Source organism: Streptomyces sp. ATCC 21386, assembly GCF_018728545.1.
Taxonomy (GTDB): Bacteria; Actinomycetota; Actinomycetes; order Streptomycetales; family Streptomycetaceae; genus Streptomyces.
In genome coordinates, this window is record NZ_JAAVVL010000001.1 from 6,023,011 (window position 1) to 6,137,723 (window position 114,713).

Annotated in this window: 94 protein-coding genes and 4 pseudogenes (2 of these 98 only partly in view); 50 read left to right on the forward strand and 48 right to left on the reverse strand. The window is 72.1% G+C overall.

Translation table 11 applies throughout. The annotated features are described in order from the left end of the window. On the reverse strand, positions 1 to 831 hold the 5' portion of the coding sequence (locus GWK25_RS25870; protein ID WP_215453504.1) for a long-chain fatty acid--CoA ligase. The gene continues 657 nt to the left of window position 1, outside the view; 831 of the gene's 1,488 nt are visible here — the first part of the coding sequence; its start codon is at positions 829 to 831; its stop codon lies off the left edge, out of view. A 150-nt stretch (positions 832 to 981) separates the two neighbouring features. Here GWK25_RS25870 and GWK25_RS25875 point away from each other — a divergent pair, with 150 nt between their 5' ends. Both GWK25_RS25875 and GWK25_RS25880 read left to right on the forward strand, forming a co-directional pair. Further along, the gene (locus tag GWK25_RS25875; RefSeq protein ID WP_251829036.1) at positions 982 to 2,181 is read left to right on the forward strand and encodes a helix-turn-helix domain-containing protein; all 1,200 of its coding nucleotides are present in this window, start codon (positions 982 to 984) and stop codon (positions 2,179 to 2,181) included. 319 nt (positions 2,182 to 2,500) lie between these two features. After that, complete coding sequence (locus tag GWK25_RS25880) at positions 2,501 to 4,720, forward strand: SpoIIE family protein phosphatase (protein ID WP_215453505.1); 2,220 nt, start codon at positions 2,501 to 2,503, stop codon at positions 4,718 to 4,720. A 124-nt stretch (positions 4,721 to 4,844) separates the two neighbouring features. Here the strand turns inward: GWK25_RS25880 and GWK25_RS25885 are convergent, their stop codons facing one another. Genes GWK25_RS25885 through GWK25_RS25895 form a run of 3 tightly spaced genes read right to left on the reverse strand, consistent with a single transcriptional unit; the run spans position 4,845 to position 7,928 of the window. Then, positions 4,845 to 5,486 (reverse strand): TetR/AcrR family transcriptional regulator, encoded by a 642-nt coding sequence (locus GWK25_RS25885; protein ID WP_251829037.1) that lies wholly within the window; start codon positions 5,484 to 5,486, stop codon positions 4,845 to 4,847. After that, positions 5,479 to 6,399: a fatty acid desaturase gene (locus GWK25_RS25890; protein WP_215453507.1), complete on the reverse strand. Its 921-nt coding sequence runs from the start codon at positions 6,397 to 6,399 to the stop codon at positions 5,479 to 5,481. Before GWK25_RS25890 ends, GWK25_RS25885 begins: the two co-directional genes overlap by 8 nt. Next, the gene (locus GWK25_RS25895) at positions 6,396 to 7,928 is read right to left on the reverse strand and encodes an NAD(P)/FAD-dependent oxidoreductase (RefSeq protein ID WP_215453510.1); all 1,533 of its coding nucleotides are present in this window, start codon (positions 7,926 to 7,928) and stop codon (positions 6,396 to 6,398) included. Before GWK25_RS25895 ends, GWK25_RS25890 begins: the two co-directional genes overlap by 4 nt. 410 nt (positions 7,929 to 8,338) lie before the next feature. Here GWK25_RS25895 and GWK25_RS25900 point away from each other — a divergent pair, with 410 nt between their 5' ends. The 4 genes from GWK25_RS25900 (at position 8,339) to hemC (ending at position 14,622) form a co-directional block, all read left to right on the forward strand. Next, complete coding sequence (locus GWK25_RS25900; protein ID WP_308404327.1) at positions 8,339 to 8,959, forward strand: hypothetical protein; 621 nt, start codon at positions 8,339 to 8,341, stop codon at positions 8,957 to 8,959. Continuing rightward, the gene (locus tag GWK25_RS25905) at positions 8,959 to 11,328 is read left to right on the forward strand and encodes a bifunctional serine/threonine-protein kinase/ABC transporter substrate-binding protein (RefSeq protein WP_215453512.1); all 2,370 of its coding nucleotides are present in this window, start codon (positions 8,959 to 8,961) and stop codon (positions 11,326 to 11,328) included. Before GWK25_RS25900 ends, GWK25_RS25905 begins: the two co-directional genes overlap by 1 nt. After that, a complete protein-coding gene (locus GWK25_RS25910; protein ID WP_215453513.1) occupies positions 11,328 to 13,604 on the forward strand; it encodes a bifunctional serine/threonine-protein kinase/ABC transporter substrate-binding protein in 2,277 nt (758 codons plus the stop codon). The genes GWK25_RS25905 and GWK25_RS25910 overlap by 1 nt, the downstream gene beginning before the upstream one ends. 85 nt (positions 13,605 to 13,689) lie before the next feature. Beyond that, positions 13,690 to 14,622: a hydroxymethylbilane synthase gene (gene hemC, locus GWK25_RS25915; RefSeq protein ID WP_215453514.1), complete on the forward strand. Its 933-nt coding sequence runs from the start codon at positions 13,690 to 13,692 to the stop codon at positions 14,620 to 14,622. A 25-nt stretch (positions 14,623 to 14,647) separates the two neighbouring features. Here the strand turns inward: hemC and GWK25_RS25920 are convergent, their stop codons facing one another. The 4 genes and pseudogenes from GWK25_RS25920 to GWK25_RS25935 form a co-directional block, all read right to left on the reverse strand. Next, positions 14,648 to 15,190: a GNAT family N-acetyltransferase gene (locus GWK25_RS25920; RefSeq protein ID WP_215457576.1), complete on the reverse strand. Its 543-nt coding sequence runs from the start codon at positions 15,188 to 15,190 to the stop codon at positions 14,648 to 14,650. A gap of 36 nt (positions 15,191 to 15,226) precedes the next feature. Continuing rightward, positions 15,227 to 15,948, reverse strand: a pseudogene (locus tag GWK25_RS25925) (enoyl-CoA hydratase/isomerase family protein); the annotation flags it as partial. Positions 15,949 to 16,266: 318 nt separating this feature from the next. Next, positions 16,267 to 17,079: pseudogene (locus GWK25_RS25930) on the reverse strand (class I SAM-dependent methyltransferase); the annotation flags it as partial. Positions 17,080 to 17,179: 100 nt separating this feature from the next. After that, positions 17,180 to 17,398, reverse strand: coding sequence for a hypothetical protein (locus GWK25_RS25935; protein ID WP_215453516.1), 219 nt, complete (start codon positions 17,396 to 17,398; stop codon positions 17,180 to 17,182). Between the two features lie 320 nt (positions 17,399 to 17,718). Between GWK25_RS25935 and GWK25_RS25940 the strand changes: the two genes are divergently transcribed. Next, a complete protein-coding gene (locus tag GWK25_RS25940) occupies positions 17,719 to 19,998 on the forward strand; it encodes a M4 family metallopeptidase (RefSeq protein ID WP_215453518.1) in 2,280 nt (759 codons plus the stop codon). 32 nt (positions 19,999 to 20,030) lie between these two features. Here GWK25_RS25940 and GWK25_RS25945 read toward each other — a convergent pair whose 3' ends face one another. Beyond that, a complete protein-coding gene (locus tag GWK25_RS25945) occupies positions 20,031 to 22,340 on the reverse strand; it encodes an MMPL family transporter (protein WP_215453520.1) in 2,310 nt (769 codons plus the stop codon). A gap of 146 nt (positions 22,341 to 22,486) precedes the next feature. Between GWK25_RS25945 and GWK25_RS25950 the strand changes: the two genes are divergently transcribed. Continuing rightward, entirely contained in the window at positions 22,487 to 22,852 is a 366-nt protein-coding gene (locus GWK25_RS25950; protein ID WP_215453523.1) for a cupin domain-containing protein, read from the forward strand. A 121-nt stretch (positions 22,853 to 22,973) separates the two neighbouring features. Here the strand turns inward: GWK25_RS25950 and GWK25_RS25955 are convergent, their stop codons facing one another. After that, entirely contained in the window at positions 22,974 to 23,981 is a 1,008-nt protein-coding gene (locus GWK25_RS25955) for a hypothetical protein (RefSeq protein WP_215453525.1), read from the reverse strand. Between the two features lie 306 nt (positions 23,982 to 24,287). On the opposite strand from GWK25_RS25955, the gene GWK25_RS25960 reads away from it, so the two are divergent. Beyond that, positions 24,288 to 24,752, forward strand: a complete 465-nt coding sequence (locus GWK25_RS25960; protein WP_215453527.1) for an SRPBCC family protein — start codon at positions 24,288 to 24,290, stop codon at positions 24,750 to 24,752. Between the two features lie 37 nt (positions 24,753 to 24,789). On the opposite strand, the gene GWK25_RS25965 is transcribed toward GWK25_RS25960, so the two are convergent. The 6 genes and pseudogenes from GWK25_RS25965 to GWK25_RS25980 form a co-directional block, all read right to left on the reverse strand. Continuing rightward, complete coding sequence (locus tag GWK25_RS25965) at positions 24,790 to 26,370, reverse strand: hypothetical protein (RefSeq protein WP_215453528.1); 1,581 nt, start codon at positions 26,368 to 26,370, stop codon at positions 24,790 to 24,792. 206 nt (positions 26,371 to 26,576) lie between these two features. Continuing rightward, positions 26,577 to 27,182: a hypothetical protein gene (locus GWK25_RS43795; protein WP_251829038.1), complete on the reverse strand. Its 606-nt coding sequence runs from the start codon at positions 27,180 to 27,182 to the stop codon at positions 26,577 to 26,579. 7 nt (positions 27,183 to 27,189) lie between these two features. Next, on the reverse strand, positions 27,190 to 27,936 hold the full coding sequence (locus tag GWK25_RS43800) for a response regulator transcription factor (RefSeq protein WP_251830201.1): 747 nt from the start codon (positions 27,934 to 27,936) through the stop codon (positions 27,190 to 27,192). Then, on the reverse strand, positions 27,933 to 28,136 hold the full coding sequence (locus GWK25_RS44845) for a hypothetical protein (protein ID WP_374200697.1): 204 nt from the start codon (positions 28,134 to 28,136) through the stop codon (positions 27,933 to 27,935). The genes GWK25_RS43800 and GWK25_RS44845 overlap by 4 nt, the downstream gene beginning before the upstream one ends. Before the next feature lie 244 nt (positions 28,137 to 28,380). Beyond that, a pseudogene (locus GWK25_RS43805) lies at positions 28,381 to 29,076 on the reverse strand (histidine kinase dimerization/phosphoacceptor domain-containing protein); the annotation flags it as partial. A 97-nt stretch (positions 29,077 to 29,173) separates the two neighbouring features. Further along, positions 29,174 to 31,231 (reverse strand): DUF1996 domain-containing protein, encoded by a 2,058-nt coding sequence (locus tag GWK25_RS25980; protein WP_308404496.1) that lies wholly within the window; start codon positions 31,229 to 31,231, stop codon positions 29,174 to 29,176. Between the two features lie 329 nt (positions 31,232 to 31,560). Here GWK25_RS25980 and GWK25_RS25985 point away from each other — a divergent pair, with 329 nt between their 5' ends. From GWK25_RS25985 to GWK25_RS25995, 3 genes are all read left to right on the forward strand, one after another. After that, on the forward strand, positions 31,561 to 34,338 hold the full coding sequence (locus GWK25_RS25985; protein ID WP_215453532.1) for a SpoIIE family protein phosphatase: 2,778 nt from the start codon (positions 31,561 to 31,563) through the stop codon (positions 34,336 to 34,338). Between the two features lie 62 nt (positions 34,339 to 34,400). Next, entirely contained in the window at positions 34,401 to 35,288 is an 888-nt protein-coding gene (locus GWK25_RS25990) for a Gfo/Idh/MocA family protein (protein WP_215453533.1), read from the forward strand. A 105-nt stretch (positions 35,289 to 35,393) separates the two neighbouring features. Further along, positions 35,394 to 36,185, forward strand: coding sequence for a hypothetical protein (locus GWK25_RS25995; RefSeq protein WP_215453534.1), 792 nt, complete (start codon positions 35,394 to 35,396; stop codon positions 36,183 to 36,185). Here GWK25_RS25995 and GWK25_RS26000 read toward each other — a convergent pair. Continuing rightward, positions 36,166 to 36,948, reverse strand: a complete 783-nt coding sequence (locus GWK25_RS26000; protein WP_215453537.1) for an alpha/beta fold hydrolase — start codon at positions 36,946 to 36,948, stop codon at positions 36,166 to 36,168. The two genes, GWK25_RS25995 and GWK25_RS26000, sit on opposite strands and share 20 nt — an antisense overlap. A 119-nt stretch (positions 36,949 to 37,067) precedes the next feature. Between GWK25_RS26000 and GWK25_RS26005 the strand changes: the two genes are divergently transcribed. Together GWK25_RS26005 and GWK25_RS26010 are read left to right on the forward strand one after the other, a co-directional pair. Beyond that, positions 37,068 to 38,033 carry a DUF1152 domain-containing protein gene (locus tag GWK25_RS26005; RefSeq protein WP_215453539.1) on the forward strand — a complete coding sequence of 322 codons (966 nt, stop codon included), beginning with the start codon at positions 37,068 to 37,070 and terminating at the stop codon, positions 38,031 to 38,033. Between the two features lie 51 nt (positions 38,034 to 38,084). Next, positions 38,085 to 39,068 carry an aldo/keto reductase gene (locus GWK25_RS26010; RefSeq protein WP_215453542.1) on the forward strand — a complete coding sequence of 328 codons (984 nt, stop codon included), beginning with the start codon at positions 38,085 to 38,087 and terminating at the stop codon, positions 39,066 to 39,068. A gap of 53 nt (positions 39,069 to 39,121) precedes the next feature. Here GWK25_RS26010 and GWK25_RS26015 read toward each other — a convergent pair whose 3' ends face one another. Further along, on the reverse strand, positions 39,122 to 39,607 hold the full coding sequence (locus tag GWK25_RS26015) for a hypothetical protein (protein ID WP_215453544.1): 486 nt from the start codon (positions 39,605 to 39,607) through the stop codon (positions 39,122 to 39,124). Between the two features lie 156 nt (positions 39,608 to 39,763). On the opposite strand from GWK25_RS26015, the gene GWK25_RS26020 reads away from it, so the two are divergent. Both GWK25_RS26020 and GWK25_RS26025 read left to right on the forward strand, forming a co-directional pair. Then, the gene (locus GWK25_RS26020) at positions 39,764 to 41,128 is read left to right on the forward strand and encodes an FAD-dependent oxidoreductase (protein ID WP_215453546.1); all 1,365 of its coding nucleotides are present in this window, start codon (positions 39,764 to 39,766) and stop codon (positions 41,126 to 41,128) included. A 141-nt stretch (positions 41,129 to 41,269) separates the two neighbouring features. Beyond that, the gene (locus GWK25_RS26025) at positions 41,270 to 41,890 is read left to right on the forward strand and encodes an L-threonylcarbamoyladenylate synthase (RefSeq protein WP_152173297.1); all 621 of its coding nucleotides are present in this window, start codon (positions 41,270 to 41,272) and stop codon (positions 41,888 to 41,890) included. Positions 41,891 to 41,911: 21 nt separating this feature from the next. Here the strand turns inward: GWK25_RS26025 and GWK25_RS26030 are convergent, their stop codons facing one another. Beyond that, a complete protein-coding gene (locus GWK25_RS26030) occupies positions 41,912 to 42,937 on the reverse strand; it encodes a DUF6745 domain-containing protein (RefSeq protein ID WP_215453548.1) in 1,026 nt (341 codons plus the stop codon). A 73-nt stretch (positions 42,938 to 43,010) separates the two neighbouring features. After that, positions 43,011 to 43,337, reverse strand: a complete 327-nt coding sequence (locus tag GWK25_RS26035; RefSeq protein ID WP_215453551.1) for a hypothetical protein — start codon at positions 43,335 to 43,337, stop codon at positions 43,011 to 43,013. A 272-nt stretch (positions 43,338 to 43,609) separates the two neighbouring features. Between GWK25_RS26035 and GWK25_RS26040 the strand changes: the two genes are divergently transcribed. The 6 genes from GWK25_RS26040 to GWK25_RS26065 are packed head-to-tail and all read left to right on the forward strand — an operon-like array spanning position 43,610 to position 49,597. Next, the gene (locus GWK25_RS26040) at positions 43,610 to 44,578 is read left to right on the forward strand and encodes an STM4015 family protein (protein WP_215453553.1); all 969 of its coding nucleotides are present in this window, start codon (positions 43,610 to 43,612) and stop codon (positions 44,576 to 44,578) included. 33 nt (positions 44,579 to 44,611) lie between these two features. Continuing rightward, positions 44,612 to 45,787 carry an STM4014 family protein gene (locus GWK25_RS26045; protein WP_215453555.1) on the forward strand — a complete coding sequence of 392 codons (1,176 nt, stop codon included), beginning with the start codon at positions 44,612 to 44,614 and terminating at the stop codon, positions 45,785 to 45,787. Positions 45,788 to 45,818: 31 nt separating this feature from the next. Further along, positions 45,819 to 46,625 (forward strand): STM4013/SEN3800 family hydrolase, encoded by an 807-nt coding sequence (locus tag GWK25_RS26050; RefSeq protein ID WP_215457580.1) that lies wholly within the window; start codon positions 45,819 to 45,821, stop codon positions 46,623 to 46,625. Next, positions 46,622 to 47,962 carry an STM4012 family radical SAM protein gene (locus tag GWK25_RS26055; protein ID WP_215453557.1) on the forward strand — a complete coding sequence of 447 codons (1,341 nt, stop codon included), beginning with the start codon at positions 46,622 to 46,624 and terminating at the stop codon, positions 47,960 to 47,962. The genes GWK25_RS26050 and GWK25_RS26055 overlap by 4 nt, the downstream gene beginning before the upstream one ends. A 7-nt stretch (positions 47,963 to 47,969) precedes the next feature. Then, entirely contained in the window at positions 47,970 to 48,848 is an 879-nt protein-coding gene (locus tag GWK25_RS26060; RefSeq protein WP_215453559.1) for an STM4011 family radical SAM protein, read from the forward strand. Further along, positions 48,845 to 49,597, forward strand: coding sequence for a thioesterase II family protein (locus GWK25_RS26065; RefSeq protein ID WP_215453561.1), 753 nt, complete (start codon positions 48,845 to 48,847; stop codon positions 49,595 to 49,597). Before GWK25_RS26060 ends, GWK25_RS26065 begins: the two co-directional genes overlap by 4 nt. A 21-nt stretch (positions 49,598 to 49,618) precedes the next feature. On the opposite strand, the gene GWK25_RS26070 is transcribed toward GWK25_RS26065, so the two are convergent. Then, positions 49,619 to 50,341 carry a response regulator gene (locus GWK25_RS26070; protein ID WP_215453563.1) on the reverse strand — a complete coding sequence of 241 codons (723 nt, stop codon included), beginning with the start codon at positions 50,339 to 50,341 and terminating at the stop codon, positions 49,619 to 49,621. Then, positions 50,338 to 51,981, reverse strand: a complete 1,644-nt coding sequence (locus GWK25_RS26075; RefSeq protein WP_215457582.1) for an ATP-binding protein — start codon at positions 51,979 to 51,981, stop codon at positions 50,338 to 50,340. The genes GWK25_RS26070 and GWK25_RS26075 overlap by 4 nt, the downstream gene beginning before the upstream one ends. 435 nt (positions 51,982 to 52,416) lie before the next feature. Here GWK25_RS26075 and GWK25_RS26080 point away from each other — a divergent pair, with 435 nt between their 5' ends. The 3 genes from GWK25_RS26080 to GWK25_RS26090 are packed head-to-tail and all read left to right on the forward strand — an operon-like array spanning position 52,417 to position 55,443. Then, positions 52,417 to 53,400, forward strand: a complete 984-nt coding sequence (locus tag GWK25_RS26080; RefSeq protein ID WP_215453565.1) for a tripartite tricarboxylate transporter substrate binding protein — start codon at positions 52,417 to 52,419, stop codon at positions 53,398 to 53,400. After that, positions 53,397 to 53,942: a tripartite tricarboxylate transporter TctB family protein gene (locus tag GWK25_RS26085; RefSeq protein ID WP_215453568.1), complete on the forward strand. Its 546-nt coding sequence runs from the start codon at positions 53,397 to 53,399 to the stop codon at positions 53,940 to 53,942. The genes GWK25_RS26080 and GWK25_RS26085 overlap by 4 nt, the downstream gene beginning before the upstream one ends. A 1-nt stretch (position 53,943) precedes the next feature. Beyond that, entirely contained in the window at positions 53,944 to 55,443 is a 1,500-nt protein-coding gene (locus GWK25_RS26090) for a tripartite tricarboxylate transporter permease (protein WP_215453571.1), read from the forward strand. 13 nt (positions 55,444 to 55,456) lie between these two features. On the opposite strand, the gene GWK25_RS26095 is transcribed toward GWK25_RS26090, so the two are convergent. Next, positions 55,457 to 55,981 carry a hypothetical protein gene (locus GWK25_RS26095; RefSeq protein WP_215453573.1) on the reverse strand — a complete coding sequence of 175 codons (525 nt, stop codon included), beginning with the start codon at positions 55,979 to 55,981 and terminating at the stop codon, positions 55,457 to 55,459. Positions 55,982 to 56,321: 340 nt separating this feature from the next. Here GWK25_RS26095 and GWK25_RS26100 point away from each other — a divergent pair, with 340 nt between their 5' ends. Further along, a complete protein-coding gene (locus tag GWK25_RS26100) occupies positions 56,322 to 58,244 on the forward strand; it encodes a long-chain fatty acid--CoA ligase (protein ID WP_215453575.1) in 1,923 nt (640 codons plus the stop codon). Between the two features lie 154 nt (positions 58,245 to 58,398). Further along, positions 58,399 to 59,646, forward strand: a complete 1,248-nt coding sequence (locus GWK25_RS26105; protein ID WP_215453577.1) for a DUF4032 domain-containing protein — start codon at positions 58,399 to 58,401, stop codon at positions 59,644 to 59,646. A 58-nt stretch (positions 59,647 to 59,704) separates the two neighbouring features. Here the strand turns inward: GWK25_RS26105 and GWK25_RS26110 are convergent, their stop codons facing one another. Next, positions 59,705 to 60,577, reverse strand: coding sequence for a universal stress protein (locus GWK25_RS26110; RefSeq protein ID WP_215453580.1), 873 nt, complete (start codon positions 60,575 to 60,577; stop codon positions 59,705 to 59,707). A gap of 57 nt (positions 60,578 to 60,634) precedes the next feature. Between GWK25_RS26110 and GWK25_RS26115 the strand changes: the two genes are divergently transcribed. The 6 genes from GWK25_RS26115 (at position 60,635) to GWK25_RS26140 (ending at position 67,173) form a co-directional block, all read left to right on the forward strand. After that, positions 60,635 to 60,991 carry a VOC family protein gene (locus GWK25_RS26115; RefSeq protein ID WP_215453581.1) on the forward strand — a complete coding sequence of 119 codons (357 nt, stop codon included), beginning with the start codon at positions 60,635 to 60,637 and terminating at the stop codon, positions 60,989 to 60,991. A 96-nt stretch (positions 60,992 to 61,087) separates the two neighbouring features. Continuing rightward, on the forward strand, positions 61,088 to 62,764 hold the full coding sequence (locus tag GWK25_RS26120; protein ID WP_215453582.1) for an FAD-dependent oxidoreductase: 1,677 nt from the start codon (positions 61,088 to 61,090) through the stop codon (positions 62,762 to 62,764). 19 nt (positions 62,765 to 62,783) lie between these two features. Then, on the forward strand, positions 62,784 to 64,268 hold the full coding sequence (locus tag GWK25_RS26125; RefSeq protein ID WP_215453584.1) for an ATP-binding protein: 1,485 nt from the start codon (positions 62,784 to 62,786) through the stop codon (positions 64,266 to 64,268). Continuing rightward, the gene (locus GWK25_RS26130) at positions 64,265 to 64,615 is read left to right on the forward strand and encodes a UBP-type zinc finger domain-containing protein (RefSeq protein WP_215453586.1); all 351 of its coding nucleotides are present in this window, start codon (positions 64,265 to 64,267) and stop codon (positions 64,613 to 64,615) included. Before GWK25_RS26125 ends, GWK25_RS26130 begins: the two co-directional genes overlap by 4 nt. A gap of 254 nt (positions 64,616 to 64,869) precedes the next feature. Continuing rightward, positions 64,870 to 65,865: a pyridoxal-phosphate dependent enzyme gene (locus GWK25_RS26135; protein ID WP_215457584.1), complete on the forward strand. Its 996-nt coding sequence runs from the start codon at positions 64,870 to 64,872 to the stop codon at positions 65,863 to 65,865. Positions 65,866 to 65,949: 84 nt separating this feature from the next. Continuing rightward, on the forward strand, positions 65,950 to 67,173 hold the full coding sequence (locus GWK25_RS26140; RefSeq protein ID WP_215453588.1) for a 4-hydroxybenzoate 3-monooxygenase: 1,224 nt from the start codon (positions 65,950 to 65,952) through the stop codon (positions 67,171 to 67,173). A 22-nt stretch (positions 67,174 to 67,195) separates the two neighbouring features. Here the strand turns inward: GWK25_RS26140 and GWK25_RS26145 are convergent, their stop codons facing one another. After that, positions 67,196 to 70,330, reverse strand: a complete 3,135-nt coding sequence (locus GWK25_RS26145; protein ID WP_215453590.1) for an amidohydrolase family protein — start codon at positions 70,328 to 70,330, stop codon at positions 67,196 to 67,198. A gap of 106 nt (positions 70,331 to 70,436) precedes the next feature. Then, positions 70,437 to 70,928: a DUF6328 family protein gene (locus GWK25_RS26150; RefSeq protein ID WP_215453592.1), complete on the reverse strand. Its 492-nt coding sequence runs from the start codon at positions 70,926 to 70,928 to the stop codon at positions 70,437 to 70,439. 147 nt (positions 70,929 to 71,075) lie between these two features. Between GWK25_RS26150 and GWK25_RS26155 the strand changes: the two genes are divergently transcribed. Continuing rightward, positions 71,076 to 72,788, forward strand: a complete 1,713-nt coding sequence (locus GWK25_RS26155; RefSeq protein WP_215453593.1) for a cholesterol oxidase substrate-binding domain-containing protein — start codon at positions 71,076 to 71,078, stop codon at positions 72,786 to 72,788. 66 nt (positions 72,789 to 72,854) lie between these two features. Here the strand turns inward: GWK25_RS26155 and GWK25_RS26160 are convergent, their stop codons facing one another. Together GWK25_RS26160 and GWK25_RS26165 are read right to left on the reverse strand one after the other, a co-directional pair. Beyond that, complete coding sequence (locus tag GWK25_RS26160; protein ID WP_215453594.1) at positions 72,855 to 73,679, reverse strand: DUF1206 domain-containing protein; 825 nt, start codon at positions 73,677 to 73,679, stop codon at positions 72,855 to 72,857. Next, positions 73,679 to 74,068 (reverse strand): hypothetical protein, encoded by a 390-nt coding sequence (locus GWK25_RS26165; protein WP_215453595.1) that lies wholly within the window; start codon positions 74,066 to 74,068, stop codon positions 73,679 to 73,681. Before GWK25_RS26165 ends, GWK25_RS26160 begins: the two co-directional genes overlap by 1 nt. A 154-nt stretch (positions 74,069 to 74,222) precedes the next feature. On the opposite strand from GWK25_RS26165, the gene GWK25_RS26170 reads away from it, so the two are divergent. The 5 genes from GWK25_RS26170 (at position 74,223) to GWK25_RS26190 (ending at position 78,870) form a co-directional block, all read left to right on the forward strand. Beyond that, positions 74,223 to 75,146 carry a MurR/RpiR family transcriptional regulator gene (locus GWK25_RS26170; RefSeq protein WP_215453596.1) on the forward strand — a complete coding sequence of 308 codons (924 nt, stop codon included), beginning with the start codon at positions 74,223 to 74,225 and terminating at the stop codon, positions 75,144 to 75,146. Between the two features lie 277 nt (positions 75,147 to 75,423). Then, positions 75,424 to 75,807, forward strand: a complete 384-nt coding sequence (locus GWK25_RS26175) for a hypothetical protein (protein ID WP_215453597.1) — start codon at positions 75,424 to 75,426, stop codon at positions 75,805 to 75,807. 104 nt (positions 75,808 to 75,911) lie between these two features. Further along, on the forward strand, positions 75,912 to 76,229 hold the full coding sequence (locus tag GWK25_RS26180) for a YkvA family protein (RefSeq protein WP_215453598.1): 318 nt from the start codon (positions 75,912 to 75,914) through the stop codon (positions 76,227 to 76,229). A 40-nt stretch (positions 76,230 to 76,269) separates the two neighbouring features. Next, positions 76,270 to 77,625: a CAP domain-containing protein gene (locus GWK25_RS26185; RefSeq protein ID WP_215453601.1), complete on the forward strand. Its 1,356-nt coding sequence runs from the start codon at positions 76,270 to 76,272 to the stop codon at positions 77,623 to 77,625. A gap of 129 nt (positions 77,626 to 77,754) precedes the next feature. Then, entirely contained in the window at positions 77,755 to 78,870 is a 1,116-nt protein-coding gene (locus GWK25_RS26190) for a serine hydrolase (RefSeq protein WP_215453604.1), read from the forward strand. Position 78,871: 1 nt separating this feature from the next. Here GWK25_RS26190 and GWK25_RS26195 read toward each other — a convergent pair. The 3 genes and pseudogenes from GWK25_RS26195 to GWK25_RS26205 form a co-directional block, all read right to left on the reverse strand. After that, positions 78,872 to 81,231, reverse strand: a pseudogene (locus GWK25_RS26195) (glycoside hydrolase family 65 protein). After that, on the reverse strand, positions 81,228 to 82,031 hold the full coding sequence (locus GWK25_RS26200; protein WP_251829041.1) for an HAD family phosphatase: 804 nt from the start codon (positions 82,029 to 82,031) through the stop codon (positions 81,228 to 81,230). Before GWK25_RS26200 ends, GWK25_RS26195 begins: the two are co-directional and overlap by 4 nt. Positions 82,032 to 82,088: 57 nt before the next feature. Next, positions 82,089 to 82,967 (reverse strand): ANTAR domain-containing protein, encoded by an 879-nt coding sequence (locus tag GWK25_RS26205; RefSeq protein ID WP_215453606.1) that lies wholly within the window; start codon positions 82,965 to 82,967, stop codon positions 82,089 to 82,091. Between the two features lie 90 nt (positions 82,968 to 83,057). On the opposite strand from GWK25_RS26205, the gene GWK25_RS26210 reads away from it, so the two are divergent. Next, the gene (locus tag GWK25_RS26210; RefSeq protein WP_215453609.1) at positions 83,058 to 83,717 is read left to right on the forward strand and encodes a nucleoside/nucleotide kinase family protein; all 660 of its coding nucleotides are present in this window, start codon (positions 83,058 to 83,060) and stop codon (positions 83,715 to 83,717) included. Positions 83,718 to 83,800: 83 nt separating this feature from the next. On the opposite strand, the gene GWK25_RS26215 is transcribed toward GWK25_RS26210, so the two are convergent. From GWK25_RS26215 to GWK25_RS26240, 6 genes are all read right to left on the reverse strand, one after another. Beyond that, positions 83,801 to 85,633 (reverse strand): hypothetical protein, encoded by a 1,833-nt coding sequence (locus tag GWK25_RS26215; protein ID WP_215457588.1) that lies wholly within the window; start codon positions 85,631 to 85,633, stop codon positions 83,801 to 83,803. Positions 85,634 to 85,702: 69 nt separating this feature from the next. After that, the gene (locus GWK25_RS26220; protein WP_215457590.1) at positions 85,703 to 87,403 is read right to left on the reverse strand and encodes a hypothetical protein; all 1,701 of its coding nucleotides are present in this window, start codon (positions 87,401 to 87,403) and stop codon (positions 85,703 to 85,705) included. A gap of 8 nt (positions 87,404 to 87,411) precedes the next feature. After that, positions 87,412 to 88,314 (reverse strand): carbohydrate ABC transporter permease, encoded by a 903-nt coding sequence (locus GWK25_RS26225; RefSeq protein ID WP_215453611.1) that lies wholly within the window; start codon positions 88,312 to 88,314, stop codon positions 87,412 to 87,414. Beyond that, positions 88,311 to 89,222 (reverse strand): carbohydrate ABC transporter permease, encoded by a 912-nt coding sequence (locus tag GWK25_RS26230; protein ID WP_215453612.1) that lies wholly within the window; start codon positions 89,220 to 89,222, stop codon positions 88,311 to 88,313. The genes GWK25_RS26225 and GWK25_RS26230 overlap by 4 nt, the downstream gene beginning before the upstream one ends. Positions 89,223 to 89,345: 123 nt before the next feature. Beyond that, on the reverse strand, positions 89,346 to 90,671 hold the full coding sequence (locus tag GWK25_RS26235; RefSeq protein WP_215453613.1) for an ABC transporter substrate-binding protein: 1,326 nt from the start codon (positions 90,669 to 90,671) through the stop codon (positions 89,346 to 89,348). Between the two features lie 275 nt (positions 90,672 to 90,946). Then, complete coding sequence (locus GWK25_RS26240) at positions 90,947 to 92,068, reverse strand: ROK family protein (RefSeq protein WP_215453614.1); 1,122 nt, start codon at positions 92,066 to 92,068, stop codon at positions 90,947 to 90,949. 244 nt (positions 92,069 to 92,312) lie between these two features. Here GWK25_RS26240 and GWK25_RS26245 point away from each other — a divergent pair, with 244 nt between their 5' ends. Both GWK25_RS26245 and GWK25_RS26250 read left to right on the forward strand, forming a co-directional pair. Beyond that, positions 92,313 to 93,227 (forward strand): BadF/BadG/BcrA/BcrD ATPase family protein, encoded by a 915-nt coding sequence (locus tag GWK25_RS26245; protein ID WP_215453615.1) that lies wholly within the window; start codon positions 92,313 to 92,315, stop codon positions 93,225 to 93,227. Between the two features lie 96 nt (positions 93,228 to 93,323). Next, entirely contained in the window at positions 93,324 to 95,234 is a 1,911-nt protein-coding gene (locus GWK25_RS26250) for a phosphatase PAP2 family protein (protein WP_215453616.1), read from the forward strand. 95 nt (positions 95,235 to 95,329) lie between these two features. Here GWK25_RS26250 and GWK25_RS26255 read toward each other — a convergent pair whose 3' ends face one another. From GWK25_RS26255 to GWK25_RS26270, 4 genes are all read right to left on the reverse strand, one after another. Beyond that, a complete protein-coding gene (locus GWK25_RS26255) occupies positions 95,330 to 97,720 on the reverse strand; it encodes a SpoIIE family protein phosphatase (RefSeq protein WP_215453617.1) in 2,391 nt (796 codons plus the stop codon). A gap of 88 nt (positions 97,721 to 97,808) precedes the next feature. After that, the gene (locus GWK25_RS26260; RefSeq protein WP_215453619.1) at positions 97,809 to 98,621 is read right to left on the reverse strand and encodes a peptidoglycan-binding protein; all 813 of its coding nucleotides are present in this window, start codon (positions 98,619 to 98,621) and stop codon (positions 97,809 to 97,811) included. Positions 98,622 to 98,757: 136 nt separating this feature from the next. Then, positions 98,758 to 99,147, reverse strand: a complete 390-nt coding sequence (locus GWK25_RS26265; protein ID WP_215453620.1) for a PPOX class F420-dependent oxidoreductase — start codon at positions 99,145 to 99,147, stop codon at positions 98,758 to 98,760. Between the two features lie 93 nt (positions 99,148 to 99,240). Next, the gene (locus GWK25_RS26270) at positions 99,241 to 99,876 is read right to left on the reverse strand and encodes an HAD family acid phosphatase (protein ID WP_215453621.1); all 636 of its coding nucleotides are present in this window, start codon (positions 99,874 to 99,876) and stop codon (positions 99,241 to 99,243) included. A gap of 266 nt (positions 99,877 to 100,142) precedes the next feature. Between GWK25_RS26270 and GWK25_RS26275 the strand changes: the two genes are divergently transcribed. The 3 genes from GWK25_RS26275 (at position 100,143) to GWK25_RS26285 (ending at position 102,975) form a co-directional block, all read left to right on the forward strand. Then, complete coding sequence (locus tag GWK25_RS26275) at positions 100,143 to 100,979, forward strand: SAM-dependent methyltransferase (RefSeq protein ID WP_215453622.1); 837 nt, start codon at positions 100,143 to 100,145, stop codon at positions 100,977 to 100,979. Beyond that, complete coding sequence (locus GWK25_RS43810) at positions 100,979 to 101,500, forward strand: GNAT family N-acetyltransferase (RefSeq protein ID WP_251829042.1); 522 nt, start codon at positions 100,979 to 100,981, stop codon at positions 101,498 to 101,500. Before GWK25_RS26275 ends, GWK25_RS43810 begins: the two co-directional genes overlap by 1 nt. A gap of 98 nt (positions 101,501 to 101,598) precedes the next feature. Then, positions 101,599 to 102,975 carry a S1 family peptidase gene (locus tag GWK25_RS26285; RefSeq protein ID WP_215453623.1) on the forward strand — a complete coding sequence of 459 codons (1,377 nt, stop codon included), beginning with the start codon at positions 101,599 to 101,601 and terminating at the stop codon, positions 102,973 to 102,975. 111 nt (positions 102,976 to 103,086) lie between these two features. On the opposite strand, the gene GWK25_RS26290 is transcribed toward GWK25_RS26285, so the two are convergent. Then, positions 103,087 to 103,269 (reverse strand): hypothetical protein, encoded by a 183-nt coding sequence (locus GWK25_RS26290; protein ID WP_215453625.1) that lies wholly within the window; start codon positions 103,267 to 103,269, stop codon positions 103,087 to 103,089. Positions 103,270 to 103,347: 78 nt separating this feature from the next. Then, positions 103,348 to 104,508: an ROK family transcriptional regulator gene (locus tag GWK25_RS26295; protein ID WP_215453627.1), complete on the reverse strand. Its 1,161-nt coding sequence runs from the start codon at positions 104,506 to 104,508 to the stop codon at positions 103,348 to 103,350. A gap of 172 nt (positions 104,509 to 104,680) precedes the next feature. Between GWK25_RS26295 and GWK25_RS26300 the strand changes: the two genes are divergently transcribed. The 4 genes from GWK25_RS26300 to GWK25_RS26315 are packed head-to-tail and all read left to right on the forward strand — an operon-like array spanning position 104,681 to position 109,111. After that, on the forward strand, positions 104,681 to 105,583 hold the full coding sequence (locus GWK25_RS26300) for a carbohydrate ABC transporter permease (protein WP_215453629.1): 903 nt from the start codon (positions 104,681 to 104,683) through the stop codon (positions 105,581 to 105,583). A gap of 18 nt (positions 105,584 to 105,601) precedes the next feature. Then, positions 105,602 to 106,540, forward strand: coding sequence for a carbohydrate ABC transporter permease (locus tag GWK25_RS26305; RefSeq protein WP_215453631.1), 939 nt, complete (start codon positions 105,602 to 105,604; stop codon positions 106,538 to 106,540). 10 nt (positions 106,541 to 106,550) lie between these two features. Continuing rightward, positions 106,551 to 107,894 (forward strand): sugar ABC transporter substrate-binding protein, encoded by a 1,344-nt coding sequence (locus GWK25_RS26310; protein ID WP_215453634.1) that lies wholly within the window; start codon positions 106,551 to 106,553, stop codon positions 107,892 to 107,894. Between the two features lie 14 nt (positions 107,895 to 107,908). Continuing rightward, positions 107,909 to 109,111 (forward strand): Gfo/Idh/MocA family protein, encoded by a 1,203-nt coding sequence (locus GWK25_RS26315; RefSeq protein ID WP_215453637.1) that lies wholly within the window; start codon positions 107,909 to 107,911, stop codon positions 109,109 to 109,111. A 39-nt stretch (positions 109,112 to 109,150) separates the two neighbouring features. Here the strand turns inward: GWK25_RS26315 and GWK25_RS26320 are convergent, their stop codons facing one another. Beyond that, complete coding sequence (locus GWK25_RS26320) at positions 109,151 to 109,846, reverse strand: L,D-transpeptidase family protein (protein ID WP_215453638.1); 696 nt, start codon at positions 109,844 to 109,846, stop codon at positions 109,151 to 109,153. Between the two features lie 134 nt (positions 109,847 to 109,980). On the opposite strand from GWK25_RS26320, the gene GWK25_RS26325 reads away from it, so the two are divergent. Then, positions 109,981 to 110,466 (forward strand): carboxymuconolactone decarboxylase family protein, encoded by a 486-nt coding sequence (locus GWK25_RS26325; protein WP_215453639.1) that lies wholly within the window; start codon positions 109,981 to 109,983, stop codon positions 110,464 to 110,466. A 155-nt stretch (positions 110,467 to 110,621) separates the two neighbouring features. Here the strand turns inward: GWK25_RS26325 and GWK25_RS26330 are convergent, their stop codons facing one another. The 4 genes from GWK25_RS26330 to GWK25_RS26345 all read right to left on the reverse strand — a co-directional run. Beyond that, positions 110,622 to 111,416, reverse strand: a complete 795-nt coding sequence (locus GWK25_RS26330) for an aminotransferase class IV (RefSeq protein ID WP_215453640.1) — start codon at positions 111,414 to 111,416, stop codon at positions 110,622 to 110,624. A gap of 26 nt (positions 111,417 to 111,442) precedes the next feature. Continuing rightward, positions 111,443 to 112,624: an FAD-dependent monooxygenase gene (locus tag GWK25_RS26335; protein ID WP_215453641.1), complete on the reverse strand. Its 1,182-nt coding sequence runs from the start codon at positions 112,622 to 112,624 to the stop codon at positions 111,443 to 111,445. Then, the gene (locus GWK25_RS26340; protein ID WP_251829043.1) at positions 112,621 to 114,243 is read right to left on the reverse strand and encodes a class I adenylate-forming enzyme family protein; all 1,623 of its coding nucleotides are present in this window, start codon (positions 114,241 to 114,243) and stop codon (positions 112,621 to 112,623) included. The genes GWK25_RS26335 and GWK25_RS26340 overlap by 4 nt, the downstream gene beginning before the upstream one ends. A 3-nt stretch (positions 114,244 to 114,246) precedes the next feature. Beyond that, positions 114,247 to 114,713: part of an AMP-binding protein coding region (locus tag GWK25_RS26345; protein WP_215453642.1), annotated on the reverse strand (this coding region is incomplete at its 5' end). 597 nt of the annotated region lie beyond the right edge of the window; the window shows 467 of its 1,064 annotated nt.

Consider the following 114,713-nt stretch of genomic DNA (forward strand, 5'->3'; position numbering starts at 1 on the left):
CAGCGAGGCTCCGCCGGAGACGCACATCCGCAGCGTCGACACGTCGGTCCGCGCCGGATGCTGGAGCAGCGCCGCGTACATCGTCGGCACGCCCTCGAAGACCGTGGCCCCGTCCCGCGCGATGGCCTCCAGCACGGCCTGCGGCTCGAAGCGGGGGATGAGGGTGAGCGAGGCGCCGGCCCGAACGGCCACGCTCATGGTGCAGATCTGGCCGAAGATGTGGAACAGCGGCAGACAGCCCACCACCACGTCCTGCGGTGTCATCCGCTGCACATGGACCGTGTTGACCTCGGTGTTGTGCCGCAGTCCGCCGTGGGTGAGCGTGGCGCCCTTGGGGCGGCCGGTGGTGCCGGAGGTGTACAGCAGCACGGCCACGTCGTCGTCCGCCGTCTCGGCCACACCGGGCAGCGGCTCGTGTCCGGCCAGCGCCCGCGCGAACGCCGCGGGCTCGACGGCGGTGTGCCGCACACCGGCGTCGGCCGCGCCCCGCGCTCCCTCGCCCGGCGCCTGATGCCATTCGAACAGCAGCACCGCCCCGGAATCGGTCAGGTGGTATGCGGTCTCCCGCGTCTTCAGCAGCGGGTTCATGGGGACGACGACGCCTCCGGCGCGCAGCACGCCGTAGTACAGGACGACGAACTCGGGCACGTTCGGCAGCATCAGGGCGACGCGGTCCCCCGGCCGTACACCCTCGGCCCTCAGCAGCGCGGCGGCGCGGGCACTGCGCTCGTCCAGCTCCGCGTAGCCGGTCACCTGGTCCCCCAGACGCAGCGCGGGACGCCCCGGCTGTCGCTGTGCCGTCTCCACCAGGTACTCCGCCAGATTGGCCATGCCCCGCCTCCACGAAAGTCGCCGTCGAAATCCGCCGTTCACCTGCCCGACATCGTGCTGCCACGCGCGGCGGCGGCCTATGGGCCGTACGACAGCGCCTGCCGCCCGGGGTTGTCCGGGGGAACAAAACAGGGCCGTTAGGCTGCGGAGATGGACATCTCGGGCGTGGCGGCGGCACTGCATTCCAGACTGCCGGAACTGGGTGAGCGGATCGCGGGGCGCATCCGGTCGGACGTCGACGCCTACGACGACGAGTCGCTGATCCCCTTCGACTCGCTGCGCCGCTCGTGCACGGCCAACGCGGACCTGATCCTCAACCACCTCCGCGCGGGTGCCACCGCGGACCCGAGCCCGGCGCGGGAGACGGGGCGGGTCCGCGCCGAGCAGGGTGTGCCGCTGGCGGACACCCTGCACGCGTACCGGGTCGGCTTCGAACTGCTGTGGACGGAGATCGTGGCGGAGGCGCGTACCCATCCGGAGGTGTCCGACGACCAGTTGGTGGCGAAGTCCGCGGAGATCTGGGCGCTTTTCGGCGTGTACGCGGAGGCGGTCGCGGCGGCCTACCGGGAGACGGCGGCCGAGCTGACCGCACGGGGGCAGGCCCGGCGGTCGGCGCTCGTGGAGGCACTGTTCACGGGCGTCATCGCCGACCGGACCACGCTGTGGGAGGCCGCCCGCGAGCTGGGGCTGCCCGAGCGGGGGCCGTACGCGGTCGCCGCGGCGGCGGCCGGCGCGCCGGGCGAGGAGCCGCTGGCGGGGGTCGAGGCCGGGCTGCGTCAGGCTCAACTCCCCTCCGCCTGGCGGTTGTTGCCCGACCAGCAGATCGGTCTGATCGCCCTGCCCACGACGGCGGCCGAGGGCACCTGCCTGGGCGTCCTGCGCCGGGCCCGTGCCCGGGTGGGTGTCAGCCCGCGCTTCCACTCCCTGCGCGACACCCCGCAGGCGCTGCGCTTCGCCCGGCTCGCGCTGGCCGGGATGCGGGACGGTGGTCCCGGGGTGGCGCGGTTCGACGACGACCCGCTGGCCATGGTGGTCGCCGCCGCGCCCGCCGAGGCGGCGCACCTGGTGGAGGTGGTCCTGCGGCCCGTGCTCGACCTCCCGGTCGCGGAGCGGGCGCGTCTGCTGCGGACCCTGGAGCACTGGTTCGCCGCCGCGGGTTCGGCCACGGGTGCGGCCCGGAGCCTGTTCGTGCACCCCAACACCGTGCGGTACCGGCTGCGCCGCGTCGAGGAGCTGACGTCCCGGTCCCTCTCCGACCCACGGGCGGTGGCACACATCGGCACGGCCCTACTGGCCGTACGCGACCGGGGCACGGAGCCGACGGAACACCCGCCCACCGAGGTGCACTGAACGCGCGAAGGGCGGCCGGCACGGGGCCGCCGGACCGACCGGCCGCCGGACCGACCGACCTGCGGATCGACCGGCCGACGGATTGGCTGACCGGCGGATCGGCTGGCCTGCGGATCGGCTGGCCGCACGGCAGGCGGGCCGACAGGCCGGCAGGCAGCCGCGTCGAAGCGGCCCGACTGGCCGGCGGGTGCCACGTCGAGGCGGCCCGCACGGCAACGCGCGTCGGCCTTCAGCATGGCGCGGCGCCCTGCGGAACCACGGCCCGGAACGGCGGCCCAGCGGCTGGCCCATCCGCATGCCGTCCCCCCTGCGTGGGCGTATGGTCCGCATATGGGTGACGTTCGACGGCTGCCTGTTCGCTCCGTCGGGCCGGTCCGGGGCGGGTGAGGTCGTGCCTGGTCCCACCGCCGTCGGCCCGGAGCTGCTGCGGTCTGCCCTGATCGAGGTCGCCCGGGAGTACGGCACCTCGGTGGCGGCGGTGTATCTGCTGCGGCCGGACGAGCCCGTGCTGCAGCTGGCCGTACTGGGCGGGGTCCCGTGGGAGATGTCCATGCCGTGGGCACGGGTGGCGCTGAAGAGCCCTTCCCCGGTGTCCGACGCCGTACGGGAGCGGCGGCTGGTGTGGGTGAGCGGCCAGGAGGAGCTGGCGCGCCGCTATCCACGGCTGGCGCTGGTCGTGCCGTACCGCTTCACGCTGGCCGCCTACCCCATCGTCACGGGGACGGACGTCTGGGGCGGTCTGGTGCTGCACTGGCCGGCCTCGCACCCGCCCCGGCCGAGCCCCCGGGAGCGCGAGGAGATCGCCGGTGCCTGTCACCGGCTGGGACTGCTCCTGCGCAAGGCGGCCGACGACGGTCATCCGGTACGGCCCGCCGCCGAGCCCGTGATGCTGCCCCCGCTGCGGCGCAGGCTCGCGGGACCGGCCGAGGCGCAGGCGGCGGTCGACTTCACCGAGCGTCTCCCCGGTGGCAGCTGCTCGCTGGACGTGCACGGGCGGATCACCTTCCTCAACACCGAGGCCGCCGAGCTGCTCGGCGTCGGCATCCCCGACGTGCTCGGCGCCAAACCATGGGAGGCGCTGCGCTGGCTGGGCGCCGACCCGATCGCCGAGGACAGCTACCGGGCGGCCGTGCTCAGCCGCGAGACGGTGTCGTTCATCGCCCTGCGGCCGCCGGACCGGTGGCTGTCCTTCCGCCTGATGCCGGACGCCTCCGGCATCAGCGTGCGCATCGCGCCCACCCACTCGGCGCACGCCCACGCACCGACCTCCCCGTCCACCGGGTCGGAGCCGCCCGCCGCTCCTGCCGCGGGGCGGGCAGCGAACCTGTACCACCTGATGCACCTGGCTGCGACCCTCACCGAGGCCGTCGGTGTGCGCGACGTGGTCGACCAGGTCGCCGACCAGGTCCTGCCGGCGTTCGGCGCGGCCGCCCTGGCCCTGATGACGCCGGAGGACGGCCGGCTGCGGATCACCGGTTACCGCGGCTACACCGCCGAGCTGATGGATCGCTTCGACGCCGCCCCGCTCACCTCGGACACCCCCGCCGTCAACACCCTGACCACGGGTGTCCCCGCCTTCTTCGCCACGTTCGCCGAGCTGAGGCGGGCCTATCCGCCGGCCGTCCTCCAGGACGCGATGGGCGCCTGGGCGTTCCTCCCTCTGATCACCTCGGGGCGACCGGTCGGCTCCCTCGTCCTGGCGTACGAACAGCCCCATCGCTTCACACCGGAGGAGCGAGCCGTCCTCACCTCCACCGCCGGGCTGATCGCCCAGGCCCTGGACCGGGCACGGCTGTACGACACCAAGCACCAGCTCGCCCACAACCTCCAGGCGGCACTGCTGCCGCACACCCTGCCCCGGGTCGCCGGACTGGACGTGGCCGCGCGCTATCTCCCGGCCACCCGCGGCATGGACGTGGGCGGCGACTTCTACGACCTCATCCGGCTCGGCCCCACCACGGCCGCCGCGGCCATCGGTGACGTGCAGGGGCACAATGTCAACGCCGCCGCGCTGATGGGGCAGGTCCGCACCGCCGTCCACGCGACCGCCGGTGCGGCCCCCGACGAGGTGCTCACCCGGACGAACCGGCTCGTGACCGACCTCGACCCCGACCTGTTCACCAGTTGCCTCTACGTCCACCTCGACCTGGCCCGGCGCACCGCCTGCCTCGCGAGTGCCGGTCACCCGCCTCCGCTGCTGCGCCACGCCGACGGCCGCGCCGAACCCCTCCTCCTGCCCCCGGGGCTCCTCCTCGGCATCGACGCCGGCGCCGACTACGAGTCCACCGAGATCCCGCTGCCCCCCGGGTCGGTCCTGGTCCTCTACACGGACGGGCTCGTCGAGGCCCCCGGCATCGACATCGAGGACGCGGTCGACGACCTGGCCCGCGCCCTCGCGTGCTCCGCCCCCTCCGGCCCGCACGCCATGGACGCCGTCGCGGATTCCCTGGTCCGGCACGCCCGCCGCTCGGCGCCGCGCGGCGACGACATCGCGCTGCTTCTCGTCCACCCCACCGACACAGCAAGCTCACCTGCGTGATTGCCGGATCAACCCATCGAGACGACCCGCTCAGGATCGGACTCCGGATCGGACTCCGGTGCGTCCGCCCTCGCGAAGGCGCGGTCGGTGGCGACGGGCGAGGCCCGGTAGGAGTCCCGTCCGCTCATCCCGCCCCGCGTGCACGTCGCTTCATACGGGGCACGCGGTCGAAGATCGCGGCGAGGCGGGCCCCTTGGGCGAACAGGGTCTCCGGACGGGAACGGTCGCCGTCGAGGTGGGTGAGGGTCTCCATCCCGAGGTAGAAGGCCACGGCCGCGCCGGCCAGGACCCGTACGTGGACCACGGAGGCCAGGGGCTTGCCGCGCAGCAGGACCGTGAGCAGTTCCTCGGTCAGGTCCTCCCATCTGCGGGTCTCCAGGGCCAGTTGGGCGGCCAGCCGGGTCCCCGGCCGCGCCCCGGCGTACAGCTCCTGGACGGCGGCGATGTGCCCCGTGGCGCTGTCCTCGTCGTACAGCTCGCGCAGCCGCGCGATGACGGGCACGGCGCGGTCGAGACCGGACAGTTCGGCACGGTAGCGGTCGATGCGGTCCCCGCTGGTCCGTTCCAGCGCCGCCACCAGCAGGTCGTCCAGGTCCGCGAAGTGGTAGTAGATCACCCCGGGCGCGAAGCCTCCGACCTGGGCTATCGCCCGGGCCGTGGTCCCGCCGTGACCGTGGCGGACCAGACAGGACAGGGCGGCCTCCAGCACACGGTCACGGGTGCCGCGGCCGTCCTGCGCTCCCCGGGGGCCTCGCTGCTCAGACAACGCGCACCGGCCGTACCCCGTGCACGGCGAAGTGGCCTTCGAGCCTGCGGGCCAGCTCCGGCAACTGATGACTGGGCACCCTCGGGTACAGGTGGTGCTCCAGGTGGTACGTGAGTTCCAGGAAGACGGCGGGGATGATCCTCCCGCGCAGGGTGCGGGTCTGCGTCAACGGCGTGTCTCCGTAGTCGTGGTGCGGCAGATACACCGTCAGGAGCGGGTACACCCAGCTCCCGACGATCGCCATCACCGTATAGACCAGAAGTGACGGGGTGTACGGCAGGAGCAGCACTCCCCCGGTGAGCGCGGCGAACGGGGCCGTCGCCTCCGCCAGCAGCCAGCGGCGGTCACGGCCCCTCCGGTAGGACCAGAGCCAGAGGCGTACGAGGAAGACGGGGCCATGGCAGATCGCGCCCAGGAGGGACAGTTCGGCGGGGTGGCCCTCCGGGTCGTCGGGGTGCGGGAAGAGGCGGTGGTGCTGGGTGTGGGTGGCCCGGTAGGCGTGCCCGCTCTCCAGCAGGGCCAGCCCCATCGCGAACAGCGCCCAGTCGGTGGCCCGTGGGGACAGGCCGAGCGTGCGGTGCACCACGTCGTGGGTGACGGTCACGACCGCGACGAAGATCCCGAACACGATCAGGGGCGTCAGCCACCACCAACCGAGCCACACCGCGCCCGCGAACAGCAGGACGCCGACGCCCGGCCGGGCCAGCGCGACGATCCGCTGCCGCCGCGTCGTGACGAGCAGGTCGTCGCCGAGTTCGGCGAGGGTGGGGAAGCCTGGGGCCGGGGGACTCTCGGCGCGCCCACTCGAACCGGTTGCACCGGCCGCACCGTTCGAGCTGTTCGAGCTGTTCGCGGCGTTCGCGGCGTTCGCGGCGTTCGCGGCGTTCGCGGCGGCATTTTCGGATGGGGTCATCCTGCGCGTCTCCTCTCCTTCAGCAGTCCTTCGGCGACGATGCGGCTGCCCAGCACGCAGGCGACCGTGCCGAGGCCGGGCCAGGTCGTGTCGCCGACCAGCCACAGGCCGGGGCCACCGAGGTCATGCGGCACGGCGTGCTGGTTGGTGTTGGCGAGGCGCTGGCGTACGCCGCCGACCGCGCCCTCCGGACGGAAGCCGAACCGCTCGTAGCTGCGGGGTGTCCCCGTCTCGGCGAAGACGGCGCGCTCGCCGAGTCGTGGGTACGCGCGCCGTGCGAGGGCGAGGAGCCGTTCCCCGGCCTCCTTCTTGCGCTGCCCGTACTCCGCCGCGTCGAGGTCGCGCCAGTCGGCGAGGTCGGTGTGGGTCGAGAGCATCACGGCGCGATGGCCGGAGGGTGCGCTCAGGGTGTCCCCGGGCGCCGACACGGAGACGAACATGTTGTTGCCGTCGCCCAGAGGACGGGCGTACGACTCCAGCAGCTGATGATGCGTCAACTCTTGATCGGCAACCTCGGATTCGGGAACCCCGAGGAAGGCGACGACCGCGCCGCCGAGGGCGTCCGCGTCGCGTTCGAGATAGCCGCGGAGCCTGCGGGCCACCGGCAGCCCCGCGCAGATCGTGGCGGTGGTGGCCGCCGGTACCGCGCACACGATCCGCCGTGCGTGGAAACGACCTTGACGGGTCGTCATTTCGAAGGAACCGGGCGCGCCCTGGACCCGCGAGACACGGCAGGCGGTCCGCAGTGTGCCGCCCAGCTCCCGGTAGCGGGCAACCAGCACCCGCCAGAAACCGTGCATGCCGCCGTGGTGTCTGCTGAGGCCCGCGCCCCGGATGGTCACCCCGAGGGCCGCGTTGATGAGAGGCGCGTCGTCGACCCCGGTGTGGACGGTGTCCTCCACCAGCATGGCGAGCAGTCCGACCAGGGCGGCGTCCGTGCGCAGGCCGTGGTCGCACAGCGCTTCGCCCAGGGTCCGGTTCAGATGGCGGGCGTACGGTAGCCCGGACCAGCCGATCGCCCGGAGGTCGTGGAGGGCGTCGGCGGGACTCCGGATCGGCAGCCGTACGCCCGCCCGGCTGGCCCGCCAGAACGTGCCGGCGAGCCCGTCGAGCAGGTCCCAGAACGCGCGGTGGCGTTCACTGTCGCCGAGCCGGCGCAGCCGTTCGGCGTGCCAGGCGGCCCGGTCGCGGTGCAGCAGGACCTGACGGTCCGGCAGATGGGCGCGGTAGCCGGGGAGTTCCTCGGCGTCCAGCGGTGGTATCCCGACAGCGGCGAGGAGTTCACCGCCGACGCCTCCGGGGCCGAAGTCGACCAGCGTCGTCGCGCCGACGTCGAAAGAGAAACCGCGTTTGCGGTAGTAGCCGGCGCAGCCTCCCGCGTGCCCGTGCGCCTCCAGCACGATCGTGGAGAGACCGGCCCGTTGCAGACGCAGCGCCGTGGCCATGCCCGCCATTCCGCCGCCGATCACCACCACATCGGCGTGGGCGCGTTGACGATTCTCGCCACGATCGGCCACCGTCCGGCGCACGTTCTGAACACCTGTTCTGAACATCCGTTCAGAGTGCGGCAGTTCAGTCTCCGCGTCAATGGTTCGGGCGTGTGCGAAGAGACTCGCGGGAACCGCTCACGCCGGGAATGCGTACCTCTGTACGATCACCGGTCACGCACGGGGTACTGCGGTGGAGGGGGCGGGTGTTGGACGACAAAAGGGCTGGACGAAGAGGTGGTTGGCGGCTGAGGGCCGCCGCGTCGGGGGCCGTCGCGGCGGTGTTCCTCGGCGGGTGCAGCGCGGGGGCGACGGAGCGAGCGGACACGTCCGAACCCACGGTGTCCGGGTCGGCGACGCCCTCCGCTTCCGCGTCAGGGCAGGTCTCGGCGGAGGGCGCGGAGCCGACGGCGTCGGCGTCCGCCACACCGTTCGTGGCGGACCCGGATCGCGTGCCGCGCGCCAGGCAGGACGGAGCCACGCTGGCGGAGGCGGTCGCGATGCGGCCGAAGGACTGGGGCGCGGACTTCGAGGCCCAGCCGCTCGCCCGCAGCGCCGAGGGGACCATCGCGCTGCTCGACGACCAGTGCCGGTGGCAGCGCACGGCACTCCCCGACGACGTACTGGCCTCCCTGTCCCTGTACAGCCAACTGCCCGGCGCCGGAAAGCGCGGCACGGTCCGGGTGACCGCGACGGTGACGGTGCACACGGCGGTCCTCGACGCCGACGACCATGTGTCCGCGACCTTGGAGGAGGCGCTGCGCTGCCCCGAGCAGCAGGTGCGCGCCGACGAGCGGATCGCGGAACTGATGTCCGTGGGCACCCCCCTCGGAATGCGCGGCAACAACTACGCCGACGACTCGGTCCTGGAGACGGGCGTCTATCTCACCGGCACCGGCACCGGCAAGGCGGTCTACCGGTGGATGGTGACCCGGCTCGGGCCGGTCACCATGACGGTGTCGATCAAGGGCGCCGAGGGCTACACCGTCGCCGAACTGGAGCAGTTCATGACGCGGGGCACCACCACCATGCTCGACCGGGTGAGGTACGAACTGGGCGGGAGTGAGGGCTGATGGAACGGCTGCGTTCGTCCGACCCGGCGCGGATCGCCGACCACCGGCTGCTCGGCCGGCTCGGCGCCGGCGGCATGGGCGTGGTGTACCTCGCCCGTACGTCGGCCGGATCGCTGGTGGCGCTGAAGGTGCTGGCGGCGGAGTACGCCGAGGACACGGGTTTCCGGGAGCGGTTCCGGCGCGAGGTGGAGGTGGCCCGGCGCGTCAGCAGCCCCTGGGCGGTCCCGCTGATCGACGCCGACGCGGACGCTGCGGCGCCGTGGCTGGCGACGGCGTTCGTGCCCGGCCCGTCCCTGGCCGAAGCCGTGGCCGCCCACGGACCGCTCGGCGAGCACGGGCTGCGCGTCCTCGGCGGCCGGCTGGCGCAGGCCCTCGGTGAGGTGCACCGGGCGGGGCTGGTCCACCGGGACCTCAAGCCCGGCAACGTCCTGCTGGCGGCGGACGGGCCCAGGCTCATCGACTTCGGCATAGCCAGGGCGCCCGAGGACAGCGGACTCACCGCGACGGGGCTCGTCGTCGGTACGCCCGGCTATCTCTCCCCGGAGCAGGCCGAAGGGCGTGGCGGCCTGGCCATCGGCGCGCCCAGCGACGTGTTCTCCCTCGGCTGTGTCCTGGCGTTCGCGGCGACGGGCCGGCCGCCGTTCGGCACGGGGGCGCTCGACGCCCTCCTCTACCGGGCCGTGCACGACCCGGCCGACCTCGACGGCGTACCGGCACCGCTCGGCGAACTGCTGTCCCGCTGCCTGGAGAAGGACCCGACCGCCCGCCCCGAGGTGGCGGAGCTGGTACGGGAACTGCTGCACGCGGGGGGCGCCGAAGCCGACTCCGACTCCGACTCCGAAGCCCACGCCGACGAGGCCTCGGCCGAGCCCGCCGCCGCCCCCGCCGACGCGAGCGGTGTCGCCCTGGGGTCCTGGCTGCCCGACGAGGTGGTGCGCCTGATCGCCCGGCGCTCGACCGAGGCGCTCGCGCTGCCGGACATCGACCGCACCGAGGTCTCCGCCGCCCCCTCCGGCGCGGACACCGCCGCGAGATCCGCACCGGCCTCCTCCTCCGCCACCATGCCGGACAACGGCCTCCCCGGCTCCCCCGATCCCGCGACGCCCGGCTCCGGTTCCGGCTCCGCCGACACCGTCCCCGTCGCGGCCACCGGTGCCCCCGCGGCCCCCGCGAGGCGTCGTGTCCTCCTCGGCGGCGCGGGCGCACTGCTCGCCGCCGGCGGCGGCGCGACCTGGTGGGCCCTGGGCCGGGACGGCGACGGTTCGGGCAAGGAGAAGCCGTCCGCCTCCGCCAAGCAACCCGCCTACACCGTCGCGCTGCACGGGGACCTCAGTGGCGACGCTCGGGAGAGCGGAAGGGCCCAGGAGAACGGAGTGCGGCTCGCCGTCGCGGAGTTCAACGCCCGACGCGACGCACCCTTCCGGGTGGAGGTACGGGCCGAGGACGACGCCGGCGACCCGGCCGCGTCCGCCCGGGTGGCGAAGCGGCTCGCCGACGATCCCGCCGTCCTCGCCGTGGTCGGCCCGACCACGGACGCGGCCGCGCAGTCCGCGCTGGCGGCCTACGACGCCGCCCTGCTGCCCGTCCTCGCGGTGTCCCCCGGCGCCATCTCCCTGTCCGTGCAGGGCTTCCGTTCGTTCCTGCGTGCCCGCCTGCCCGACTCCCTGCTGCCGTTCTACATGGACACGTTCCTGCGGAGCACCCGGCCCCGCAGGGTCGGTGTGGTCGTCGACCGGGCCGCCGACAACTACGGCTGGGAGGTCAGCGCCAATCTGAGCACGCAGCTGCGGCTGGCCGGTCAGCCGTACGTGCCCCGTGTGGTGAGCACCATGCGGTCCGGTTTCGGGGACACGGTGGACGACCTGCTGGCCGCAGACATCGACTCGTTCGCGTTCGCCGGACTGTCCGACCGGGCCGCGTCGTTCGCCCGGACGCTGCGCGAGCGCGGTTTCACCGGCGCCCGCGCCGCCGGACCGGCCCTGCTCGACCCCCGTTTCCTCACGGCGGCCGGGGAAGCCGCCGAGGGGTGGACGATCGTCGCACCCGTCGTCGACCCGTCGGACGTCCCCGAGGCGAAGAAGTTCGTGGCCGCCTACCGCGAGCGGTGGAAGAAGGCGCCGCCCCGGTACGCGGCGGAGGCCTACGACGTGACGTCGATGGTGCTCACCTCCCTCGCGGACCTCCCGGCCGAGCGCCGTACCCGCGAGGAACTGCTCGCCGCGCTGCGGGCCGCCAAGTACCAGGGCGTCACCCGGACCTACGGCTTCCAGAAGAACGGTCTGCCCGTCATCGACGGCACCGGCGGCTACCTCTGGCGCGTAACGGACGGGGCGTTCGAGTACGGCGGCCCCGCGCCGCTGACCGCCTGATGGAGCCGCTGCGCACCGCCGATCCGTCGCGGCTGGGCGACTACCGCCTGCTGCGGCGGCTCGGCGCCGGCGGCATGGGCGTCGTCTTCCTGGCCCGTGCCCCCGGTGGGGCCTTCGCCGCGGTCAAGGTCGTGCGGGCCTCCCACGCCGACGACGCGGGATTCCGGGCCCGGTTCCGCCGGGAGATCGAGGTGGCCCGGCAGGTGGAGAGCCCCTGGGTGGTCCCCCTGCTGGACGCGGACGCCGACGCGGAGGATCCGTGGCTCGCGACCCCGTTCGTACCGGGCCCGTCGCTCTCCGAGACGCTGGAGGAGCACGGACCCTGGTCCCCCGGGGCGGTGTCCGTGCTGGGGACGCGGCTCGCCGAGGCGCTCGACGCGGTCCACCGGGCGGGGCTGGTGCACCGCGACGTCAAGCCGGGCAACGTGCTGCTGGCCCCGGACGGCCCGCGCCTGATCGACTTCGGTATCGCGCGCGCACCGGAGGGCACGGTACTCACGTCCACCGGCGTCATCGTGGGCTCTCCCGGTTTCCTCTCGCCCGAACAGGCCCGGGCGCGCGGCGCCGGAATCGGCCCGCCCAGCGATGTCTTCTCGCTGGGCTGCGTCCTGGCGTTCGCCGCGACCGGCGTCCGGCCGTTCGGCACCGGCGCTGCCGCCGGGGTGCTGCTGCGCACGGTCTACGACGAACCGGAGCTCCCCGGGATCCCGCAGGTGCTGGAGCCGGTCGTCCGGGCGTGTCTGGACAAGGACCCGGCGCGGCGGCCGACCGCCGCCGAGGTCGGTGCGGCGCTCGACGCGACCCTGCCGGCCGACCGGGAACGGTGGCTGCCGGAGCCGGTGACCCGGCTGATCGCGGAGCGGTCGGCGGCGGTGCTGGCGATGGGGGCGATCGAGCCGACCCGGGTGACCGCGCCGGCGCCCCCCTCTTCGGCGTCTCCCGGTTCGGCATCGGCATCCACGCCGGCGTCGTCGGACCCGGACGTGGTGACGGTCACCTCGCTCAAGGGGCCGGAGGACGAGGCCCCGACGCGGGAACAGGCGCGGGCCCGGGGCACGAGTCGCCGCGGTTTCCTGGCGCTCGGCTCCACGGGGGCTGCCGGGCTCCTCGCGGCCGGCGGCGGTGCGTGGTGGTGGCGCAACCGGGGCGAACGGAAGGCCGGCGCGGGAGGCTCCCCCTCGTCCGGCCCGCGCGCCGAACTCGTCGTGGCGTTCCAGGGCGACCTGTCCGGAGCGGCCGGGGAGACCGGGCGGGCCCAGCTCGACGGCGCCCGGCTGGCCGTCGCACACGTGAACGCCGACGACGACCGTCCGCTGCGGCTGACGCTGCGGGCGTACGACGACGGGGGCGAGCCCGACCGGACCCTGGACCGGGCGACCCGGCTGGCGAGGGACCGGCGGGTGCTGGCGGTGCTGGGACCGACAACGGACGCCTGTTTCCTCGCCGCGGAGACCGTGTACACACAGGCCGTGCTGCCCGTCGTCTCCGTGTCGGTGGGGGTGACCTCCCAGGTCAGGGACACCGGTCTGTCCACGCTTCGTTCGCACGCGCAGCTCTCGCCGAGTGACGAGTTGCTCGCCGCCCCGTGCAACGCGTATCTGACGGGCGCAGCCGACGCCCGCGAGGTGTTCCTGGTCGAGGACCGGGCCGAGGGCGACTTCGCCTGGACCCTCTGCAACTACATCCAGCGGGCGCTCGGCCGCGACGGCAGGAAGACGAGTGTCACGAGCGTCGCCGCCGGGAAGCTCGACCACACCGCGCTCGCCCGGCGGGTGGTCGCGGCCGGGTCGGACGCGGTCGTGTTCAGCGGAGGGCAGGAACGGGCGGGCGCGTTCGCGGCGGCACTGCGCGAGGCCGGGTTCTCCGGGGCCCGGGTCGCCACCCAACGGGCCTTCGGCACACGGTTCCTGGAGCGCGCGGGCCCGGCGGCCGACGGCTGGGTCCTCGCCACCGCCTTCATCGATCCGACGGCCGTCCCTGCGGCCCGCTCCTTCACCGAGGCGTACGAGGTCCGCTACGGGAAGCGGCCGGGCCGGTACGCGGCGGAGGCGTACGACGCGGTGCTGTTCCTGGCCGAGGCGTGCGCGAGCGGGGGCACGGCCCTGCGGGAGCGCGGCGCGATCGTGCGGCGTATGCGGGAGGTGTCGTACACCGGCATCAGCCGGACCGTCGCGTACACGGCGGACAACGGATACAACCACGACGCGCTGTTCCTGTACCGCGTGACCGGAGGGGAGTTCGACTTTCGCGGGCAGTACCAGCAGGCGGATGTATGACACGGATGTGGGACGGCGGCGTTCGGGCCGGGCCCCGGGGCCGTTGTGGTCATGCGGGCCCGTCCCGAGGGGCTATCGTGCCTTCATGTCGCAGGACTTGATTCGTATCGTCTCCCGAGACTCGCCCATGGCCCTGGCGCAGGTGGAGCGTGTACGCGCCGAACTCGCCGTGCTCCACCCGGCGCTGCGCACCGAGGTGGTCCCCGTGAAGACGACCGGGGACAAGTGGATGGGTGATCTCTCCAAGGTCGAGGGCAAGGGGGCCTTCACCAAGGAGGTCGACGCCGCGCTCGTCGCGGGCGAGGCCGATCTGGCCGTGCACTGTGTGAAGGACATCCCCGCCGACCGGCCCCTCCCGGCCGGGACGATGTTCGCGGCGTTCCTGAAGCGGGACGACATCCGGGACGCGCTCGTGGACCCCGCCGGACGCACCCTGGACGAGCTGCCCGCCGGAACCCGCATCGGCACCTCCTCCGTACGGCGTACCGCGCAACTCGCCGCCTCACACCCGCACTTGGACTGCGTGCCGTTCCGCGGGAACGCCAACCGCCGGCTGGAGAAGCTGGCCGCGGGCGAGGCGGACGCGCTGCTGCTGGCCGTCTCCGGGCTGGAGCGGATCGGCCGTGCGGACGTGATCAGCGAGATCCTGTCCGTCGAGACGATGATGCCGCCGATCGGCGCGGGCGTCCTGGCGCTGCAGTGCCGGGAGGACGACATCGACACCATCGACACGGTCAGCGGGCTCGGCGATCCGGACACCCACCGCGAGACGCTCGCCGAGCGAATGTTCCTGCATGTGCTGCAGGGCCACTGCAACAGCCCCATCGCCGGTTTCGCCCGCACCGAGCGGGGCGGCGAACTCTCCCTGCGGGCGTCGGTGTTCACGCCCGACGGCAAGACGGTCCTCAACGCCCACGAATGGGCGGGCCGCCTCGACCCCGCGACCCTCGGCACCTCCGTCGCGGTGGCACTGCTCCGCCAGGGCGCGCGCGACCTCATCGACGGCATCGAGCACTGATCCGCGCAGGCGCCCGGCCCGGCGGTCAGTCGAGTCTGCGGGCCAGTACCTGGCCGGGCCAGGTGCCGGAGACGAAGGGCGTGGTCGGGGTGAAGCCGTTGCGTTCGTAGAACGCGACGAGACGGCCGCCGTCGCCGGCCCAGCAGTCGACGCGCAGGAGTCCCACGCCGGCTCGGCGGGTCTCGTCGACGGCGTGGGACAGGAGGGCCGCGCCGATACCGTGGCCGGCGTGGTGGCGGTCGGAGACGAGGAGACGGACGTACCGCTCGGGCTCGTCGGCCGGCGGGATCGGCATCTGCGGGCTGGGGCCGGAGTCCAGGACCATGGCTCCGACGGGTGTGCCGTCCCACTCCGCGATGTACGGGGTGTTCTCGGTCGTGTACCGCTCGACGCGTGACGGCCCGTCGGGTCGCCGCGAGTACGGGATCGTGCCCCACTGCTCGGTGTTGCCGCGCGCGTTCATCCAGGCCACCGCCGCGTCGAGCATACGGAGAATGGCCGGTGCGTCGGCCGGGCCGCCGGGTCGGATGCGGAGGGCCTGGGTGGCGAGGGGGACGCGGGGGGTCATGGTGGCAGCCTGGGTGTTGTCGTGATCGGTGCGGCCGGAGCCGAGGCCCAGCTCACGGTCGCCGAGGGGGGTGAAGAAGCGGCGCACGTCGGCGTCGGTGACGTCGCTGAGCGTCGGCGGGTTCCATCGGGGACGCCGGTCCTTGTCGATGACCTGGGCGCGGATGCCCTCGACGAGGTCGGCGGCGGCCAGGGCGGCGCAGGAGACGCGGTACTCCTGGTCCAGCGCCTGTTCCAGGGAGCCGAGACCTCGGGCCCGCCGCACGGCGGTGAGGGCGACCTTGACGGCGGTCGGGGACTTGGCCAGCAGGGTCTCGGCGGTCTCCTTCGCGGCCGGGTCGCCGTGGGCGAAAAGCCGCCGGACGATCTCCTCGGCCGTGTCGGCGGCGAAGCAGGTGTCGATCCATGCCCGTCGTTCCCGCAGCTCGGCCGGCGGCGGCTGCCGCATGTGCCGGGCGACGGCGTCCCGGGCGGGCAGTTCGGCGAGGTCGTCGAGGAGCGCGCCGAGGCGGTGCCGTCACCGTCGCGGGCGTCGTCGTGGATGACGCGGATGTCGCCGCCCGCGCACAGTCCCCGCTCCCCCGCGCCGGTGACGACGACGGTCTCCACGGCCGGGTCGTGTTCCCATGCGGTGAGCGCCTCGTCGATACGCCGCACCATGGCGTGGTCGAGCGCGTTGAGGGCCTTCGGCCGGTTGAGGATGATGCGGGCGGCCCGCCCGACGGTGTGCAGCAGCACCGCTTCCTGCCCGCCGGTCATCGAACCGCCTCCCTCGCGACTTCCGGTCGTCGCCCCGGGCCGGCCGGCACACCGGGTGACCTGGAGAGCCTACCTGTGCCGCAGGTACCCCTGACCGGGCGGCCCCGCGCACAGGCGTACCCACAGTCCCGGGCCATCGCGGCGGTGCGGGAGGCACCTTCGCGCAGGACATGCCGGTGGGGCGGTGGACCGTCGACCCGGTGCCCGGCCGGGGGTGAGCGTCGGCCCGGCGGCGGGTGTCGGCACGACAGCAGGTGCCGGCGGGAGGGTCGGCGTCGACTCGCGTCTCAGACCCGCGGCTTCCGCCAGGTCCTGACTGATCTCGGTCGCCGGAAGCCGTTCCGCGAAACGGCCGTCGGCGGCCTCCCTCTCCAGAAGCGCCCGCAGATCCCGCTCGAACTCCCGAAGCCGGTCGCCGAACAGGTGCGGGGCGGAGAAGGAGTTGGAGAACGCCCACGCCACGAGGTCGTCGACGGTGCGGGTGACCACTTCCCCGGCGGGCACGACCTGGCGTGCACAGCCCTCGAAACCGGCGCGTGCGATGACGAGTTCCTCACCGCCGGGCGTGCCGTGGACGAGCCGTCCCTGCCCCGCGCGGCGCACCGGTCCCAGGAAGTGGCGTACCAGGTCACCGATCCGTTCGTACGGCGGAGCGGGCGACGGCAGCGGTGTCGGGTCGGGCGGCGGGTCCTTGAGGTCGCTGACGTGGACGAACGCGCCGCCGGGCTCCAGCATCCCCCGCACGGTGGCCGCGACCCGGTCACGGTCGGTCCAGTGGAAGGACTGGGCGAACACCACCGCCCGGAAGGTCCCCAGCCCCGCCGGTAGATCCTCGGCGCGCGCGGCCACCCAGCGCGCGTTGGTCACTCCCGAGCGCGTGGCGCGGCGCTGGGCCTGCGTCAGCATGTCCTCGTCGGGATCGACGCCGACGGCCTCCTCGAAGTACCGCGCCAGCGGCAGCAGTACGGTCCCGGGTCCGCAGCCGACGTCGAGGAGTCGGCCACCTCCGTCCAGGCCGAGGGACCTGGCGAGGGCCTCGGCGAAGCCGGTGGCGTAGGGGAGCCTGCCCCGCTCGTAGTACGCCGCGCTGCCCCGGAAGAGCGTGGGGTCCCACTGCCATCCGTCCGGCACTCCGCCTCCGCTTCCTCTTCGTCCACCGCCCTCTGTGCCGGAGCGGGTCTTGCCCTCAGGGAACAGTGCGGGGGCGGAAAGAGGCCCTCGGCGGAGGGGCTCAGGCCCCGAAGCCCAGCAGCGCGACCTCCAGCGGAAGGGCGGGACGCTCGGGGAGCACGGGGGGATTCTCGCCGTGTCCGGTGTGGGTGGGCGGAACGGCGCGCAGCGCCTTGATCCCGTCGGCCGCCCATCCGGCGTCCGTCGGAGGCAGCGACAGGGTCATGCGCCGGCCGTCGGCCAGCGTGGTCTCGATCGTGCCCGGGTCGTTCGTCGTCATGGCAACCCCTCCGTGGCGCACCGGATACGTCCGGCCTCACCCCGAAGACGCGCGGCCGAGGCCGAGAAGTTCCCCGGGCGCCGGTGGACATGCCCCGCGCCTGGCCGTTCGGCGGTCGATGATCGATCAGTTTCCGGCCAAACATTTGTTGTGCCCCTGACACAACAGCTCCACATCTGTCACTCTGTGCACACCCCGTCTCACGACGGCGCACGCGCACCCGCATCGCAGCACTCCCTGCACCACCCGGTGCCTCGACCCGTGCACCGGGTCCTTCGTACGGCCGCTCGTCCAACGTCGGCCGCAGCAAAGGAGTTCGCGTGAGATCCACCCCCCACAGACGCACCACGGCCACAGCCGCCCTCGTGGTGGCGGCGGCGGTACTCGCCGTCGCCGTCCCGGGCTCCCCCGCGATCGCTCGCGGCGACGGCGGCGAAGGCACCGCCCGTCCCGCGGCGGCCAAGGCGGACCGCGGCTCACTGCCCGCACAGCTCACCCCCGCACAGCGCGCGGCCCTCGTCCGGCAGGCCGAGAAGGCCACGGACCGGACCGCCGACCGCCTGGACCTCGGCAGCCAGGAGGAGTTGCGGGTCCGCGACGTCGTCAAGGACGCCGACGGCACCACGCACACCCGCTACGAGCGCACCTACGCCGGGCTGCCCGTGCTCGGCGGCGACCTGGTCGTCCACGCCGCCAAGTCCGGCGCGGTCGAGAGCGTCACCCGGGCCTACAAGCCCGAGTTGAAGGTGTCGGACCTCAGCCCCGAGGTCAGCAGGGCCACCGCGGAGAAGCAGGCGCTCGCGGCGGCGAAGGAGGAGGGGTCCACCAAGACCGCTCCGGACAGCAGCCGCAAGGTCGTCTGGGCCGCGAAGGGCACACCGACCCTCGCCTACGAGACCGTCGTCAGTGGCTTCCAGCACGACGACACGCCCAGCGAGCTGCACGTCATCACCGACGCGCAGACCGGGAAGAAGCTGTACGAGTACGAGGCCGTGCACACCGGCACGGGCAACACCCGCTACAGCGGCACGGTCACGCTCGGCACCAGCCAGTCCGGCTCGTCGTACACGCTGACCGACGCGGACCGGGGCAACCACCGCACGTACAACCTGAACCGGGGCTCCTCCGGCACCGGGACGCTGTTCAGCGGCTCCGACGACATCTGGGGCGACGGGACCACCGCCAACCTGGAGACAGCCGGCGCGGACGCCCACTACGGCGCGGCGCTGACCTGGGACTACTACAAGAACGTGCACGGCAGGAACGGGCTGCGCAACGACGGTGTCGCGCCCTACAGCCGGGTGCACTACGGCAACAACTACGTCAACGCGTTCTGGCAGGACTCCTGCTTCTGCATGACGTACGGCGACGGCTCCGGCAACGCCAACCCGCTCACCTCGATCGACGTGGCCGCGCACGAGATGACCCACGGTCTGACCTCGGTCACCGCGAACCTCGTCTACAGCGGCGAGTCGGGCGGGTTGAACGAGGCGACCTCCGACATCTTCGCCGCCGCCGTCGAGTTCGCCGCGGGCAACGCAGGCGACGTCGGGGACTACCTCGTCGGCGAGAAGATCGACATCAACGGCGACGGCACGCCGCTGCGTTACATGGACCGGCCCAGCAAGGACGGCTCCTCGCGCGACTACTGGTCCTCCACGCTCGGCAACATCGACGTCCACTACTCCTCGGGCCCGGCCAACCACTGGTACTACCTGGCCTCCGAGGGCAGCGGCGCGAAGGTCGTCAACGGCGTCTCCTACGACTCGCCGACCTTCGACGGGCTGCCGGTCACCCCGATAGGCCGGGACGCGGCCGAGAAGATCTGGTTCCGGGCGCTCACCACGTACATGACGTCCACGACCAACTACGCGGCCGCCCGCACCGCCACCCTCCAGGCCGCCGCCGATCTGTACGGGCTCGGCTCGGTGACCTACAACAACACCGCCAACGCCTGGGCCGCGATCAACGTCGGTTCCCGGATCCTCGACGGCGTGACGGTCGTCCCGCCCGCCGCCCAGTACTCCCTGGTCGGTCAGGCGGTCACGCTGGACGTCCAGGCGTCCTCCACCAACGCCGGCACACTGTCGTACGCGGCCACGGGGCTGCCGGACGGGCTGTCGATCGACGCCGCCACGGGCCGGATCTCCGGTTCCCCGACCACGGCGGGCAACTCGACGCCGACGGTCACCGTGACGGACTCGGCCGGCGAGACCGGCACGGCGAGCTTCGCCTGGCGCGTGGACGAGGAGGGGAACCAGTCGGTGTTCGAGAACACCGCCGACTACCAGATCCCCGACAACTCCACCGTGGAGTCGCCGATCAACGTCAACCGGGCCGGAGCGGCGTCCAGCGCGCTCACCGTGGACGTGAACATCGTCCACACCTGGCGCGGTGACCTGGTCGTCGACCTCGTGGCCCCGGACGGCACGGCGTACCGGCTGAAGAACTCCTCGTCGTCCGACTCGGCGGACGACGTGATCGCCACGTACACGGTGGACGCCTCCTCGGAGACGGCCGCCGGCACCTGGAAGCTGCGGGTGCAGGACGTGGCCAGCCTCGACACCGGTTACATCAACAGCTGGAAGATGACGTTCTGACAGATCGTCGACTGACAGTCGCCTGAGGCCCGTCAGTCACCGAGCGGCCGGTCCCGCACCGTCGGGACCGGCCGCTTCGCCGTGTCCCCCTCCGCGTCGATGTGCGGCATGATCCGGTCCAGCCAGTGCGGGGTCCACCAGGCGTGGCGGCCCAGGAGCGTCATCACCGCGGGGACCATGAGCAGGCGGACGACCGTGGCGTCGATGAGGACGCTCACGGCGAGCCCCAGCCCCAGCATCTTGACCACGATGTTGTCGCTGACGATGAACGCGGCGAAGACACTGACCATGATCAGGGCCGCGCAGGTGATGACCCGGGCCGTGATCTCCAGCGCGTGGGCCACCGAGGCCCGGGCGTCGCCGGTGCGCGTCCAGACCTCGTGGACGCGGGAGAGCAGGAAGATCTCGTAGTCCATGCTGAGGCCGAAGATGATGGCGAACATCATCATCGGCACATAGCTCTCGATGGGCACCTTGCCGTTGACGCCCAGTGCGGGCCCGCCCCAGCCCCACTGGAAGACGGCGACGACGACGCCGTACGAGGCCGCGATGGACAGCACGTTGAGGACCGCCGCCTTCACCGCGACCAGGAGCCCCCGGAAGACGGCGAGGATGATCAGGAAAGCGAGGGCGACGACCACGGCGATGATGACGGGCAGCCGGCTCGCCACGATGTCACGGAAGTCGACCTGCGAGGCCGTCGTGCCCGTGACGTAGCCGTGCGCCTTCGTGCCGGAGACCGAGGCGGGGAGCGTGTCGTCGACGAGACGGTTCGTCAGGTCCGTGGTGTCGGCGTTCTGCGGGGACTCCTTGGAGTAGACCGTGCCGACCAGGACGTCCCCGTCCTGGGTGGGGGTCAGCGGGGTGACCGCGTACGCCCCCTCGACCGCGTCCAGGTTCTTCTGCGCGGTGCTCTGCAGGCTCTGGCGGTCCGACGACGGCACCGACGTCTGGTCGATGACGACCGTGAGCGGACCGTTGGAGCCCGGTCCGAAGGCGTCGGTCATCAGGTCGTAGGCGCGGCGGTCGGTGAAGGAGGTGGGGTCGGCTCCGTCGCCGATGTGGCCGAGCTGGATGGAGAAGACGGGGATGGCGAGGACCGCCACCGTCGTGACACCGGCCGCGAGGAAGCGCCACGGATGGTGCTCCACACGCTGGGCGTAGCGGTGCCAGGTGCCGGTGATCTCCTCGCCCGCCTCCGCGCCGGTCTCGGCGACGGGCTTGCGGACGTGGTAGCGGTCGATGCGTCTGCCGATGAGGCCGAGCAGGGCCGGGACCAGGGTGAGCGCGCCGATGATCGCGGAGACGACGGTCACGGCGGCGGCGAGTCCGAGTTTGCCGATGAAGCTCACACCGGACGCGTAGAGGCCGGCGAGTGCGACGATCACCGTGCAGCCGGAGACGAGGACGGCGTGGCCGCTGGTCGAGGCGGCCCGGCCGGCCGCCCGTACCGGGTCGGCCCCGTCCATGAGGTTCTGCCGGTGACGGGTGATCAGGAACAGGGCGTAGTCGATGCCGACACCGAGCCCGATCATCGTCGCGAGGGTCGGGGAGACGGTCGCGAAGGTGAACGCGGCGGCCAGCAGACCCAGGCAGGCGAGGCCGCCGATGACGCTCAGCAAAGCCGTCACCAGGGGTAGTCCGGCGGCGATGACGCTGCCGAATCCGATCAGCAGGACCACGATCGCGACCGCGAATCCGATCAGCTCGCTCACCCGGTCGTCGGCGGCGGGACGGGCCAGTTCGCCGAGCGGTCCGCCGTACTCGACCTCGGCGCCCGCGGACCGCAGCGGCTGGACCGAGTCGTCCACGCCGTCGAGGTAGCCGTCCCCGAGGGTCGAGGGCTGCACGTCGAAGCGGATCGTGATGTACGCCGTCTTCTGGTCGGAGGACAGGGGACCCACGTTCGGCTGCTGCGACTGGTCCGAGGACTGCGACGGCTGGGTGGCCGGCGCGGTCAGCGGGTTCTGGACCGACAGCACGTGCGGCAGCTTCTGCAGGTCGTCGACCGTCTCGGACATCTGGGAGCCGAGCGAGGTGAGGGCCTTGTCCTCGTCGTGCAGGACGATCTGGCTGCCGTAGCCGCCGGCCGCCGGATCGTGCTCCTTCAGCACGTCCAGGCCCTTCTCGGACTGCACTCCCGGAAGGGTGAAGTCGTCCGAGTAGTCGCCGCCGTAGGACCGGTTCAGCACCTGGACGGCCGCGAGGGCGACCAGCCAGGAGACGATGACGACCACGAAGTGCCGGGCGCACCATTCGCCGAGTCGCCGCAGCACGCCCCCAGCAGGCTCGGCCCCCTCTTTCCCTCCGGAACGTTTCCCACCGGAACGACCTGAGCGCATCGTCTCTCCCACGGCAGCGATCTCCGGCCCTCATTACACGACGCTCCCGGTGCCCCGGCACCTCGGGAAAGCACCCTTCCCCGGTTGGCGGCCCCGGCTTGACAGGCGGACGATGAGGGGGGTGGGACGGAACGGAAGGAGCCGTCATGCTGGAGATCAAGTCGGTCGAGAAGCCGGACGAGCGGCGCGACTTCCCTCGGGGTCACCTCGAGGCCGTGCACCTCACCGGGCTCGACTTCGCCGTGGCCACCTTCGAGCCGGGCTGGCGCTGGTCGGAGTCCGTCGCCCCCCTCGCGGGCACGGAGAGCTGCCAGGTCCACCACAACGGCTACGTGGTCCAGGGGCGCATGCACATCCGCATGGACGACGGCGGTGAGGGCGAGGTCGGACCGGGCGACACCTTCGTGTGTCCGCCGGGGCACGACGCGTGGGTCGTGGGGGACGAGCAGTGCCTGCTGTACGACTTCGCCGGCCAGATGGCCCAGGACTACGCGAAGGCGAAGGGGGACTGAGCCGAGGTCCGGGTGCGAGAGGGAGTGGAGGCGGGGCGCCACACGCCCCGCCTCCGCCCACGCCACCACACCCTCGACGGCCCGCACACCCACGTGCTCCACGCGCGTCCGTGTCCGGCGTCTAGATGCCGTCGGCCCCCCGCAGGTTGTCCAGGGTCGCGTTCGTGTCGTTCTTGAGCCAGTCGACGACGTCGTCCACGTCCGGCATGGTCACGTCGTCGTAGCTGGAGCCGTAGGCGCTCCAGCGCATCTCGTACGTCATCCAGCCGTCGCGCACCGCGAGGGTGGCCGACCGGCTGCCGCTGGTGTCGTCGCCCGAGGTGGTGTCCTCGGTGATGACGTACGCCTCGTCCCCGAAGCCGTCGACCTTCTCGACCTCGTAGTCCTCGTAGCGCTGGTCGTACTCGGACCACATGGCGGTGAACTCGGGGCCGGGGTCGGTCTTCTTGTGCAGGTCGATCTGGACCGAGAAGTACGCGTCGGAGAGGGTGGAGGTCGAGGACTCCTTGAGGGAGATGCTGCAGTAGCTCTGGTCGAGGGCCGCGTGCTCCAGGGAGTTGTTGACCGGGGCGTCGTCCTCCTCCGGGTACTCGTTCTTGAAGGACGAGTAGTCCACGGACGGGCAGATGTCCGACTTGGCCCGGTAGCCGCGCAGGTCGGCCTCCGTCTCGTCCTTGCCGAGCAGGAAGACCCCGCCGGCCCAGGCCGCCGAGGCCACCGCCGCGCCGACCAGCGCCCACAGCACGGCCCGCCCGCCGGCACCCGTGGCGGGCGGTGCCCCGAGGGACGGGTAGCCACCCGGCGGGTAACCGCCCGGCGGGTAACCGCCCGGCGGGTAGCCCCCCGGCGGCTGGCCGTACGGGTTCGCCTGGGCGGCCACGGGAGCGACCGGAGGCCCGTAGCCGGCCGGGGGCTGGGGGCTCGCCGCCGGGGACTGCGGATCGGGGTAGGGGTAGGCGCTCGGGACGGCCGCCTGGGTCGGGGCCTCAGCCTGCGCGGGCTGGGCCGGTATCTCGGCCTGGGTGGGTGTCTGCGGCGGGGCCTGCCCGGGCGGGGGTGCCGACGGGGACGCGGACGGCTGGTCCTGCGGCTGTGGCTGTGCCGGTGCACCCTCGGGGCGTTCGGTCATCGGGTTCTCCTCGGTCGTGGTGGACGGGGTGCGGCGGAGCCGGACGGCCCCGCGGGGCCGCGGGACGGGGCGGCGGGGTCTCGTGGTCGAACGCGTGGAGGAGGGATACCCACGGCCGGATCCCTTCCATGCGGCCTCACCACCCCTGGACGCACCTGCGGATCCGAGGCTTCCAGAACGCCTGCCGCACGGTCGTCCGTAGAACTACGCACCCTGGTTACGGAACCTGGCGCGTCGGCCCGGGCGGGTCCCGCCGCGGCGGCCGTCCTGGGGCGGCCGCCGGTGCCCGGTGCTTTCATAGGAGGCATGACCAGCAGAAGTGTCGTCGTCGAGCGACGGGTGGCCGCTTCCCAGGGTCGGGTGTGGGAGGCCGTGACGGACCTCGGCGGCATGGATCGGATGCTCAGCGGAGTCATGAGGGTCGAGGTCCTCACGGATGGGGGCTTCGGGGTGGGTGCTCGGTGGCGGGAGACCCGCCGTATGTTCGGCAAGGACGCCACCGAGGAGATGTGGGTGACCGTCAGCGAGCCGCCCGAGCGCTATGTGGTGGAGGCCGAGTCGCACGGCTCCCGCTATGTCTCGGAGTGGGTGCTGCGGGCCGACGGACCGGGGGCGACGACGATCGTGACGACCTTCTCCGCCCGGCCGACCGGCACCGTCGCGGGTCTGCTCGCCAGGGTCATGGGTCCCCTGGGCGCCCGGGCCGTCCGCAAGGGGATCGCGAAGGACCTGGACGACGTCGCCGGGTGGGTGGAGGGCCGCAGGGGCTGAGCCGCCGCGGCCCTCGGTCACCGGGCCCGGGTGCGCGTCAGGAGTTCAGGCCGTAGCCCGAGGTCACGTACGCGCACTCCGTGTAGATGTAGCCGGACTCCAGCTTGGCCGTGTCGGAGGCGGCGCTGGAGGCGTTCTCGCCCTTCGGCTTGTGCAGGAAGTACGTGGTGCCGACCGGCAGGCTGATCGTGCGCTGCGGGTACTTGTCGTTGCCGCTGCACGGCTTGAAGCTGGACACCAGGGTGCTGCTCCAGTCGTAGCTGGTGCAGGTGGAGCAGCCCTTCAGGGTGAACGTGCCGGTCACCGGGCCGGTGTACATGACCTGGATCTCGTCGGGACTGTCGTTCTTCACCGTCACGGAGATGCTGCCGCCGGTCCGTGTGGTGGGCAGCTTCTTGCCCGCCTCCGGGACCTCCTGCGCGATCTCGGCGGCGATCGCGATCTTCTTGGCGCGCGGCGCGTTCTTGTGCTTCTTGTTGGCGTCGACGAAGTCGTTCATCGACGTCACCGCCTCGGCGAAGTCGCCGTCCTCGTACTGGTCGACACCGCAGGTGTAGACACCGGCGGAGGCGGACTTCTCGGCCTTTCCGGCGGCGGCGGCGAGCCCGTCGGCCACCCCGGCCTTCTCCCCCGGCAACGCCTTGACCTGGGAGCCGAGCGTCTCCAGCCGGTCCACGGCGGCGCACGGGTCGTCGCCGCCGACGGCCTTGACCGCCTTGTCGACGGCCGCCTCGACGTCGGGTTCGACCTTCGCCGCCTGATCGGAGTCGGGGAAGGTGGTGAGGAGGTCGCTGAACTGGTCCTGCCAGCCGGCGGTGTCGGCCGCCAGGCTCTCGGAGGCGCACTCGTACAGCGAGGTGGCGAGCCGGTCGTCGGGCCAGGCGGCCAGCGAGCCGAGGTCCTGCTTGTTCACGGTCCGGGGCACCGTACGCAGGTATTCGAGGGGAGCGACCGCCTCGCAGTACTCCTTGTCCTCGTAAGGGGCGCCGACGGTCGTGTAGAAGGTCTTCAACCGGTCGGGCACCTTCTCGGCGGCGCGGGAGTCGGGGTGGTCGGTGCTCAGGTCGTCATAGGCGGCCAGAGCCCTGCGGTACTCGGACTGGGTCGTCGAGAAGGACTCTCCGGAGGCCTTGTCCACGAGCTCGTCGGCCTTCGCCAGCCGGTCCAGGAGCATCTCCTCGACGGCTTCCTTCCGCGCGGTCTCGTACAGCAGGCCGCTCGCGACGGGGACGCCGAGCAGAAGGACTCCGAGGGCGATGGCGAGCGGGGACTTCGCCGGCCACACCAGGCGGTTGCGCAGGCCCAGGAAGGCGCCGTGGGCCGCCACGAGCAGCAGGAAGAGGCCGTAGACGGTGAGGGTGGCGCCCGAGACGCCGTCAGGGTCGGCCGGCAGCACCGAGAAGAGCAGCAGCCCGGTGGCCGCCCAGCACAGCAGGGTCAGGAGGGGGCGGCGCATCAGCGCGTAGCCGAGTCCCAGACCGCTGAGGTTCAGCAGGCCCACCCCGACGGCCCGCCAGCCGTCCGCGGGGCCGGGGGGCGGTGCCGAGGGCATCGGCGGCACGACGTAGCTGTGACTCCAGCCGTCCTGGTCTCTTACACCGTACTGATCCCCGGACATCTCGGATCCCCCCGTCAACTCCACCCGCATGCTTACGAATTGTCAGTGTACGGCCGAAACTCGATGCCGCGACAGGTGATTCTCGGGCGTGGACGGAGATCGATTTCACTTCGTGACCACAATCCGAGAGGTGGCGCGAAAGCATCGGCCGCACCGCTGGTCGGTGCGTGGAAACCAGCGATCCCACAGCTGTTGACGCCTCCGGGTCACGTTCCGGTTCGCCCGACGGGCGACGGTTTCTCCGCGACCGGGGCGGGCGGGGACACACGGCGGGCGGGGGACGCCTGGGCGAGGACGACGGCGGCGGCCGCACCGGTCGTGAGGGCACCCGCCACCAGCAGGATCGCGTAGGGGGCGGTCGGGTCGTACGGGGCGCGTCCCGCGTAGGCGGTCGCGGTGACCGCCCAGAAGACGGCGGCGTAGCCGAGCGCCGCCACGGCCAGGACCCACCTTGCCCGGCGGGGCGACAATCGGCCGGCCTCGCAGAGGATCGCGAGCACGGCGAGGAGCTGGATGCCGTGCAGTCCGGCGGCATGGGCGAGTTTCGCGCTGCCCGCCGCACCGAACAGCACCTCGCCCGGGACGCGGCCGGTGTCGTCGAAGGCGGTCTCCCCGATGGCGGCCATGTCCATGCCGATGTACCCGGCGACCAGCACGGCCCCCAGCCCCACGAGCGTGGCGACGCGGGAGGGTCCGGCGCCGTCGAACCGGACCAGCGCGGCGACGAACAGCCAGACCAGGCCGAGGATCAGCGGCAGGATCAGGGTGCCGATCACGGACCAGATCGCCGAGTCGGTGTCCGTGGGGGTCAAGTACCGGTCAGTCGAATCCGGGGGTGCCGGTCGGCTCGGCCGGCCCGAGGGGGTCCATGGGTGTCCCACGCGAGTCCATCAGTCCCGACCGGTACGCCAGGACCACGGCCTGGGCCCGGTCGCGGGCGTCGATCTTGTGCAGGATGCGTTTGACGTGCGTCTTGGCCGTGGACTCGGCGATCCCGAGCAGTTGGGCGAGTTCCGCGTTGGACAGCCCCCCGGCGATCAGCCGCAGCACCTGGGCCTCGCGGACGGTGAGGCCGCGCAACCGGGCGCGCTCGCCGGCGTCCGGCTCGCGCCGGGCCCTGCGGTCGTCGAGGACGAAGCGCGCGACGAGCGCCCGGGTCACGGACGGGTCGAGCAGGGTGTCTCCGGCGGCGACCGTGCGGACGGCGTCGATGAGCCGCTCGGGCGCGGCGCGCTTGAGCAGGAAGCCGCTGGCACCGGCCCGCAACGCCCGCCACACGTACGCGTCGTCGGGGAACGTCGTCAGGACGAGGACCCGCGCGGCAAGTCCCGCCTCGACGATCCGCCCGGTTGCCTCGATTCCGTCGATGCCCGGCATCCGTACGTCCATCAGGACGACGTCGGGGGTCAGCGCGAGGCACAGTTCCACGGCCCGTATTCCGTCGGCCGCCTCCCCGACGACCTCCAGGTCCGGGGCGGTGCCGAGTGTCACCGTGACACCGGTGCGCAACAGGGCGTCGTCGTCCGCGAGGAGCACGCGGACGGGCGGGGCGGCGGGCGCGCTCATGGCAGCGGCAGTTCGACGGTCAGGGCGAAGCCGATGCCGTCGGCGGCCGGACCGTGGGCCACCGTGCCGCCGAGCGCGGCGGCACGTTCGCCGATCCCGCGCAGCCCGCGCCCCTGCCGGTACTCCGGCGGCGGCCCGTCGCCGCCGTCCACGACCCTCACCAGCACCGCGTTCCCCCAGCGCTGCCGACGGACGGTCACCTCGGCGGACCGGGCATGACCGTGCCGCAGCGCGTTGGTCAGGGCCTCCTGGAACGATCCGGTGGACGGTCGGCCGCAACGCGCGCGGCAGGGTGAGCGTCTCCGGCTCGACGCGCAGCCGTACGTCCATGCCCGCGTCCACCATGGGGCGCACCAGGTGGGCCAGGCCGCCCTCGGTGTCCGTGTTCTGCGGGAAGGTCATGAGGGTGGCGTCGGTGGCGTCAGTGGCGTCGTCGTCGGCGCGCAGGACGCCCAGGAGCCGGTCGAGTTCGGCGAGGGCGTCACGGCCGGTGCGTTCGACGCTCATCAGGAGTTCCCGGGTGCGTTCGGGGTCGGTGTCGAGCACCATGCGTCCCGCGCCGGCCTGGACCAGCACGGCGTTCACCGAGTGTCCGACGATATCGTGCAACTCCCGTGCGATGCGGACCCGTTCGGCGACGACCGTCTCGCGGCGCAGCAACCGCCGCAGCTCCTCCGTCTCCCGGCGACGGCGGGCCGTGGCGCAGCCCGCCGCCCACACCAGCAGCCAGACGAGGACGACCGCGGCCTGGGTCACCCACGGGTCGTCCTTCGGCGCGAAGTGGGCCAGCACCCCGGGCGGTACGAGGAGCGCGCCGAGCACGGCCCTGCGCGGACTCGCGTACAGGCCCAGCGAGTGGACGCCGATGAGGTTCGCGACCGGCGTCAACTGACCGGGTCCCACCCACAGGGCCTCCACGACGAGCCCCGCCGTGCCCACCGCGTACCCGGCGAGCGGGGCGCGGCGCCGGACCGCGAGGCCCCCATCGATCATCGCGCCGAGGGCCAGGGCGAGCGGCGGGGAGGCGTCGGCGTCCTCCCCCGCGCCAAGCCGTACGACGGTCATGGCCACGAACAGCACGGCGGCCGCCGCCACATCGCCCGGTGGCACCCACAGCCGCCGGGCCCAGCCCTCCGCCATGCTCCGCCCCGCCCCGTCAGCTGATGCAGGATCAAGTCCGGCTCAAACCAACAAGGTTGGCGGAGCATGGGGACCGCATCCAGGGGGCGGTACGGGATCAGTAGTTCCCGCGCCTGACCCGGCGCAGCAGGACGACTCCGGCCAGCACCGCCACACCGCCGATCATCGCGGGCCACAGCTGCGACCCGGTCTCGGCGAGGCTGCCCGACGCCGACCCGGACCCCTGCGCGCCGGGCTGCCCGGCAGCCGACGGCACGTTCGCCGCGGGCGTCTGCTCGGGGGCCGCGACCGCGTCGCCGCCGTCCCCGGCGTCGTCCGCGCCCTCGCCCCGGTCGCCCTGGTCGCCCTGTTCGCCGCCGGCGGGGTTTCCGCGCTGGGTCGCCTTCACCGAGCCGAGGACCTGGGGCTCCTTGTCGCCGCCCTGGTTCGCCTGGTCGTCCGCGCCGCCGGGTGCCTGGGCGGTCTCGGAGGGCTCGGCCGCGTTCTCGTCCTGGTCCTGGTCAGCGCCCTCGCCCTGGCCGTTGCCCGGCTGCTCCTGGTCCTGGCCCTGGTCCTGGTCCTGGTCCTGGTCCTGACCGCCATCCTGGTCCTGGCCCTGGTCGTCACCCTGACCGGCGTCGCCGCCCTGGTCACCACCGTCGCCTTGGTCGCCACCGTCACCCTGACCGGCGTCGCCGCCCTGGCCGCCACCGTCGCCCTGGTCACCGTCGCCGTCGCCCTGGCCGCCGTCGAGGTCGGCCGCGTCGCACTCACGGCCGTCGTTGATGCAGTCCACCATCGCCCGCATCAGGTCCTCGTCGAAGACGTTGATGAAGTCGCCGTGGTCGGTGACGGCCTTGTGGAGCTGCTCGGGGAAGGAGTCCACGGCGAACAGCGGCGTCGTACGGCCGCCGTCCTGGAGGCTCGGCGCGTCGACGTCGTAGACGATGCGCTGGACCAGCTGCGGGATGGCCTTGAAGCCGGCCGCGCAGCTGCCGTCCGCGGCGGCGAAGGCCACGTGGGTGCGGTGGTTGGCACTGTCGATGTTGCGCCCGTCCCAGCAGCTCTGGAACTTGAAGGTGCGGACGACGTCGCTGCCGGAGGGGCAGAGCGGGTACTTGTCCTTCAGCTGCCGGTCCTCGAAGCCGGTGCAGCTCCAGGACGCGTTGGCGTTGGCCGGGCCGTTGACGAAGGCCTTGGCGTCGCCGGTGATGATGCGCAGCAGCCGCGGCATCTCCACGACCTCGCCCCGCGGGCTGCCGACGAAGGTCATGGTGACCTCCTTGGGCGTCACGATCTCACCGGCGTTGCCCTCGATGCCGCCGCCGGGCGAGTTGGCGTCCTGCTCGGCGGTGCCGTTCTGCAGACGGATCACGGGCCAGAAGTACGACGACCTGTCGCCCTGGTTCTCGCAGCTCGTGTCGGCAGCGGCGAGGTCCTCGTCGCTGGCGAAGGCGTTGTTGCCCTGGTTGCCGATGTAGTCGTGGAAGTGGTGCGCGCCGTTGGAGACACCGGGGGCGACGATGACGTTGTCCGAGTTGAACACGCCATTGGCGTTCACGCCGCAGTCGGTGCTGAAGGAACCGGTGGAGCCGTTCTGTCCGCCGCGGTTCCCGGCGTTCGGCTGGACGGACCTGATGTCGGCGTAGTCCGCGGCCACCGGCCCATTGCCGGCCTGGCCTCCGTTGCCCTGCTGCCCCTGGCCGCCCTGCTGCCCGCCCTGGTTCTGATCGCCCTGGCCGCCCTGGTTCTGGCCGTCGCCGTTCTGCAGACCGCCGTCCTGACCGGCGTCCTGGTTCTCGGCGGGGCGCAGTTCGCAGGCGGCGAGGGAGTCGAGCCCGTCGGGACGGTCCCCGACGCGGTCGATGGCGATCGCGATCCGCTCGATCGTCGCCGCCCGCTTCTCCTTCAGCGGGTTCATGATCGCGTTGTCGGCGAACCCGCTGTCCTGCTGCTGGGCCTGGACGGAGTTCTGCAGCCGCTGGTACGCCTCGGCTATCTGCTGGTCCAGGGCGGCGAGTTCCTTGTCCACGCCCTCCCGTGCCCCCTCGGGCACCTCCGTCAGCTCGCTGCCGACGTCCGGGCAGTCGATCGTGCCGGCGGCGGAGGCGACCCGCTCGACCCAGTCGTCGGGCGCACCGTCCTCGGTGGCCGACGCGTAGACGTTGACGGCCACGAGACCACCTCCGCCCAAGATCAGCGCGATCGCGGCGGAGGTCGCGCGCCGTGCTCCGGATGGGCGTCTGCGCCTGGTGGTGCGTCCCACGGATAGCTCCTACAACGTCGTGGTCGGGTCCGGGCATGAAAAACCCCAGCCTTATACGGAGCCGGGCCTCGATGTGTTCAAACGCCTCACAGATTCACAGGAATCCGACAGGAAGCAAGGCATCACACATGCTCAAAGGGGTAGCAAGCGCTCTCGCGACCAGGCTGCCGAGGGCCTCGGCCGGGGCAGCGCACGACCCCCTCTCGCCTCCGGGCGCGGGGCAGTGTAGACATGGGCACATGGTCCGTCTCCTGGGTCGATCTCGCTCTCAGTCGACCCGCCGTCCCCAGGGTCGGCCTGCGCAGGGCCGGGACGACCGCGCCCGGCGGGTACCGCATGGATCGGACGGCGGCGCGAGTCGGGAGCCGGAACACGACCGGGGCCCGCTCTCGGGGCTGCGGTCGACCCTGAGCGGGCGCAGCGTCGCCGGGCAGGTGTTCCTGCTGCAGGTCGTGATCGTGCTGGTACTGGTCGTGTCGGCCGTGGTGGCACTGGTCCTCCAGGTACGGCACGACAGCTCCAAGGAGGCGCACAACCGTTCGCTCGCCGTGGCGGAGACGTTCGCCAACGCGCCGGGCACCCGGGAGGCACTGAACGCGCCCGATCCGACGGCGGTGCTCCAGCCTCGCGCCGAGGCCGCCCGGGTCCAGTCCAAGGTGGACTTCATCGTCGTGATGAACACCGACGGGATCCGGTACACCCATCCGAAGACCGACCGCATCGGCAAGCAGTTCGTCGGCACCATCGAGCCCGCGCTGAAGGGCGAGTCCTTCACCGAGGAGGTGGACGGCACTCTCGGCCCGCTGGTCCAGGCCGTGGTGCCGGTCAAGGACCCCGACGGCAAGGTCGTGGGCCTGGTGTCGGCCGGGATCACCACCGAGAACGTGGGCGGGGTGGCCGAGGAGCAGTTGCCCCTCGTGCTGGCCGCCGCCGCGGCGGCCCTCGCCCTGGCGACGGCGGGCACGGCGCTCGTCAGCAAACGCCTGCTGCGGCAGACCCACGGGCTCGGCCCGTCCGAGATGACCCGCATGTACGAGCACCACGACGCGGTGCTGCATGCCGTGCGCGAGGGCGTGATCATCGTCGGCGGCGGGGGCCGGCTGCTGCTCGCCAACGACGAGGCGTACCGGCTGCTGGACCTCCCCCCGAACGCGGAGGGCCAGGACGTCCACTCCCTGGGCCTCGAGACGCACGTGGCGGACCTGCTGGCCTCGGGGCGGGTCGCCAACGACGAGGTGCACCTGGTGGGCGATCGGCTGCTGGCGGTCAACCAGCGGCCCACCGATCTCCAGGGCGAGCCCTCCGGCAGCGTCGCCACGCTCCGCGACTCCACCGAGCTGCGCGCCCTCTCCGGCCGCGCGGAGGCCGCCCGGGAGCGGCTGAGGCTGCTCTACGACGCCGGGGTGGGCGTCGGCACCGGCCTGGACGTGACCCGTACCGCCGAGGAACTGGCGGAGGTGGCGGTCCCGCGGCTCGCGGACTTCGTCACCGTGGACCTGGCCCCGGCCGCGCTCAGGGGCGACGAGCCCGAGACGGCCACCACGCTGAGCCGTACGGCGTGCACCGGGATCCGCAACGACGCGCCGCTGTACAAGGTGGGCGAGCGGATCGACCTGGTCCCCTCCTCGCCGCAGGCCCGCAGCATCGACAGCGGCAGCTCGACCCTCGTGGCCGACCTCAGCCGGGCGACCGGCTGGCAGGCCCAGGACCTCGAACGGTCCGCGCAGGTCGTCGAGTACGGCATCCACTCGCTGATCACGGTGCCGTTGCGGGTGGGCCAGCTGGTGCTGGGCGTCGCCACCTTCTGGCGCTCGGAGAAGCCGGAACCCTTCGACCAGGAGGAGCTGGCGCTCGCCGAGGAGCTCGTGGCGCGCGCGGCGGTCTCCATCGACAACGCGCGCCGCTACACCCGCGAGCACACGATGGCCGAGACCCTGCAGCGCAGCCTCCTGCCGCGCACCCTGCCCGAGCAGAGCGCCCTGGAGGTCGCCTACCGCTATCTGCCCGCGCAGGCCGGGGTGGGCGGCGACTGGTTCGACGTGCTCCCGCTGTCCGGCACCCGGGTCGCCGTCGTCGTGGGCGACGTGGTCGGGCACGGCCTGCACGCGGCGGCCACGATGGGACGGCTGCGCACCGCGGTCCACAACTTCACCGCGCTGGACCTGCCGCCCGACGAGATCCTGGGGCTGCTCGACGAGATGGTCAGCCGGATCGACCAGGACGAGGCGGTCCTCGACGGCAACGCCCCGATCACCGGGGCGACCTGCCTGTACGCGATCTACGACCCGGTCTCACGGCGCTGCACCGTCGCCCGCGCCGGTCATCCGCCGCTCGCGGTGGCCCGGCCCGACGGCACGGTCGACTTCCCCGACGTGCCGGCTGGCCCGCCGCTCGGCCTCGGTGGGCTCCCCTTCGAGACGGCCGAGCTGGACCTCACCGAGGGCAGCCGCATCGTGCTGTACACCGACGGCCTCGTCGAGGACCGGGAGCGGGACATCGACGACGGGCTCGAACTGCTGCGCGCCGCCCTGGCAGGGGCCGACGGCTCGCCGCAGGGCACCTGTGAGGCCGTGCTCGACGCGCTGCCGCCGAGCCGGGCGAGCGACGACATCGCGCTGATCGTCGCTCGCACCCGGGCGCTGGACTCGGGCCGTGTCGTCGAGTGGGAGGTGCCTGACGACCCGGCCGCGGTCCGCCGGGCGCGCTCGGAAGCCACCCGGCAGCTCACCGTCTGGGGCCTGGAGGAGCTGGAGTTCACCACCGAGCTGATCCTCAGCGAGCTGGTCACCAATGCCATCCGGTACGGCGGCGGTCCGATCCGGGTCCGGCTCATCCACGACCGGCAGCTGATCTGCGAGGTCACCGACAGCAGTCACACCTCGCCCCATCTGCGGTACGCCGCCACGACCGACGAGGGCGGCCGGGGCCTCTACCTCATCGCCCAGCTCACCCAGCGCTGGGGCACCCGCTACTCCCCCACCGGCAAGACGATCTGGACCGAGCAGGCGCTGCCCTGACGGCCGCCGGACAGTCGCGTCCGGAAGGAACAAGCACCCCACGCACAAGGAGAGACCGGAGCATGCGTATAGGACTGCTCGGAACCGGACCGTGGGCCGAGATGGCCTACGCCCCCGCACTGAGCGCCCACCGGGAGCTGGAGTTCGCGGGTGTCTGGGGCAGGCGCCCGGAGGCGGCCAAGGAACTGGCCGACCGGCACGGCGGACTGCCGGTGTACGAGGACGTCGACGCCCTGTTCGCGGACGTGGACGCGGTCGCCGTGGCCCTGCCGCCCTCCGTCCAGGCACCGCTCGCGGTGCGCGCGGCGCGGGCGGGCTGTCATCTGCTGCTCGACAAGCCGCTGTCGATCGACGTCGAGCAGGGGCGGGCCGTCGTCGAGGCGGTCGAGGAGAGCGGGGTCGCCTCGGTCGTCTTCTTCACCGCCCGGTTCCAGACCGCGATCGACGCGTGGATCACGGAACAGGCCGCCGGGGAAGGCTGGTTCACGGGCCGCGCGGAGTGGTTCGGGTCGCTGTTCGACGAGGAGAGCGACAGTCCTTTCGCGGATTCGCCGTGGCGGCGGGAGAAGGGCGGCCTGTGGGATGTGGGCCCTCACGCCCTGTCCGTGCTGCTGCCGGTCCTCGGGGACGTGGAGAAGGTGGCCGCCGCCGTGCGGGGGCCCCGGGACACGGTCCATCTGGTGCTCCTGCACACCGGCGGGGCGTCCAGCACGCTCACCCTCAGCCTCACCGCTCCGCCCGCGGCCTGCGGTGCCACGGTCGAGCTGCGCGGCCGGGCCGGGACGGCCGTGCTGCCCACGACCGACGAAGGGGCCGTACCGGCTCTGGTGCGGGCGGGGGACGCGCTGCTGGCGGCGGTCCGCAGTGGTCGTCCGCATCCGTGCGACGCCGCGTTCGCGCTGCGTGTGACGGAGCTACTGGCCGCCGCGGAAGCGCAGTTGACCGGCTGACCAGCCCGACTCGCAGCCCTGCGTTCGAGTTTGCGTTCGGCCGATACCGGACATCGTCCGGTGGCGGGCATGCCTTCGCCCCGCGCGTTCGGTGAGGAGGTGCCCGTGAGCGTGACGGACGGGGACGCCGCCGAGCCCCCGCGGCGCGGGGCGGCGGCCCGGAAGAAGGACCAGGACGCGAGGACGGTCATGCGGCTGCGCCTGGGGGTCGGGGTCATCGGTGTGCTGCTCCCGCCGGCGCTGCCGGCCGGCAACTGGATCGCGGCGCGGATCGACGGCCGGGCCGGTGGGGATTCCTGGCCCGGTTCCATGAGCGGCGCGTACCACACGAGCACCCGGGACGTCTTCGTCGGTGCCCTGTGCGCGCTCGGGATCTTCCTGATCGTCTACCGGTTCGACCGGTTCAACGACATCCTGGGCACCGTCGCCGGCACCTGCGCCCTGGGCGTCGCCCTCTTCCCCACCGCGCCGGGGTCCGGGGGCGACGCGGGACAGCGGACGGTCTCGGTGTTCCACCAGGTCTTCGCCGTCGCCCTGTTGACGGCGATGGCGGCCTTCTGCATCTCCATGTACCGGGCGCGCGGCTTCAAGGACCGGCCGTACGCGCGGCGGCCGTATCTGGTGGCCGGTGTGCTGATCCTCGTCTTCATGGCGCTGGCCGCCGTGGCGGCGGCCACCGGGGTGGGCGACGACTGGACGGTCACGCCCCTGTACCTGTGCGAGTGGCTGTCGGTGTGGTCCTTCGGCTTCGCGTGGACGGGGGCGGCGCTGTCCCTCGCCGCGGACATCGACCGGCTGTCGCGGACCCGGGCGGTGGTCGACGCGGTGGCCGGGTGGCTGCGCTCCCTCGGTGGCCTCGGCTCCTCGGTCGGCGGGCTCAGACCCGGGAGCCGGTGAGGAAGCGGTCCAGGGTGGCGGTCAGCTCCGCCGGCTTCTCCACGGGGAGTTCGTGGCCGGCGTCCAGGATCCGCACCTCGGCGTCCTGACAGGCCTTGGCCATACGGAGCATCTGGGCGACGGGCAGTTGGATGTCGTGGTAGCCGTGGACGAGGAGGACGGGTGTGCTGATCTCGCCGAGGCGGTCGAGGACGTCGAAGGCGCGCATGGCGCCGTACAGGGTCCGCACGACCTCGCGCGGAGTGGCGGCGGAGGCGCGGATGTACTCCCGGATCTCCTCGCGGGGGTAGCCGGGCGCGAAGGCGCGCTGGATGTTGGCTGCGACGAACAGCTTGAAGGGGACGCGGGTGGAGACCGCCATCAGCAGGCCGCGGCCACGGCTGTAGGTCATGCGGCCGATGGAGTTGACCAGCACCAGGCGTTCCACCCGCTCCGGGTGGGCGAGGGTGATGGTCTGGGAGATCATGCCGCCCATGGAGTGGCCGACCAGGACGAAGCGCTCGACCTCCAGGTGATCGAGGAGGGCGAGCACGTCTCTGGCCAGCTCCTCGATCGTGCGCACCCCAGCGCCGCCGCTCTCGCCGTGCCCGCGCAGATCGAGGCGGATCACGCGCCGCTTCGCGGCGAAGTGCGCGACCTGGTGGTCCCAGCGATGCCGGTCGGCGGTCCAGCCGTGGACGAACACCAAGGGCACGCCGTCGCCTTCGCGGGGGCCCTCGTCGTCGTACGTCAGCGCGGCGCCGTCGACTTCGAGCTGCGGCATGGGGCCTCCTGCGGTGCGGTCCGGTCCGGTGATCTCCGGTTACTGACCGGTACGGTAGCCGTTGGCCCGGCTCGCGTAAATCGGGGGCGCGACCTGCGTCGCCCTGCTAATTTCCCCCGGTGTTCTCCCTCGGACAACCCCCGTTCTTCACACGGCTGCGCGAGGCGCGGCGGGTGCTCGTGGCCGGTGCCGGCGGCGGCTTCGACATCTACGCCGGACTGCCGCTGGCCCTCGCGCTGCGGTCGGCGGGCAAGGAGGTGCATCTCGCCAACCTCTCCTTCGCCGATCTGTACGGTCTGAGCCTCGACGTGCGGCTGGAGCAGGATGTCGCGGCGGTCGGCCCCGGGACCGCCTTCCGGGGCGACTACTTCCCCGAGCGCACCCTCGCCGAGTGGCTGGACCTGCACGGGATGCCCAGCACCGTGTACGCGCTGTCCCGCACGGGCGTGGCACCCCTGCGGGCCGCCTATCGGGCCCTCATCGGGCATCTGGGCGGGGTGGACGCGGTCGTCCTGGTGGACGGCGGCACCGACATCCTGATGCGTGGCGACGAGCACGGGCTCGGCACACCTGAGGAGGACATGGCGAGCCTGGGGGCCGTCGCGGGTCTCGACGAGGTCCCGGAGCGGCTGGTGGCCTGCCTGGGCTTCGGCGTGGACGCCTACCACGGGGTCAACCACGCGCTGGTCCTGGAGAACCTGGCCGCCCTGGAGCGTGACGGCGCCTACCTCGGGGCGTTCTCGCTGCCCCGCGACAGCCGCGAGGGCGCCCTCTACGTGGACGCGGTGGCGCACGCCCAGCGGGCCACACCGACCCATCCGAGCATCGTCAACGGCTCGATCGCGGCGGCCGTACGGGGCGAGTTCGGCGACGTCCGGTTCACCGACCGGACCCGCAACAGCGAACTCTTCGTCAACCCGCTGATGGCACTGTACTTCTGCGTGGACGCGGTGGGCCTGGCCCGCCGCAACCTGTACCTGGACCGGTTGGAGAAGACCGAGCTGACCCGGCAGATCAGCTCGCTGGTCGCGGAGTTCCGCGACCAGCTGCCCCGGCAGCGTCCGCCGCGCGTCTTCCCGCACTGACCACACACCGGCCACACACCGACCACGGGGAACAGGTGACAGACTGGCGCCATGGAAGAACGCACATTCGGTAGGTCGGGTCAGCACGCGTCCGTGGTCGGTCTCGGCACATGGCAGCTGGGCGCCGACTGGGGAGACGTCGACGACAAGCAAGCCCTCGCGGTGCTGGAGGCCGCGGCCGAGTCGGGGGTGACCTTCTTCGACACGGCCGACGTCTACGGCGACGGGCGCAGCGAGCAGACCATCGCCACGTTCCTGCGGAGCAGGCCCGATCTGCATGTCTTCGTCGCGACGAAGATGGGCCGCCGTGTGGAGCAGATCCCCGAGAACTACGTCCTCGACAACTTCCGGGCCTGGAACGACCGCTCCCGCCGCAACCTCGGCGTGGACCGCCTCGACCTGGTCCAGCTGCACTGCCCGCCCACGCCGGTCTACTCCTCCGACGAGGTGTTCGACGCGCTCGACACCCTCGTCGAGGAGGAGCGCATCGCCGCGTACGGGGTCAGCGTGGAGACCTGCGCCGAGGCCCTGACGGCCATCGCCCGGCCCGGCGTGGCGAGCGTGCAGATCATCCTCAACCCGTTCCGGATGAAGCCGCTCCTCGACGTCCTCCCGGCAGCCGAGAAGGCGGGGGTCGGGATCATCGCGCGCGTTCCGCTGGCTTCGGGGCTGCTGTCCGGCAAGTACACCAAGGACACGGTCTTCGCGGAGAACGACCACCGCACCTACAACCGGCACGGCGAGTCCTTCGACCAGGGCGAGACCTTCTCCGGCGTCGACTACGGCACGGGCGTGGAGGCCGCCGTCGAGTTCGCCGCGCTCGCTCCCGAGGGCTTCACCCCGGCCCAGCTGGCGCTGCGCTGGATCATCCAGCTGCCGGGCGTCACGACGGTCATCCCGGGCGCCCGCACGCCCGAGCAGGCCCGCGCCAACGCGTCGGCCGCCGCGCTGCCGGAGCTGTCCGGCGAGACGCTCACGGCGATCCGGGAGCTGTACGACCGCCGGATCAAGGAGCAGGTGGAGAACCGCTGGTAGGACGGCGTGCGGGGTCGTCCGGCGCGGCACGCCGGACGACCCCCGCGGGCACGTCAGATACGGCCGCCGGTGAGCCGGGTGATCGGGCCCTGGACCTGACGGCCGGAGCGGCGGCCGACCGCGTAGGACGCGGCGGTCAGGGCCGTCAGGCCCGCGCCCACGCCGGCGGCGACGAGCTTGCGGTGGGCGATCACCGTCATGGCGGTCTTCGCGGTGGCGGCCACCTGGCCGGAGGCCTGCACCACCGCCTGGCGGCCCGCCTCGACACCCTTCACGGCGCTGTGCACGGCACCGTTCGTGCTGTCGGCGGCGCGCTTGGCCGCGTCGGCCGCGCGTCCGGCCCCGGCCTTGGCGGACGACGTCGCGTCGTCCATCTTGATCGCGGCCGTCTTGGCGGACGCGGTGGCCGGTGCGGTCGCCTTGCCGGTGGCGCGACGGGCCTTGGCCGCGGCCGTCTCGGCGGACGCGGAGTTCTCGTTCGGGTCTTTGTTCGGTCGAGTCATGGAAACCGCGTTGCCGTTCACCGCCGCGGCAAACACGCATACCTGCGGGGGATCCCCGCCGACCGCCCATTCCCCCGAATGGCATAAGATCGCTTTATGAGGTCATAGACCCGACCCGCGTACCTGGTAAGGGTTACCTTAGTTTAGGGTTGCCGACGAGACGCTTTTCTTCCGCTCGAAGGGAACCTGAACATGCCCCGCCCTCTGCGGGTAGCCATTGTCGGAGCCGGACCCGCCGGGATCTACGCCGCCGACGCGCTGCTGAAGTCCGACGTCGCCACCGACCCCGGTGTGTCCATCGACCTCTACGAGCGGATGCCGGCCCCGTTCGGACTGATCCGTTACGGCGTGGCCCCCGACCACCCCCGCATCAAGGGCATCATCACCGCCCTGCACCAGGTGCTCGACAAGCCGCAGATCCGCCTCTTCGGCAACGTCGACTACCCGTCGGACATCAACCTGGACGATCTGCGCGCGTTCTACGACGCCGTGATCTTCTCCACGGGCGCGACCGCCGACCGGGCACTGGACATCCCCGGCATCGACCTCGACGGTTCCTACGGCGCGGCCGACTTCGTCTCCTGGTACGACGGCCACCCGGACGTTCCGCGCACCTGGCCCCTTCAGGCCGAGAAGGTCGCCGTCCTCGGTGTCGGCAACGTCGCGCTCGACGTCGCCCGGGTGCTCGCCAAGACCGCCGACGAGCTGCTGCCCACCGAGATCCCGGCCAACGTCTACGAGGGCCTGAAGGCCAACAAGGCGCTGGAGATCCACGTCTTCGGCCGCCGCGGCCCGGCGCAGGCGAAGTTCTCCCCGATGGAGCTGCGGGAGCTGGACCACTCCCCCAACATCGAGGTCATCGTCGACCCCGAGGACATCGACTACGACGAGGGCTCCATCGCGACCCGGCGCGGCAACAAGCAGGCCGACATGGTCGCCAAGACCCTGGAGAACTGGGCGATCCGCGACGTCGGCGACCGCCCGCACAAGCTGTTCCTGCACTTCTTCGAGTCGCCCACCGAGATCCTCGGCGAGGACGGCAAGGTCGTCGGCCTGCGCACCGAGCGCACCACCCTGGACGGCACCGGCAACGTCAAGGGCACCGGCGAGTTCAAGGACTGGGACGTCACCGGCGTCTACCGCGCGGTCGGCTACCTCTCGGACAAGCTGCCCAAGCTGCCCTGGGACGTCGACTCGGGGACCGTCCCCGACGAGGGCGGCCGGGTCATCGAGGAGACTGGCGCACACCTGCAGTCGACGTACGTCACCGGCTGGATCCGGCGCGGTCCGGTGGGCCTCATCGGGCACACCAAGGGCGACGCCAACGAGACCGTCGCCAACCTCCTGGACGACTTCGCGAACGGCCGGCTGCACGAGCCGTCCGCGCCCGCGCCGGAGGCCGTCGACGCGTTCCTCGCGGAACGGAACGTGCGCTTCACCACGTGGGAGGGCTGGTACAAGCTCGACGCGGCGGAGAAGGCGCTCGGCGAGCCGCAGGGCCGTGAGCGCGTGAAGATCGTCGAGCGTGAGGACATGCTGCGCGCGAGTGGCGCGTAGCGCTCCCCTCAAGAGGTGGGGGGAACTGCGGGCTCTGGCTGCGGGTCGTCCGTGGCTGGTCGCGCAGATCCCCGCGCCCCTTTGGTGGGGCCTGCGGCCCCATCGGCGGGCGCAGGCTCCTCGGAGGCATAGGCTCGGGCCATGGCCAAGTACTACGACGTCCACCCCGACAATCCTCAGCCGCGTGCCATCGGGCAGGTGGCCGACAGCATTCGTCAGGGTGGGCTGATCGCGTATCCGACGGACTCCTGTTTCGCGTTGGGGTGTCAGCTGGGCAGTCGTGACGGCATCGAGCGGATCCGTACGATCCGTCAGCTCGACGACCGTCACCACTTCACCCTGGTGTGCGAGAACTTCGCGCAGCTGGGCCAGTTCGTGCACGTCGACAACGACGTGTTCCGTGCCGTGAAGGCGTCGACGCCCGGCAGTTACACCTTCATCCTCCCCGCGACGAGGGAGGTGCCCCGCAAGCTTCTGCACCCCAAGAAGAAGACCGTCGGTGTGCGCATCCCCGACCACCGGGTGGCCCAGGCCCTGCTCGCGGAGCTGGGTGAACCGCTCGTCTCCAGCACGCTGCTGCTGCCCGACGAGGAGGAGCCGCTGACGCAGGGCTGGGAGATCAAGGAGCGCCTGGACTACCTGGTCGACGCGGTGGTGGACTCCGGCGACTGCGGCACGGAACCGACGACCGTCATCGACTTCTCCAGCGGCGAGGCCGAGATCATCCGCAAGGGCGCGGGCGACACCGCACGATTCGAATGAGGTCCGGGCCCCTGTCGGGGCTCAGGTCTGCCGCAGCGGCTCGTACACCTCGGGTCGCAGGCCGAACGTCCAGGCCACGCCCTCCCGGGCCGTGGTCGTGGTGGGCGGCACCCGCAGCCAGTAGGTGCGGCTCGTGCCGTCCGGCTCCGGTGTGGAGTTGACGACCTCCACCATCACCACGTCCTCGTCGCCCGGCAGGGCTATCCGCCAGAGCACGCCCGTCTCGTCGCGGTGCACCGGCTTCGCCCCGGACTGCTCCAGGTAGCGGTCGTAGCCGTAGTGCTCCAGCATCACCCGGCGCAGCTCGGCGTTCTCCTCCGCCCGGATCTCCTCCGGGGTCAATCCGTCCAACCGGTCGAGGAATTCGCCCGGCACGGGCAGTCCGCGCCAGGCGTGCAGGGCGAAACCGTCGGAGAAGGCGAGTGCGGGCCCGTCGCCGCGGTCCAGGCGGCCCGCCTCGTCCCGGTGCAGTTCCACGGGCCGCTCGGCGACGACCGCGACATGCTCGTACGGCCACCACCAGCCGGCCGTGCGGGCCACCTCGGCGAGTCCGTCCAGCTCGGGAGCGGCGTCGAAGGCGGACAGCCAGGCAGCGTCGTGCTGGCCCAGGACCGCGTCCAGGAGCAGGAGCCGGACACCCGTTTCCTGCTCGCGGTCGGCGGGGGCCAGGGCCTCGACGATCCCGGTGCGGACGCGGTCGACGAGGGGCCGGGTGGTCTCCCAGAGGTCGGCGCCGGTCGCCCGCCAGTGGTCGCCCCAGCCGGTGGGGCCCAGCCGGGTGTGCAGCCGGGCGCGGGCCGCGGCGACCGGTCGGTTGCGGACGGCCTCACGGACGCTCGCCCCGGTCGCCGGGAGCGCCTCGCCGTCCTCCGCGGCCGCTCCCGAAAGCAGACGCAGCGCCGCCAGGGGCGAGCGGGCCCACACGATCCGCTCGGGCTCCGCCAGCCCCGCCCGCCGGTACGCCAGGCACACGCCCGCCTCGGTCCGCGCCCGGTCGCCCGCCCCGGTGGCCGCCGCCACCGCCCGCCAACTCGCCTGTTCCGTCACGCCGTTCCTCCTGGGTCTCGATGCCTGTCCACACGGCCGCCGCACGTCACGGCCGCCCTCTCTTCCCACGGGTTCAGTCGGCGACGATCCGCACCGACCCCGGTACGTACTCGCGCTGGCGGATCACGCGGTACCAGCCCTTGGGCAGGGAGATCGCCGCGTGCTCCTCGTGGACGACGCGGGCGCCCTCCGGCACATGCAGCAGCATCGGCCCGAAGACGCTCGCCTCGCGGATCAGACGGCCGGGCCCGACCACGGCGTGCGCGTGACCGGTGACCTCGCCGAGGGCGAGGACGAGCCGGCCGCGCCCGTCGCGCGGCTCCGACGTGGCGTCGAGCGCGCCTCCGGGCACCGCGCTCTGCGCCAACGGCACGATGAGGACGTCTCCTTGTCGGTACATGGGTCTCCCTCCCGTCGGGCACTTCCCGTGCCACGAGACGACCGTAGGGGCGACCACTGACAGTCGGTCCGCGAGGACCGTCCGCCGGGGCGGGCAGGACCCTTCATCCACAGGTGTTCGTCCACAGGACAGGGGTCCGCCGCACACGGTGTCAGTGGGACTTGGTAGAACTCCCCTACCCGGTGGCGCTGTGTGCCCCGGGTGCGCGACGGGCGGACCGGGCGGGGACCCGGCCTCCGCCCATGGACATGGAACGAAGGGGCGGGGCGCACATGACCATCGGGAGCCATCTGGAGGAGTTCCACGACCTGCCGGTCCATCGCTTCCCCAAGTCGGTGGAGGACCGGCAGGGCGCCGCGGGTCTGCCCGCGCCGGAGTCGGTCGCCTGGAACATCACCGTGGACGCGTACGCCGGCGAGGAGGGCTGGAAGGAGGCGTTCGCCCGGTTCCTGGCCTCGGTCGACACCGAGAAGGTGCGGGCACTGGTGGTCGGCGCGTGGAACGAGGTCTACGACAACGGCCCGGAAGAGGTCGTCGAGGCACTGGTCGCGGCGCAGGACCGGCTGCCCTCGCTGCGCGCGCTGTTCCTCGGCGACATCGTGATGGAGGAGTGCGAGATCTCCTGGATCAACCAGGGGGATGTGGGCCCGCTGCTGGAAGCCTTCCCGGAACTGGAGGAGTTCGGGGTGCGGGGCGGCCAGGGGCTCGTCTTCCCGCCGTTGCGGCACGAGAGGCTGCGCTCGCTGACGGTGGAGACCGGCGGCATGCCCGCCGAGGCCGTCCGGGGTGTCGCGGGCAGCGAGCTGCCGGCCCTCGTCGAGCTGGACCTGTGGCTCGGCACCTCCGAGTACGGCGGCGACAGTGAGGTGGCCGACCTGGCGCCGATCCTCGCGGGCACCCGGCTCCCGGCCCTCAAGTATCTGGGGCTGCGCAACAGCGAGATGCAGGACGACATCTGCGCCGCCCTGGCCGCCGCCCCGGTGGTGGCGCGCCTCGACGTGCTGGACCTGTCGATGGGCGTCCTCACCGACGACGGCGCGACCGCGCTCCTCACCGGTCAGCCGCTCGCCCATCTCAAGACGCTGGACCTGCACCACAACTACCTCAGCGCGGAGATACGCGACCGCCTGCGGGACTCCCTGGAGGCCGAGGGGGTCAAGGTCGATGTCGACCCCGACGACGCCGAGTCGGACGAGGAGGAGGACGGCACGGTGTGGCGCTTCGTCGCGGTGGGCGAGTGAGCACGTAGGGGTACGCGGGCGAAGGGGGGCGGAGTGTCCGGTTGGAGCGGTGCGGCGGGGGTGGGACCCGGCCCGTACAGGTGGGTGGTCGTCGGGAACGGGGAGAACCGGCGGGTCGGGCTGTTCGTCGCGGCGGCGGAGGCGGCCGGCGCCGGGACGCCCCGCGTCGTCGAGTGGCGAGACGTGCTGCGCGACGGCGGCCACGAGTTCGCCGACGACGAGATCGTCCGGCTGGAGTCGCCGGGTGAGAACGCCGAGGTGGACCGGCTGCTGCGCGATGTCGGGGACCCGACACGGGTGGAGGGCTCGGCCACCTGGTACGCCCGTTTCCTGGCCGCCGTGGGCTCACTGCGGGGCGGGCTGCGGCTGGACGGTCCGGCGGATCTGGCGGTGCTGTTCGACAAGCGGCTGTGCCACGCCCGGCTCGACACGGCCGGGGTCCCCGTGCCGCCGTCGCCGACCTCGGGCGGCACGCTCGCGGTGGACGGCTGGGACGACGTACGGGCGGTGATGCGGGAGCACGGCATGCCGCGTGTCTTCGTGAAACCGGCCCACGGCTCCTCCGCGTCCGGTGTGCTGGCCGTCGAGACGTCGGCGAGCGGACGGGTGCGGGCCACCACCTCGGTGGAGGTGTCCGCGGACGGCGGGCCGCACGCCCCGCCGCGGCTGCACAACTCCCTGCGGGTGCGGCGCTACGCGGACGAGCGGGAGATCGCCGGCATCGTCGACGCCCTCGCGGACGACGGGCTGCACATCGAGCGCTGGCTGCCGAAGGCGTCCGCACAGGGCAGGTCCGCCGATCTCCGGGTGCTGGTCGTGGCGGGCCGGGCCACGCACGCGGTCGTCCGCACCAGCCGTTTCCCGATGACGAACCTCCATCTCGGCGGGGCACGGGGCGATCTGACCTCGGTCGTGGACGCGGCGGGCGACCGCTGGCGGCAGGCGCTGGACATCTGCGAGCGGGCCGCCGCCTGCTTCCCGGACACGCTGTGCGTCGGCGTGGACCTGCTCCCGGCGATCGGCTGGCGCCGGTTCACGGTGGGCGAGGTCAACGCGTTCGGCGATCTGCTGCCCCGGCTCACCGGGCTGCCGGGCGGCCCGGCCGAAGGCCTCGACACGTACACGGCACAACTCGCGGCGGTGCGGAACGCGATGCTCGCGGCGCCCGCGCACCACCACCAGGCAAGGAAAGACCATGCACGCTTCTGACCCGGCCGGCACCACCACGGCCGAGCCGGACATGAACGAGGTGGTGGGCCGCGACGACCTGCTGCTGCTCACTCTCGACACCCTGCGCTACGACGTGGCCGTGACACTCGCGGCGGAGGGCCGGCTGCCGAATCTGGCCGCCCGTCTGCCGGGCGGCACCTGGGAGAGACGGCACGCGCCCGGCAACTTCACCTACGCCTCGCACCAGGCGATGTTCGCGGGGTTCCTGCCCACCCCGGCGCGGCCCGGACCGCATCCGCGGCTGTTCGCGGGCCGGTTCGCCGGCAGCGAGACCACCGAGGAGCGCACCTTCGTGTTCGACAGTCCCGACCTGGTCTCGGGGCTCGCCGCGCGCGGCTACCGCACGGTGTGTGTGGGCGGCGTCGGCTTCTTCAACAAGCAGGGGGCGCTCGGCAGTGTCCTGCCGGACCTGTTCCAGGAGAGCCATTGGGAGCCGGAGTTCTCCGTGGCCTCACCCACGTCGTTCGAGTCCCAGGTGGCCCGCGCCGAGCAGGTTGTGGCCGAACTGCCCGCCGAACAAAGGCTGTTCCTCTTCCTCAACGTCTCCGCGCTGCACCAGCCCAACTGGTTCCATCTGCCGGGCGCCACCCGCGAAGCGGGCGACAGCCTCGCCACGCACGCGGCGGCCCTTGAGTACGTCGACCGGCACATCGGCCGGCTCTTCGCCGCGATGAGTTCACGGCGCCGCTGCTTCGCCGTCGTCTGCTCCGACCACGGGACCACCTACGGCGAGGACGGGTACACCGGACACCGCCTCGGCCACGAGGCCGTGTGGACCGTCCCCTACAGCCACTTCTTCCTGGAGCCGTCCGCATGACCGTGACCGCGCCCCTGGTCCGTCCCTACCAGCACTACGTCTACGCCTACCCGCACAAGACGGCCTACCGGCAGCTGCCCGGCGCCCCGTTGCTCGCGGAGCTGTGGGCCGGCGAGTCCCGGCAGGCACTGTCGTTGTACGCGCACATACCGTTCTGCGAGGTGCGCTGCGGCTTCTGCAACCTGTTCACCCGGATCGGCGCTCCCGACGGGCTGACCGGCCGCTATCTCGACGCCCTCGAACGGCAGGCGATCGCGGTGCGGGAGGCGCTCGGGGACGCGGAGCCGGTGCGGTTCGCGAACGCCGCGTTCGGCGGTGGCACCCCGACCTATCTGGAGGCCGCGGAGCTGGAGCGGCTGTGCGACATCGCCGAGCGGCACATGGGCGCGGACCTGCGGGCGATCCCGCTGTCGGTGGAGGCCTCCCCGGCCACGGCGACCGCCGACCGGCTCACCGTGCTCGCCGAGCGGGGCACCACACGGCTGAGCCTCGGCGTGCAGAGCTTCGTACCGGAGGAGGCGCGTGCGGCCGTACGACCGCAGCGGCGCTCCGACGTCGAGGCGGCGCTGTCCCGGATCCGGGACGCCGCCATACCGGTCCTCAACATCGACCTGATCTACGGCATCGACGGGCAGACAGCGGCCAGTTGGCGACTGTCGCTGGACGCGGCCCTCGCCTGGCGGCCGGAGGAGATCTACCTCTATCCGCTGTACGTCCGGCCGCTCACCGGGCTCGGGAGGAACACGGACCCGGTGCTCGCTGACCGCGACTGGGACGAGGCCCGGCTGCGGCGCTACCGCGAGGGCCGCGACCACCTGCTCGCCCACGGCTACGAGCAGGTCTCCATGCGGATGTTCCGCCGCGCGGACGCTCCGCCGCAGGGCCCGGACGACCACGCCTGCCAGACGGACGGCATGATCGGCCTGGGCTGCGGAGCCCGTTCGTACACGTCGAAGGTGCACTACTCCTTCGACTACGCGGTGCACATGAGCCAGATCCGCACGATCATCGACGACTACACCGCCACCGAGGACTTCGGCCGGGCCGTCCACGGTCGGGTGGTCGACGAGGACGAGGCCCGGCGCCGCCATCTGCTGCAGTCGCTGCTCCAGGCGCGGGGGCTGCCGGTGGCGGACTACCGGCGGCGGTTCGGGTCGGTCCCGTACGCGGACTTCCCCGTGGAGCTGGATCTGCTGGCCGCGCGCGGCTGGCTGGCGGAGACGGGCCCCGGGCTGCTGAAGCTGTCAGCCGAGGGGCTGGCGCACTCGGACGCCATCGGCCCCGAGTTCTTCTCCCCCGCCGTCCGGGCGGCGATGGCCGCGTACGAGCCGAAGTGACGACGCCGTGGACCTGACGATCCTCTACCGGGGCCCGCTCGCCTCCTGCGACTACGACTGCCCCTACTGCCCGTTCGCCAAGCGGCGTGACTCCACGGACCGGCTGCGGGCCGACCGCGCGGCCCTGGAGCGTTTCACCGCGTGGGCCCGGGAACAGACCGGCGACCGGCTCTCGGTGCTGTTCACACCGTGGGGCGAGGGGCTGGTGCGGTCCTGGTACCGCAAGGCCCTGGTCGAGCTCTCCCACGAGCCGCACATCGAGCGGGTGGCGATCCAGACCAACCTGAGCTGCCGCACGGAATGGCTGACGGAGGCCGACCCGGACACGGTGGCCCTGTGGTGCACGTACCACCCCGGGCAGACGCCGTACGAGAGGTTCCTCGGCAAGGCGCTCCGGCTGGCCGGGGCGGGGATCCGCTTCAGCGTGGGGATCGTCGGCCTGCCGGAGCATCTGGAGCACGCGAGCCGATTGCGCGGGGAGCTGCCGGAGCAGGTGTATCTGTGGGTGAACGCAGCCGAGGGGCACACCTACACCGACGAGGAAGCGGCGCTCTGGACCGAGTTGGACCCCCTGTTCCCGTTCAGCCGCCACCCGCACCGCTCGGCGGGCCGCGCCTGCCGCACCGGCTCCACGGTCGTGTCGGTGGACGGGGAGGGCACCGTACGACGCTGCCACTTCGTCAGAACCGAACTGGGCAACCTGTACGACGGCTCCTTCCGCACCGCGCTGGCGCCCCGCCCCTGCCCGTTGTCCGTCTGCGACTGCCACATCGGCTACGTCCACCTCGAAACGCTCCCGCTGTACGACGTGTTCGCGGGCGGCGTCCTGGAGCGTGTGCCGACGCCTGCCGCGCGGCGCGGAATCCGAAAGCGAGTGAGTCCATGACCTCAGCGGTCAACAGTGGTCCGTGGCTGCGGCGTTACCGGCCCGCGCCCGAGGCGGCCGTACGGCTGCTGTGTCTGCCGCACGCGGGTGGCTCGGCGAGCGCCTACCACCCCATGGCGCTGGCGCTCGCCCCGGCGGCCGATGTGCTGGCCGCGCAGTACCCGGGGCGTCAGGACCGCTACGCCGAGCCGCCTGCGGAGAGCATCCGGGAACTGGCCGAGCGGATCGTCGAGGCCGTCACCGGCGGCAGCGACGACCGGCCGCTCGCCCTCTTCGGGCACAGCATGGGCGCCGTGGTCGCCCACGAGGCGGCGCTGGCCCTGGAGGCGGCCGGCCGGGCCCCGGTGCGCCTGTTCGTCTCGGGGCGGCGCGCACCCTCCACACTCCGGCCGGGCCCCGCGCTGCACCTCGCCGGCGACGCCGAACTGCTCCGGGCGGTGCGCCGGTTGGGCGGCACCGACGGGCAGGTCTTCGAGGACGAGGAACTAATGCGGCTGGTGCTGCCCGCGCTGCGCGGCGACTACAAGGCGCTGGAGACGTACGAACCGCGCCCGGGCGACCGGCTGACCTGCCCGGTCACCGTTCTCACCGGCGACGCCGACCCGGTGACTCCGGTGGCGGAGGCGCGGGCCTGGAGCGGCCACACCGACGGACCGACCGAGCTGTGTGTGTTCCCCGGCGGCCACTTCTACCTCAACGACCGGCTGCGGGAGGTCGTCGACGTCGTACGACGTCACCTGGGGCTGTAGGCGGGGGCGCGGGGCGAGCCCTCAGACCCGCCAGCTGTAGCGCCGTTCCGGGCGTCCTGCCACGCCGTAGCGCAGGGAGACGTCCGCGCTGCCGGTGCCGTGGAAGTACTCCAGGTAGCGGCGGGCGCTGACCCGGGAGATGCCGGTGAGGGTGGCGCACTCGGTGGCGGAGAGGGTGCCTTCGGCGGCGCGCAGGGTTGCCTCGATCAGCTCGGCGGTCTCCACGCTCATGCCCTTGGGCAGGGCACCGGCCGTCGAAGCAGGCGCGGTGGCTCCGGCGAGGACCCGGTCGACGTCGGCCTGGCCCCGGACGACGGTGGTGAGCAGCCGGCCGCGCTGGGCGGCGTACCGCTGGAGCCGGGAGCGCAGCTCCTCGAACTCGAAGGGCTTGAGGAGGTAGTCGACAACGCCGTGGCGGACCGCGCCGCGCACGCTGTCGGCCTCCCGGGCGGCGCTGATGACCATGACGTCGCAGTCGTGCCCGGCGGTGCGCAGCCGGGGTATGACGTCGAGGCCGAAGCCGTCGGGGAGGTAGAGGTCGAGGAGGACCAGGTCGGGGCGGAGTTCGTCGACGGCGGCGACGGCCTGTTCGCCGGTGCTCGCGACGCCCACCACGTGGAACGGCTCGACGCGTTCGACGAAGGTGCGGTGGACCCGGGCCACCATGAAGTCGTCGTCGACCACGAGCACGTCGATGGTGCCGGGCTGGCTGCTCGTACCGGACGGTCTGCTCGTGCCGGTCATGGTGTCGCTCCTTCCGCCACCGCGTCGGCGAGGTGGCTGACGGTCATGCGGGCGGTGAACATGGCCCCGTCGGGGGTGTTGGTCACCGAGATCTCACCGCCGTGTCGTTCGCAGACCAGGCGGGTGAGGGCCAGGCCGATGCCGCGTTCGCCTTCCCGCGCGGCCTTGGTGGTGAAACCGTGGGAGAAGACCTCCCGGGCGAGTTCGGGGGCCACCCCGGGGCCCGAGTCGCGGACGACGATCTCCACGCTGGAGGCGTCCTGACACAGTTCCACCTCGACCCAGGCCTCGCGCGCGTCGGCGCCGGCCCAGCGGTCGGGGTCGTCGGGCGCGGTGGGGGCGGCGGCCGCGTCCACGGCGTTGTCGACGAGGTTGCCGACGACGGTCGCCACGTCGGCGGCGTCCTCGGGGGCGAGCCGGTCGAGGTTGGTGGCGTCCGAGATCCGCAGGGTGACGCGGCGTTCGGCGGCCAGCGAGGTCTTGGCCGTGAGCAGGGCGGCGACGGCGGTGTCGCGGACGCGGCGGCTGAGGGTGACATCGAGGGAGTGGCGGTGCCGGCTCAGCGCCCGGATGTAGTGCACGACCTCGTCCTGCTCGCCGATCTGGATGAGCCCGGAGATGGTGTGCAGCTGGTTGGCGAACTCGTGGGCCTGGGCGCGCAGCAGCTCGGAGGAGCTGCGGAAGGAGCCGATCTCGCGTTCGAGCCGGGCCAGCTCGGTACGGTCCCTGAGGGTGGTGACGGAGCCGAGGTGGCGGCCGTCCTTGGTGACGGTCATCCGGTTCATCACCAGGACCCGGCCGTGGCGGATCACGACCTCGTCGCGCTGGTGGGGTGCCTCTTCCTGGGCCCCGGCCAGGACGTCCCGCAGCCGTCCCTCGACGCCGAGGTCGGCGAGGCTCTTGCCGACGCAGTCCTCCGGCAGGTCCAGCAGGCGCCGGCCCATGTCGTTGACGAGGGTGAGCCGGTGGTGGGGGTCGAGGGCGATCACGCCCTCGGCGATGCCGTAGAGCATGGCCTCGCGGTGTTCGGCGAGGCCGGCGATCTCCTGGGGCTCCAGGCCGAGGGTCTGCCGTTTGACGCGCCGGGCGAGCAGCCAGGAGCCGACCAGGCCGAGGCCGCTGGCGATGCCGAGGTAGGCGAGGAGGTAGGAGGACGCGCCGCTGAGCCGCTGCCACACCGTCGGGGAGGCCTCGCCGATCATGACCGTGCCCAGCAGCAGGCCGAGGTTGTCGTTGGTGGTCGCGCCGAGCACGGGGACCTGGGCCACGAGCTCGCGGCTGCCGTCCAGCGTCAGTGAGCCGGACCAGCCGCGGCCCGCGACGGCGCCCTCGCCCACCGGCAGCGGATCGCCGATCGCCGTGGGGTCGGTGGAGCTGACGATCCGGCCGTCGGCGTCGGCGACGGTGACGGAGGTGACCCCGGACTGGGTCTGGGTGGAGTTCACCAGGGGCGCGAGCGCCTCGTGCGCGACGGGCCGTGCGAGACGGTCGCGGACCAGCGGGTTGGCGGCGAGCTGCTCGGCGAGCGCGGTGACCCGGCGGCCCTCGACCCGGTTGAAGGTCGCCGCCGACTGGGTGAGCGAGACCGCCGCGACCGCCAGCAGCACCACCACGACGATGGCGAGCTGGAGGACCAGCATCTCGCCTGCGAGGGTATGGCGACGGAACACCACGACGGACTCTTCTCTCTGCCGACGCCGTCCCGGGCGCCGCTGCTGTCTGTACCGGACGCCGGCGGGGCGTCTCACTCCTGTCCGTGCCGGACGCCGCGTCGGGCGTCCCGCTTCTGTCTGCGTCGACGCCGCGTCCGGCGTTTCGCTCTTCCCGCTCCGGCACCACGCCGGGCGGTCCGCGGCTCGGGGGCCGCCCTGGGCGGTGGGTCGCACAATCATGGCGCCCGCGTGCGATCCGGGAAAGAGAGGTGTCGGGGACGTGCCCATAAGGTGACAGGGCCCGTGACCACTACGACCACAACCTCCGTTGCTTCCGCAAGGGCGTGAGGACGGTCCCGCGCGGGCACGATGTGGCCCAGGTCACCCTTCCCCCCTCGACCCGACCGACAGGTGGTGGCATTCGTGCAGTTGCGCACCCCGCTCGCCCTGCTCGGGGCAGCCGTGCTCGTGCTCGTGGGACCGCCCCTGCTGTCCACCGGCGACGACACCGGGACCGGCACCCAGATCCCCGGCCTGCGCTTCATGGTGCCGAACACACCGGGCGGCGGCTACGACATCACGGCACGGACGGCCGCGAAGAACGCCGAGGACGCCGGGCTCACCCACAACATCGAGGTGTTCAACCTGCCGGGTGCCGGCGGCACGGTCGGCCTGAGCCGGCTGGTGAGCGAGCACGGCAACGGCCGGCTCGCGATGTCGATGGGGCTCGGTGTCGTCGGCGCGGTCCGCTCCAACGACGCGCCGAAGACCCTCGCCGACACCACGCCGATCGCCCGCCTCACCGAGGAGCAGGACGTCGTGGTGGTCGCCAAGGACTCCCCGTACAAGACGATCGACGAGCTCGTCGGAGCCTGGAAGGACGACCCGGGCAAGCTGCCGGTGGGCGGCGGTTCGGCGCCGGGCGGGCCCGACCACCTGGCGCCGATGCTGATGGCGCGGGCCGCCGGGATCGCGCCGAAGGACGTCAACTACATCCCCTTCGACGGCGGCGGTGAGCTGCTCGCCTCGATCCTGGGCGACAAGGTCGCCTTCGGGGTGTCCGGGGTCGGCGAGTACCTGGACCAGATCAAGGCGGGCGAGCTGCGGCTGCTCGCGGTGACCGGCCCCGAACGCGTGCGCGGGCTGGACGCGCCGACCCTGAAGGAGGCCGGCTACGACGTCGACTTCACCAACTGGCGCGGCATCGTCGCCCCGCCCGGCCTCACCGACGCCGAGCGCGACAAGCTCACCCGGCTGATCGAGGAGCTGCACGATTCGCCGGAGTGGCGGCAGTCACTGAAACAGAACGGCTGGGACGACGCGTTCCTCACCGGCGAGAAGTTCGGCGACTTCCTGGACGCCCAGGACAGGCGCGTGGTGTCGGTGCTGAAGGAGCTGGGACTGTGACGACACGGACGGACACCACAGGCACTCCCCCGACACCCGCCGACGAACGGCGCACCTGGCTGCGTGACCACTCCGAGCTCGGCGTCTGCGTCCTGCTGCTGGCGCTCGGCGTCCTCGTCCTGACCGACGCGCTCACCATGGACGTCGACATCGCCCAGCGCGGTCCCGTCGGGCCGCGGACCGTGCCGATCGTGGTCGGCGGCGGTCTGCTGCTGATCGCCGCGCTGCTCGCGGTGGACGTGCTGCGCGGCGGCCGGGGCGAGGCCGAGGGCGGCGAGGACATCGACCTGTCCGAGCCCGCCGACTGGCGCACGGTGCTGCTGCTGGCCGGGGTGTTCCTCGGCGCGGCGGTCCTGATCGAGCCGCTGGGCTTCCCCATATCCGGTGCCCTGCTGTTCTGGGGCGCGGCGTACGCCCTCGGCAGCCGCCGCCTGGACCGTGACCCGCTCATCGCGGCCGTCATCTCCCTGGTCACCTACGCCGTGTTCGACAAGCTGCTCGGGGTGCCGCTGCCCGGTGGTCCGCTGATGGGAGTGCTGTGACATGGACGCCTTCAGCTCCCTCCTCGACGGCTTCGGTACGGCCCTGACGCCGATCAACCTGCTGTGGGCCGCGATCGGCGTCCTGCTCGGCACCGCGATCGGGGTGCTGCCCGGGATCGGGCCCGCCATGGCGGTGGCGCTGCTGCTGCCGGTGACGTACGGGCTGAACCCGGTGGGCGCGTTCATCATGTTCGCGGGCATCTACTACGGGGCGATGTTCGGCGGTTCCACCACCTCGATCCTCCTGAACACGCCCGGGGAGAGCGCGGCCGTGGTCGCGGCCATGGAGGGCAACCCCATGGCCAAGTCCGGGCGTGGAGCGCAGGCGCTGGCGGCGGCCGCCATCGGGCACTTCGCGGGCGGCATGGTCGGCACGATCCTGCTCGTGGCGCTGGCGCCGAAGGTCGCCGAGCTGGCCGTGGACATCGGCGCCCCCGACTACTTCGCGATCATGGTGCTGGCGTTCATCGCCGTGACGTCCGTCCTCGGCTCGTCCCGCATCCGGGGCATGGCCTCCCTGCTCATCGGCCTCACGATCGGTCTGGTGGGCCTGGACCAGATGACCGGCCAGCCACGTCTGACCTTCGGCTCGCTCCAGCTCGCCGACGGTGTGGACGTGGTGATCGTCGCGGTGGGTCTGTTCGCCATCGGGGAGGCCCTGTGGGTGGCGGCGCATCTGCGGCGCAGTCCGCCGGAACCCATCCCGGTGGGCCGGCCCTGGCTCGGCCGCTCCGATGTGCGGCGGACCTGGAAGTCCTGGGTGCGGGGCCCGTTCATCGGCTTCCCGTTCGGCGCGATCCCGGCGGGCGGCGCGGAGATCCCCACCTTCCTGTCGTACGTCACCGAGAAACGCCTGTCGAAGCACAAGGACGAGTGGGGCAAGGGCGCCATCGAGGGCGTCGCCGGCCCGGAGTCGGCGGCCTCGGCCTCGGCGGCGGGCACCCTCGTCTCCATGCTGACCCTCGGCCTGCCCACCACGGCGGTCGCGGCGGTCATGCTGGCGGCGTTCCAGCAGTACGGCATCCAGCCGGGCCCGCTGCTGTTCGAACGGGAGCCGGACCTGGTGTGGGGCCTGATCGCCTCGCTCTTCGTCGGCATGGTCCTGCTGCTCGCGCTCAACCTGCCGCTGGCCCCGCTGTGGGCGAAGCTGCTGCGCATCCCGCGGCCGTACCTCTACGCGGGGATCCTGTTCTTCGCGGCGGTCGGCGCGTACGCGGTCGGCGGTGAGGTGATCGACCTGGTGATCCTGCTGGTCATCGGCCTGATCGGCTTCGGTATGCGCCGCTACGGTCTGCCGGTGCTGCCCGCCGTCATCGGCGTGATCCTCGGCCCCAATGCCGAGCAGCAGCTGCGCCGGGCCCTGCAGATCAGCGACGGCAGCGTCACCGGACTGGTGAACACGCCGTTCTCGGTGACGGTGTACGTGATCATCGCGGTACTGCTGGCCTGGCCGCTGCTGAGGCGGCTGGTCACGCGCAGGCGCGATGCCGAGGCCGGGTGACCGGCGGCGGCGCTCAGCCCGCGCCCCGCTCCGCCTCCTCGTGCAGGAAGGCGCTGATCTGGCCCGCGAGGTCCGCGCGGCCCGGGCCGCCCGCCGGGTCGAGGAGGTCCTCGTCGACGCCGATGCCACCGGACCACAGGTACCGCTCGGTCCACTCCTCGTCCGCGCGCAGCTGGACCTGGATGTCGAACTGGGAGAGGTGGGACTCCGGGGCTGCCGCGTACAGGACGGAGGTGGCGCGGCGCAGCGGGTACAGGTCGAAGCCCTCGATGAACCGGGAGTTGCGCCAGTCGAGGAAGGCGCTCTCACCGTCGGGGCCGGTCCGGATGTCGAGCTGGCCGTCCTCCAGGTGCAGGCCGACGTGGTCGCCGCCCCGGTTCTCCACGGTCACCCGGAACCGGAAGTACGTGAGGCCCTCGGCGGCGTCGTCGCGCCCCCGCGGGGGCTCAGCGCACTCGACGCCATGGACGCGCACACGCAGGCCGGCCAGATCGCCGTCGTACTCCTGCCAGTCCCCGATCACGTTGGGCTCGCGCACCGTCCACCTCTCCACATCGGCGGGACACCTCCCGCGTTCGCGCGCACCACAGTGCCACACCCGTCGGACGTCCGGATCCGGGGCATCACCGCCGGTCAGAGGTGATCAAGGCGTGGGCAGCGACGATTCCCGGGAGGGCGCCACGAAGGAAGCCGTCCACGTGCCGTACATCACGTTCACGGTCCACGGTGCGAAGAGGCGGGGACCGGTCCCGGTGGTGATGTGCGGGGGCCGACTTGGCCGATTCCGCGCGCGGGCGTCCGCGCCGTACGCTACGTTCGATCACCGCCGGTTGGCGCACCGTCGGCGAGGTCGTGTGAGGGAAGGTTCTGAGCGTCGCATGGGCAACTTCGGCATCCCTCCGTCGACGGGCCCGGTCATGGCCGGAGGGCTGGCCGATTCGCTGTTCGAGACGGCGCACCGTGATCCCGCGCTGCCGCAGCTCGCGCGCCGTGACAGCGCCTCCCCCGACACCTGGACACGGGTGAGTGCGGCCGAGGCACGGGACGAAGTGGCCGATCTGGCCAAGGGGTTGATCGCGTCCGGGATCCGGCCGGGCAACCGGGTGGCCGTGATGGCGCGGACCCGGTACGAGTGGACGGTGCTCGCCGTCGCGCTGTGGGCCTCGGGCGCCGAGATCGTGCCGGTCTGTCCGACGTCGTCGCGCGACCAGATCGAGTGGATCCTGCGGGACGCGGCCTGTGTGGGCGTGGTCGTCGAGGACGAGTTGGGAGTGATGACCGTCGGCTCGGTCTGCGCCAAGCTGCCGCTGCTGCGGTACGTCTGGCAGCTGGACGCCGAGTCCCTGCCGCAGTTGGTCGCGGCGGGCCGGGACGTACCGGACGCGACGGTGGACTCGCTGCGCCGTATCGTCACGCCGGACTCCACGGCCGTGATCGCGTACACCTCCGGCACGACCGGCCGGCCCCGGGGCTGCGCGCTCTCCCACCGCAGCCTCGCCAGTCCCTGCGACGCGCTGCTCGCCGGCTGGCGGCATACGGCGGCGGCGCCCGGTGAACAGCCCGCGATCCTGGCCTTCCTGCCGTTCTCGCACGTCTACGGGCTGATGATCCAGGGGATGTGTCTGCGCGGCGGGCTGCTCCTCGGGCACGAGCCGGAGTTCAACGAGGAGGCGCTGTCCGCCGCGCTGCGCTCGTTCCGGCCGACGTTCCTCTACGGTGTCCCGTATCTGTTCGAGCGGATCCACAAGAACTTCCTGCGCAAGGCCCAACAGGCGGGCCGGGGGCCGCTGTTCGAACGCGCGGTGCGCACGGCGCAGGATTACGCTGTCGCCGTCGAGCGGCAGCGGCTGGGCACCGGTCCGGGCCCCGCGATGGATCTGAAGCTGCAACACGCCTTCTACGAGAAGACGGTGTACCGCAAACTGCGGGCGGCGCTGGGCGGCCGGGTGCGCGGCGGCTGTTCGGGCGGATCCCCCCTCAACCGCGACCTGACGCTGTTCTACGCGGGTGTCGGCATCCTCGTGCACGATGGGTACGGCCTGACCGAGACCGCCGGGGGCATCACCGCCCAGCCGGTGGGCCGGGAGAAGTTCGGCACTGTGGGCCGTCCGCTGCCGGGCACGGAGATCCGGGTGGCGCGGGACGGGGAGATCCTGGTCAACGGGCCCTCGGTGTTCCAGGGGTACGTCAACGACGAGGCGGGCACCCGGGCCGCGCTCCAGGACGGCTGGCTGGCCACGGGGGACATCGGGCGGCTGGACTCCGAGGGCTATCTGTCGATCACCGGCCGCAAGAAGGAGATCATCATCACCAGCGGGGGCAAGGGGGTGGCCCCCGCGCCGCTGGAGGAGCAGCTGCGGACGCATCCACTGATCCACCAGGCGGTCGTCGTCGGCGACAACCGGCCCTGCGTGGGCGCCCTGCTCACGCTGGACCCGGAGTTCCTCGCGCACTGGCGGGGATCGTTGTCCGCGCCGGGCGAGTTGCTGGGCCGGGAGGCGCGGGAGGAGAACGCGCTGCGGCAGGAGGTGCTGCGGGCGATCGCCGCGGCCAACAGTACGGTGTCGCGCTCGGAGTCGATCCGTGTGTACCGCATCCTGCCCGAGCCGTTCGACCTCGCCAACGGGATGCTGACGCCGTCGATGAAGCTGCGCCGGGACACCATCGTGCAGCGGTACGAGGCCGAGATCGAGGCGATGTACGCGACCTCGGCGCGCACCGCCCGCCGCACCCTGTCGGAGGAGTTCGGGGGCTGGGACGACTCGGACCCCGACGACGTGTTCCGCCGCGCCCGGCACTGACCGCACGGCCCGACACCCGAACGTCCGACCACGGGTCGGGCGGCTGTTGACGAAACGGTCCCTCGGATGCGGAGATGCTCCAGGCGACAGCGGGAGACCGCCCGCCCGGCCGCGCTCCGCACCACCGTGACACGAAGGCAGAGGACCGAGAACCATGGCACTGCAGATCAGCGCCACCAACCCCGAACACCCCGCGCTGTTGCTCGAACTGCCGTGGCACCTGCCGCTGGAGGAGTGGCCGGAACACCATCTCGTACCGCTCCCCCGCGGTATCTCCCGCCACGTGGTGCGCTACGCCCGCGCCGGCGACGAGGTCGTCGCCGTCAAGGAACTCGCCGAACGGCCCGCGCTGCGTGAGTACGAACTGCTGCGCGACCTCGACCGGATCGGCATCCCCGCGGTGGACGCGCTCGGGGTCGTCACCGGCCGTCTCGACGAGGCGGGCGACCCGTTGGAGCCGGTGCTGATCACCCGGCACCTGGGCGGTTCGATGCCGTACCGCTCGATGTTCGAGACGACCATGCGCCCGGCCACCATGCACCGGCTGATGGACGCCCTCGCCGTGCTGCTGGTGCGGCTGCACCTGGCCGGGTTCGCGTGGGGCGACTGCTCGCTGTCCAACACGCTGTTCCGGCGGGACGCGGGCGCGTACGCGGCGTACCTGGTGGACGCCGAGACGGGCGATCTGCACGCGCGACTGAGCACGGGGCAGCGGGAGTACGACCTCGATCTGGCCCGGGTCAACATCAGCGGCGAGCTGCTTGACCTGGAGGCGTCCGGGGCACTGCACCCGTCGGTGGACCCGATCGACTTCGGCAACGAGATCTGCTCCCGCTACCACCGGCTCTGGGAGGAGCTGACCCGCAGGTCGGTGTACCCGGCGGGGAAGTACCACTACATCGAGCGCCGGATCCGCCGCCTCAACGACCTCGGTTTCGACGTCGCCGAGATGCAGATCGAGCACGCCGACAACGGCGACACGGTGACCTTCGTGCCCAAGGTCGTCGACGCGGGCCACCACCAGCGGCAGCTGCTGCGGCTGACCGGTCTGGACACCGAGGAGAACCAGGCCCGGCGGCTGCTCACCGACCTGGAGAGCTGGATGGCCACCCAGGACGACTACGCCCCGGGCGACCCCCTCGGCGCCCGCCCCGAGGTGCTGGCCCACCGCTGGGTGCGGGAGGTGTTCCGGCCGACCGTGCGGGCCGTCCCGCTCGAACTGCGCGGCTCGATGGACCCGGCGGAGATCTACCACCAGCTCCTCGAACACCGCTGGTACCTGTCCGAGCGGGCCCAGCACGACATCGGTCTGGACACTGCGGTCAAGGACTACATCGACAACGTCCTGCCGAAGACCCTGGCCCTGCAGCCGCCGAAGGTGGACGACGTCACCGCCGACTGAGCCACCGGGCGCCCGGGGCCGGTGGCCCCGGGCGCCGGCCGCGGGTCGCCGCCGCGGGTCACCCGTGGGGGACGACCGCCACCGGGCAGTGCGCGTGGTGCAGGACGCCGTGGGCGACCGACCCGATGCGGGCGCCGACGGCGGTACGGCGGGCGCGGCGGCCGACGACCACCAGCTGGGCCCGCTGGGCCACGGACAGCAGCACCTGCCCCGCGCTGCCCATCTCGACGTGCTGGGTGACCCGAACGCCGGGGAACCGCTCCTGCCAGGGCTCCAGCGCGGCGGCCAGTGCCTTCTTCTCGTACGGCTCCAGGCCGCCGGCCTCGTCGAGGAGCTTCAGCGAGCCGGGGCTGTAGGCGTACAGCGGGGGCAGCGTCCACGCCCGCACCGCGCGCAGGGACGCCCCGCGCGCGGCGGCCGTCTCGAACGCGAACCGCAGCGTGTCGGCGCTGTCCTCCGGGGTGCCCTGCTGGCCGACGACGACCTCGCGTCCGGCGGCCTCGGCGCTCGGGGTGTCCTCGGCGCGCACCAGCACGACGGGACGCGGTGACTCGACGATCACCTGCTGTCCCACGGAGCCCAGCAGGAAGCCGACCACCGTGCCGTGCCCGCGCGAGCCCAGCACCAGGGTCTCGGCGTGCTCGGCGGTGCCGACCAGCGTCTCGACCGGCGGGCCCTCCAGCAGGTCCGTGGTCACCTCCAGCTCCGGGTGCCGCTCGGCGACCCCCCGCGCGGCCTCGGCGAGGGCCTCCCGGGCCCACCGCGCCTGTCCGTCCCGGTCCACGGTGATCGCCTCGTGCGGTTCCCACCGCCACGCGTGCACCACCCGCAGCGCCAGGCCCCGGCGTACGGCCTCCCGGCCGGCCCACGCCAGTGCGGCGAGGCTCTCGGGGGTACCGTCCACTGCGGCGGTGATCGGGCGCGTCGTCATCGGCCACCTCTCGGTCGTCACATGGCTGACGGATCCAGTCTTCACTACGCTCACCGCATGACCTTGCAGTGGGAGCAGATACTGGTGGACGCGGCCGATCCGGCGGCGCTGGGCCGCTGGTGGGCACAGGCGCTCGGGTGGGTGGCGGTCGACGAGTCCCCCGACGAGTACGAGATCCGCCCGGCCCCGGACCGACTCCCCGGCCTCCTGTTCGGGCGCTCCCCGGACCCCAAGAACGGCAAGAACCGCCTCCACCTGGATTTCCGCCCCGACGACCAGGAGGCGGAGGTCACCCGCCTCCTCGCCCTCGGGGCCCGGCACGCGGACATCGGGCAGACCGGTGACGAGCCCTGGGTCGTGCTCCAGGACCCGGAGGGCAACGAGTTCTGCGTACTGGCCCCGCGCCGGACCTGACGGCGTCCCCGCGTCCCCGCCCGTGGCTGCGCGGAAACCGCGCGAAGCGGCACGGTCGAACATACGATGGGCCCGTTGGTCTCGGGGTGGAGGCGTATGACTCAGGCTGTCGGTCCGGCGCGGAACGTGATCCTCACGGTGGATGACGATCCCGGGGTCTCCCGTGCGGTGGCGAGGGATCTGCGCCGCAGGTACGGCGAGTCGTACCGGATCGTGCGGGCTGAGTCCGGGCAGACGGCGCTGGACGCCCTGCGGGAGCTGAAGCTGCGCGGCGACCAGGTGGCGGTGATCCTGGCCGACTACCGCATGCCGGAGATGAACGGCATCGAGTTCCTGGAACAGGCCCTGGACGTCTATCCGGGGGCACGGCGGGTCCTGCTCACCGCGTACGCCGACACCGGCGCGGCGATCGACGCGATCAACGTCATCGACCTCGACCACTACCTGCTGAAGCCCTGGGACCCGCCGGAGGAGAAGCTCTATCCGGTCCTGGACGACCTGCTCCAGGCCTGGCGGGCCGCCGACCGTACCTGTGCGGGCACGACGAAGGTGGTCGGGCACCGCTGGTCGGCGCGGTCGTCGGGGGTACGGGAGTTCCTGGCGCGCAACCAGGTGCCGTACCGCTGGTTCTCCTCGGACGAGCCGGAGGGACGGCGGCTGCTCGCGGCGGCCGACGCGGACGGCACGCGGCTGCCGCTGGTCGTCACCCCGGACGGTACGCCGCTGGTGGCGCCGGAGGACCCGGAGCTGGCGGAGAAGGTGGGGCTGGCGACCACACCGGCCCAGGAGTTCTACGACCTGGTCGTCATCGGCGGCGGACCCGCCGGGCTCGGTGCCGCCGTGTACGGCGCCTCGGAGGGCCTGCGGACGCTCCTCGTCGAGCGGTCGGCCACGGGTGGTCAGGCGGGGCAGAGTTCACGGATCGAGAACTACCTCGGGTTCCCCGACGGGGTGTCCGGCGGTCAGCTCACCGGCCGGGCGCGCCGTCAGGCCGCCAAGTTCGGCGCGGAGATCCTCACGGCCCGTGAGGTGAGCGGTCTGGAGGTGAACGGGGCGGCGCGGACCGTCCGGTTCTCCGACGGCTCGGCGGTCGCCACGCACAGCGTGATCCTCGCGACCGGCGTGTCGTACCGGCAGCTCGCCGCACCGGGCTGCGCGGACCTCACCGGCTGCGGGGTGTTCTACGGTTCCGCCCTGACCGAGGCGCCCGGCTGCCAGGGGCACGACGTGTACATCGTGGGCGGCGCCAACTCTGCCGGGCAGGCGGCGATGTACCTGTCCCGGGGCGCCAAGTCGGTCACCCTCCTCGTGCGCGGCGAGTCGCTGACCGCGTCCATGTCGCACTATCTGATCCAGCAGCTCGCCGAGGCCCCCAACATCTTCGTGCGCCCCGGCACGATCGTGGAGGCCGCGCACGGCACGAACCAGTTGGAGCAGCTGACGCTGAAGGACGTGGCGAGCGGGCGCGAGGAACTCGTCGACGCGCAGTGGCTGTTCGTGTTCATCGGCGCCGAGCCGCACACCGACTGGCTGGAGGGGACCGTGCTGCGCGACGAGCGCGGGTTCATCGTGGCCGGGCCGGACATGACCCCGGACGGGGGCCCGCCGGCGGGCTGGGAGCTGGACCGGCCGCCGTACCACCTGGAGACCAACGTGCCCGGGGTGTTCGTCGCCGGGGACGCGCGGTCGGAGTCCGCGAAGCGGGTCGCGTCCGCCGTGGGAGAGGGAGCGATGGCCGTGATGCTGGTGCACAGGTATCTGGAGCAGTCATGACATCCGTCGGGGCGTCGTCGTGAGCGGGCAGCCGTCGCCGTGCGACCGGGCCGAGCTGCGCCGTCTGTTCCTGTTCGAGAAGCTGGACGACGAGCAGTTGGACCGGCTGTGCCGCGAGGGCCGGGTGGAGCGGTTCGAGCCGGGTCACGTCTACCGGGAGGGCGAGCCGGCCACCTGCTTCTTCGTGCTCCTGGAGGGCACGGTGGTGCTGTCGCGGCAGGTCGGCGACGACGACGTGGAGGTCAGCCGCAGCTCTCAGGTCGGGGTGTACGCGGGCGCCTTCCAGGCGTATCTCGGCGACCAGGCGGACCAGGCCCGGTACAAGGGCTCCATGCGGGTCACCGTCCCCTCCCGCTTCTACGTCCTGCCCGCGGCGGCCTTCGCCCAGATCATGCGCGACTGGTTCCCCATGGCGGTCCATCTGCTGGAGGGGCTGTTCTTCGGGAGCCAGAACACCCAGCGGACCATCAACCAGCGGGAACGGCTGCTGGCGCTGGGCTCGTTGTCGGCCGGGCTGACGCATGAGCTGAACAACCCGGCCGCGGCCGCCGTTCGCGCGACCTCGGCGCTGCGGGAGCGGGTGGCCGGGATGCGGCACAAGCTCGGGGCGATCGCCGCCGGCCCGTACAAGCGGGCGATGCTGGAGTCACTGGTGGATCTGCAGGAGCGGACGGCCGAGCAGGTCGCGAAGGCGACGCCGCTCAGTCCGCTGGAGGCCTCCGACCGGGAGGACGAGCTGACGGACTGGCTCGACGACCACGGGATCGCGGGCGGCTGGCAGCTCGCGCCGAACTTCGTGCAGGCCGGACTCGACACCGCGTGGCTGGACCAGGTCGCTCAGGCCGTGGACGAGCACACCCTGGAAGGGGCGGTGCGCTGGCTCAACTACACCGTCGAGACCGAGCTGTTGATGAACGAGATCGAGGACTCCACGACCCGTGTCACCCAGCTGGTCGACGCGGCGAAGCAGTACTCGCAGCTCGACCGCGCGCCCTACCAGAACGCCGACGTCCACGAACTCCTCGACAGCACCCTGCTGATGCTGTCCGGGAAGATCGGCGACCGCATCGAGGTGGTGAAGGAGTACGACCGCTCGCTGCCGCGCATCCCCGCGTATCCGGGCGAGCTGAACCAGGTGTGGACGAACCTGATCGACAACGCGGTCGCGGCGATCAACGACACGGGCGGCGCGGGCACGTTGAGGGTACGGACGGCACTGGACCACCGGGACCAGGTCCTGATCGAGTTCCAGGACACGGGCCCCGGCGTCCCCCCGGACATCAAGGGCCGGATCTTCGACCCCTTCTTCACGACCAAACCGGTCGGTCAGGGCACCGGGCTCGGCCTCGACATCTCCTGGCGCATCGTCGTCAACAAGCACCACGGACACATCGAGGTCCACTCCCGGCCGGGGGACACCCGCTTCCAGGTCTTCCTGCCGCTGACGGCACCGGCCGCCGACCTGGACGTCACGCTCGCCGACGACCCCGAGGAGACCTCATGACCCTGCCCGCCGGAATCGACCCCGCCGTTCCGCCGAGCGGCGACGGGTGCGTGGAGTGCGAGGAGGCCGGCGGCTGGTGGTTCCACCTGCGGCGCTGCGCCCAGTGCGGCCATGTCGGCTGCTGCGACTCCTCCCCGGCCCAGCACGCCACGGCCCACGCGGGGGCCACCGGGCATCCCTTCGTCCAGAGTTACGAGCCGGGTGAGTCGTGGTTCTGGAACTACGAGACGGACGAGATGTACGAGTCGGGACCGGAGCTCGCGCCGCCCCTCAGCCATCCCGAGGGGCAGCCGTCACCTGGCCCTGCGGGGCGCGTCCCGCGGGACTGGACGTCGGCGCTACGGTGAGCTGAGCGGGGGGAGCTCGGGCATTCGGGTGCGTTGTCGTCTGCGGGCCCGGTGGGGCTTTCTCGCGCAGTTCCCTGCGCCCCTAAAAACAACGGCCCGGCGGGCATGAAAAGCACGGGGCGCAGCCCCTGCTTTTCAGGGGCGCGGGGAACTGCGCGAGAAGCCCCACTCACCCGCACCCGACGACGCACCCTACGACCCACCCGCCCCCGCACCCCAGGAACACCGGCCCCACCGAACGGAGTGACATCGTGTTGATCGGGATCGGCGAGATCCAGGACGCCGCCCAGCGGATCGCCGGCCACGTCGTGCGGACGCCCACCGTGCCGAGCCCGGGGCTGTCCGCGCTGCTCGGCGCCCCGGTGACCACGAAGCTGGAACTGCTGCAGCGCACCGGCTCGTTCAAGGCGCGCGGCGCCACGGCGAAGCTGCTGACGCTCTCGGAGGCGGAGCGGGCCGCCGGGGTCGTGGCGGTCAGCGGTGGCAACCACGGCATCGCGCTGGCGCACATGGCCGCCGCCCTGCACATCAAGGCGACCGTGGTGATGTCCCGGTCCGCTCCCCGCCGGGCCGCCGACCTCGTCGAGGCCGCCGGCGCCTCGCTGCGGCTCACGGACGGGATGGCGGAGGCGTTCGCGCTCACCGAGCGGCTCCGGTCGGAGGGCCTCACCCTGGTCCACCCGTTCGACGACCCGTTGGTGATCGCCGGGCAGGGCACCGTGGGCCTGGAGTTCGCCGAGGACCTCGGGAACTCCGGGGCGACGGCGGCCACCGGGGACACCGGCGTGCCCACGGACGTGCTCGTCAGCATCGGTGGCGGCGGCCTCGTCGCCGGCGTGGCCGCCGCCTTCAGGGCACTGCTGCCCGGCGTCCGCGTCTGGGGCGTGGAAACCGTCGGCGCCACGGCGATGGCCGACGCGATCGCGGCGGGCGGACCCGTGACCGTCCCTCTCTCCTCCGTCGTCACCACACTCAGCGCCCCGTCCGTCTCCCGGCTCACCTACGACCATGTGACCGCCCTCGTCGAGGACGTCCTCGTGGTCTCCGACGCCGAGGCGGTGCAAGGGGTCCTGGACCTCGCCGAGCACGGCAAGGTGTGGACAGAGCCGGCCGCCGGCTGTCTGCTGCCCGCCGCCCGGCAGGTCCTCGAACGCGTCGGGGACGGCGCCCGGCTGGGCCTCGTGGTCTGCGGCGGGAACGCGACGACGGCCGACATCGCGGAATGGGCCCGCCGGTTCGAACTGCGGTGACAGGCAGTCTCTGCCCCAAGGCCCTTGTCAGGCGCCTCACTTGAGGACAGCTCCCGGTCTGCGGTCACCCGGCATAATGCTCGGGTGACCACCCCCACCCCCCTCCCGGGTCCGCACCCGCCCGAGCGCACCCCCGTCGTCATCGTCGGCGCCGGACCGGCCGGGCTCACCGTCGGCAACATCCTGCGCGCCGCCTCCGTGGACTGCGTGGTGCTGGAGACCGGGAGCCGCGAGTACATCGAGCGGCGACCCCGGGCCGGGTTCCTGGAGGAGTGGGCGGTGCGCGCCCTGGAGCGGCGCGGACTGGCCGGGCGGCTCCTGGAACGGGCCCCGGTGCACACGGAGTTCGAGTTCCGTTTCGCGGGTGGGCGGCAGCGCTTCCCGTACACGGAGATCACCGGTCATCACCACTACGTCTACCCGCAGCCGCTGCTCGTGACGGATCTGGTCCGGGAGTACGCGGACGTCCGGGGCGGTGACATCCGGTTCGGCGTGCGCGAGGTCGCGCTGCACGACATCGACGGCGAGCAGCCGTCCGTGTCGTACGTGGACCCGGCGACCGGTGAACGGCACGTCCTGGCCTGTGAGTTCGTCGCCGGCTGTGACGGTGCCCGCGGTGTCACGCGGACCGTGCTGCCGGCCGGGCACGCCACGGTCGCCCGGCACGACCACGGGGTCGGATGGCTGGCGCTGCTCGCCGAGGCACCCCCGTCGTCCGACTGCGTCGTCCTCGGTGTGCATCCCCGGGGCTTCGCGGGGCACATGGCGCGCAGCCCCGAGGTCACCCGCTACTACCTGGAGGTCCCGGCCGGCGACGACCCGGCGAACTGGCCGGACGACCGGGTCTGGTCGGAGCTGCACGCCCGCCTCGCGGCGCCCGGCGCACGACCGCTCACCGAGGGCCCGCTGGTCGAGAAGCGGGTGCTCGACATGCACAACTACGTCACCGAACCGATGGCGTACGGCCGGCTGTACCTCGCCGGTGACGCCGCGCACCTCGTCGCACCCATCGCCGCGAAGGGCATGAACCTGGCCCTGTACGACGCCCTGCTGCTGGCGGACGCCCTGACCGCCCGCCTCCGCACGGGCGACGACCGTGGGCTGCGCGGCTATTCGGACGCCTGTCTGCGCCGGGTCTGGCACTACCAGGAGTTCTCGCAGTGGCTGGCGGAGCTGCTGCACGGGCCGTCGTCCGGCGACCCGTTCCGGGCCGGTGCCGCCACCGCGAGGCTCCGCCGGGTGCTCGGTTCCCCCGCCGCCGCGTCGACCTTCGCGGAGCTTTTCATCGGCAAGGGAACCGATCACTGATCCCGGGCGGTCGTCGGGACGTTCAGTGGCCGTCGTGGCAGCAGCCGTCCCGGCGCATCAGCCGGCCGACCTCCAGCCAGTCCTCCTCCGTCCCAGCGGCCTTCACCCGTCGGGCGGAGGGCCGGTAGGCGGCCACCAACTCCTCGGTGGTGTACGGCGTTCCGCCCCGCAGCACCGTCACCGTGCGGACGAGGTCGGTGAAGTCCGTGAAGGGGTCGCCGTCGACGATCGTCAGGTCGGCGAGCTTGCCCGTCTCGACCGTGCCGAGGTCGTCCTCGAGACCGAAGAGCCGGGCCGGAAGGACGGTCGCGGTGCGCAGGGTCTCGGCGGGGCTGAGGCCCCCGGAGTGCAGGGCGCGCAGGGCGAGGTGGAGGAAGAGGCCGACGGGGCCGAGCGGCTGGTCGGTACCGAGGGCGACGACGCCGCCCGCCGCGAGGATCCGCCGGTAGATGTCGGTCTCGGTGCGCAGCGCGGCGAGCTGGGCGGGGGTCGGCGGGACCCCCGCGCCCTGCCGGACGACGGCCGCGTCCCACGGCGGCATGACGACCGTGACCCGGGGGTCGTCGGCCAGCGCCGGGTCGGCGCCCATGAGGGGTGAGGCCGTGAAGGGGGTCGCGATCAGGGAGAAGTCCACTCCCTGCCGGGTGTAGATCTCGGCCACGTCCTGGTAGGCCCGCCCGGTCATGGTGATGGCATGACCGAACTCCGCGCGCTGGGTGGCCTGGAGATGGGTCGTCAGGTCCTGGCCGAGCTGGACTCCCGGGGAGAGCAGATGGCCGCCGGTGCGCACGCCGAGGCGTTCGTGGGCGAAGCGCGCGGCCTCGCTCATCACCCAACCGGGCGCCCGCACATAGGTCTTGACGAAGTCCCAGTCGAGGGCCTCGGCTCGTTCGAGGGAGCGGCGCAGTCCGGCCCTCGTGCGGTGGGCACGACCCATGCTGTACGCGACCCGGGCACCGTCGAGGAGTTCGCCGGTGGTGAGGAGCCGGGGTCCGGCGAGCCGGCCGGCGTTCACCTCCTCGCGGATGCGTGCCTGTTCGTGGGCGAAGCCGCCCAGGGAGACGGCGGTGGTGACACCGTAGGTGAGCTGTCCGGTGGCCTGGCGGCTGCCGTAGGTGCTCTGCCAGGGGTGGGTGTGGCTGTCCCAGAGGCCGGGGATCACGGTGTGCGCGGAGGCGTCGATCCGGCGGAGCGCGGCGCGGCGTTTGCCCCGGTGCGCTTCCACGGCGGTGATCCGGCCGCCGCGTACGACGATGTCGACGTCGTCGCGGACCGTCTCGCCGGTGCCGTCCCACACCTGCCCCGCGTGGACGACGATGTCGGCGGGGGTGGGCCGGGTACGGTCCAGCGGCACGCGGACGGTACGGGTGTGCTCGCCGGAGACGTCGATCAGCCGGAGCCTGGTGCCGGACTGGTAGAGCAGGGTCCTGGAGTCGCCCGACCAGCTGGGGTGGTCGGCCGGTTCGGTGGTGAGGGTGCGCAGTCCGCCGCGCGGGGTGCCGTCGGGGGCTACGGGCAGTAGACAGAGCGCGGACTCGACGATCACGGCCATCCAGCGTCCGTCGGGTGACCAGACGGGTCCGGAGTCGTAGCGGTCGGCGATGGATGTGTGGGGCGCGACCGTGTGCAGCCGGTCGGCGCCGGTCGTGGCGTCGACGACCCGGATCAGGTTGTAGCCCTCCCGGAAGCGGGCGCCCAGACGGTTGCGATCGCACAGTGCGAGATGGCGGCCGTCGGGCGACCAGCTCGGCCTGCCGGGGATTCCGCCGCCGCCGAGCGGTGCCACGAGGACGCGTTCCGCACCGCTCGCCAGGTCCCGGACGACCAGCCGGCCGGCCAGGTCGAGGCACGCGAGCCGCTCGCCGTCGGGCGAGAGCGCGGGCATGACCCGGCCGCCGGTCGCGAGGGCGCTCTCCTCACCGGTGGCCGGATCGTGTCGGTAGACGCCGAGCAGTCCGTCGCGGTCGTCGGCGTAGACGAGCGAGCGCCCGTCGGGTGCCCAGGAGGGCGCGAGCAGGGTGCGGGTGGGCGGCGACTCGCGCAACCTCTTCGGTCGGCGACCGCCCGAGGTGCCGGCCACCCAGAGCGAGTTGAGGGCGGCGAAGGCGATGCTGCGGCCGTCCGGCGACAGCGCGGGCAGGTGGATGCCGCGCACGGGGCGGACCCGCTCCTGGCCGAGGTCGTACTCCTTGACGCGGTAGCGCGGCCGCTTCACCGGGAGGACGCCCTCGAAGGGGATCTCCTCCGGCTCCGCGGGTTCCTCGGGGCGTACGAGGGTGAAGGCGCCGTCGAGCGTGACCAGCAGTCGGCCGTCGGCCGTCCAGCGGGGTGGCACGGGCGCGAGGTCGCCGTCGACCGGGACGGGCTTCCCGGCAACGACCAGGGTGCAGGAGCCGTTCGGGGAGGCGGTGGTGCGCAGGTGGGCGAGACGGCCGTCGGCGGCGAGGGCGGGGGTCATGACCTGGGCCGCGGCGGTCTCGGTGTGTTCGACGGTGACCGCACCGGTGCCGTCGGCGGCCACGGCGGCGATCGTGCGGGACTCGACGGAGGGGGTGGCGCCGGTGGTGATGACCTTGGCCCGCACGAACAGCAGCCGGGTGCCGTCCGGTGACCAGGTGGGGTCGAAGTCCTCCCACGGGCCGTCCTGGAGGGGGCCTCCCTGGTCGGGCAGGCCGGTGACGGGGGTGATGGCGCCGGTGCCCAGGTGCAGGACGTGGATGCGGTAGGGGCTGCCGCCGGAGGGGGCGTCGGGGTCGCCGCCGCGCTCGGAGCCGAAGGCGAGCCGGGTGCCGTCGGGCGACCAGGCCGGTGCGCGGTCGTCCCAGGGGCCGTCGGTGCGCTGCCTCAGGTCGGAGCCGTCGGGGCGCATGGTCCACAGGTGGAAGCCGCCGCCCTGGTAGGCGCAGAACGCGACGAGATCGCCGTCCGGGGAGTGGGTGGGCCGGTTGGGTTCGAGGCCGGCCGGGGTGAGGGGGACCGCCTGGCCGCCGCCGCGCGGGAGTGACCACAGACCGCTCTGGACCTCGGCGATCAGTGTGTCGCCGGCGGGCGCGAGGGTCGCCGAGCCGTTGGTGGCCCGGGTGAAGGTGAGGGAGAGGGCCGCGTCGGCGGTACGGGGCCGGGCGGCCGCGGGGGCGGCCCTGTCTCTTATACACATCTGACGCGGGGTGGGGTGGGGCGACTCTGGTCACGGTCCATGACATGGCACGCTCGCGCACCACACGGCCCACGGGCAACACCGCCATTCACGCCACCGGGTGCCGTCACCCGCCGGTGTGACGGCGGCGGATCCAGGCCGGGAGAGCGAACCAGCACAGCAGGTACCAGAGGACCACGCAGCCGACGAGCCACGGCACGTACTCGTCGTGGGTGGCCACGCGCAGGATCAGCAGCAGGGCCGCCGTCATCGTGGCGAGGAGGAGGATCAGGCCGACGACGGTCAGTCTGCTCGCCCACTCGACGGCGGCGGGTTTGATACGGCGTCCGGCGACGATCCGGTGGAAGGAGACGGGGCCGATCAGGGCGCCGGTGGCGGCGGCGCCGAGGACGACGGTGACGATGTAGATGGTCTTCTCCGTCTGCGGCAGTCCGTCGTAGCGCGGGGTGAAGACGACGGTGAGCAGGAAGCCGAACAGGATCTGCACGCCGGTCTGGGCGACCCGCACCTCCTGGATGAGTTCGCTCCAGCGGCGGTCGGCCCGCTCGTCCTCGGTCTCGTCGCGGCCTCGGCCCTGGTTGCCGTGCACCTCGGTCACAGGTCCTCCCGGTCGGTCGGTGTGCTTTTCCCTGAATGGTGCCGCGACCCCGCCGCTCTGGCCCACCCCACCGACGCTTCACTCGCACGAGTGAATCCAGATGGCGGATCGGTCACTTGTGCCCATGCCCGGCCTAACGTGATCACCGTGACCGACTCCTCAGCAACGTCCCGCCGGGGTTTCCTCCTCGGCACCGCCGCCCTCGCCCTCACCCCGCAGCTCGTCCGCCAGGACCCGGCCGCCGCCGCGGCCGAACTGCCCGGCTTCCCCGCGGACGTCGAGCTGTACAGGTCGGTGTACCGCAACTGGGACGGGGAGATCACCGCGTCCGGCCTGTGGGCGTGCGCGCCGGCCGACGCGGAACAGGTCGTGGCGGTCGTCAACTGGGCACGGCGGCAGGGTTGGACGGTCCGCGCACGCGGCCACTCCCACGGCTGGTCGCCCCTGACGATCACCCCCGGTACCGACTCGGACGCCCCGGTGCTGCTCGTCGACACGACCGCGCACCTCACCGCCATGACCCTGGAGTCCACCGAGCCGGCCGCCGTCCGGGTGGGCTCCGGCGCCTCGCTGGAAGCGATGCTGACCTTCCTGGAGGGCCACGGCCTCGGAGTGACCGCCTGCCCCGCGCCCGGTGACCTCTCCCTCGGCGGCGCCCTCGCGGTCGACGCGCACGGCACGGCCGTACCCGCGGCCGGGGAGACACGGCCGCCCGGCCACACGTACGGGTCGCTCAGCAATCTCGTGCTGTCGCTGACGGCGGTGGTGTGGGACGCCGACAGCGACGCCTACGTCCTGCGGACCTTCCGGCGGGACGACGCGGACGGGGCCGCGCTGCTCACCCATGTCGGCCGCGCGCTGGTCACGGAGGCCGTGCTGCGGGTGGGGGCGAACAGCAATCTGCGGTGCCTGAGCCGGACCGACATCCCGGCCGGGGAGCTGTTCGCCGCGCCCGGCTCCGGAGGGCGGACGTTCGCGAGCTTCCTGGACGAGGCGGGGCGCCTGGAGGCGATCTGGTTCGCGTTCACCGACTTCCCCTGGTTCAAGGTGTGGAGCGTCGAGCCGACCCGTCCGCTCACCTCGCGGCGCGTGACCTCGCCGTACAACTACCCCTTCTCGGACAACGTGCCGAAGGTCGTCGCCGACCTCGTCGGGCGGATGGTGTCCGACGCCGCCTGGTATCTCGCGCCGGTGCTGGGCAACGCGCAGCTGACCACGGCCACGCTGGGGCTGACGACCACGTTCTCGGCGGACATCTGGGGGCCGTCGAAGAACACGCTCCTCTATCTGAAGCCGACCACGCTGCGGGTCACGGCCAACGGGTACGCGGTGCTCACCTCACGGGACCAGGTACAGCGCGTGGTCTCCGAGTTCGCGGCGTTCTACCGGGAGCGGCTCGCCGCGTACGCGGCCCGGGGGCGGTACCCCGTCAACGGGTCGGTGGAGATCAGGGTCACCGGACTCGACGACCCGGCGGACGTCGGGGTGGCCGGCGCCCGCGCTCCGCTGCTGTCGGCGCTGCGGCCGCGCGCCGACCGGCCCGAGTGGGACACCGCCGTGTGGCTGGATGTGCTGACGCTGCCGGGGACGCCGGACGCGGAGGCGTTCTTCCGGGAGCTGGAGCGGTTCCTGCTCACCACGTACGACGGTGGTCACGCCCTCACCCGGGTCGAGTGGTCCAAGGGCTGGGGCTACACGGACGAGGCCGCCTGGCGCGACGAGGAAGTGCTCGGCACGGTCGTGCCGGCGTCCTTCGACGACGGCGCGGGGCCGGGCTGGGCCGGTGCGCGGGAGGTCCTGGACCGGCTCGACCCGCACCGGGTCTACGGGAACGCCTTCCTCGACCGACTGTTCCCGTGAGCGAATCCGGCGCCCGGCCGAGGAGGACGCGCCCCGCTCTTCGACAGCTCGTCCTCCTGCCGTGCCTCACACCTTGCGCCAGCGCGCCATGGCGAACGAGAACAGACCGAACAGGACCAGCCCGACCGCGACACAGGCCAGCAGCGCCGGGCCGGCGGGGGAGTCGGCGAAGGAGCGGAGGGTGTCGTCGAGCCCCTTGGCCTTGTCGGGCTCGTACTCGATCGCGGCGCGCACGGCGAAGACACCGGCCGTGGCGAACACCAGGCCGCGCGCGATCCCGCCGACCACACCGGTGACGTCGACGAGGCGGCGCGTGCGCCGTGACATCTCGCCGAGCCGGAGGTGCTTGTGGTACGAGCGCATCGCGGCGCGTACGCCGATCCAGCCGCCCGCGGCGATCACGCCGAGACCCGCCGCGCCCACGAGCCACTGGCCGCCGGGGAGTTCGAGCGCGCGGGCCGTCACGTCCCGGGACTGCTCGTCGCTGGACCCGCCGCCCCCTCCGCCGCTGCCCCCGCCCGCCGCGAAGGTCAGCACCGAGTAGGCGACGAAGGCGTAGAAGACGAAGCGCGCGGCGGACGCGAGCCGCTTGGTCCACTTACGGCCGTCGGGGCCCGCCGCCCCGAACACGGCCTCCGACAACCGCCACAGCGCCATGCCCACCAGGCCGATGCCCAGGGCCCACAGCATCACGGAACCCAGCGGCCTCTCGGAGATCTCCTCCAGGGCGCCCTGCCGGTCCGCCTGCTCCGAACTCCCGCCGAACGCGATCTGCAGGGCCAGCGCCCCGACCAGCAGATAGATGACGCCACGCGCGGTCAGTCCGGCGCGGGCCGCACCCTCGGTCACCGAACTCCGCGCCGCGCGCCCGCCCACCCCCAGAGTCGTCATCAGCCGCGCCCCTCCCGCCCCTCGACCCGCAGCTGGAGCTGGACCTCCTGGTCACCGGCCTCGACGCCGACCTGGCGCACGGCGTACTCCTCCTCCAGCGCGGACCGCAGCAGCCGTACGGCCGGCGGGCTGCCCTGGACCTCGACCGTGACGGGCGCGGACGGCGACTCGGGGTGCGGGCCGGCGCCGGTGGTGACGGTGGCGGCCGTGTCGTACATGCCGGTCCACATCGTGGGCCGGTCGGTGCCGGTCTCGTGCGGCGGGTCGTCGGGGCGCCGGTCGGACTCGAAGTGGGCGCGCAGACAGGCGAAGACGCGTTCGGCGTCCTGGGCGGAGCAGTCGCAGAGCACGACCTCCACCTGGGACACGGGCAGACTGGGCAGGGTCACGAGCCTTCTCCCTCGTGTGACGACAGGGTGCGGGTACCCCGGGTACCCCCATGGTGTGCCCGAAACGGGGTTCTCGCAGGTCGCGGGATCCGCCCGGCACCGCGCGGGCCGTGGGCTATGTTGAGTGCTCGTGGGAGACGAAGGAGGCGCGCGGGTGGCATCGCCGCAGCAGGCACGTGCGCAGGCATCAGCGATCACGTCGGGGCGGACGGCCGCGGACACCGAGCAGTCGCCCACGTCCCGGCTCAGGGAGCTGTTCGACGGCCCCCGGCTGTCCCCGGGGCAGCGGCGGATCGCCCAGTACCTGATCGAGCACATCACCGAGGCCGCGTTCCTGTCGATCACCGATCTCGCGGAACGGGTCGGCGTCAGCCAGCCCTCGGTGACCCGGTTCGCGGCCGCCGTCGGTTTCAGCGGCTACCCCGCGCTGCGGGAGCGGCTCCAGGCCATCGCGCTCGCCACCCTCGGCAGCGCCCCGGGGATCTCCGCGGCGGACCGCAGCAACGAACTGCAGGCCGCCGTGGACGCCGAGATCGAGAACCTGGAGAACCTGCGGCGCGACTTCGCCGACCCCGACCAGGTCATCGAGATCGGCCGTGCCCTGTCCCGCTCGGCCCCGCTGACCGTCCTCGGCCTCCGGATCTCCGGCGCGCTCGCCGAGTACTTCGCTTACGCCGCCCGCCGTATCCACCCCGACGTCCGGCTGGTGACGAAGGGCGGCACGGTCGCCTACGACGCGCTGCTGCAGTCCCGCGAGGCGGGGGGCACCTGGGTCCTGGCCTTCTCCATGCCGCGGCACGCACACGAGACCCTGACCGCGCTGCGGGTCGCCCACGGCGCCGGCCTCAGGGTGGCCCTGGTGACCGATCTGGCGCTCGGGCCGCTCGCGGACGAGGCCGACGCCGTCTTCGCCACGGGCACCGGCTCACGCCTGGTCTTCGACTCCTACGCGGCGCCCGTGATGATGTCCTCCGCCCTGCTCCAGGCCATGACCGACGCAGATCCTGAGCGCACCCAGGCCCGCCTGGAGGCGTACGAGCAGGTCTCGGAGCAGCACCAGTTCTTCCTGCGGGACTGATCCCGTTCGCCCCGGTCTGGTCCGGACAGCAGGGGATTATTCACCCCTTTCGCGACATGAATTTTTTCATGCCCTTGCAAACTCATCGGTATATATAAATACTGCTCGCGGATCGTGACCCGGGGGACTCCGGGGCACGCCGTCCGCCCGGGTCCGTCCGCTCCTACCCGCAACGGCGCCCCGGGTGAGGCGGCCCCGGCCATCCCCTATGCCGGGGCCGCCCAGACTCCACACCCGTTGCACACAATGGCGTCGATGCAAGACCGGAGCGTTGAACATGGCCCTCACCTCCTCGCCCCTCCGCACGGACTGGCCGTGTCAGGTCAAGACACCGGGCAGTTACGACTGGGAGAGGTCCGCGGCCAGGTGGCTGCGCGAGCTGGTACCGGCCCGTTACGGCTCCTACCCGGCGTTGATGCGCCACCCCGTGCTGCTCGCCCGCCACGCGCAGATCCAGGTCCAGCACGAGATCCGGGTCGCCCGTACCGCCCTGCAGACCGCCCGTTCCGAGCTGCCCAGCCTCGGCATGTCCGAGTCGGTCATCGAGCACACCATCAAGATGTACGCCGCCGAGGTCATGCAGCTGAACCACATGGCCCGCTCCATCCGGGCCGTCAGCCAGGCCCTCGTCGACCACAACCTGGCCCGCGCCTCGCACTGACCCGCCCCTCCCCCGCGCGTCGCGGTACACCGCGTCCCAGGGGGGAAGACGATGGACAGGCACCGGCCGGGCGGAGCGCCCGGCCCGACAGAGGGGCGGGACCGATGGATTCCTGGACGTGGGTGATCGTCGCGGTCGCGGTGGTCGCGGCCGCTCTTCTCGGAGCGGCCGTCTGGCTGCTCCTCCGGCTCGTCCGCACCCGGAGCGAGCTGCGCCGGGCCGGACTCCCCACCGGCCCCAAGTGGGTCTTCTGGGGCGCCGTGCTCTATCTCGTCCTGCCGACCGACCTGGTCCCCGACCCGGTCTACCTGGACGACATCGGGGTCCTGCTCCTGGCGATCAGGTCCATGCGTTCCGGCCGCCAGGACGCCCTGGCCGCCATGGAGCAGCAGGAGGGCACGGGAACCGCCCTGCGGGGATGAGACGTTGTCGGGCTGACGGTCACTGCGACGGACGGCACCGATGAACGAGCTGGTACCCGGGGGCAACACCCCTCTGCCGAGCGGCCCCCTGACCATCAGGGTGCCGGGCCCTTTCGACGTCTCCGCCCTCGTGACCGACGACACCGGCAAGGTCCGCGGGGACGCGGACTTCGTCTTCTACAACCAGCCGACGGCCCCCGGCGCCCAGTTGTCCGGAGACACGCTGACGGTGCACCCACCGGCCCTGCGCCCCGGCGCCACCCGTCTCACCCTCGCGATCAGCCCGTCCGCGCCCGACACACCGTTGGGCCACCTGCCCGCCCCGACCCTGCTCGTCACCACCCCCGACGGCCGCCCGCTCGCCCGCTTCACCCCACCGAGACCCACCCGCGAGACGGTACTTCTGTTGGCGGAGCTGTACCGCAAGGGGCCGGTCTGGAAGCTGCGGGCCCTGGGCCAGGGGTACGCGGAAGGGCTGGCGGGGGTGGCGCGGGACTTCGGGGTGGAGGTGCTGGAGGAAGAAACGCCCACACCGGCGCCCCGTCAGGGGCGCGGGGAACTGCGCGACCAGCCCCCACCGACGCGCACGCGCCCCACAAGCGCACGAACCCCCGCCTCCCCCCGGACCCACTACCTCGACCTGGTCAACTCCACCCGAGCCACGGCTGGTTCTCGCCCCGTCTCCGCCGACGCCCGCCTGTCGGCCGCCGCCCAGGCCCACGCCACCGCGATGGCCGCCCAGGGCCGCCTCGCGGCCGAAGGCAGGGACGGCGTCTCCGTCCACCAGCGCGTCACCAGCACCGGCTACGCCTACCTCACCATCGGCGAACACCTGGTCTCCGGCCCCCGGAACCCCGCGGAGTTCGTGGACTACTGCCTCTCCGACGAACGGGCCGGCCGCACCCTCCGCGACCCCGCCTGGAGCGAGACGGGCCTCGGCCACGCCACCGACCCCCGCTCGGGCACCGTCTTCTGGACGGTGCTCTGGGCCCACCCCTTCTCCCCCGCCGGTCTCCACCGGACCGCCACCGAGGTCATCGCCCTCACCAACACCGAACGGGCCGCGGCCGGTCTGCCCCCGCTCTCCCCCGACCCCCACCTCACCACCGCCGCCCAGGCGCACAGCGCCGACATGGTGGCCAGGACCTTCTACTCCCACACCTCCCCCGACGGCCGCGAACCCTGGCACCGCGCGGCGGCGGCCGGTTCCACCCGCCGGTCCATCGGGGAGAACATCGCCTGCGGTCAGCGCTCCGCCGCGGAGGTGGTGCGCGGCTGGATGAACAGCCCCGGCCACCGGGCCAACATCCTCAAACCCGGCTTCACCCATATAGGTGTCGGGTTCGCCGGCGGCGGCGCGGCCGGCACCTACTGGACCCAGCTCTTCGGCGGATGAAACCGATCTGACGAACTGTCCCTCTTTCGGGTCGGGCAACTCGGCCCCGCACCAGGCTACTTGACTCTCCGTTACCACTCGACTCCAATGCACCCTGTCGATGACGGCGGGTGACAGGAGACGGATCAGATGGTTGCGAGAACGGTGGGCACGGGTGTGGTGACGCTGGGCGCGGTCGCGCTGTCGTTGCTGACGGTCCCCGCCCACGCGGCCCCGGCGGCGGGGCCCGACACGACCGAGCTGCGCAAAACGCTGCGCACCGCGTTGTCACAGGGGGCGCCGGGCGCGTTCGCGAGGATCGACGACAACGGCAAGGTGCACCACCTGGCGGAGGGCGTCGCGGACCGGTCCACCAAGCGGGCCCTCGGCACCGGGGACCGCATCCGGGTCGGCAGCGTCACCAAGACGTTCACGGCGGTGGTCCTGCTGCAGCTGGTCGACGAGGGCAAGATCAAGCTCGACACCTCCGTCAACACGTACCTGCCGGGTCTGCTGCCCGACAAGAAGATCACCGTGCGCCATGTGCTCAGCCACCGCAGCGGACTGTACGACTACGCCAACACCCTCTTCTCCCCCAGCGTGGCGGGGTTCGAGAACGTGCGGAACAAGGTGTTCACCTACCGGCAGTTGATGGACCTGTCGCTCGCCAAGCCGCTCACCCACAAGCCGGGCGCGTCCTACGCGTACTCGAACGCGGGCTTCGTGGTCGCGGGCATGCTCATCGAGAAGATCACCAAGAAGCCGGTGGCGACCGCGTACCAGGAGCGGATCATCACACCGCTGAAGCTGGCGGACACATTTTACGTCCACCCGAAGAACACCATTCCCGGCAAGCACTCGCGCGGTTACATGACCGCCGACTCCACCGGGAAGAAGATCGACTCGACGCTGCAGACGACGTCGTGGGCGCAGAGTGCCGGCGGTCTGGTGTCCGGTGCCAAGGACCTGAACAAGTTCATGTCCGCGCTGGTCCAGGGCAAGCTCACCTCGGCGGCCCGGCTGAAGGAGATGCTGAAGTGGACGCCGGTCAACAGCACCCAGGCGTACGGCCTGGGGCTGCGCCGGCGCGACCTGTCGTGCGGGGTCTCGGTGTACGGGCACACGGGAACCGTTCAGGGCTACTACACCTGGGCGTTCACCTCGAAGAACGGCAAGCGCAGCGTGACCTCCTTCGCCAACACGTCCAACAACGGCACCGTGTACGCGACGGTGAACCGCACGCTGGAGTCCACCTTCTGCGGCTGACTCAGCCCACTCGGCCCCGGTGGCGGCCCGGGCGCCGGTGCCGGGGCTGGTCCGGCGCCGGTCCGGGCCGTTTCGGGGCCGGGATGTCCAGGCGCCGGGGCTTGTCCCCGTCGAGGGTGACCCGCTCGCCATGGTGGCGGATCGTCAGGGAGTCGCCGGAGAGCAGCGTGTAGGTGGCGTGACGAGGGACGATCTCCACCCGCAGACAGGCGTCGAGCAGCCCGACGTCGAAGGCGAGCCTGCTCAGACGCTCCGGGAGACGGGGCGCGAAGCCGACGGTCGTGCCGTGGTGGCGCATCCCGCCGAAACCCGCGACCAGCGCCGTCCACGTGCCGGCGAGGGAGGCGATGTGGAGGCCGTCGCGGGTGTTGTGCTCCAGGTCCGCCAGGTCCATCAGCGCCGACTCGGTCAGATAGTCGTAGGCGAGGTCGAGGTGGCCGACCTGGGCGGCGATGACGGCCTGGCAGCAGGCCGACAGGGAGGAGTCGCGGACGGTGAGCGGCTCGTAGTAGGCGAAGTCGCGGGCCGTCTGCTCGTCGTCGAAGCGGTCGCCGCACTTGTACAGCGCGAGGACCAGGTCGGCCTGTTTGACGACCTGTTTGCGGTAGAGGTCGAAATAGGGGAAGTGCAGCATCAGCGGGTACTGGTCGGGCCCGGTGTTCTCGAAGTCCCAGCGCTGGTGGCGGGTGAACCCGGCGTGCTGTTCGTGGACGCCCAGATCGTGGTCGTAGGGGACGTACATGGCCTGGGCGGCGTCGCGCCAGGCGGCGCTCTCCTCGTCGTCGACGTCGAGGAGCCGGGCCCGGTCGGGGTGGCGTTCGACGGCGTCCGCGGCGGCCAGGAGGTTCGCGCGGGCCATGAGGTTGGTGTACGTGTTGTCGTCGACGACGGCGCTGTACTCGTCCGGGCCGGTCACGCCGTCGATGTGGAACGCGCCGTGGTGGTCGTGGTGGCCGAGGGAGCGCCAGAGCCGGGCGGTCTCGACGAGGAGTTCGACGCCGGTGTCCCGTTCGAAGGCGGTGTCCCCGGTGACGGTGGTGTGCCGGACCACCGCGTCGGCGACGGCGGCGTTGACGTGAAAGGCGGCCGTGCCGGCGGGCCAGTACGCGGAGCGCTCCGAGCCGTCGATGGTCCGCCAGGGGAACGCGGCGCCCTTCAGGCCGAGTTGGGCCGCGCGTTCACGGGCGGCGGGCAGGGTGTTCTGGCGCCAGCGGAGCGCCTCGGTGACCGCGCCGGGGACGGTGTGGGTGAGCAGCGGCAGGACGAAGGTCTCGGTGTCCCAGAAGGCGTGGCCGTCGTAGCCGGAGCCGGTCAGGCCCTTGGCGGGGATGGCGCGCTGTTCGGTGCGGGCGCCCGCCTGGAGTACGTGGAACAGGGCGAACCGTACGGCCTGCTGGATCTCCTCGTCCCCGTCGACCTCGACGTCGGCGCGGGCCCAGAAGTCGTCGAGGTACGAGCGCTGTTCGTCGACGAGGCCCTGCCAGCCGCCGTACGCGGCGGCGGAGAGGGCGGCGTCGACCTGGTCGCCGACCGCGGGCAGTGAACGGGTGCCGGACCAGCCGTAGGCCACCGTCTTCTCCACCCGCAGGCGCTCGCCGGTCGCGAGGACGGTGGTGACGGTGAGGCGGGCGACGTCGTCCCGGCTCTCCGCGCCGGTGGTGACCTGGCCGGGGGCGGTGACGACGTGGTCGGCGGCAGCGGCGACACGCAGGCCGCTGCGGCGGGTGCGGTGGACCAGGCGCAGCCGTGTGCCGTCGGCGAAGTGCTCCTCCGGCTCCAGCGGCGACTCCAGGGCGACGGCGGCCCGGGGATCGCCCGGCGCCGCGGCAGTTGCTCGTTGGCGACCAGCTCCGACTGGACGACGATCCGCGCCTCGTCGTCGACGGCCTCGACCTCGTGGGCGACGGCGGCGATCGCCCGCTGGGTGAAGGACACCAGCCGGGTGGAGCGCACCCGGACGGTCGTGCCGGCCGGGGAGGTCCACTCGCAGTCGCGGCGCAGCACGCCGGCGCGGAGGTCGAGGACGCGTTCGTGGGAGCGCAGCCGGCCGTAGCGCAGGTCGAAGGGTTCGTCGTCGACGAGCAGGCGGAGGATCTTGCCGTTGGTGACGTCGATGACGGTCTGCCCGGACTCGGGGTAGCCGTAGCCGGCCTCCGCGTACGGCAGCGGATGGAGTTCGTGGACGCCGTTGAGGTAGGTGCCGGGCATTCCGTGCGGTTCGCCCTCGTCGAGGTTGCCGCGCCAGCCGATGTGTCCGTTGGCGAGGGCGAACAGGGACTCGCTCTGCGGCAGGACGTCGAGGTGCAGGCCCCGTTCGCGCAGCGCCCACGGTTCGACGCCGTACGACCTGTGTGTGATCACGCCCAGTCCCCCAGGTCCGTGAGGTCCGCGACGACGGTGTCGGCGCCGTGGGCGCGCAGGGCGGCGGCCTGGCCGACGCGGTCGAGGCCGACGACGTGACCGAAGCGGCCCGCGCGTCCGGCGTCCATGCCGGCGAGGGCGTCCTCGAAGACGGCGGCCTCCGCGGGTTCGACGCCGAGGTCGTGGGCGGCGGCGAGGAAGGTGTCGGGGCGGGGTTTGCCCGGCAGTTGGCGTTCGGCGGCGACCACGCCGTCGATGGTGACGTCGAAGAGATGCTCGGCGTGGATGGAGCGCAGGACGTCCCGGCAGTTGGTGCTGGAGGAGACGACAGCCGTGCCGAGGCCGTGGGCGCGGACCCGCTCGATGTAGCGCAGGGTGCCGTCGTAGGGCTCGACGCCGTCGGTGCGGATGAGGTCCAGCAGGATCTCGTTCTTGCGGTTGCCGAGGCCGTGGACGGTGGGGGTGTCGGGCGGGTCGTCGGGGGTGCCCTCGGGGAGGTGGATGTCGCGGGAGGCCAGGAAGGTGCGGACGCCGTCGGCGCGTGGAAGGCCGTCGACGTACTGGTCGTAGTCGGCGGTGGGGTCGAAGGGCCGGAAGGCGTCGCCGTCGCGTCGGCGCAGGAACTCGTCGAACGCCTTGCGCCAGGCGGCGGCGTGCACCACGGCCGTCCTGGTGATGACCCCGTCGAGGTCGAAGAGGCAGGCGCGGATCCTTCGGGGCAGGCCGAGTTCGGTCGATCCGGTCGCTTCGGTCGACGTGGTCGCTTCGGTCGACGTGGTCGGGCGGGGCGTGTCTGTCATGGGGTGGGGGTTCCCCGCTGGGCGGGAGTCAGTGGGCCGCACGGGTGAGAACCCCTCTCACCGGCGACTGATGCTGCCGCCGCCGTGCGCACGGCCGAGGGCGTGGAGGTGTTCGAGGGCGTCAAGGACGACGGTCCGGTCGTACCAGGCCAGCCACTCGCCCGCCTCCGCGCCGGCGACGGCCAAGGCCTTGAGCTGAGTTCGCGTCAGCCCCTTCAGCGGGCGCTCGAAATGGGCGGACACCATGCCCACGCACAGCCCGGAAGCGGTGACGAGCGGCACGCTGTGGCACGCACGGCTGCCCGCGTGGAGGATGGCGGAGCGGGCGTCCTCGGTGAACACCGCGTCTGTCGCGACGTCCTCGACGGTCACCTGGGCGACCTCCCGCGCGGCCTTGGCGCAGGAGGTGCCGTCGTCCCCGACGTACGCGAAGAAGTCGACGAAGTCCTGGGTGTGTCCCGTGTGCCGCTCCATGCGCAGTCCGCCCTCGGTGCGGTCGGCGATCTGCACGTTGCCCATGTCGGTGCCGACGATCGCGAGGGTCTGGCTGAGGACGGCGGTCAGGACGCGGCTCCGGTTGCCGCGTCCGGCGCGGCGGTCCTGTTCCTCCTCGAAGCTCAGGGCCGGCTCGGCGTGCCGGGCCCGGCCGGGGAACCACAGCGCGCCGCGGTCATCGGGACGTGGCGCTCCCACGGCCGCCTCGGCGAGGGTGCGCAGCTTGACGTTGTACTGCTGTGATGCCCGCTGGAGCAGCGCGAACGCGGACTCGGCGTCCGGCAGGGCGTAGCGTTCCCGCAGCATGCCCTGGGCCTGGGCGACCAGCGGACGGCCCTCCATCCGGGCGCGCAGCTGCCGCACCTCGGCGCGCAGGCGCGCCAGTTCCTCCCGCACCGCCTCGTCGTCGCCGTACGGCTCCGACCAGGGTCTCGCACGCATATACCTTCCGCTTTCCTCACTTCGGACCACAGCAGGGGTCGTCTGCCCGATCCGGGCCGGAGTACGCCGGATGCGTCTACGGTCTTCCTCATGCCTGTCACCTTCGACGACCTGCTGCGTCGTGCCGCCGCCCTGGTCCGCCCCGATCGTCGTGCCCTCCTCGGTGTCGCCGGCGGCCCCGGGGCGGGAAAGACCACCCTGGCCGAGCGGCTGACCCGGGAGCTCAACGGCGGCGGGGAGCCCTGGGTCGCCCATGTCCCCATGGACGGTTTCCATCTGGCCGACGTGGAGCTCGACCGCCTGGGCCGCCGGGACCGCAAGGGCGCGCCGGACACGTTCGACGCGGCGGGGTACGCGGCCCTGCTGGAGCGGTTGCGGGGTGACGAGGACGACGTCGTGTACGCCCCGGGCTTCGAGCGGACCCTGGAGCAGCCGATCGCGGGGTCGATCCCGGTCCCGCCGTCCGCGCGTCTGGTCGTCACCGAGGGGAACTACCTGCTGGTGAACGGGGAGCCCTGGTCAAGGGTCCGTTCCCACCTGGACGAGGTGTGGTTCTGCGACCTCGACGAGACCGAACGCGTCCGTCGTCTGGTGGCCCGGCACGAGGAGTTCGGCAAGGGGCATGACGAGGCGGTCGCCTGGGTGCTCCGTACGGACGAGCGGAACGCGGAGCTGGTGGCGGCGACGAGGCCGTACGCGGACCTGATCGTGCCGGGGTCGGCGATGCCCCCGATGGACTCGGGGGCGTAGCGGCGGGCCGGGGAACGAGACAGCCCGACGTCGTCAGGAACGTCGGGCTGCCGGCTCGTGGGACCCGTGGTCGGGCTTGGGGGTCAGGCTCGCACGGTCAGTGTCGGTTCGCCCCGGTGGTCACCCGCCGGGTCGCCGATCACGGCGGTGAAGGCCTCCGTGCGGACCCTCAGCCCCTCCGCGACACGGTCGAAGGTGGGGTCGAAGACCTCGCCGGAGCCGCCGTAGCGGACGGCGAAGACGCTGAGGTCGTCCGGTGCCCCTGGTGCGGGGGTGGCCTCGACGGCCGTGGAGGCGACCAGGTGGGACCAGCCCTCGTCGGGGTTTCCGTAGCCGCGGGGGTCGGCGGCGAGGGCGAAGGCGGCTTGCTCCTGGGTGGTGGCGGCGCGGGCGTCGAAGAACTCCGGGCCCTCGGCGGCCGGATGGGTCAGCCACAGGTCACCGGCGGAGGCGACGTCGGCGTCCGCGATCCGGCACAGGCCCTCGGCGCCGTCCGCGACGTACGGCAGTCCGGCGAGGAGGTACGGCTCCCCGGGCAGGCGTTCGACGGCGACCGTGGTCCACAGCCGGGTGCCGTCGGTGACGTACAGGGACCGGACGTGCCGCAGGACGTGGTCGCGGGTGACGACGGGCTTGGTGACGAGCTTGGCCGACAGGCCGTGGGCGCGGACGTCCCGGACCCGGGTCTCGCCCATGGGGCGGCAGAGCAGGAAGCCGTCGACGACCGGTCCGAAGCCGTGCTGGCGGTTGACGGCGGCCGGGAGGAAGTACGTCCCGTCGGCCTCGACCAGGGCGGGAGTCATCCTGGAGTCGAAGGCGACCGAGACCCGTCCGGCGCGCAGTTGGTGCCGGACCGGATCGGTGGACGGGGTGCGGTGCCAGGGCGTGGTGTCCTGGATCTGCCAGACCAGCATCCACGCGAAGTGGCCGTCGACCCGGCCGTCCGGATTGACCGCGTGCCGGCCCCACCGGGTGTCGCCCCGGTAGCGGCCCAGGTCGGCGCCGACGCGGTGGCCGAAGTAGCGCAGGCCGAGCACGGACTCGAAGCCGGAGTGCTGTTCGCTGTAGCGGGGGCCGCCGTTGTCGAAGCCGCCGGCCGTGAGGCGTGCGTCGATGTAGCGGGCGAGCGCCTCCCCGTCCTCGGCGAAGATCTGCTCGCCGCTCACCAGGTGGGCCTGGGCGAGGAAGGACAGGGAGATCGGGCCGTAGTTGTTGTCGTAGGCGCCGCCGTGCTCGGGCGGGAGGAGGGCGCCCCGGTCGCGTACCCGGTGGGCGCGGATCTCCTCGACGTACAGGGCGATGGCCTGCTCACGGATCCGCCTGCCGTCCTCGGGCGGAAGGTGGCGGGCCAGCATCAGGCCGCCGACGACACAGCCGATGGCCTGGTTGCCGGCCTCCTGCGGGTTGAAGAAGGTCGCCTCGGTGAGCCAGCGCCAGTAGCCCCGGCCGGTCTCCCGCAGGGCGTGGGTCTGCTCTTCGGTGAGGAGGCCGTCGGCGAGGTCGAGCAGGTTGACGGCCTGGAGCAGCGCCCAGACGGTGCTCGGCCAGTCGCCGATGGGGTGGGCGCCGGGCGCCAGGGTGTAACGGGCGTACGGGAAGCCGGAGTCGCGGACCTTGAGGTTCGGGTAGCCGGGGTTGTCGTCGGTGAAGACGCGCTCTCGGAGGTGGAAGTCCGTGCTGCGGCCGACCGCCTCGGGCAGGCGCGGGTCCTTGGTGCGCTGCCAGGCGAGGGCGAGCAGTGAGGTGATGCCGAGGGAGGTGTCGCCGATGTCGTCGACGCAGTCGGGGTGTTCGAGGTTGCCCTCGGGCGTGATCCGCGCCAGGGCCTGCTCGACGACGTCGGCGAGGACCGCGTCGTACGCCTCGGGGCTGTCCGGCAGGTCGTGCAGCGGGCCGAGCTGGCGTGGGAGATGCACGGGAGGGGACGTGAGGTGCACGGGGATCAGTCCTTCATGCCTGTGGTGGCCATGGTGTGGTTCATCGGGTCACCCGGCGGGGGCGGCCCGGCGGGCGCGCAGAGCGAGGTTCAGGGTGTGCGGGCCGAGTCCGCCGAGCAGGACGCGGTTGCCGGTCGTCGCGTCGGTGCCGCCGACCAGGGTGTGGTCCTGCCCGGGGTCGTAGCGCAGTACGTCGCTCCGGTCCGGTCCGGCGAGCGGTTCGCCCGTCTCGACGGCGGCCTCGACCCTGATCTCGTCGTCTCCGGCGCGGTAGGTCATCGGTCCGGTCGTCATGCACCAGCGTCCGTCGCCGATCGGTTCGGCGCCCTCTGTCACGCCGCCCGGCCGGAAGGTCAGTTCGAGGGCCCAGGGCACCCGGGGTCCGCTGATGTCGATCCGCAGGTCGGCGCCGTCGTCCCGCAGGTCCACCTCGACGCGGGTCGTGTGGGAGACCTCGTCGCGGGGCCGGTCCGGGAAGGCCATGGAGGCCGAGAAACGTCCGTCGTCGACCAGCCGGTACGCGCCGTCGTCCCGTCGCCGGTCCGCCGGGAGCGGCTGGTAGTAGGCGGCCGTGAGGGTCTGGGTGAGCTCGTACCGGCCGTCGGCGAGCTGTCGCATGCCGGCGGCGCGGAAGGGGCCCAGGTCGAAGAACCCGCGTGAGAGACGGACCGCGTCGAGGACGGCGTCGCCGGCGAACAGGCGCAGGAAGGTGGGGTTGCAGGCGAGGCCCGAGCGGACGCGGCGGTGCTCGGGCACGTCCGAGCCGCCGTACACCACCGTGTGCGCGGTGGCCGAGGCGTGTGCGGCGAGGCGTGCGGTGGCGAGGTACCGGTGGCGCGGGAGTGTCTCCGGTTCCGGGGCCGGCAGGGCGCGGCACAGGTCCGGGGTGAGGAGCGTCTGGGCGAGCAGGTCGGGGTCGTGGATGCCGTCGGCGGCCGCCAGGCGTGCCGCGCGGGCGAAATCGCCCCGGCCGGTGCGGATCGCGAGCAGCCGGTAGTGCGGCAGGTAGGGCCACAGCGCGAACGACAGCCTCTGGTCCTGGCGGCGCGAGTGGACGGTCTCCACCGTGCCGTCCGGCCTGATCAGGTCCAGGGTCGCGGTGAGGTTGCGTTCGACGGCGTCCACCAGGTCGGTACGCCCGAGCACCTCGGCCAGCAGCAGCAGCGCCGGGTTGGTCACGATGGACGCGTAGACGGCGCTGCGTTCCGAGTACAGGCCCTCCGTGTCGATGTCGACGCCCTCGGCGAGCCACTCCTCGGCGCGGGCGAGCAGCCGCTCGTCGGGGAACGACCGGTGCAGACGGGCGAGCGCCGCGCTCAGCTCCCAGCGGTGGTTCGGAGTGTGCACCCCGCCCGTCAGGAGAGCGCCGGTGGCGGCGCCGGCGATCTCGGCGAGCGCCGCCGTGACGTCGGCCAGTTCGGGCCCCGCGCCCGCGGCGAGGACGTGCGCGTCGCACACGTCGTTGACGGTGAACGCGGAGTCCGGCGGTGACTGGACGTTGTCGCCGCCCGCGAAGAGGCCGGAGGCCGTCTGCACGGACCGCAGGGCCCGCAGGTGGGTCAGCGCGGCGGCGACGGCCCGCTCGCTGCCGTGCTGGGCGGACTCCGGCGAGCGGTACGCCGCGACCAGGGTCTTCACCCGCCGGGCCAGGGCGCGGTGCGGCTCGATGAAGTCCGCCGACGGGTCGGCCGGCCCGTCGGCGGCGCGGGCCGCCGCGCGCACGAATTCGTGGTCGAGCGGCACGGGCAAAGGCAAGGTCAGTCCTTCAGTCCGGCGTTGATGTCGGCGTTCATGACGTAGCGCTGGAAGACCAGGAAGACGGCGATCAGCGGGATCATGGAGATGACCGAGGCGCCCAGCAGGACCGACCAGTTGATGTTCTGCGCGCCGACGATGCTCTGGATACCGATCTGCACGGTGAACTTGTTGGGGTCGTTCAGCATCAGCAGCGGCCAGATGTAGTCGTTCCACCGCCACTGGAAGGACAGGATGGCGAGGGTGAGCATGATGGGCCGGGAGATCGGCACCATGATCCGCAGGAAGATCGACAGCTCACGCGCGCCGTCGATGCGCGCGGCTTCCACGAGTTCGTCGGGAACCGTCAGGAAGAACTGGCGGAACATGAAGCATCCGGTCGCGGTGAGCACGGCCGGGAGGATGATGCCGGCGAACGAGTTGTAGAGGCCGAGGTCGCGGACCACCAGGAACGACGGGGCGAGCATGACCTCGCCCGGCAGCATCGTGGTGGCCAGGATGCAGATGAAGAAGGCCTTCAGCCATCTGTTGTCGTACTTGGCCAGCGCGTACCCGGTGCAGCAGCTCACTCCCACCGTGAGGATCGTCGTGATCACGCACACGATGGTGGTGTTGATGAAGTACTGGGAGAAGTTGGCGCTGTCCCACGCCGCTCTGAAACCCGACAGCGTGGGGTTCTGCGGGATCAGCGTCAGCGGAACGGAGAACAGGTCGCCGGCCGGCTTGAGGGAGCTGAGGACGAACCACAGCACCGGCAGCCCGTACAGGCACGCCAGGATCCACAGCAGGGTCGTCGCGGACACCGCCTGCCGGAGGCCGCCGCGGCCCCCGCGGCGGGGCGGCTTCTTGGAGACGGTCCGACCGGAACCGGCGTCGACCGGGCGTGGGATGTCTGTGGTTGTCATCGGTTCTCCACCCGCCGGTTGACGATCAGCTGGACGATCGCGACGGCCATCAGGATGAGCATGAGCACGAACGACGCGGCGCTCGCGTAGCCGATCTGGCCCCGCTTGAAGCCGGTCTCGTAGATGTACTGCACCAGCAGGTTGTTCGACGTACCGGGTCCGCCGTTGTTGAGGGCGACGAACACCGGGTACTCCTTCATCGCGTTGATCGTGTTGAGCAGGATGACGATGAACGAGGTGGGCGCGATGCTCGGCAGGGTGATGCTGAAGAACTGGCGCCAGGGGCCGGCGCCGTCGAGCGAGGCGGCCTCGTAGTACGACACCGGCACGTTCTTGATCGCCGCGATGAACAGCAGCATGGTGAAGCCCGTCCACGCCCAGGACGACGCCATCACCACCACGAGCAGCGAGAGGTCCGCATTCGACTGCCACGGAACGGCGTCTCCGCCGAACTTCTCGATGACGTAGTTGACCAGTCCGAAGTTCTCACCGAACATCCACCGCCACAGGACACCCACGACGATGGGCGACAGCAGCCACGGGATGAAGAAGAGGACACGGGCGACCGACCCGCCCTTGGCGTGCTTGCTCACCACCAGGTTGGCGGCGAGCAGGGAGACCACGAAGTTCAGCGGGACGAAGAGGACGGTGTACAGCAGCGTCCGGGTCAGCGCGTCGTAGAAGGTGGTGTCCCCGAGCAGGTTGTCGTAGTTGTCCAGTCCGATGAACTGGAACGCCCCGACGCCTGTGTAGTTGGTGAAGGAGTAGACGAGCCCGATCACCGCCGGCCAGACGAAGAACAGCGAGAAGAGCACGACATTGGCCGCGATGAGCACGAGCGGCGCAAGGGTGTACTTGCTGCGTCTCCTGGGCGGGCTCGCGGACACGGCCGAGGCGCGTTTTGTCATCTTCCTGACTCCGTGCTGGTGAAATTGAGTTCCGGTGGGCTCAGGACCTGAGCCCGGCATCACGCGGGCCCGGGCCCGGGCGGCGGCGTCTCGAACCCGCCGCCCGGGACTGTCGGCCTACGCTCAGCCGCCGACCTGCTGGTTGTAGCCCGCCACGATGTTCTCCAGGGCCTTGTCCGACGACTGCTGGCCGTTGATCGCCTTGCCGAGCTCCGTCTTGGTCGGGTCCTCGGCGAGGCTCTTGCCCTTCAGCACCCAGTTCGTCTGCGCGCTGTTGAAGTAGCCGGAGATCGGGTCGTAGAGCGGGATGGACTCGTTGTAGAGCTTGAACGCCGCCTGCGCCGCCTCGGACTTGAAGGGGTACTTCGGGTTCAGACCGGTCTCGACCGGCAGGAAGCCGGAGGTCTCGCACAGCGTCCTGTAGTGGTCGGGCTCGTACAGCCAGGACAGGAACTTCTTCGCGGCGGCGGCCGCGTCGGCGTTGTTGTTGAAGCCGACCGTCATGCCGCCGCTGTTGACGTCACTGGCCTGCACCGGCTGGGCGGGGGTCGGGACGCTCGCCCACTCGAACTTGGTGATGCTCTCCGAGTAGGCGGCGACCTGCCACACGCCGGACCAGTAGGCGACGACGTCACCGCTCTGGAACATGGCCGACGGGTCGGCGCCGCTGGTCCACACCGACTTCGGCATGGTCTTGTCGTCGTTCCAGCCGACGAAGGTCTTCACGGCCTTCTTGGTCGCGTCGTCCACCGAGAACTTGCCGGAGTCGTCGGCGTGGACGTACTTGCCGCCCATCTCGTAGACCATGGCGCGCAGCCGGGAGGGCGACTGGTCGAAGGTCAGGCTGTACTTGGCCTTGGTCTTCTCCCGGACCTCGTTCGCCGCCTTGATGAACTCGTCCCAGGTCCAGGTCTTGTCCGGCGAGGTCGGGTAGTCGACGCCGGCCTTCTCGAAGAGCGACTTGTTGATGAACATGCCGGACGCGGTGACGTCCGAGGGAATGGACAGCACCTTCCCGGACGAGTCCTTGGCCAGGAAGTTGGCGTTGATCTTGTTCGCCTTGTCGTTGGCGATGTCGCTGAGGTCGATCAGCTTGTTCGACCAGATCGGGTCGAGCGCCGGCACGGCCGCCACGTCGGGGAGCGAGTTGGCCTGCGCGGAGTTGCGCAGCTTCGTCGTGTAGCCCTCGTAGGGGATGTTGACGAGCTTGACCTTGACGCCGGTCTCCTTCTCGTACTGCGCCACCATCTTCTTCCAGCCCGCGTCCTGCCCCGGAACCGTGGAGATCCAGAACGTCAGCGACTTGGAGGTACCGCCCGAGTCGGACTCCCCTCCTCCACATGCGGAGAGCAACAGGACGGCCGCCGAGACGCCGGCAGCGAGGGGAACCAGGCGGCGCGTACCGCCGCGGCCGAGTCGGCTGGAGCGCCGCACACCCACAGTGGTCATCTTCGATCCCTTGTTTCGTCGTATGGGGACAGAGCACGGCGCCGACGGAGGCGGCACGGGTGCAGTTTGCAGGAAACGTCGCTCTCCGGGCGCGGCCTCGCCCGGCCGCGTCTCACGCGGGGCGGGCTCCCCAGCCGTTCTGGCTGTCACCGCACGGGCACGCCCTCGTGCGGTTGCCGTACGTCGCGTACGGGCGGGATGGCTCGCCCCAAGTCGGCGTCCCGGCCGACCTAGAAAGCGCTTGTCCGGACATTGGCAGATGCCGGTGGAGTCCGTCAATGCTTCACCCCCGCCCCTCCGGTCACGGTTTGGATTCCCCGGGCCACGGCCAGGCGGCTGGCCCCCACCACGGTGCCGCTGTCGCCGAGCGCACTGCTCACGACCTCGGTGGGCCAGCTCAGGCGGGCCAGCTCGGCCCGTACGCCGGGCAGCAGGCGGGGCTTGGAGCCGACGGCGCCGCCCAGCACGATCAGGCCGGGGTCCAGCACCGCGGTCGCCGCGGCGGCCAGTCGGCCCACGTCGGCGGCGTGCCGGCCGACGACGGCGCGGGCCGTGGTGTGTCCCGCGTCGGCCAGCGCGAACAGCCCGTCGACGGTGTCGGGGCACACGCCGTCCACGCCCCGCCAGGCGTCCGCCGCCCGCCGCAGCAGGGAACCCGCTCCTATGTGCGCTTCCAGGCCCTCGTGGCGGGGCTCCCGGTCCACGTCCCACGGGTAGGGCAGCCGGGCCACCTCGCCCGCGGCGCCGTTCGCGCCGCGCAGCACCTGGCCGCCGATGACGACACCGAGACCGATGCCGACGCCGATCCGCAGATAGCCGAAGGTGTCCCGGCCCCGGGCCGCGCCTTCGTGCAGCTCGGCGAGGGCGGCGCAGTTCACGTTGTTCTCGACGTGCACGGGCACGCCGGGCGGGAGGGCCACCGTCAGGGCGTCGAAGATGGGGCCCGCCTTGGCGGTCGCCGGCCGTACGGCCGCGCCCTCCCGGCCCTGCGTCGTGACGTCGCCGACGGCGACCACGATGGCCCGCAGCGGCGCCCCGGCCGACAGCCGCCCCAGAGCCTCCGCGACGACGTCGACGGTGTCCGCCCGCGGTCCGGTGCCCTCGGCGAGCAGGGCGCCGTCCAGGGCGCAGACCCGCACCCGGGTGACGCTCGGGCCGAGGTCGACGGCGAGGACCGCGCCGGCGGCGAGCCCCAGGTCGTACACGGCCGCCGACCTGCCCGTTCCGCCCGTGAGGGTGCCGGAGCGCGCGGCGAGCCCGGCGGCCTCCAGCTCCGCCACGGCGGTGGACACGGTCGGCTTGGAAAGGCGCGCCCCGGTGGCCAGTTGGGGGCGGGTGGCGGTGCTCGACGCGGCCAGTACGGCGAAGACGGCGCGCGCGCTCTCGCTCAGTTGCATGGTCTCCCCAGTCGTGCCGCGATCATCCGGCCGCACGGTCGTGCGGTATCAGGCGTCCTCACCCTTGACGCCCTCTAATTCGTTAGTTAATTTCCTAACGAAGTCAAGCGGTACTCGCCTACCGCACCGTCAGAGGCCCGTCCCGGGGCTTCCCTAGCACCCCCCACAGACCCTGTGTGTCCAGGCACGGTTTCGCCCAGCCGTCGCTGCGCCCATCGCAACGCAACGACGAAAGAGGCCTCACGTGCCGGACAGAAGGCCCGTCGCGGTCGGTATCGACGTGGGCGGCACCAAGACCCATCTCCGTGCTGTCACGGGGACGGACCCGGTCGCCGACCACATCCGCACCAGCCGTGGCTGGCGGCCGCACGACCGGGCGGCCGCGGCCGCATGGCTGGCCACGCTGGTCGGGGAGGTGCTGCCCGCGCACACCCCTGCGTCCGGCGTGGCCGTCGGCGCCCATGCCTGCGAGACGCCCCGGCAGTGCGAGGGGATACGCCTCGCCCTCCAGGAACGGCTTCAGGTGCCGTGCCTGGTGGTGGGCGACGCCGAGCTGCTGGCTCCCGCCGCCGGTTTCGACAAGGGGGTGGGACTGGTCGCGGGCACCGGCTCGGTGGCCGTCGGCCGGTCCGCCGACGGTACGGCGGTGCAGGTCGGCGGCTGGGGCGCGGTCCTCGGTGACGAGGGCGGCGCCGCCGGCCTGGTCCGGGAGGCATGCCGTGCGGTCTGGTCCGCGCACGACCGGGGCGAGGCACCCGACGCGCTCGCCGACCGGCTCGTCGCCTCCTTCGGCGTGAGCGAGGTGCCGGCGCTCGGCGGGGCCCTGGAGGCCGCCACGGCGATGTCCGCCGACTGGGGCCGGCACGCTCCCGAGGTGTTCGAGGCCGCCGAGGACGGCTCGGAACTCGCCCGTCGCGTGATCTTGGACGGGGGCCGCGCCCTCGCCTCGCTCGTCGCGCGGCTCGACGCCCGCCGGGTCCCCGTGGACGACGTGGTGGTGGCCGGCGGGACGATCCTGTCCCGGCCCGCCCTGTACGCGGCATTCGCCGAAGCCCTCGCCGAGGCTGTACCGTCCGCGCGACCGCATGTGCTCCAAGTGCCCCCGGTCGAAGGGGCGTTGGCACTTGCACGTACTCTCCTCCGACCGGCCGCCGACTGATCACCGGCCGGTCGCCGACCGGCCATGGACCGGTCAGCCGCCAGTTCCACGCTCAGCCCGCACCTGATCAACCCACCGCGAAAGGAGCGGCGCTCCATGCCGTCATCTGCCGGGCACCACACGCTCAACCGCCGTGTCTTCCTCAGGAACTCCCTCGGCGTATCGGCCGGCCTGCTCGCCGCTCCGACCGTCGCGACCCTCTGGCAGGCGCCCGAGGCCAAGGCCGCCACCGCGTTCGCGCCGTTCGTCGACGACTACACCACCAATGTCACGGCGAACCGGACCCCCGAGACCAACGCCGTGGTCCGGGCGCTCGGCGGCTTCGCCCAGATCTGGAAGACCGGCGAGGCCTGGGACACCGGCACCCCGCTGCTGCCGGAGATCCTGCGCGCCAACATGCGCTACTGCGCGCGCCTGACCGCCCGCCGCACCCCGGCGCAGGCCCGCGAGGCGTTCATCACCGACCGGCAGCACCAGAGCTACTCGGTGATCAGCGGTCTCGGCCCGCTGGCCGACCTCTACAAGGCCGGGGCCATGGCGGTCACCTCGATCACCTCCGCCCCCGACGGCACCCCGTCCGGCAAGATCAGCGACTCCGTGCCCGCCGACGCGCCCGCCGGATCCGCGAACGGCGCGGGCTCGACCACCTCGCGGCTCGGAAAGGTGGCCGAACTCGTCAACACCGTGCGCGGGCCGTTCGCGTCCAGCAACCCCGCGAAGTCCTCCTACCAGTACCCGCGCCCCTGGCGGATGAACGAGAACAGCGAGGTCGTCGACACCGGCGCGATCGACGAGTTCGGGTACCCGGTGTACGACTCCGCCGTGATCGTCGCCCCGCAACTGCTGCGTCAGCGCGGCGAGAACCCGGCCGAGGACGGCGGCTTCCCCAGCGGCCACACCAACGCGCTGCACCTGGCGGCCCTGGCCTACGCGTACGCCGTCCCCGAGCGCTTCCAGGAGATGGTGACCCGCGCCTTCGAGGCGAGCCACGACCGGATCATCTCCGGCATGCACTCCGCGGTCGACGTCATCGGCGGTCGTGTCATGGCCACGGCCCTGGCCGCCGCGGCGCTCGCCGACCCGAAGAACGCCGAGCTCAAGGCGGCCGCACGACGGCAGGCCGCCGAGTACTTCCAGGCCGAGACCGGCACGACGGCCGACACCCTGTACGCGTACGCGCACTCCGCGGGCAGCGACACCGACCCGTACGCCGACCGCTGCGCCAACGCGCGGCTGGTCGAGCCGAAGCTGACATACGTGCTGACCCGGCGCGGGCGTTCCGAGGACCTGACCGTGCCCAAGGGCGCCGAGGTCCTGCTGGAGACGCGGCTGCCGTACCTCGACGCGGCGCAGCGGCGCGAGGTGCTGCGCACGACCGCGCTGCCGTCGGGCTATGTGCTGCTGGACGGCTGGGAGCAGTGGGGCCGGCTCAACCTGTTCGCAGCGGCGGACGGCTACGGCGCCTTCGACTCGGAGGTCACTGTCACGCTGGACGCCGCGCTCGGTGGTTTCGCCGCGGCCGACACCTGGCGCAACGACATCGACGGGGCGGGCGGGCTCGTCAAGAAGGGCAGCGGCACGCTCACCCTGTCCGGAGCCAATCGGTACACGGGCGGCACGGTCGTGGAGGCCGGTGTCCTCGCGGCGGGCTCGAAGGAGGCGTTCGGACGCGGTGACGTCCGGGTGAAGGGCGGCACGCTGGCCACCGGCGACCGCACCGTCCGGGTGCGCGGCGGCTACACGCAGGCCGGTGTCCTCGACGTGACGCTGGACCGGGGCGCCGACGCCGCCCTCGTGGTCGACGGGCGCGCGGTCCTGGAACGGGGCAGCAAGCTGGTGGTCCGCTTCGACATGAAGCAGGCACCGCGTTCCGGCAGCACGGTCGCGGTCGTCGGGGCGCGGTCGCTGCAGGGCCGGTTCTCGGAGGTCACCGTGGCCGTCGAGGGCTGGACGGCGGAGCAGGTCTTCACGGCGCACGGGGTGTCGGTACGCCTGCGCAGGCACTGACTCCTTCGGGCGTGAGGCTGTCGGGGGTGGCGTGAGCCGCCCCCGACAGCCGTTTCCGACCCTGCGGCTCTCCGGCCCTGCGGCTCTCCGGCCCTCTAGAGGCTCGGTGGCAGCGCCTGCTCGGCCCAGATGGTCTTGCCCGCCCCGCTCGGGCGGCTGCCCCAGCGGTCGGTGAGCTGGGCGACCAGGAGCAGACCGCGGCCGCCCTCGTCGAAGCTGCGGGCCCGGCGCAGATGGGGCGAGGTGCTGCTGGCGTCGGAGACCTCACAGATGAGGGTGCGGTCGCGGATCAGGCGCAGCTGGATGGGGGCGCCGCCGTAGCGGATGGCGTTGGTGACGAGTTCGCTGACCACGAGTTCGGTGACGAACACGGCCTCCTCCAGGCCCCAGCGGTTGAGCTGGTCGGTGGCGAGCCGGCGCGCGCCTGCGACCAGCGCCGGTTCGTCGGTGAGGTTCCAGACGGCCACCTGTTCCGCGTCGAGGGCGCGGGTGCGGGCGAGCAGCAGCGCCACGTCGTCGGCCGGGACCTCGGGCAGCAGTGCCTTCAGCACGGTGTCGCACGCGCGCTCCAGGCCGCCGACCGACCCTCCGAGCGCGGCGCACAGGGCGGCGGTGCCCGTGTCGACGTCACGGTCCCGTGCCTCGACCAGACCGTCGGTGTACAGGGCGAGGACCGAGCCCTCGGGCAGTTGGAGCTCCGTGGTCTCGAACGGGAGGCCGCCGACGCCGAGCATCGGCCCGGCCGCCACCTCGACAACCTGGACGCTGCCGTCGGGCCGGACCACGACGGGCGGGACGTGTCCGGCCGAGGCGATCGAGCAGCTGCGGTCCACCGGGTCGTAGACCGCGTACAGACAGGTCGCGCCGATCTCCCCCTCCCCCGTGCCGTCGCCGGCCGCGAGGTGTTCGACCAGGTCGTCCAGGTGGGTGAGGAGTTCGTCGGGCGGCAGGTCGACGTCGGCGAGCGCCCACACGGCGGTGCGCAGCCGGCCCATGGTGACGGAGGCGTGGATGCCGTGGCCGACCACATCGCCGACGACCAGCGCCACCCGGGTCCCGGACAGCGGGATCACGTCGAACCAGTCGCCGCCCACCCCGGCCTGCGACAGCGCCGGCAGATAGCGGGAGGCGAACTCGACGGCCGCCTGCCCGGCGACCGTCTTCGGCAGCAGACTGCGCTGGAGCGCCAGTGCGGTGCTGCGTTCCCTGGTGTAGCGGCGGGCGTTGTCGACGCAGACGGCCGCACGGCTGGAGAGCTCCTCGGCCAGGGACACGTCCTCCTGGTCGAAGGCGTCGGGGTGCTCGGGCGTCAGGATCCGCACGAGGACGGCGACCCCCAGGGTCGTGCCGCGTGCGACCAGAGGTACGGCCATCAGGGAGAGGTCGGGGGCCTCGGCCTCCCGGAGTCTGGCGGAGCGGGCGCCGTGCTCGGCGAACCAGGAGTCGAGCTGGTGCTCGCCGGTGCGGGTGAGCACGGGCTCGCCGCTGAGCAGGGCCCGGGCGGGCGGGGAGAAGGGCGGGTAGACGTCGGCGGCGCCGAGCGCGATGGCCGCCTCCGGGGCACCGGGCGTACCGGAGTGATGGGCGGCCCTGCACAGCCGCACGCCGTCCTCCACGGGGCCCATCTCGGGTTCCTCGCCCTGGAGGACGGACTCCAGGAGGTCGACGCTGGCGAAGTCGGCGAGCCGGGGGACGATCAGCTCGGCGAGTTCACGCGCGGTCTGGACGACGTCCAGCTTGGTGCCGATGGAGCCGGCGGCCTCGTTGAGCAGGGCCAGGCGCTGGCGGGCAGCGAACTGCTCGCTGCTGTCGAAGGCGGCGAGCGCGGTGCCGATCAGCTCCCCCGAGGGGGCGCGCACCGGCCACATCTCGGAGGTCCACGCGTGCATGCGGTGACCGGAGGGCGAACGGGTCCAGCTCTCGTAACGGACCGGCTGCCCGGTCTCCACGACGAGCTCCAGATGGCGCAGAAAGCCCTGGTGGGGCTCGACGTCCTCGACGGTGTCGGGAAAGTACCGGTGCCGGAACTCCTCCTCGGGCCGGCCCATGACCTTGCACGCCCAGTCGTTCATCCGCAGATAGCGCTGCCCGGTGTCGAAGACGGACATGGACATCGAGGCCTGGGTGAAGGCCAGCTCGCCGAGGCCCCACTCGGTCGGGTCGGGCGCGGCCTGGAGGACGAAGCGCCGCCGCTCCCCCTCCGTGCCCCGCACCGCACAGATCCGGACCGCGACCATGTGCCGGCGTCCGTCCCGGTGGCGCAGGTCCACCACCGCCTCGCCGTGCGTCACCAGGGCCCGCCAGACCGCGGCCGGGTCCCCGTCGACCAGGTCGGCCGCCGGCCTGCCGGTCACCTCGTCGGCGCTGTACCCGGTGAGCCGTCGGGCGCCCTCGCTCCACCCCGCGACGAGGCCCCGCGTGTCGACCACCGCCATCGCATCACCGGCCGTGGCAGCCCGCGACGCGCCGGACGCCTTCGTCACCATATGGCCAGGATGGTCCGTTCCGGGCGGGGCAACAACCCGGCTCCGTCCGTGACGTACCGGGCGATGGCCCCGCCGGGCGGCCGCCCCCCTACAGCACCGTGCGGGATTCGAGGTCCTTGCGGGTGTCGTTGCCGTAGACGCCGGTCTCGTCGCCCCGGATGCCGTACCAGAGCTGGAAGCGCGCCACGGCTTCCTTCAGGACGACGTCGTACCGGCCGGAGGTGGAGCCGTTGTCGTACACGTTCGGGATACGCAGCAGTCGTTGCTGGAGTTCGGAGACCTCGGGGCCGCTGTCGCCCTCGCGCAGGGTGCCGGGGCCGTCCGGGTCGGCCCCGTCGTCCGGGGCCGGCGCCGAGGTCGCGGGGGCCGACGGGGTCGGGGTCGGGGTCGGGGTGACCACGCGTGCCTCCTTCTCCGTGCCGCCGCCGGGCAGGAGCAGGGCGGCGCCGAAGCCCAGCAGGGCCGCCGCGCCGACGCCGACGACCACGGCGGCGCGCTTGAGGCCCGAACCGTCGCCGGGGGCCGGCCGACGCCGCTGCCGTCGCCGGTCTCCCTCGTCGCGCGGAACCGTGCCCGAGCCGAAGTCCTCGCCGACCATGACCGGGGGGAGTTCCTCGGTCTCGTACTCCGTCCGGGGCAGGATCCGCTCGGGGGCGGGCTCCGTCCCGGCCGGGGGCGGCGGCGCCGAGGGCCGTGCCGACGGCGGCGGTGTCGGCACCGATGCCGGGGTGGGGGGTACGGCGACGGTCTCGTACTCGTCGTCGGGTGCGGGTGTCCCCTTGTACTGCTCGAACTCACGCAGCAGCTCGGCCAGGGCCTCGGTCCTGCGCCGGCGCATGACGTAGGTCGGCTCGATCGTGGGACGCTTCGCCGTCCGGCCCGGTTCGGGCGGTTTCGACACGCTGTTCTCCTTCCGTGCACGCGGTCTCCCGCCATCCCCGAGAGGAGATACGGGCAGCCGGGCCGTGAGGTTCAGCGCAGGGGGCGGCTCCGGGAGGCGGTCGGGAACACGTCAACGACCTCTCACTGCGTGAGGATCACGTCGCGAGGGTGATCCGGATGCCGATCGTGCCGTCGGCGCCCCGGCGCAATCGGCTGCCGAGGAGGGTGAGCCGGCCGAGGATCCCGTACTTGCGGGCGATCAGCCCCCGGTAGGCGGCTGAGCCGGCCGCGTCCAGGATCTCGGCGCGGGCGGGGACGGAGTCGCCTGTGGGGTTGCCGCGCACGTCGCAGGGACCTACGAGGACGTCGGCGCGGTTGCGGATGCGTTTGACCTTCCAGGAGTCGGCCACGGTCCACACTCCGAGGGCGTCGCCGTCCCGTACCACCCACACCGGAGTCGGCACGGCGGTGCCGTTCTTGCGGTAGGTGGTGACCAGCAGGTACTTGCCCGCGCCGAGCGCGTCGAGCGTGGTGTCGTCGGCCATGACGGGAGTCTAGAGCGCGGTGACCGGACCGGGCGTACGGCCGCCGGCGGAACCGCGGCGGCCGTACCCCGAGGAACGCGCGGTGGAGCCGCGTCAGTCCAGCAGGCCGTCGTAGTCGGGCAGCTTGTACGTGCGCTCGGCGTGACCGCCGACGAGGTCGGTGGTGTTGTTGCCGACGTTGGCGATGATCGTGTATCCGTCGGACTCGATGTCCGCGCGCGAGGCGGTCTTGTATGCGGAGACCTCGGAGAAGAGATCGGGCAGGTCGCGCACGTAGAGTCCGTCGACCGGGTAGCCGACGTTCTTGAGGTTCCACTCGGTGAGGGACTCGATGATGCCGGGGCGGGCGGTGACGAAGAAGACGTCCACCCCACGGGACTTGGCGTACTTGGCCAGCGCCAGGGAGGGCTTCAGGGCCGGGGTCGGCAGCTGGTACCAGGGCGTGTAGTGCGTCTCCAACGTCGTGTTGTCGATGTCGAAGACGATGGCGAGCCGCCGCCCCGAGGGGTTCGCGGTGCGCTGCTGGATGTAGGGCGTGGCCGTGTCGATGACGGTCTTCACGTCCTTCTGCCAGGTCGCGTAGTCCACTTCGGCGGCCGCGGCCGCGGCGACCGCGGTCGTGCCCGGCGCCGCGGCGGCCGGCACCGCGGCGGTCATCGAGGCACCCAGGCCCAGGACGGCCACCGTGGCGACCGTGGTGATGCGGCGTCCCACACCGCTTCCTGTCATGTTCGTCCCCTTCTTGTCATGTCAAAGCGGCGAGGTGGTCGGACCCCTCGCCGCAGTCGTCATGGTCATGTCCATCAGTGGCCGGGAGACTACCCAAGAGTTACTGATTAGTAGAGAGGTCGCGACGAACGTTCTTCGACGGGAAGAGGCCCGTGAGCCCGGTCGCGCCCAGTGAAGATCGCAGAACGCTCGGCAAACACCAACCGGCGGGTCTACATTGCCCGTTGGACGTGCGCACTTTCACAGGAGATCCAGGAGTTGATGCCGTGACGGACAACCCGGCCACCTCGGACTTCCCGTCCTCGTCGCTGAACCGTCGTATCGTCACCACGCGGCCGAGCGCGGCGCGGATCTGGAACTACTGGCTCGGCGGCAGGGACTACTACGAGGTCGACCGCAAGGCCGGGGACGAGATCCGCCGACTGCATCCGAGCATCCACGACTACGCCCGGGCGGACCGGCGGTTCCTGCGCCGGGCGGTGCGCCACCTGGCCGCCGACCTGGGGATCCGGCAGTTCCTGGACATCGGCGCCGGGCTGCCGACCGCGGAGAACACCCACGAGGTCGCCCAGCGCGTCCGCCCGGACGCGCGGATCGTCTACGTCGACAACGACCCGCTGGTCCTGGTGCACGCGCGGGCCCTGCTGACGAGCGCGCCCGAGGGCCGTACGGACCACGTCGACGAGGACGTGCGGAACGTCGACTCGATCCTCGAACACGCCGCGCGGACCCTGGACCTGAGCCGGCCGGTCGCGCTGATGCTGCTCGACGTGATGGCCTTCGTCCCCGACGAGGAGGACCCGCAGGGCATCGTGCGCCGCCTCATGGCCGCGCTGCCCTCCGGCAGTCATCTGATGCTCTCGCACACCGTCACCGACCCGCGGTGGCCCGACGTGGACGTCGCGGCGGCCTGGTGGAACGCGCACGGCACCCCGAGGCTGAACCAGCGCACCCCCGAGACGGTCGCTCGCTTCTTCGACGGCCTCGACCTCCTCGAACCGGGCGTCGTCTCCTGCTCGCGCTGGCGCCCGGAACCCACCGACGAGGGCACCGGCGAACCGGAGGAAGTGGCCATGTACTGCGGCGTGGGAGGCAAGCGCTGATGACGACGCACCTGGTCCGGCTCCAACTGGACGTCACCGACTTCGACCTGGCCCGTTTCCAGCCGTACGTCGACAAATGCCGGGCCTCCGGCATCCGGCTGACGACCCTCTCCGAACTCGGCGACACCCCGCAGAACCGCCGGGCGTTGTACGACCTCAACAAGGAGTGCTCGGCCGACATCCCCGAGCGCGGCGCCTTCTTCGCCTACGAGGAGTACCACCGACTCCGCTTCGAGGTGCCCTCCTACGACCCGCGCGGCGTCGTGCTGGCCCTCGACGGCGACCGGTGGATCGGCATGGCGGCCACCTCGGACCGGCGAGACTCCGGATTCGTGTTCAACGAGATGACCGGCGTGCGGGCCGGCCATCGCGGCCGGGGCGTCTCGGTGGCCATGAAGACCTTCGGCATCGGGTTCGCCGGGATGTGCGGCGTGAGCACCGTCCGTACGGTCCACCACCCGGCCAACACCCGTGCGATCGCCATGAACCGGACGTTGGGATACGTCGACGCGAACTGGTGAACATGTGCCGGTCACCGCACGTATGAAAGGAGGGCGCTCAAGGACCGGACGCCCTGGCGGTGTTGACACCGTGTCGGACGGGGTTCGGGAGCCAGGCGATGAGGCACGCACGACGACGAGTCGTGAAGCGGGTGGCGCGGCTGACAGCCGCGGGTGGAGTGATCTGCGGAGCCCTGATGGTCACGCAGGCGGCGATGGCGACCGAACCCGCCGTCACCCCGCCCGCGACTCCCAGCGCGGTGCTGGCCGCGTCCGGCACCGGGAACGGCCTGCTGACCGAACTCGGCACCGAGCGGACGGCGGGCACCTGGATAGCCGAGGACGGCAGCCCGGTCGTCGCCGTCACCGACGAGAAGGCCGCCGCCGAGGTCAAGCGTGCGGGCGCCCGCCCGAAAATGGTCGAGTACAGCGGTGAGGACCTGAAGTCCGCCACCGAGGCGCTGCGGTCGGCACCCCGGGTGCCGGGCACCTCCTGGGCGATCGACCCCGCCTCCAACGAGGTGGTGGTGCGCGCCGACAGCACCGTCTCCAAGAAGGACTGGTCGAGCCTGACCGACCTGGCCGAGGAGATCGGCGGTTCCGTACGGATGGAGCGCACCGAGGGCGCGTACACGATGCGGCTCAACGGCGCGCAGCCGATCTTCGGCACGGGCGGGCGTTGCTCGATCGGTTTCAACGTGACCGACGGCGAGAACGACTTCATGTTGACCGCCGGGCACTGCGGGCCCGCGGGTTCCGTCTGGTTCTCGGACGACCAGGGTCGGCAGGAGATCGGCCGGACGACCGAGACCAACTTCCCCGGCGCCGACTACTCGCTCGTCCAGTACCTCCAGGACGCGCCGAGCAACAAGACCAACGTCGTCTCCGTCGGCGACGGCCGCGGTGTGCGCATCACCTCCGTCGGTGACGCGGCGGTCGGCCAGCGGGTCTTCCGCAGCGGCAGCACCAGCGGCTTCCGCAACGGCGAGGTGACCGGCCTCGACGCCACGGTCAACTACCCCGAGGGCACGGTCACCGGTCTCATCGAGACCACGGTCTGCGCCGAGCCGGGCGACAGCGGAGGCCCGCTCTTCTCGGAGGGCGTGGCGCTCGGGGTGACCTCAGGCGGCAACGGCGACTGCGAGGAGGGCGGCACGACGTTCTTCCAGCCGCTGTCCGACGCCCTGGACGATCTCGGTGTCCAGCTGAACGGTCTGCCGCAGTCCGCCGTCCAGCCCACCGCCGCGGGCGACGGTTCGCAGGAGGACGCGCAGGGTGCCGCCGCGCCGGGCTCCGCCGAACCGGGTGCCGTGGAATCCGTGGAGTCCATCGAGGCCGCCTCCGATCTCCTCGACCGTCTCGTGGACCCCCGCAATGTCGGCCCCGGGCTGCTGGTCATCGCCGGCAGCATGGTCGCCCTGGCGGCCACCCGCTTCATCCGCACGGAACAGGACCGCCAGGCGTACCGGCGCCAGTACTCACGGAGCTGGGGCTAGAAGCGCACAGCGCCGGGGCCGGAAACGAGTCGAGCGCGCCCCTTCGAGGGGCGCGCTCCGAAGATGCGCGGGAACTGCGCGATCAGCCCCACCGGCCCGCCAGCCGACGACCTACGAAGCGGCCGCCCACTCGAGCACCAGACGTTCGTACTCGCTCCGCTGCTCCCTGTTCAACGTCCCACCGCTCCGGAACCAGAGCGCCCGGATCTCCTCGTTGACCTCGGCGGCCGTTCGCGCCGGTGCTTCCGCTCTTTCCAGGACGACATCAGGGGTAGTGGACATGGTGTAAACCATATGTCCTCGAACGTGAAGCCGATGTGAGTAAAGGCGCCACTTCCGACATTACGGACCGTGAAGCTGATCACTCTGCGTTTACGGCTCCACCGTTCCGAGCACGAGCACCTGAATGGCCAGCACCGCCGCCCCCCGGGCCCAGTCGTGGAAGTCGGACACCTTCGTCTCCAGGGGCACGGGCGCGGCCAGCGGATGCCGATGGGCCCGAACCGCCTCGTGCACGCTCTCCTCCGCCACCGCCATCAGCCCGACCCCCTCCCCCGCCAGCAGGATCTTCTGCGGCATCACGAAGTTGGCGATCTGGGCCACCAGGATCCCCAGCGCCCGCCCCGCCTCACCGACGACACGCGCGCACATCGGCTGCCCCTCGGCCGCACCGGCCAGGATCTCGTCGTACGTCACGGCACGTCCGGTCGCCGCCTCCACCTGGTAGCGGATGCTGGGGATGCTCAGTAGCGAGACGGCGCTGCCGCGCTCCCCGTCGGGGGTGAGCGGTCCGGTGGGGTCCACGATCCAGTGGCGGCCGAACCCCCGGTCCTCCTCGGCGTAGGGCACGCGCCTGCCCCCCAGAACCAGCCCGTAGCCGACGCCCGCGCCGATGGTGAGGACGACGAACCGGTCGAGTCCGCGCCCCGCGCCGAACCAGGTCTCGGCCTCGACGAGCGCGGCCACGTCGTTCTCGACGACCACCGGCAGACCGGTGCGCTCCTCGACGAGTTCGGCCAGCGGCACGTCGCGCCACGACAGGAACGGCGACTCCCCGACCACCGCGCGCCGCCGGACGAGTCCGCCGACCCCGATCCCGATGCCGGCCAACGAGGGGTGCGTACGGGCGAGTTCGGCGGTCATCTCGGCGAGCAGGTCGGCGACCCGCTCCGGCTCGTGCGTGGGGAGCGGACGGTCGTGGCGGGCGACGATCTCGCTGCGCAGCGAGGTGACCACGGCGTACACCATGTCGTCGGTGATCTTGAACCCGACGAAGGAGCGGGACTCGGCGACTATGTCCAGCGGCTGCGAGGGACGTCCCTGACGCACCTCGGGGAGGGGGGCGCCCTCGGCGGTCTCGACGAGCAGCCCCGACTCGATCAGCGGTTTGGTCAGCCGGGTCAGGCTCCCCGCGGACAGGCCGAGGCGCCGGGCGAGGTCCGTGCGCGAGAGCGGTCCGTGCACGAGCACCTGGATCGCCACCGCGCGCTCTCCGGGACTGAGCGGCGGCCAGCCGGCATCGAGTGCGGTCATGGGGGCCAGACTCCCACACCTTTTTTCTTTCGCAACGGAAACAAAGTAACCGCTCCATCCCGACCTGGGCCCCGTTTCAGAAGATACCTACCCACCCCTTGACGTCAGAATTCTTTCGCCACGAAAGTAAGTGACCTGAGGCAGAGGCACCGCCACCGATGAGGGAGCACCGATGACCATCGCCTCCAGCAGTCCCCCGACCCGCGGCAGGCGCGGCGACGGCCTCCTGGCCGCCGTCTTCGTCGCCCCGGCGATGCTCGGCTTCCTGGTCTTCCTGCTCTGGCCGACCCTGCGCGGCATCTATCTGAGCTTCACCCGCTTCAACCTGCTCACCCCGGCGGAGTGGGTGGGCCTGGACAACTACGTCCGGATGGTCAACGACCCGATCTTCTGGGACTCGCTGGCCGTCACGGTCGAGTACGTGGTGCTCAACATCGGCGTGCAGACGGCCGCCGCGCTCGCCATCGCCGTCCTGCTCCAGCGGCTGACGCGGTCGGCGCTGCTGCGCGGGATCGTGCTCACGCCGTACCTGATGTCCAACGTGGTGGCAGGGCTGGTGTGGCTGTGGATCCTCGACACCCAGCTGGGCATCGGCAACGAGATCATCGGCGCGCTCGGCGTGGACCGTATCCCGTTCCTCGCCGACGAGACCTGGGCGATCCCCACCATCGCCCTGATCAACGTGTGGCGGCACGTCGGCTACACCGCCCTGCTGCTGTTCGCCGGACTGCAGGCGATCCCGAACGACGTGTACGAGGCGGCCCGGGTGGACGGCGCGAGCGAGTGGCGGATGTTCTGGCGGGTCACCATGCCCCTGCTGCGGCCGGTGCTGGCGGTGGTGCTGATCATGACGGTGATCGGTTCGTTCCAGGTGTTCGACACCGTGGCGGTGACCACGGCGGGCGGCCCCGCGAACGCCACGAACGTCCTGCAGTTCTACATCTACGGCTCCGCCTTCGGCCGCTTCCAGTTCGGCTACGCCTCGGCGATGTCCGTCGCCCTGCTGGTGGTGCTCAGCGCCATCACCGTCCTGCAGTACCGGCTCACCAGGGCCGGACAGAGCGACCTCGGCTGACGGAAGGGAGACACCCGCATGGCCACCCTGACTCCACCGGCCGCACCCCCGACGACCCGGCCCGCCGTACGGCCGCCGAAGCGCCGGCTCTCCGTCGGACGGGCCGCCGCCTGGACCGTGATGGGCCTGATCGTGCTCATCACCCTGCTGCCCTTCTACTGGATCCTGCGCACCGCGCTCTCCACCAACGCCGGGCTGAACGCGGACCCCGCGAACCCGCTGCCCGTCGGCCTCACCGGCAGCGGCTTCGAGCGTGCCCTCGGCCTGCAGTCCGCCGAGGAGGCGATCGCGCAGGGCGGGGCCGGCGGCGGACTCGACTTCTGGCGGTACCTGCTCAACTCGGTGTTCGTGTCGACCCTCGTCACCGGCTGTCAGATCTTCTTCTCCGCGATGGCGGCCTACGCCTTCGCACGGCTCCGCTGGCGCGGCCGTGACCAGGTGTTCGGGCTGTTCCTGGCCGGGCTGATGGTGCCGACCATCTTCACGCTGCTGCCGAACTTCGTACTCATCAAGCAGTTGCACCTGGTCGACTCGCTCCTCGGCATCGCGCTGCCGAGCCTGTTCATGACACCGTTCGCGATCTTCTTCCTGCGGCAGTTCTTCCTGAACGTCCCGCACGAGGTCGAGGAGGCGGCGCTGCTGGACGGTGCCGGGAAGGTCAGGATCTTCTTCCGGGTGATCCTGCCGATGGCGTCCACCCCGATCCTCACGCTCTCGGTGCTGACGTACATCACCTCCTGGAACGACTACTTCTGGCCCCTGATGGTCAGTTACAGCGACGACTCGCGGGTGCTGACGGTGGCGCTGGCGATCTTCCGGGCGCAGACTCCGGCGACCGGCGTGGACTGGTCGGGGCTCACGGCGGCGACGCTGATCGCCGCTCTGCCGATGCTGGTGCTGTTCGCCGCGTCCGCCCGCCGCATCGTCAGCTCCATCGGCTTCACCGGGATCAAGTGAGGTAACCCTGATGCGACTTCGTACGCTGACCGCATGGGCCGGGGCGCTGACGCTGTCCCTGGTGACCGGCTGCGCCCAGGGCGACGGCACCGGGGCGTCCCCGGGAACGGTGACGTACTGGCTGTGGGACGCCAACCAACTGCCCGCCTACCAAGCCTGCGCCAAGGGGTTCGAGAAGGAGAACCCGGGACTGAGGGTGAAGATCAGCCAGTTGGGCTGGAGCGACTACTGGACCAAGCTCACCGCCGGGTTCATCGCGGGCACCCAGCCGGACGTGTTCACCGACCACCTCCAGAAGTTCGGCCAGTTCGCCGAGCTGGAGGTGCTGGAACCGCTCGACGACCTGGGCATCGAGGACTCCGACTACCAGCCGGGCCTCGCGGCCAACTGGATCGGGCAGGACGGCCGACGCTACGGGGCCCCGAAGGACTGGGACACGGTCGCGCTCTTCTACAACAAGAAGATGGCGAAGGACGCGGGCCTCACCGCGGGCGAGCTCGACGGCCTCTCGTGGAACCCGGAGGACGGCGGCACCTTCGAGAAGGCCATCGCCCACCTCACCGTCGACGGCAAAGGCAGGCGGGGAGACGAACCCGGCTTCGACAAGCACGACGTCGAGGTGTACGGCCTGGCGAGCAACGGCGGCGGTTACGCCGACGGGCAGACCCAGTGGAGCCCCTTCACCGGGTCGGCCGGGTGGAGCTACACGGACAAGACCCGCTGGGGCACGGAGTACCAGTACGACAGCGAGACGTTCCAGTCGGTCGTCAAGTGGTACTTCGGTCTCGCGGAGAAGGGTTACATGGTCCCCTTCTCCGACTACAACGTGCAGTCCAACCAGGCCAACACCCAGGTGGCGGCGGGCAAGGCCGCAGCCACCTTCGACGGCGCCTGGATGATCTCCACCTACGCCGGCTTCAAGGGCATGGACATCGGTACGGCCCTCACCCCGGCCGGGCCCACGGGCAAGCGCGCCACCATGATGAACGGCCTCGCCGACTCCATCACCAAGGCCTCCAGGAACAAGGCGGGGGCCCGGAAGTGGGTGGCGTACCTGGCCTCCGACGCCTGCCAGACCACGGTCGGCCGGCACGGGGTCGTCTTCCCCGCCACCCCGGCCGGCACCGAGGCCGCGGTCGCCGCGTACGCGAAGAAGGGCCTCGAAGTGTCGGCCTTCACCGAACCGGTGGCCGACAAGAAGGACTTCCGGACCTTCTCCTACCCCATCACCAACTACGCGGCGGACGTCACCGCGCTCATGCAGCCCGCGATGGAGGACATCTACGGCAACGGGGCGCCGGTGAGCGGCCTCGACGAGACCAACGACCAGATCAATCTGATTCTCGACCAGTGAAGGACATTCCTCAGATGACGTTCTCCCTCGGCATCGTGGGCGCGGGCCAGTTCTCCGGCCAGTTCGCCACGCTGTTCCAGGCGCACCCCGGCGTCGGCGACGTCTACGTCACCGATCTGCTGTCCGAGCGGGCCGAAGCCCTCGTGGCCGCCCAGGGGCTGGCGGGCACCTTCCCGTCGTACGAGGCGATGCTGGAGTCGAAGGCGGTCGACGCCGTCGCGATCTTCACCCAGCGCTGGACGCACGGGCCGCTGGTGCTCCAGGGCCTGAACGCCGGCAAGCACGTCTACTCCGCGGTCCCCATGGCGATCACCGCCGACGAGATCGCGGCGATCATCGACGCGGTCAGGGCGACCGGGCTGACGTACATGATGGGTGAGACGAGCCAGTACAACCCGGCGACCGTGCACGCCCGCAACCAGATCGCCGAAGGCGCGTTCGGGCGGATCTTCTACGCCGAGGGCGACTACGTCCACGACATGGACCTGGGGTTCTACGAGGCCTACCAGTACAGCGGCGGCGAGGACTGGAAGCGGACCGCCAGCTATCCGCCGCTGCTGTACCCGACGCACTCGGTGGGCGGGGTGCTGGGCGCCTGGCAGACGCACGCGGTGAACGTCTCCGCGATCGGCGTCGTGGACGGGCGCGGTGACGGGGTGTTCGACAAGGAGGTCAGCCAGTTCGGCAACGACTTCTCCAACGCGACCGCGCTGTTCGAGGTGGCGGGCGGCGGTTCGTTCCGTACGAACGAGTTCCGGCGGGTCGGCTACCCCTCGCAGATACGGGAGTCGCGTTTCCGGTTCTTCGGCACGGACGCCAGCATGGAGCAGCTCGCGACGGTGGCGTTCTGGCAGGACAAGAAGGGCGTCGAGGACATCAGTGAGCTCCTGGAGCCCAAGCCCACCCTGTCCCCGGACGATCCCTCGCTCCAGCACATCGCGCCGGACCTGCGGGCCGCCTTCACCTCCGGTTCGGCGCCGGTGCACGACCGGTCACGGCTGCCGAGGGAGTTCGACCATCTGCACAACGGGCACGAGGGCAGCCACCACTTCCTGGTGGACGACTTCGTGACCGCCGTCAACACCCGGACGCTGCCCTCGGTCAACGCCTGGGTCGCGGCCCGCTACACCCTGCCGGGGATCGTCGCGCACGAGTCCGCGCGGCAGGGTGGGGTACGGCTGGAGATCCCGGACTTCGGGGACGCCCCCGAGGCGTGACGTTCCGCCTCCGTCCCGAGCCGGGCTCCTGGCCGTCCGTCAGGTGCCCGGCTTGCGGCCGTACACGTAGACGTCGTCGCCCTTCTTCAGCAGCGACCAGTACTTCTTGGCGTCGGTTTTGGTCATGTTGACGCAGCCGCGGGAGCCCGGCGGGTTCCACATGCTGACGCCGGCGGAGTGGAAGGCCTGGCCGCCGTCGAAGAACTGGGCGTAGGGCATGGGCACGTGGTAGATCGACGAGACGTGGTCGATGTTCCGCCAGTAGATCTTCTTCAGACCGGTGCGGGTCTCGTCACCGTTCCGGCCGGTGCGGACCGGGACGGGGCCGTAGACGAGCTTGTTGCCGTCCTGGATCCAGCTGAGCTGGAGGGTGAGGTTCACACAGGCGATGCGGCCCTTGTTGGTCGGGCACTTGCCCGCCTTGTTGGGGTTCTTGCCCACGGCCTTCTGCTTGTTCATGAGGTCCATCACGCCCCAGGTGACGGATCCCGCGTAGCCGATGGTCGGGGTGATGCCGTGCTTGGCCTGGAAGGCCTTGATCGCCTTGCAGTCGCCGGCGGACTGCTTGCCGTCGACCGTCCGGCCGAGGAACTTCTCGACCTGCTTCTGGTACGGCCCCGTCGACGTCGTACAACTCGCCGCCTGCGCGGGCGTGGTGCCGAGCGCGAGCGTGAGCGGTGTCAGCAGTCCGGTGATCGTGAGTGCGACGGCGCCTCTTCTGCCTATGTCCCCCATGGCGGGCCTTTCCCTTTCGCGTGGTCTGTAGGTCCTGCCTGCCTAGACAGGCCACCGGCTGCGACGGTTGTGGGAGAGCCCACGCTGAGACGAAACAGTTACACAGCCGGGAATTCGGATATACAGTTACCCCCATGAGCAACAGCGAATCCATAACTCGCGTGGCGTTGAAGAAAATTACCCCCGATGTCTCCGGGGCGATGGGCTCCCTGCACGGTGCCGCCGTTTCCGCGGCCCGGGACGCGAAGGTCGAGCCCGAGATCCTGGAACTGATCAGAATTCATGCCTCGCAGATCAACGGCTGCGCCTTCTGCCTGGACATGCACACCAAGGACGCCCGCGCACAGGGCGAGACGGAGCAGCGGATCTACGCGCTCAGCGCCTGGCGCGAGACGCCCTTCTTCACCGACCGCGAGCGCGCCGCCCTGGCGTTGACGGAGGCTGTGACGCTGGTCCACGACGGGCAGGTGCCCGACGACGTCTACGCCGAGGCCGCCGAGGTGTTCGACGAGGAGCAGGTCGCGGCGCTGATCTGGGCGGCGACCGTGATCAACGCGTACAACCGGATCGCCATCGCGACGCGGATGGTCCCGGGAACCTACCAGCCCGCCCAGAAGTAGCCCCGCAGACCCGGCATTCCGGAATCCGGGAAATTCCAGACGATTCATCGAAATGCCGCAAAGAAGTACCGCGAACGACCGCGAACGACTTTCAGCGCCGGGCCGAATTCCTCTACGGCCCGGCGCTTCTGCGCGTATGTACAGCCTTGTTGAATTCAGTGGTCGGGCAGCGGCTGCATGAGCCCGTCCAGCCAGCGGCGCCACTCGGGGGCGCGGACCGCCCGGCCGGGGGTCATCGGACGTCCGGTCCAGGCGACGACCGGGCGGATGCCGTGGAGAGCGTTGACGAGCCACACCTCACGGCCGTCCAGCTCGCCGAGGGAGCGCTCGCGGTGGTCGACCCGTACTCCGGTGCGGGCCGCCTGCTCCAGGACGAGGGCCGTGGTGACACCGGCGAGCAGCGGCAGCCGGGGCGGCGGGAGGCAGAGGGTGTCCTCCTCCCACCACAGCAGGCTGGAGTTGGCGGCCTCCAGCACCAGACCGGAGGGCGCGATCAGCACGGCCTCGTCGGCCTCGGCGCCGGCCGCCCGTCTGCGCACCCGGGCCAGGGCGTCCAGGTCGGGGCCCTTGCGGCGGGGCACGGTGCGTGGGTCGGGCTGACCGGCCGCCCACACCCGGATCTCGGCCGTGAGCGGCGGGGCGTGCCGCAGCAGCACCCTCAACTCCAGTGACCCCGCCGCGAGTTCCACACGGGGGAACCACTCACCCGTGCGTGGCAGGGCGCGGGTCATGTCCTGCCAGAAGTCGACGACCTGCGTCAGGGGCGGCGCGCCGCACTCTCCGCACGACCGCGCGAAACGTTCACGGTGCCGGTCGAAGCCGCGCACCCGTCCGTCGCGCAGCAGCCACGAGTCCGCTACGAGGAGGCGTCCGCCCTGTGCCTGACCGGGGACGAGGCCGTGTTCGGGTGACCAGGTCAGCAGACCTTCCGCGATGGCGGGTTGTGTCACTCAGTGCTCCTGGGGGTCTTGCCGGTTCAGTACTTGCGGCCCGCGACGGCCGGGGCGCCGTGCCGGGGGCCGTAGGGCGCGTGCTCCAGCCAGGCTCCGCAGCGCGGCACCATCGGGGCGAGGGCAGCCGCCGCCCGCTGCTTGACACGGACGATACGGCGCCGGGGCCGCAGATGGTCCAGGGCGGTGCCGGCGGCGGCGCTGTTGAACAGTCCCGCCGCGCGCCGGATCCCGGCGAAGGAGTCGACCGCCTCGGGGGTGCCCTCCGCGATCGCGCGGGCCGCGGCGACCGCGTCCGCGATGCCGCTGTTCATGCCGCGCGCCCCGAACGGCGGGAAGAGGTGGGCCGCCTCGCCGGCCAGCAGCACCCGGCGGTGCGGGTCGGTGAAGTCGGCGGCGACCTTGCGCAGGAAGCGGTAGGTGGACACCCACAGGATCCGCTCGCCGTAGCCGTCGCCGACGACCCCGGGCAGCCAGCGGCGTACGGCGTCCCGGGTGCCGTAGTCCTCCGTCGCGTCGTCGTCGCGGCACTGGAGGTCCAGCTGGAAACCGCCGGTGAACGGCACCCGCATGACGCTGCGGCCGCCGAGCGCCGGGTGCTCGTAGTGGAAGACCCGCTCCAGGGGCAGTTCGGCACCGGGGGTGTCGGCGAGGTCCACCACGACGTGGAAGCCCTCGCCGTGGGTGCCCTCCAGCGGGATGCCCAGCACGCGGCGGACCGTCGAGCGGGCGCCGTCGGCGGCGACCGTGTGGGTGCCCGTCCAGGTCCGGCCGTCCTCGCCGGTGAGGGTCACCCCGTCCGGGTCGCTCCGTACGGCGGCGATCCGGGCGTCCCACATGAACTCCACGCCGGCGTCCCGGCAGGCGGCGAGCAGGAAGCGCTCGGTGTCGACCTGACGGAGGCTGGTGAAGGGCGGGGTGCCGGTGGACGGCGGGAAGGTGCGGGCGTAGACCTCACGGCCCCGGTAGAGGGTGCGCTTGGTGTGCCAGGTCCGCCCGTATCCGGCGATCTCGGCGGCGAGCCCCGGACGGATCTCCTCCAGCAGGTGCAGGGTCTCGCGGTGCACGAACAGGGCGCGGCTGCCGGGGCGTTCGCGGCCCTCGGGGTCGGCTTCCAGCAGGGTGACGGGCAGGTCGTGGGCGCGCAGGGCGAGGGCGGCGGCCAGCCCCACGGGCCCGGCGCCCACGACGAGGACGGGGGTCGTCATGCGCTGGCGCTCTCGGCGAGCATGCGGGTGATCTCGACGCGCTTGACCTTCCAGGTGGAGGTCATCGGCAGTTCGTCGAAGCGCCACTGCCTCGGCTCCGCCATGGCGGGCAGATCGGCCGTGGCCTCGTGCCAGCGCCGCAGGTCCAGGGGCCGTTCGCCGCGTACGCAGACCACGGGGACGGGCTCGCGGTCGGCGCCGGGGACGATGACGACCTCGCGCAGTTCCTCCAGGCGGGACATCAGGGTGTCCTCGACCTCCAGGTTGCTGTGCACGGAGTCGATCTGGTCGATCTCGCGGTCGATGAGGTAGAGGGCGCCCCAGCGGCTCTGGTAGCCCATGTCGCCCATCTGCCACCAGCCGCTGTCGAGTTGGCGCAGATAGCGGTCGCGGGCGCCCAGGTAGGTGAGGATGCGGCCGCGGGTACGGGCCTCGATCCGGCCGGCGGTGCCGGGGGCGACCCGCCGCCCGGCGTCGTCGGCCACCCGGACGCGGGTGAAGCCAGGGATGCCGATGCCGACCCGGCGGCCGTCGGCGCGGGCGGCGCTGCGGCGGGTGAACCACTGGAAGGCGACCGGGCCCGTCTCGCTCTGCCCGTACAGCTGGATGAGCCAGGGTGAGCGGCGCCGCGAGGCGTCCAGGAGCCGCTGCACGGTCCGCGGGTGGATGGCGTCGAAGGTGGAGCCGTAGGAGCGGACGCGGGACAGCGGGGCGCCGGGTGCGTCGGCCAGCTCCTCCCACAGGACGAAGGTGTTGGGGTGGGTCTCGACGATGCCGGGGCGGTGGCGGGCCAGCAGCGGGCCGACGTTCGCCGGTTCCGGGTCGATGATCAGCAGCAGCGGGCTGCCGAAGTGCAGCAGGACGCCGAGCAGGTGGTAGAAGCGCGAGTGCACGAACGACATGTGCAGGGCGGCGGTCTCGCCCCGGGTGGGCCAGCCCATCGCCTTCTGCGGGACGAGCCGGTTCCACATGGTGTTCGGGCAGTGCACGGCCAGCTTGGGCAGTCCGGTGGTGCCGGAGCTGTGGGTGATGAGGGAGGCGTCCCTGGGGTGCAGGCGTACCGCGGCCGGGGTCGGGGCGCCCTGGTACTTCTGCAGCGGTTCGGCGCCCGGGGCGTCGTCGACACCGAGTGTGCGGCGGACCAGGCCGGTGAGGTCGACGTCCTTCAGGGGGCCTTCGAGCTTGGCCCGGTCGGTGATCAACCAGGGCTTGTGCAGGCGTTCGAGGAGCTGTCCGACCACCGGCCCGACGAGGCCGGGCGAGAGCAGGACGGGGACCGCGCCGATCCGGGAGACCGCGCAGGTCAGCAGCACGATGTCGACGTTGTCGGTCTTGTGGACCACCACCTCCTCGGAGGGGCGTACGCCCGCTTCCCACAGGCGCCCGGAGAGTTCGTCGACAAGGTCGGCGAGGACGGCGTAGGTGAGGTCGGTGCCGATGTCGGGGTTGACGTCCAGCGGCCGGTCCAGCGTGACGAAGACGGGACCGTGGCGGTCTGCGGCGTCTCTGAACATCGAGCCCAGGTAGAAGCCGCGGCCGGCGAGGGCGGGTTGGCGGTCGGTGGGGAGCCGGTCTCGCATGGCGGCGGGCCTTTCTGCGGGGACGAGGGTGTCGGCCATGGCTCACCACGCTCCTTGGCGGACGAGGTGGCGGCGGAGCTTGCCGGTCGCCGTGCGGGGCAGCGTGGGCACGAAGCTGACACTGCGGGGGACCTTGAAGGCGGCGAGCCGGTCGCGGGCCATGCAGATCAGTTCGGCCTCCAGGCCCACCCCGATGGGCGGGACGGGGACGACGAAGGCCCGCAGTCTGCTGGCGCCGCGCTCGTCGGTGACGGCGGCGACGGCGACGTCCCGGACGCCGGGGTGGGTGCGCAGCAGGGTCTCCACCTCCAACGGGGAGACGGTGATGCCGCCGACCATCTCCATGTCGTCGGCGCGGCCGAGGTGGCGGAAGGTGCCGTCGGGTTCGCGGACCGCCCGGTCCCGGGTGGCGAGCCAGCCGCCGACGAGGGTGCGGGCGGTCTCCTCGGGCCGGTTCAGGTAGCCGGGGGTCACCGTCGGTCCGCGCACCCAGAGTTCGCCGGTCTCGC

What these genes read in the sequence shown, in the direction of transcription:
- GWK25_RS26210 (WP_215453609.1), top strand. Translation starts at nt 83,058, where the DNA reads ATGCCTGTCACCTTCGACGACCTGCTGCGTCGTGCCGCCGCCCTGGTC.
- GWK25_RS25935 (WP_215453516.1), bottom strand. Translation starts at nt 17,398, where the DNA reads ATGACGACGAACGACCCGGGCACGATCGAGACCACGCTGGCCGACGGC.
- GWK25_RS26230 (WP_215453612.1), bottom strand. Translation starts at nt 89,222, where the DNA reads ATGACAAAACGCGCCTCGGCCGTGTCCGCGAGCCCGCCCAGGAGACGC.
- GWK25_RS26035 (WP_215453551.1), bottom strand. Translation starts at nt 43,337, where the DNA reads ATGTACCGACAAGGAGACGTCCTCATCGTGCCGTTGGCGCAGAGCGCG.
- GWK25_RS26205 (WP_215453606.1), bottom strand. Translation starts at nt 82,967, where the DNA reads ATGCGTGCGAGACCCTGGTCGGAGCCGTACGGCGACGACGAGGCGGTG.
- GWK25_RS26185 (WP_215453601.1), top strand. Translation starts at nt 76,270, where the DNA reads ATGAACGAGCTGGTACCCGGGGGCAACACCCCTCTGCCGAGCGGCCCC.
- GWK25_RS26160 (WP_215453594.1), bottom strand. Translation starts at nt 73,679, where the DNA reads ATGACGACTCTGGGGGTGGGCGGGCGCGCGGCGCGGAGTTCGGTGACC.
- GWK25_RS43810 (WP_251829042.1), top strand. Translation starts at nt 100,979, where the DNA reads ATGACGACGCACCTGGTCCGGCTCCAACTGGACGTCACCGACTTCGAC.
- GWK25_RS26050 (WP_215457580.1), top strand. Translation starts at nt 45,819, where the DNA reads ATGAACGAGGTGGTGGGCCGCGACGACCTGCTGCTGCTCACTCTCGAC.
- GWK25_RS26285 (WP_215453623.1), top strand. Translation starts at nt 101,599, where the DNA reads ATGAGGCACGCACGACGACGAGTCGTGAAGCGGGTGGCGCGGCTGACA.
- GWK25_RS26270 (WP_215453621.1), bottom strand. Translation starts at nt 99,876, where the DNA reads ATGACAGGAAGCGGTGTGGGACGCCGCATCACCACGGTCGCCACGGTG.
- GWK25_RS25985 (WP_215453532.1), top strand. Translation starts at nt 31,561, where the DNA reads ATGGTCCGTCTCCTGGGTCGATCTCGCTCTCAGTCGACCCGCCGTCCC.
- GWK25_RS26130 (WP_215453586.1), top strand. Translation starts at nt 64,265, where the DNA reads ATGACCCTGCCCGCCGGAATCGACCCCGCCGTTCCGCCGAGCGGCGAC.
- GWK25_RS26315 (WP_215453637.1), top strand. Translation starts at nt 107,909, where the DNA reads ATGACGTTCTCCCTCGGCATCGTGGGCGCGGGCCAGTTCTCCGGCCAG.
- GWK25_RS26335 (WP_215453641.1), bottom strand. Translation starts at nt 112,624, where the DNA reads ATGACGACCCCCGTCCTCGTCGTGGGCGCCGGGCCCGTGGGGCTGGCC.
- GWK25_RS26110 (WP_215453580.1), bottom strand. Translation starts at nt 60,577, where the DNA reads ATGACGACGCGCCCGATCACCGCCGCAGTGGACGGTACCCCCGAGAGC.
- GWK25_RS26240 (WP_215453614.1), bottom strand. Translation starts at nt 92,068, where the DNA reads ATGCAACTGAGCGAGAGCGCGCGCGCCGTCTTCGCCGTACTGGCCGCG.
- GWK25_RS26025 (WP_152173297.1), top strand. Translation starts at nt 41,270, where the DNA reads ATGGCCAAGTACTACGACGTCCACCCCGACAATCCTCAGCCGCGTGCC.
- GWK25_RS26040 (WP_215453553.1), top strand. Translation starts at nt 43,610, where the DNA reads ATGACCATCGGGAGCCATCTGGAGGAGTTCCACGACCTGCCGGTCCAT.
- GWK25_RS26250 (WP_215453616.1), top strand. Translation starts at nt 93,324, where the DNA reads ATGCCGTCATCTGCCGGGCACCACACGCTCAACCGCCGTGTCTTCCTC.
- GWK25_RS43800 (WP_251830201.1), bottom strand. Translation starts at nt 27,936, where the DNA reads ATGAGCGCGCCCGCCGCCCCGCCCGTCCGCGTGCTCCTCGCGGACGAC.
- GWK25_RS26070 (WP_215453563.1), bottom strand. Translation starts at nt 50,341, where the DNA reads ATGACCGGCACGAGCAGACCGTCCGGTACGAGCAGCCAGCCCGGCACC.
- GWK25_RS26290 (WP_215453625.1), bottom strand. Translation starts at nt 103,269, where the DNA reads ATGGTTTACACCATGTCCACTACCCCTGATGTCGTCCTGGAAAGAGCG.
- GWK25_RS26340 (WP_251829043.1), bottom strand. Translation starts at nt 114,243, where the DNA reads ATGGCCGACACCCTCGTCCCCGCAGAAAGGCCCGCCGCCATGCGAGAC.
- GWK25_RS25880 (WP_215453505.1), top strand. Translation starts at nt 2,501, where the DNA reads ATGGTCCGCATATGGGTGACGTTCGACGGCTGCCTGTTCGCTCCGTCG.
- GWK25_RS26235 (WP_215453613.1), bottom strand. Translation starts at nt 90,671, where the DNA reads ATGACCACTGTGGGTGTGCGGCGCTCCAGCCGACTCGGCCGCGGCGGT.
- GWK25_RS26295 (WP_215453627.1), bottom strand. Translation starts at nt 104,508, where the DNA reads ATGACCGCACTCGATGCCGGCTGGCCGCCGCTCAGTCCCGGAGAGCGC.
- GWK25_RS25875 (WP_251829036.1), top strand. Translation starts at nt 982, where the DNA reads ATGGACATCTCGGGCGTGGCGGCGGCACTGCATTCCAGACTGCCGGAA.
- GWK25_RS26325 (WP_215453639.1), top strand. Translation starts at nt 109,981, where the DNA reads ATGAGCAACAGCGAATCCATAACTCGCGTGGCGTTGAAGAAAATTACC.
- GWK25_RS26055 (WP_215453557.1), top strand. Translation starts at nt 46,622, where the DNA reads ATGACCGTGACCGCGCCCCTGGTCCGTCCCTACCAGCACTACGTCTAC.
- GWK25_RS26075 (WP_215457582.1), bottom strand. Translation starts at nt 51,981, where the DNA reads ATGCTGGTCCTCCAGCTCGCCATCGTCGTGGTGGTGCTGCTGGCGGTC.
- GWK25_RS26300 (WP_215453629.1), top strand. Translation starts at nt 104,681, where the DNA reads ATGACCATCGCCTCCAGCAGTCCCCCGACCCGCGGCAGGCGCGGCGAC.
- GWK25_RS26305 (WP_215453631.1), top strand. Translation starts at nt 105,602, where the DNA reads ATGGCCACCCTGACTCCACCGGCCGCACCCCCGACGACCCGGCCCGCC.
- GWK25_RS26020 (WP_215453546.1), top strand. Translation starts at nt 39,764, where the DNA reads ATGCCCCGCCCTCTGCGGGTAGCCATTGTCGGAGCCGGACCCGCCGGG.
- GWK25_RS25945 (WP_215453520.1), bottom strand. Translation starts at nt 22,340, where the DNA reads ATGCGCTCAGGTCGTTCCGGTGGGAAACGTTCCGGAGGGAAAGAGGGG.
- hemC (WP_215453514.1), top strand. Translation starts at nt 13,690, where the DNA reads ATGTCGCAGGACTTGATTCGTATCGTCTCCCGAGACTCGCCCATGGCC.
- GWK25_RS25955 (WP_215453525.1), bottom strand. Translation starts at nt 23,981, where the DNA reads ATGACCGAACGCCCCGAGGGTGCACCGGCACAGCCACAGCCGCAGGAC.
- GWK25_RS25965 (WP_215453528.1), bottom strand. Translation starts at nt 26,370, where the DNA reads ATGTCCGGGGATCAGTACGGTGTAAGAGACCAGGACGGCTGGAGTCAC.
- GWK25_RS26000 (WP_215453537.1), bottom strand. Translation starts at nt 36,948, where the DNA reads ATGCCGCAGCTCGAAGTCGACGGCGCCGCGCTGACGTACGACGACGAG.
- GWK25_RS25910 (WP_215453513.1), top strand. Translation starts at nt 11,328, where the DNA reads ATGGAGCCGCTGCGCACCGCCGATCCGTCGCGGCTGGGCGACTACCGC.
- GWK25_RS26145 (WP_215453590.1), bottom strand. Translation starts at nt 70,330, where the DNA reads ATGTGTATAAGAGACAGGGCCGCCCCCGCGGCCGCCCGGCCCCGTACC.
- GWK25_RS26180 (WP_215453598.1), top strand. Translation starts at nt 75,912, where the DNA reads ATGGATTCCTGGACGTGGGTGATCGTCGCGGTCGCGGTGGTCGCGGCC.
- GWK25_RS26010 (WP_215453542.1), top strand. Translation starts at nt 38,085, where the DNA reads ATGGAAGAACGCACATTCGGTAGGTCGGGTCAGCACGCGTCCGTGGTC.
- GWK25_RS26225 (WP_215453611.1), bottom strand. Translation starts at nt 88,314, where the DNA reads ATGACAACCACAGACATCCCACGCCCGGTCGACGCCGGTTCCGGTCGG.
- GWK25_RS26310 (WP_215453634.1), top strand. Translation starts at nt 106,551, where the DNA reads ATGCGACTTCGTACGCTGACCGCATGGGCCGGGGCGCTGACGCTGTCC.
- GWK25_RS25960 (WP_215453527.1), top strand. Translation starts at nt 24,288, where the DNA reads ATGACCAGCAGAAGTGTCGTCGTCGAGCGACGGGTGGCCGCTTCCCAG.
- GWK25_RS25950 (WP_215453523.1), top strand. Translation starts at nt 22,487, where the DNA reads ATGCTGGAGATCAAGTCGGTCGAGAAGCCGGACGAGCGGCGCGACTTC.
- GWK25_RS26255 (WP_215453617.1), bottom strand. Translation starts at nt 97,720, where the DNA reads ATGGTGACGAAGGCGTCCGGCGCGTCGCGGGCTGCCACGGCCGGTGAT.
- GWK25_RS26265 (WP_215453620.1), bottom strand. Translation starts at nt 99,147, where the DNA reads ATGGCCGACGACACCACGCTCGACGCGCTCGGCGCGGGCAAGTACCTG.
- GWK25_RS26200 (WP_251829041.1), bottom strand. Translation starts at nt 82,031, where the DNA reads ATGACAGACACGCCCCGCCCGACCACGTCGACCGAAGCGACCACGTCG.
- GWK25_RS26190 (WP_215453604.1), top strand. Translation starts at nt 77,755, where the DNA reads ATGGTTGCGAGAACGGTGGGCACGGGTGTGGTGACGCTGGGCGCGGTC.
- GWK25_RS26120 (WP_215453582.1), top strand. Translation starts at nt 61,088, where the DNA reads ATGACTCAGGCTGTCGGTCCGGCGCGGAACGTGATCCTCACGGTGGAT.
- GWK25_RS25905 (WP_215453512.1), top strand. Translation starts at nt 8,959, where the DNA reads ATGGAACGGCTGCGTTCGTCCGACCCGGCGCGGATCGCCGACCACCGG.
- GWK25_RS26090 (WP_215453571.1), top strand. Translation starts at nt 53,944, where the DNA reads ATGGACGCCTTCAGCTCCCTCCTCGACGGCTTCGGTACGGCCCTGACG.
- GWK25_RS25920 (WP_215457576.1), bottom strand. Translation starts at nt 15,190, where the DNA reads ATGACCCCCCGCGTCCCCCTCGCCACCCAGGCCCTCCGCATCCGACCC.
- GWK25_RS26175 (WP_215453597.1), top strand. Translation starts at nt 75,424, where the DNA reads ATGGCCCTCACCTCCTCGCCCCTCCGCACGGACTGGCCGTGTCAGGTC.
- GWK25_RS26115 (WP_215453581.1), top strand. Translation starts at nt 60,635, where the DNA reads ATGACCTTGCAGTGGGAGCAGATACTGGTGGACGCGGCCGATCCGGCG.
- GWK25_RS26100 (WP_215453575.1), top strand. Translation starts at nt 56,322, where the DNA reads ATGGGCAACTTCGGCATCCCTCCGTCGACGGGCCCGGTCATGGCCGGA.
- GWK25_RS25990 (WP_215453533.1), top strand. Translation starts at nt 34,401, where the DNA reads ATGCGTATAGGACTGCTCGGAACCGGACCGTGGGCCGAGATGGCCTAC.
- GWK25_RS25890 (WP_215453507.1), bottom strand. Translation starts at nt 6,399, where the DNA reads ATGACCCCATCCGAAAATGCCGCCGCGAACGCCGCGAACGCCGCGAAC.
- GWK25_RS26105 (WP_215453577.1), top strand. Translation starts at nt 58,399, where the DNA reads ATGGCACTGCAGATCAGCGCCACCAACCCCGAACACCCCGCGCTGTTG.
- GWK25_RS26320 (WP_215453638.1), bottom strand. Translation starts at nt 109,846, where the DNA reads ATGGGGGACATAGGCAGAAGAGGCGCCGTCGCACTCACGATCACCGGA.
- GWK25_RS26065 (WP_215453561.1), top strand. Translation starts at nt 48,845, where the DNA reads ATGACCTCAGCGGTCAACAGTGGTCCGTGGCTGCGGCGTTACCGGCCC.